Annotated in this window: 75 protein-coding genes, 1 tRNA gene and 3 rRNA genes (2 of these 79 running past the window's edge); 23 read left to right on the top strand and 56 right to left on the bottom strand. The window is 61.1% G+C overall.

Annotated elements, in window-relative coordinates; all coding sequences use genetic code 11:
* The 5 genes from JTY93_RS00980 to JTY93_RS00960 form a co-directional block, all read right to left on the bottom strand.
* Window positions 1-540, bottom strand: partial view of an alpha/beta hydrolase gene (locus tag JTY93_RS00980; protein ID WP_032856553.1) — the 5' portion only. Its footprint begins 42 nt before the window's first position; the window shows 540 of its 582 coding nt (coding positions 1-540); it begins with the start codon at window positions 538-540; the stop codon falls past the left edge of the window.
* Window positions 541-1,023: 483 nt separating this feature from the next.
* Window positions 1,024-1,425 (bottom strand): ExbD/TolR family protein, encoded by a 402-nt coding sequence (locus JTY93_RS00975; RefSeq protein ID WP_029299521.1) that lies wholly within the window; start codon window positions 1,423-1,425, stop codon window positions 1,024-1,026.
* Window position 1,426: 1 nt separating this feature from the next.
* Window positions 1,427-2,152 carry a MotA/TolQ/ExbB proton channel family protein gene (locus tag JTY93_RS00970; protein WP_029299520.1) on the bottom strand — a complete coding sequence of 242 codons (726 nt, stop codon included), beginning with the start codon at window positions 2,150-2,152 and terminating at the stop codon, window positions 1,427-1,429.
* A 42-nt stretch (window positions 2,153-2,194) separates the two neighbouring features.
* On the bottom strand, window positions 2,195-3,004 hold the full coding sequence (locus tag JTY93_RS00965) for an energy transducer TonB (protein WP_205479053.1): 810 nt from the start codon (window positions 3,002-3,004) through the stop codon (window positions 2,195-2,197).
* Between the two features lie 239 nt (window positions 3,005-3,243).
* On the bottom strand, window positions 3,244-4,095 hold the full coding sequence (locus JTY93_RS00960) for a LysR family transcriptional regulator (protein ID WP_169991748.1): 852 nt from the start codon (window positions 4,093-4,095) through the stop codon (window positions 3,244-3,246).
* Between the two features lie 154 nt (window positions 4,096-4,249).
* Here JTY93_RS00960 and JTY93_RS00955 point away from each other — a divergent pair, with 154 nt between their 5' ends.
* From JTY93_RS00955 to JTY93_RS00945, 3 genes are read left to right on the top strand one after another with little or no spacing between them, the layout of a single operon-like run.
* On the top strand, window positions 4,250-4,864 hold the full coding sequence (locus JTY93_RS00955; RefSeq protein WP_240344591.1) for an ankyrin repeat domain-containing protein: 615 nt from the start codon (window positions 4,250-4,252) through the stop codon (window positions 4,862-4,864).
* Window positions 4,861-5,328: a nucleoside deaminase gene (locus JTY93_RS00950; RefSeq protein ID WP_205479048.1), complete on the top strand. Its 468-nt coding sequence runs from the start codon at window positions 4,861-4,863 to the stop codon at window positions 5,326-5,328. The genes JTY93_RS00955 and JTY93_RS00950 overlap by 4 nt, the downstream gene beginning before the upstream one ends.
* Window positions 5,315-6,484 (top strand): CynX/NimT family MFS transporter, encoded by a 1,170-nt coding sequence (locus JTY93_RS00945; RefSeq protein ID WP_205479045.1) that lies wholly within the window; start codon window positions 5,315-5,317, stop codon window positions 6,482-6,484. Before JTY93_RS00950 ends, JTY93_RS00945 begins: the two co-directional genes overlap by 14 nt.
* A 115-nt stretch (window positions 6,485-6,599) precedes the next feature.
* On the opposite strand, the gene JTY93_RS00940 is transcribed toward JTY93_RS00945, so the two are convergent.
* A complete protein-coding gene (locus JTY93_RS00940; protein ID WP_205479043.1) occupies window positions 6,600-8,948 on the bottom strand; it encodes a TonB-dependent receptor in 2,349 nt (782 codons plus the stop codon).
* Between the two features lie 155 nt (window positions 8,949-9,103).
* On the opposite strand from JTY93_RS00940, the gene JTY93_RS00930 reads away from it, so the two are divergent.
* Complete coding sequence (locus JTY93_RS00930) at window positions 9,104-10,048, top strand: LysR family transcriptional regulator (RefSeq protein WP_205479041.1); 945 nt, start codon at window positions 9,104-9,106, stop codon at window positions 10,046-10,048.
* A gap of 187 nt (window positions 10,049-10,235) precedes the next feature.
* A complete protein-coding gene (locus JTY93_RS00925; protein WP_205479039.1) occupies window positions 10,236-11,840 on the top strand; it encodes an alkaline phosphatase family protein in 1,605 nt (534 codons plus the stop codon).
* Window positions 11,841-11,977: 137 nt separating this feature from the next.
* On the opposite strand, the gene JTY93_RS00920 is transcribed toward JTY93_RS00925, so the two are convergent.
* Window positions 11,978-12,883, bottom strand: a complete 906-nt coding sequence (locus JTY93_RS00920) for a TauD/TfdA dioxygenase family protein (protein ID WP_205518966.1) — start codon at window positions 12,881-12,883, stop codon at window positions 11,978-11,980.
* A gap of 181 nt (window positions 12,884-13,064) precedes the next feature.
* On the opposite strand from JTY93_RS00920, the gene JTY93_RS00915 reads away from it, so the two are divergent.
* Window positions 13,065-13,985 carry a LysR family transcriptional regulator gene (locus JTY93_RS00915; RefSeq protein ID WP_169991733.1) on the top strand — a complete coding sequence of 307 codons (921 nt, stop codon included), beginning with the start codon at window positions 13,065-13,067 and terminating at the stop codon, window positions 13,983-13,985.
* A 97-nt stretch (window positions 13,986-14,082) separates the two neighbouring features.
* Here the strand turns inward: JTY93_RS00915 and JTY93_RS00910 are convergent, their stop codons facing one another.
* Window positions 14,083-15,084 (bottom strand): ABC transporter substrate-binding protein, encoded by a 1,002-nt coding sequence (locus tag JTY93_RS00910; RefSeq protein WP_205480079.1) that lies wholly within the window; start codon window positions 15,082-15,084, stop codon window positions 14,083-14,085.
* Window positions 15,085-15,371: 287 nt separating this feature from the next.
* On the opposite strand from JTY93_RS00910, the gene JTY93_RS00905 reads away from it, so the two are divergent.
* The 3 genes from JTY93_RS00905 to JTY93_RS00895 are packed head-to-tail and all read left to right on the top strand — an operon-like array spanning window position 15,372 to window position 19,408.
* A complete protein-coding gene (locus tag JTY93_RS00905; RefSeq protein ID WP_205480082.1) occupies window positions 15,372-16,970 on the top strand; it encodes an ABC transporter permease in 1,599 nt (532 codons plus the stop codon).
* The gene (locus JTY93_RS00900; protein WP_205480085.1) at window positions 16,967-17,782 is read left to right on the top strand and encodes an ABC transporter ATP-binding protein; all 816 of its coding nucleotides are present in this window, start codon (window positions 16,967-16,969) and stop codon (window positions 17,780-17,782) included. The genes JTY93_RS00905 and JTY93_RS00900 overlap by 4 nt, the downstream gene beginning before the upstream one ends.
* Before the next feature lie 15 nt (window positions 17,783-17,797).
* The gene (locus JTY93_RS00895; RefSeq protein ID WP_205480087.1) at window positions 17,798-19,408 is read left to right on the top strand and encodes an arylsulfatase; all 1,611 of its coding nucleotides are present in this window, start codon (window positions 17,798-17,800) and stop codon (window positions 19,406-19,408) included.
* Between the two features lie 128 nt (window positions 19,409-19,536).
* On the opposite strand, the gene JTY93_RS00890 is transcribed toward JTY93_RS00895, so the two are convergent.
* Entirely contained in the window at window positions 19,537-20,223 is a 687-nt protein-coding gene (locus tag JTY93_RS00890; protein ID WP_205480089.1) for a Crp/Fnr family transcriptional regulator, read from the bottom strand.
* Window positions 20,224-20,306: 83 nt separating this feature from the next.
* Between JTY93_RS00890 and JTY93_RS00885 the strand changes: the two genes are divergently transcribed.
* A complete protein-coding gene (locus JTY93_RS00885; protein ID WP_205480091.1) occupies window positions 20,307-20,831 on the top strand; it encodes an Mpo1 family 2-hydroxy fatty acid dioxygenase in 525 nt (174 codons plus the stop codon).
* Window positions 20,832-20,957: 126 nt separating this feature from the next.
* On the opposite strand, the gene JTY93_RS00880 is transcribed toward JTY93_RS00885, so the two are convergent.
* The 6 genes from JTY93_RS00880 to dibA all read right to left on the bottom strand — a co-directional run bounded on the left by JTY93_RS00880 (window position 20,958) and on the right by dibA (window position 27,279).
* Window positions 20,958-21,938, bottom strand: coding sequence for a sulfate/molybdate ABC transporter ATP-binding protein (locus JTY93_RS00880; protein WP_205480099.1), 981 nt, complete (start codon window positions 21,936-21,938; stop codon window positions 20,958-20,960).
* A gap of 3 nt (window positions 21,939-21,941) precedes the next feature.
* Complete coding sequence (gene cysW / locus JTY93_RS00875) at window positions 21,942-22,814, bottom strand: sulfate ABC transporter permease subunit CysW (RefSeq protein WP_029299486.1); 873 nt, start codon at window positions 22,812-22,814, stop codon at window positions 21,942-21,944.
* 13 nt (window positions 22,815-22,827) lie between these two features.
* Entirely contained in the window at window positions 22,828-23,646 is an 819-nt protein-coding gene (gene cysT, locus JTY93_RS00870; protein WP_169991717.1) for a sulfate ABC transporter permease subunit CysT, read from the bottom strand.
* Window positions 23,647-23,813: 167 nt separating this feature from the next.
* Window positions 23,814-24,824, bottom strand: coding sequence for a sulfate ABC transporter substrate-binding protein (locus JTY93_RS00865; RefSeq protein ID WP_029299484.1), 1,011 nt, complete (start codon window positions 24,822-24,824; stop codon window positions 23,814-23,816).
* 75 nt (window positions 24,825-24,899) lie between these two features.
* Window positions 24,900-25,082, bottom strand: a complete 183-nt coding sequence (oscA, locus tag JTY93_RS00860; RefSeq protein ID WP_029299482.1) for a sulfur starvation response protein OscA — start codon at window positions 25,080-25,082, stop codon at window positions 24,900-24,902.
* A gap of 286 nt (window positions 25,083-25,368) precedes the next feature.
* Window positions 25,369-27,279 carry a phosphodiesterase DibA gene (gene dibA / locus JTY93_RS00855; RefSeq protein WP_205477909.1) on the bottom strand — a complete coding sequence of 637 codons (1,911 nt, stop codon included), beginning with the start codon at window positions 27,277-27,279 and terminating at the stop codon, window positions 25,369-25,371.
* Between the two features lie 165 nt (window positions 27,280-27,444).
* On the opposite strand from dibA, the gene desA reads away from it, so the two are divergent.
* Window positions 27,445-28,629 (top strand): delta-9 fatty acid desaturase DesA, encoded by a 1,185-nt coding sequence (gene desA / locus JTY93_RS00850; protein ID WP_169991712.1) that lies wholly within the window; start codon window positions 27,445-27,447, stop codon window positions 28,627-28,629.
* Window positions 28,630-28,837: 208 nt separating this feature from the next.
* Complete coding sequence (locus JTY93_RS00845) at window positions 28,838-29,845, top strand: sensor domain-containing diguanylate cyclase (protein WP_205477910.1); 1,008 nt, start codon at window positions 28,838-28,840, stop codon at window positions 29,843-29,845.
* A gap of 462 nt (window positions 29,846-30,307) precedes the next feature.
* Here JTY93_RS00845 and JTY93_RS00840 read toward each other — a convergent pair whose 3' ends face one another.
* The 3 genes from JTY93_RS00840 to gabD all read right to left on the bottom strand — a co-directional run bounded on the left by JTY93_RS00840 (window position 30,308) and on the right by gabD (window position 34,562).
* Window positions 30,308-31,519: an HDOD domain-containing protein gene (locus tag JTY93_RS00840; RefSeq protein WP_205477911.1), complete on the bottom strand. Its 1,212-nt coding sequence runs from the start codon at window positions 31,517-31,519 to the stop codon at window positions 30,308-30,310.
* Between the two features lie 139 nt (window positions 31,520-31,658).
* Window positions 31,659-32,939 (bottom strand): 4-aminobutyrate--2-oxoglutarate transaminase, encoded by a 1,281-nt coding sequence (gene gabT, locus JTY93_RS00835; protein ID WP_104911329.1) that lies wholly within the window; start codon window positions 32,937-32,939, stop codon window positions 31,659-31,661.
* A gap of 180 nt (window positions 32,940-33,119) precedes the next feature.
* Window positions 33,120-34,562: an NADP-dependent succinate-semialdehyde dehydrogenase gene (gene gabD / locus JTY93_RS00830; RefSeq protein WP_205477912.1), complete on the bottom strand. Its 1,443-nt coding sequence runs from the start codon at window positions 34,560-34,562 to the stop codon at window positions 33,120-33,122.
* 369 nt (window positions 34,563-34,931) lie between these two features.
* Here gabD and JTY93_RS00825 point away from each other — a divergent pair.
* Window positions 34,932-35,008, top strand: a tRNA-Arg gene (locus JTY93_RS00825).
* Between the two features lie 56 nt (window positions 35,009-35,064).
* Here the strand turns inward: JTY93_RS00825 and JTY93_RS00820 are convergent.
* The 3 genes from JTY93_RS00820 to JTY93_RS00810 form a co-directional block, all read right to left on the bottom strand.
* Entirely contained in the window at window positions 35,065-35,664 is a 600-nt protein-coding gene (locus JTY93_RS00820) for a hypothetical protein (protein WP_205477913.1), read from the bottom strand.
* On the bottom strand, window positions 35,661-36,233 hold the full coding sequence (locus tag JTY93_RS00815) for an RNA polymerase sigma factor (RefSeq protein ID WP_205477914.1): 573 nt from the start codon (window positions 36,231-36,233) through the stop codon (window positions 35,661-35,663). Before JTY93_RS00815 ends, JTY93_RS00820 begins: the two co-directional genes overlap by 4 nt.
* A gap of 155 nt (window positions 36,234-36,388) precedes the next feature.
* Window positions 36,389-38,017 carry a vWA domain-containing protein gene (locus tag JTY93_RS00810; RefSeq protein ID WP_205477915.1) on the bottom strand — a complete coding sequence of 543 codons (1,629 nt, stop codon included), beginning with the start codon at window positions 38,015-38,017 and terminating at the stop codon, window positions 36,389-36,391.
* 222 nt (window positions 38,018-38,239) lie between these two features.
* On the opposite strand from JTY93_RS00810, the gene JTY93_RS00805 reads away from it, so the two are divergent.
* Window positions 38,240-39,094, top strand: a complete 855-nt coding sequence (locus tag JTY93_RS00805) for a S1 family peptidase (RefSeq protein ID WP_205477916.1) — start codon at window positions 38,240-38,242, stop codon at window positions 39,092-39,094.
* A gap of 23 nt (window positions 39,095-39,117) precedes the next feature.
* On the opposite strand, the gene JTY93_RS00800 is transcribed toward JTY93_RS00805, so the two are convergent.
* The 22 genes from JTY93_RS00800 to JTY93_RS00695 all read right to left on the bottom strand — a co-directional run bounded on the left by JTY93_RS00800 (window position 39,118) and on the right by JTY93_RS00695 (window position 71,851).
* The gene (locus JTY93_RS00800; protein ID WP_205477917.1) at window positions 39,118-39,768 is read right to left on the bottom strand and encodes a DUF799 domain-containing protein; all 651 of its coding nucleotides are present in this window, start codon (window positions 39,766-39,768) and stop codon (window positions 39,118-39,120) included.
* Entirely contained in the window at window positions 39,765-40,127 is a 363-nt protein-coding gene (locus JTY93_RS00795) for a DUF4810 domain-containing protein (protein ID WP_205477918.1), read from the bottom strand. Before JTY93_RS00795 ends, JTY93_RS00800 begins: the two co-directional genes overlap by 4 nt.
* Window positions 40,128-40,155: 28 nt before the next feature.
* Entirely contained in the window at window positions 40,156-40,836 is a 681-nt protein-coding gene (locus JTY93_RS00790) for a CsgG/HfaB family protein (protein ID WP_092232635.1), read from the bottom strand.
* A gap of 39 nt (window positions 40,837-40,875) precedes the next feature.
* Window positions 40,876-41,457 carry a hypothetical protein gene (locus JTY93_RS00785; protein WP_205477919.1) on the bottom strand — a complete coding sequence of 194 codons (582 nt, stop codon included), beginning with the start codon at window positions 41,455-41,457 and terminating at the stop codon, window positions 40,876-40,878.
* A gap of 184 nt (window positions 41,458-41,641) precedes the next feature.
* Window positions 41,642-44,212 (bottom strand): autotransporter family protein, encoded by a 2,571-nt coding sequence (locus tag JTY93_RS00780; RefSeq protein WP_205477920.1) that lies wholly within the window; start codon window positions 44,210-44,212, stop codon window positions 41,642-41,644.
* Between the two features lie 62 nt (window positions 44,213-44,274).
* On the bottom strand, window positions 44,275-44,841 hold the full coding sequence (locus JTY93_RS00775) for a hypothetical protein (RefSeq protein WP_169991677.1): 567 nt from the start codon (window positions 44,839-44,841) through the stop codon (window positions 44,275-44,277).
* A 47-nt stretch (window positions 44,842-44,888) separates the two neighbouring features.
* Entirely contained in the window at window positions 44,889-45,170 is a 282-nt protein-coding gene (locus JTY93_RS00770) for a hypothetical protein (protein WP_205477921.1), read from the bottom strand.
* Entirely contained in the window at window positions 45,167-46,033 is an 867-nt protein-coding gene (locus tag JTY93_RS00765; RefSeq protein ID WP_205477922.1) for a PoNi-like cognate immunity protein, read from the bottom strand. The genes JTY93_RS00770 and JTY93_RS00765 overlap by 4 nt, the downstream gene beginning before the upstream one ends.
* Window positions 46,034-46,044: 11 nt before the next feature.
* A complete protein-coding gene (locus JTY93_RS00760) occupies window positions 46,045-55,059 on the bottom strand; it encodes a hemagglutinin repeat-containing protein (protein WP_205477923.1) in 9,015 nt (3,004 codons plus the stop codon).
* A 30-nt stretch (window positions 55,060-55,089) separates the two neighbouring features.
* On the bottom strand, window positions 55,090-56,808 hold the full coding sequence (locus JTY93_RS00755; protein WP_205477924.1) for a ShlB/FhaC/HecB family hemolysin secretion/activation protein: 1,719 nt from the start codon (window positions 56,806-56,808) through the stop codon (window positions 55,090-55,092).
* Between the two features lie 432 nt (window positions 56,809-57,240).
* Window positions 57,241-57,690 carry a poly-beta-1,6-N-acetyl-D-glucosamine biosynthesis protein PgaD gene (pgaD, locus tag JTY93_RS00750; RefSeq protein ID WP_205477925.1) on the bottom strand — a complete coding sequence of 150 codons (450 nt, stop codon included), beginning with the start codon at window positions 57,688-57,690 and terminating at the stop codon, window positions 57,241-57,243.
* Complete coding sequence (pgaC, locus tag JTY93_RS00745; RefSeq protein WP_205477926.1) at window positions 57,687-59,033, bottom strand: poly-beta-1,6-N-acetyl-D-glucosamine synthase; 1,347 nt, start codon at window positions 59,031-59,033, stop codon at window positions 57,687-57,689. The genes pgaD and pgaC overlap by 4 nt, the downstream gene beginning before the upstream one ends.
* Before the next feature lie 3 nt (window positions 59,034-59,036).
* Window positions 59,037-61,037, bottom strand: coding sequence for a poly-beta-1,6-N-acetyl-D-glucosamine N-deacetylase PgaB (pgaB, locus tag JTY93_RS00740; protein WP_205477927.1), 2,001 nt, complete (start codon window positions 61,035-61,037; stop codon window positions 59,037-59,039).
* A gap of 12 nt (window positions 61,038-61,049) precedes the next feature.
* Window positions 61,050-63,500 carry a poly-beta-1,6 N-acetyl-D-glucosamine export porin PgaA gene (gene pgaA, locus JTY93_RS00735; protein ID WP_205477928.1) on the bottom strand — a complete coding sequence of 817 codons (2,451 nt, stop codon included), beginning with the start codon at window positions 63,498-63,500 and terminating at the stop codon, window positions 61,050-61,052.
* Window positions 63,501-63,796: 296 nt separating this feature from the next.
* Window positions 63,797-65,293, bottom strand: a complete 1,497-nt coding sequence (locus JTY93_RS00730; protein ID WP_205479408.1) for a YdgA family protein — start codon at window positions 65,291-65,293, stop codon at window positions 63,797-63,799.
* A 358-nt stretch (window positions 65,294-65,651) separates the two neighbouring features.
* On the bottom strand, window positions 65,652-66,284 hold the full coding sequence (locus JTY93_RS00725) for an NADH:ubiquinone oxidoreductase subunit N (RefSeq protein WP_169991653.1): 633 nt from the start codon (window positions 66,282-66,284) through the stop codon (window positions 65,652-65,654).
* Window positions 66,285-66,365: 81 nt separating this feature from the next.
* Window positions 66,366-67,808, bottom strand: a complete 1,443-nt coding sequence (locus JTY93_RS00720; protein ID WP_205479410.1) for an efflux transporter outer membrane subunit — start codon at window positions 67,806-67,808, stop codon at window positions 66,366-66,368.
* Window positions 67,805-68,695 carry an efflux RND transporter periplasmic adaptor subunit gene (locus tag JTY93_RS00715; RefSeq protein ID WP_205479412.1) on the bottom strand — a complete coding sequence of 297 codons (891 nt, stop codon included), beginning with the start codon at window positions 68,693-68,695 and terminating at the stop codon, window positions 67,805-67,807. Before JTY93_RS00715 ends, JTY93_RS00720 begins: the two co-directional genes overlap by 4 nt.
* On the bottom strand, window positions 68,692-68,901 hold the full coding sequence (locus JTY93_RS00710; protein WP_169991648.1) for a DUF1656 domain-containing protein: 210 nt from the start codon (window positions 68,899-68,901) through the stop codon (window positions 68,692-68,694). Before JTY93_RS00710 ends, JTY93_RS00715 begins: the two co-directional genes overlap by 4 nt.
* On the bottom strand, window positions 68,898-70,976 hold the full coding sequence (locus JTY93_RS00705) for an FUSC family protein (RefSeq protein ID WP_205479414.1): 2,079 nt from the start codon (window positions 70,974-70,976) through the stop codon (window positions 68,898-68,900). Before JTY93_RS00705 ends, JTY93_RS00710 begins: the two co-directional genes overlap by 4 nt.
* A complete protein-coding gene (locus tag JTY93_RS00700; RefSeq protein WP_029298811.1) occupies window positions 70,973-71,383 on the bottom strand; it encodes a MarR family winged helix-turn-helix transcriptional regulator in 411 nt (136 codons plus the stop codon). The genes JTY93_RS00705 and JTY93_RS00700 overlap by 4 nt, the downstream gene beginning before the upstream one ends.
* 225 nt (window positions 71,384-71,608) lie before the next feature.
* Entirely contained in the window at window positions 71,609-71,851 is a 243-nt protein-coding gene (locus tag JTY93_RS00695) for a DUF2789 domain-containing protein (RefSeq protein ID WP_169991644.1), read from the bottom strand.
* 149 nt (window positions 71,852-72,000) lie between these two features.
* Between JTY93_RS00695 and JTY93_RS00690 the strand changes: the two genes are divergently transcribed.
* Both JTY93_RS00690 and JTY93_RS00685 read left to right on the top strand, forming a co-directional pair.
* On the top strand, window positions 72,001-74,157 hold the full coding sequence (locus JTY93_RS00690; protein WP_205479416.1) for a PA5441 family protein: 2,157 nt from the start codon (window positions 72,001-72,003) through the stop codon (window positions 74,155-74,157).
* Window positions 74,154-74,858 carry a DUF3142 domain-containing protein gene (locus JTY93_RS00685; protein ID WP_205479418.1) on the top strand — a complete coding sequence of 235 codons (705 nt, stop codon included), beginning with the start codon at window positions 74,154-74,156 and terminating at the stop codon, window positions 74,856-74,858. The genes JTY93_RS00690 and JTY93_RS00685 overlap by 4 nt, the downstream gene beginning before the upstream one ends.
* 258 nt (window positions 74,859-75,116) lie before the next feature.
* On the opposite strand, the gene JTY93_RS00680 is transcribed toward JTY93_RS00685, so the two are convergent.
* The 7 genes from JTY93_RS00680 to JTY93_RS00650 all read right to left on the bottom strand — a co-directional run bounded on the left by JTY93_RS00680 (window position 75,117) and on the right by JTY93_RS00650 (window position 85,680).
* Complete coding sequence (locus JTY93_RS00680; protein ID WP_205479420.1) at window positions 75,117-76,553, bottom strand: efflux transporter outer membrane subunit; 1,437 nt, start codon at window positions 76,551-76,553, stop codon at window positions 75,117-75,119.
* Window positions 76,550-77,608 carry an HlyD family secretion protein gene (locus tag JTY93_RS00675; RefSeq protein ID WP_205479422.1) on the bottom strand — a complete coding sequence of 353 codons (1,059 nt, stop codon included), beginning with the start codon at window positions 77,606-77,608 and terminating at the stop codon, window positions 76,550-76,552. The genes JTY93_RS00680 and JTY93_RS00675 overlap by 4 nt, the downstream gene beginning before the upstream one ends.
* Window positions 77,609-77,633: 25 nt before the next feature.
* Window positions 77,634-79,169 carry an MFS transporter gene (locus JTY93_RS00670; protein WP_205479424.1) on the bottom strand — a complete coding sequence of 512 codons (1,536 nt, stop codon included), beginning with the start codon at window positions 79,167-79,169 and terminating at the stop codon, window positions 77,634-77,636.
* 406 nt (window positions 79,170-79,575) lie between these two features.
* A complete protein-coding gene (locus tag JTY93_RS00665) occupies window positions 79,576-80,496 on the bottom strand; it encodes a LysR family transcriptional regulator (protein WP_205480161.1) in 921 nt (306 codons plus the stop codon).
* A 288-nt stretch (window positions 80,497-80,784) separates the two neighbouring features.
* Window positions 80,785-82,146: an HlyD family type I secretion periplasmic adaptor subunit gene (locus JTY93_RS00660; protein WP_029298775.1), complete on the bottom strand. Its 1,362-nt coding sequence runs from the start codon at window positions 82,144-82,146 to the stop codon at window positions 80,785-80,787.
* A complete protein-coding gene (locus tag JTY93_RS00655; protein ID WP_205480159.1) occupies window positions 82,136-84,292 on the bottom strand; it encodes a type I secretion system permease/ATPase in 2,157 nt (718 codons plus the stop codon). The genes JTY93_RS00660 and JTY93_RS00655 overlap by 11 nt, the downstream gene beginning before the upstream one ends.
* A 41-nt stretch (window positions 84,293-84,333) precedes the next feature.
* The gene (locus JTY93_RS00650) at window positions 84,334-85,680 is read right to left on the bottom strand and encodes a TolC family outer membrane protein (RefSeq protein WP_057438932.1); all 1,347 of its coding nucleotides are present in this window, start codon (window positions 85,678-85,680) and stop codon (window positions 84,334-84,336) included.
* Between the two features lie 340 nt (window positions 85,681-86,020).
* Here JTY93_RS00650 and JTY93_RS00645 point away from each other — a divergent pair, with 340 nt between their 5' ends.
* Together JTY93_RS00645 and JTY93_RS00640 are read left to right on the top strand one after the other, a co-directional pair.
* Window positions 86,021-100,591 carry a retention module-containing protein gene (locus JTY93_RS00645; protein WP_205518965.1) on the top strand — a complete coding sequence of 4,857 codons (14,571 nt, stop codon included), beginning with the start codon at window positions 86,021-86,023 and terminating at the stop codon, window positions 100,589-100,591.
* A gap of 161 nt (window positions 100,592-100,752) precedes the next feature.
* A complete protein-coding gene (locus tag JTY93_RS00640; protein ID WP_057441348.1) occupies window positions 100,753-101,091 on the top strand; it encodes a hypothetical protein in 339 nt (112 codons plus the stop codon).
* 14 nt (window positions 101,092-101,105) lie between these two features.
* Here JTY93_RS00640 and lapD read toward each other — a convergent pair whose 3' ends face one another.
* Together lapD and lapG are read right to left on the bottom strand one after the other, a co-directional pair.
* On the bottom strand, window positions 101,106-103,052 hold the full coding sequence (gene lapD / locus JTY93_RS00635) for a cyclic di-GMP receptor LapD (RefSeq protein ID WP_205479255.1): 1,947 nt from the start codon (window positions 103,050-103,052) through the stop codon (window positions 101,106-101,108).
* A 14-nt stretch (window positions 103,053-103,066) separates the two neighbouring features.
* Window positions 103,067-103,759 carry a cysteine protease LapG gene (gene lapG / locus JTY93_RS00630; protein ID WP_169999511.1) on the bottom strand — a complete coding sequence of 231 codons (693 nt, stop codon included), beginning with the start codon at window positions 103,757-103,759 and terminating at the stop codon, window positions 103,067-103,069.
* Between the two features lie 277 nt (window positions 103,760-104,036).
* Here lapG and JTY93_RS00625 point away from each other — a divergent pair, with 277 nt between their 5' ends.
* From JTY93_RS00625 to JTY93_RS00605, 5 genes are all read left to right on the top strand, one after another.
* Window positions 104,037-104,744 carry a GntR family transcriptional regulator gene (locus tag JTY93_RS00625; RefSeq protein ID WP_205479257.1) on the top strand — a complete coding sequence of 236 codons (708 nt, stop codon included), beginning with the start codon at window positions 104,037-104,039 and terminating at the stop codon, window positions 104,742-104,744.
* Between the two features lie 542 nt (window positions 104,745-105,286).
* Window positions 105,287-106,057: a DUF3050 domain-containing protein gene (locus JTY93_RS00620; RefSeq protein WP_205479260.1), complete on the top strand. Its 771-nt coding sequence runs from the start codon at window positions 105,287-105,289 to the stop codon at window positions 106,055-106,057.
* Window positions 106,054-106,998 carry a diiron oxygenase gene (locus tag JTY93_RS00615; protein WP_205479267.1) on the top strand — a complete coding sequence of 315 codons (945 nt, stop codon included), beginning with the start codon at window positions 106,054-106,056 and terminating at the stop codon, window positions 106,996-106,998. The genes JTY93_RS00620 and JTY93_RS00615 overlap by 4 nt, the downstream gene beginning before the upstream one ends.
* On the top strand, window positions 106,995-110,384 hold the full coding sequence (locus JTY93_RS00610; protein WP_205479269.1) for an amino acid adenylation domain-containing protein: 3,390 nt from the start codon (window positions 106,995-106,997) through the stop codon (window positions 110,382-110,384). Before JTY93_RS00615 ends, JTY93_RS00610 begins: the two co-directional genes overlap by 4 nt.
* Before the next feature lie 22 nt (window positions 110,385-110,406).
* Window positions 110,407-110,868 carry an SRPBCC family protein gene (locus JTY93_RS00605; protein ID WP_205479278.1) on the top strand — a complete coding sequence of 154 codons (462 nt, stop codon included), beginning with the start codon at window positions 110,407-110,409 and terminating at the stop codon, window positions 110,866-110,868.
* Window positions 110,869-110,918: 50 nt separating this feature from the next.
* Here the strand turns inward: JTY93_RS00605 and JTY93_RS00600 are convergent, their stop codons facing one another.
* From JTY93_RS00600 to JTY93_RS00585, 4 genes are all read right to left on the bottom strand, one after another.
* A complete protein-coding gene (locus JTY93_RS00600; RefSeq protein WP_169999505.1) occupies window positions 110,919-112,799 on the bottom strand; it encodes a methyl-accepting chemotaxis protein in 1,881 nt (626 codons plus the stop codon).
* Window positions 112,800-113,061: 262 nt separating this feature from the next.
* A 5S ribosomal RNA gene (gene rrf, locus JTY93_RS00595) occupies window positions 113,062-113,177 on the bottom strand.
* 109 nt (window positions 113,178-113,286) lie between these two features.
* Window positions 113,287-113,402 (bottom strand): 5S ribosomal RNA (gene rrf / locus JTY93_RS00590).
* A 149-nt stretch (window positions 113,403-113,551) separates the two neighbouring features.
* A 23S ribosomal RNA gene (locus JTY93_RS00585) occupies window positions 113,552-115,343 on the bottom strand (it continues 1,110 nt past the right edge of the window).

Here is a 115,343-nt window from a genome sequence, read left to right as displayed (position 1 = left end):
GCGATAGAGATAGGCGAAACCCTGCTCCCAACGCTGGTGGCCGGACTTCACGTTGATATGCCCGGCCCCCGCGAGAATCCCGGCTTCAGCCCCCCAGTTACGCGCCAGTTCCAAGGCCCGAGGGGCACTGACGGCGCTGTCGTTGTCGGAGCTGACGACCTGGCTGGGAAACGGCAACAGGTCGCGGGGAATCGGTGCAAAGTTGCGCAAGGCAGGCGCACACGCCGGGCGCTCGACATCCGCCGGGGCCACCAGCAAGGCCCCGCGTACCTGGCGCAGGAACTGCAACGGCGCGCTGGCCGCCCAGTGCGCCACGGTGATGCAACCCAGGCTATGGGCGATAAGGATCACTGGCGTGCTGTCGGCCGCAATGGCTTCGGCCAAGGCCGCCACCCAATCTTCACGGCGCGGAGTCAGCCAGTCGGCCTGCTCCACGCGGGCGCTGTTGGGCAGGCTGTTCTGCCAATGGGTTTGCCAATGATCTTCTGGCGATCCTTGCCAGCCCGGCACGATCAGGTAACGGATCAACTCGCTGTGCATGGGTGTGCCCTCCTGCAGCGTTTAACGTTGCTGACCAGTATAGGGATGGGGCATATATTCGTTAAGGAATAAGAAGCTATTTATTAATAACTAAAAACACAGTCACCTCGATAAAATGTGGGAGCGGTCTTGCCCGCGATAGCGGTGGTTCAGGCAATGCACGGGTAGCTGTCACACCGTCATCGCAGGCAAGCCAGCTCCCACATTTGTTTTGTGGTGTATCCAACAGATAAACCCAAGCAGCGAGTGCTCTGTGGCGAGCGGGCTTGCCCCGCGCTGGGCTGCGAAGCAGCCCTCATTCAAAAACACCGCGATGCATCAGATGCATCGCGGTGTTCGTTTTGGGGCCGCTTCGCAGCCCAGCGCGGGACAAGCCCGCTCGCCACAGGCAAAAGCGGCATCAACTGACCACCGCTATTCCAGGCAAAAAAAAGGCCGCACCCTGCCAAGGAGACGGCCAAAAAATTGTCGAGGCTTTTGACACTAACGCGCAGTAATCACCGACAGCTTGGTAATCCCCGCTCGCTCAATCGACGCCATGGCCCGAGCCACTTCGCCATAGTTCACACCATCGTCAGCCTGCAGTTGCACCCGTACCTCAGGGTCCTTCGCCTTGGCGGCCTGCAGGTTGAATTCCAGCAGGTCCGGCTGGATTTCATCCTTGTTGATAAACACCTTGCCGGCACCGTCGATGCTCACCACCAGCGGGTCTTTCTGCTCTACCGGGGCAACGGCCTCGGTCTTGGGCAGGTTGATCGGGATCGCATTGGTCAGCAGCGGGGCGGTGACGATAAACACCACCAGCAGGACCAGCATCACGTCCACCAGGGGCGTGACGTTGATCTCACTCAGGACCTCGTCGCTGTCTTGGGTAGAGAAGGCCATATCAGGACGCCTCCTTCACTTTTTGCGCGCTGCCCTGGGCGGCGTTTTTATGCAGCGCCGGGTGGACCAGCACGCGGAACGAATTTTTCTGCGCCAGGCTGTAGAAGTCATGGGCGAAGTCGTCCAGGTCGGCAGCCGTAAGCTTCAGGCGACGCAGGAAGTAGTTGTAGACCAGCACCGCCGGCACGGCGACGGCGATCCCCACACCGGTCGCGACCAGCGCCGCGCCGATCGGACCGGCCACGGTTTCCAGGCTGGCGGAACCGGCAGCGCTGATCCCTTTCAACGCTTCCATGATCCCCCACACGGTGCCGAACAGGCCGATAAAGGGCGAGGTGCTGCCGATACTCGCGACCACGGCCAGGCCGGTTTCCAGGGAGCGCCGTTCCCGCACGATCTGCTGGCGCAGGGCACGTTCGAGGCGGTCCTGATGGTTGATGGCCTGGCTCAGGTCAGCGGCGTGCGGCGCATCGCCCACCTGGATCGCGGCGTAGCCAGCCTGGGCCACACGGGCGGCGGCGCCGGGGTGGGTTTCGCTCAGTTCGGCGGCCGAATCCAGGCTCGACGCCGCCCAGAACTGTTTGTGGAACTTGCGATCCTGAGCCTTGAGGCGGGCGAACTGCACACCCTTGAGCAGGGCCAGGCCCCAGGTGGCGACGGAAAAAACCACCAGCAGCCAGATCACCGCGCTTTCGATGGATTCAAGTGGAGATGCCAGTAACGTCATGATGTGTACCTCGGTGTAAGCGATAGGGTGTCGAGCAAAGGCTCAATGAATCTTGAAATCGATGGGCACGCTGACCCAGCCATCCTGTGCCACGTCGCCCTGCTTGGCCGGCACGAAGCTCCAGCGCTTCACGGCGCTGAGTGCGGCGTCGTCGAGTTGCTGGCGACCGCTGCTCTTCTGCACCTGGATTTCACCGGGCTTGCCGCTGGCCAATACATGCACCCGCAACAACACAGTGCCTTCCCAGCCACGGCGTTGGGCCAGTGATGGGTACTCGGGCGCCGGGTTCTTCAGGTACGCGGCGTTGGCCGAAGCAGGTGTTACCGGTGCCGGCGCAGGCGGGGCTGGCGTGGGCGCCGGTGGTGCCGGCTGGGGTGGCGCGGGCGGTTGTTCGACGGCTTTTGGCGCAGGCTTGGGTTCGGGCTTGGGCACCGGTTTGGGCTTGGGTTTGGGGATCGGCTTGGGTGGCGCCGGCTTGGCCGCCAACTCATCCACCACAGGTGGCGGTGGTTCCACGACCACAGGCGGTGGCGGTACAGGCGGCGGCGGTTCCACCACCGGTGGCGCCGGCTGGGAAAATTCGATGGTCATTGGTGGAATTTCCGGCGGCACAATCGGCAGTACCGGTACCGGTTTCTGGCTGACCCAATAGATCACCGCGCCATGCAGCGCCAGCGCCAACAGGCCCAATAAAATGCCTTCACGGCGGCTCAAGATCCCCTTGGGGGTTTTCTGCAACCGCAACTGCCCCAAGGGCGCGCGGTGCGGCCGGCCAAGGTCGACCAACTCACCACTCGGTGCCTGGCGCCACAGCGCCTCATGTGCACTGGCGGCGGTCTGGACATTGCCCATTGATTCACTCCCTGCTGTCTTCAGCGAAAAAACCGACGGGCCTGCGGGGGCGACCGTCGAGAGCTGAATCATCGGGGGCAGACGCTTATCTCTTAAAGTAATCTTTAAAGTTATACATAGACCGAACAGGAATATGAAAACTCAGCCAATCCAGCAAAGCCACGCCCCACGCGGCCTGGCGGCGAGGGGCAAAATCATGATGCTTTGCCGGCATGCAAAATATTCCTCAAAGGCATGGTTCAGCGCGGGTTGGCCTCGCATAAATCCCACAATTGACGCTGCAGGCTCTGCCCCGCCGCTCCCATCCCAGTGCGCCCATACAGCGCCAGCCGCACGCCCTGCACCGCAGGCAAACCGCTGTCGGCGCCGAGCACCACATGCCCGGCCTGCACCACCCGCTCCGGCAGCAGGCTGATGCCCAACCCCGCCGCCACCGCCGAACACACACTGGCCAGGCTCGCGCTGGAATAGCCGATGCGCCAGCGCCAGCCCCCGACCTCTAGGTGCTGGAGCATTTCATTGCGGTACAGGCCGCCCACCGGGAACGCCACCAACGGCAAGGGATCGCGGCCCAGGGCCGGCATGCGGCGGCTGTCGACCCAGCACAACGGCTCCGGCCAGGAGGCCAGGCAGTCATCGCTGTCGCCCATTTGCTTGACCAGCAACACATCGAATTCGCCGCCGCGATACTGACGCAGCAGCGCCGGCCCCAGGCCACTGGTGACCTCCAGGCGCACCCGTGGATAAGCCACGACAAACGCCGAAAGCAACGGCATCAAGCGCTCGGCGGCGAAGTCCTCGGGCACGCCCAGGCGCAGCACCCCGTCGCTCTGCTGGTTGATCAGCACATCGGCAGCCTCTTCGTTCAGCGCCAGGATGCGCCGCGCATAGGCCAGCAAGCGCTCACCCTCGACCGTCGCCACCACCCGGCGCTGATCGCGGTCAAGCAAGCGGCAGCCGACGCTGTCTTCCAGGCGGCGCAATTGCTGGCTGACCGTGGATTGAGTGAGGTGCAGGCGTTCGGCGGCGCGGGTGAAATTGGCGCAGTCGACGACGGCGATAAAACTGCGCAACAGCACGGGATCGAACATGAACACCACCATCGTGTTTGCCACTGGTTGGCATGGTTATATTTAATTTCAGAATACCCCAGGCGGTGGCCATACTTCCCGTTCATTGCACTGAAACGAGGTTCCCATGGCATGGCCTACTCCTTTCAAAACCGCCGTCCTGGCATTGGGGTTGATGGTGGCAAGTAACAGCATGGCCGCCGATAAAGGTTTGCTCGACGCCGTGCATGCCGGGCAATTGGCGCAGGTCGAGCAACTGCTGGCCAAGGGTGCCGATCTGGATACCCGCGCCATCGATGGCAGCACGCCGCTGTTGCTGGCCACCCAGGCCAATCGCGTGGATATCGCCCGCGCCCTGATCGAGGCCGGGGCCGATGTGAACCGCAAGAACCTGATGCAAGACAGCCCTTACCTGCTGGCCGGCGCCAGCGGCCACAATCAAATCCTGGCCATGACCCTGGCCCATGGCGCCGACCTCAAGAGCACCAATCGCTACGGCGGCACCGCCCTGATCCCGGCGTGCGAGCGCGGGCACGTGCAAACAGTGCGCCTGCTGATCGATGCTGGCGTCGACGTCAACCACGTCAACCGCCTGGGCTGGACCGGCCTCATGGAAGCCATCGTGCTCTCGGACGGCGGCCTCGCCCATCAGCAAATCGTCGCCATGCTGATCGGCGCCGGTGCCAATGTGAACCTGCCCGACCGCGACGGCATCAGCCCCCTGCAACAGGCGCAAAAGCGCGGCCAGGTCGCCATCGCCAAACTGCTGCAAGAAGCAGGTGCCCAATGAGCCCACAGCACGATCAAGCCTGGTTGCAACGCGCCGTCGCCCTGGCGCAGGACAACGTGGCCCAGGGTGGGCGGCCATTTGGCGCCGTGCTGGTCAAGGACGGTGCTGTGCTGGTGGAAGCGGTGAACCAGATCCACCTCGACCAGGACCCCACCGCCCATGCCGAAATGCTCGCCATCCGCCGTGCCAGCCAACAGCTCGGCCCACGCCTTGAAGGCTGTGTGATCTACGCCAGCGGCCAGCCGTGCCCGATGTGCCTGGGTGCCATGTACTTGTGTGGCGTGGCCCGCGTGGTGTTTGCCGCGAGCAATCAAATGGCCGCGCCGTTCGGGCTGTCGACTGCCGCGGTTTACCAGCAGATGAGCCTGCCGCTGACCGCCCAGCAACTGCCCGTCGAGCACCTGCCGATGCCGGCCATGCAAGCCCTTTACCGTCAATGGAAGTCCCTGCATGACCCTGAATAAATCCCTCGCCGACTGGGGCCTGCTGGTGGTGCTGGGCCTTAACCTGAGGCCGATCCTCAGCTCCATCAGCCCGTTGCTCGGGGAGATCCGCCTGGCTACCGGCCTGAGCTTCCAGAGCAGTGCCTTGCTCACCAGCCTGCCGGTAGTGTGCATGGGTTTGGTGGCGTTGGTGGGCATCCGCGTCGAGGCGCAGTTGGGCGAGCGACGCGGGATTGCCCTGGGTTTGATGATGATCCTTCTTGCATGCCTGGCGCGCTGGCTGCTGGGCCAGGCACCGGCACTGCTGGCCACGGCGTTGCTGGGTGGGGCCGGTGTGGCGCTGATCCAGGCGTTGGTGCCGGCGATGATCAAGCGTCAGTTCCACCAACGGGTACCCCTGGCGATGGGGGTGTATTCAGCCTCGTTGATGGGTGGCGGTGGTTTGGCGGCGTTGCTCAGCCCGCTGGTGGCCAGCCATTTCCAGCACTGGCAGGCCGGCCTTGGCATCTGGCTGCTGCCGGCGCTCGGCGCGTTGCTGCTGTGGGTGTGGCTGCCGTTGGGCGCGGCGAAAAACCTGCAGGTGACGGCGCCGCTCCAGGGCTTGCGCAATCGGCGCGCCTGGTTGCTGGCGCTGTATTTCGGCCTGGTGAACTGCGGGTATATGAGCATGGTGGCGTGGCTGCCGGCGTACTACCAGCAACTGGGTTGGGGCGTGCTGCCCAGCGGCTCGCTGCTGGCGTTCATGACGATTTTCCAGGTGATTGCCGCGCTGTTGATGCCGGCGCTGGCGCAACGCGGTATCGACCGCCGGCCCTTGCTGACCATCAGCCTGCTGGCCCAGACCGTGGGTTATCTCGGCCTGCTGTGGGCACCGCTGCAATACCCACACCTGTGGGTGGCGCTGATCGGCTTCGGCCTGGGAGCGTGCTTTGCCCTGAGCCTGCTGCTGACCCTGGACCACCGCCGTGACCCACGGGAAGCCGGGCAACTGGCGGCCTTCGTGCAGGGCGTGGGCTTCTTGATCAATGCCGTGTCGCCCTGGATGACCGGCTGGCTGCGCGAACTCACCGGCAGTTTTGTCAGCGCCTGGGTGGTACTGACCGTGACGGTGGTCGCGATGCTGGTGGTCACCCGGGTATTCAGCCCAGCCACTTACCGCAGCACCGCCGCTTGCTGATTGTGTAGGAGCGAGCTTGCTCGCGAAAAACGTCAACGATAACGCGCAGAACCAGGTTAACCGCGTCGTCTGGGGGTTCTTCGCGAGCAAGCTCGCTCCTACAGGTGATGGGGGGTTAGAAGTCGTAGCGGCCGGTCACGCCCAGGGTGCGCGGGGTGCCGAGCAGACCTTCATAGCCTCCGTTGCCGCCTGTCCACAGGGTGGTGTAGTAGGTTTTGTCGAAGGCGTTTTTCAGCCATAACGACACATCCCATTGACCCTGCTGGAAATCGCCACGCAGGCCGGTGGACAGGTTGACCAGCCCATAACCGGGAATCTGCCCATAGTCCGAATCCTCGACCGTGCCCACCGCCTTCGAGCGATAGGCATAGCTGGCGGTTACGTAGGGTTCGAAGCCGTTATCCAGGTTCCACTTGTATTCGCCGTTGGCGTTGGCAATCCACTTCGAGGCGCCCACCACCTGGTGCCCGCTGAGGTCGCACGAGGCCGGTGCACCAGGGCGCAGGCTGACTTCCGGCGGGCATGGCGCATCTTTGTACGACAGGTAGCGCACATCGTTGAACGAGCCGTTGAGGTTCAGGGTCAGGCCGCGAATCGGCACCAGGGTGCTTTCCAATTCCACGCCACGGGAGCGTACGGAGCCGGCATTGGTCAGGTACTGCACGCGGTTGCCGTAGTCGTAGGCATTGGTCTGGTAGCCATTGACCTGGGTCCAGAACAGGTTGGCGTTGAGTTGCAGGCGACGGTCCCACAGGGTGCTTTTAAAGCCCAGTTCGGCGTTGTTGGCGCGCTCGGTGCCGATCAGCAGCGAGTCCGCGCCAGCGGTGGGGGCCGAGCCTACCGCCAGGTTGACCCCGCCGGATTTCTCGCCATGGGACAAGGTTGCATAGCCGAGCAAGTCATCGCTGAAACGGTAGCTGAGGTTGAGCAGGCCAGAAGGGCTGGTGCTGTACTGGTTCAGATCGCCGGAGTCGTAAGCACCGGCGCGCCCACGGCGGGCCGTCGCCGCCGCGCCCGTCACCGTTGCGCCACCCAGCGGCGCATTGCGGCTAACCCAAGCGCTTTTTTCTTCATAGGTGCCGCGCAGGCCGGCGGTGAAGTCCAGGCGTTCGGTCAGGTGCCAGGTGCCTTGGGCGAACAGGGCAAAACTGTTGGTACGGATATGCCCGTTACCGACGCTGCTGACATTGCTCAAGGCCCCCGCTGGCGTGCCGTTCCAGATATCGGCCTGGGGCCCGTAATAGGCGAAGGATTTGTTGTCCAGGTCGGAGCCGAAGTAGTAGGCGCCCACCACATAGTCGAAGAACCCACCCTTAGGCGACGCCAGGCGAAACTCTTGGGACCACTGTTTATCTTCCACCGACACCCCTGCGTTGTAGGACGCCGGCACGTTGAGACCATCGTCATTGCGCGGGGTGAAATTCCACCAACGATAGGCGCTGACCGACGTCAAGGTGAAGTCGCTGGGCAGGGTCCAATTGGCCTCCAGCGAGGTACCGCCCTGGAACACCGTGACACGCTGGTCGTTGTCCAGGTTGACCTTGCGGTGAGCGCCGTTGACCAGGGTTGCCCCGGCTGCATCCGCCCGCGATTGGTAGAGGTTGGTGCCGTTGATGGTTGGCCCGGTGCTGTACAGCACGCGGGTGCCGGCGCTGGAAGCCTCTTCGTTGTAGTCGCCGATCCAGCGCAGGTTGAAGGCCTCGTTGGGCTTGTACAGCAGTTGCCCACGAAAGCCCTGGCGTGAACCGCCGTTGAGGTCGTGGCCGTTGTATTCGTTTTTGATATCGCCGTCGCTGCGGGTGCGATAGGCCGAAAAGCGCCCGGCCAATTCATCGTTGAGCGGCCCGGAAATCGTGCCCTTGGTCTGGAAATAGCCGTCTTCGCCCACCGACGTCTCGATGCTGCGCTCCGGGGTAAAACTCGGCGCGCGGGTGCTGATGTTGATCACCCCGGCCGTGGTGTTCTTGCCGAACAGCGTGCCTTGCGGGCCGCGCAAGACTTCAAGCTGCTCGATATCCATCAGGTCGAAAACCGCCATGCCCGGGCGCCCGAGGTACACGTTGTCGATGTACAACCCGACACTGCCTTCCAGGCCATCGCTGGCCGGGTTATTGCCCAGCCCGCGAATCGACACGCTGGACTGGCGCGCATGCATGTAGGCGACGTTGACGCTGGGCACCAGTTGCTGCAAGTCCTGGATCCGATAGACCCGCTGGCTCTCCAGGGCCTGGCCGCCGATCACGCTCATCGGCGTGGGCACTTCCTGGGCGCTTTCGGTGCGCCGGCGAGCGGTCACGGTGACCGTCTCCAGTTGCCCGCTGGCGCTCTCGCCCTTGGGCACTGGGGCGGGGTTTTCGGCGGCCTGACTCGGCGTCCAGCCGGCACTGCCCGCCAGCAACAGCGCCAGGGGCAGGCGTTTGAGCCGCCAGAGGGAGGACGGTACAACGGGCTTCGACACACTCATAAGCGGCTCCGGTCGTGCGGAATATGCACTGCCACATATTCCATAAAGTTATTTATTTATGTTTTTACAAACATTTACTGCATAAGAGATAGCCTTTATAAGGAGTCGACCTAATGCATAGCCAATGCATTTCCCCGATATTTTTAATGTGAAAAATGCATATCGACCTGCGCCAGCTCCGTCACTTCATCGCCCTCACCGAACAGCGCAGTTTTGTCGCGGCCGCGACCACGGTGAACCTCTCGCAATCGGCCTTCAGCCGCAGCATCCAGGCCCTGGAACACAGTGCCGGTTGCCAACTGGTGGATCGCGGGCGCAAGGACCTGGCCCCGACCAAACAAGGCCAGGTGCTGCTGGAACATGCACGGCGCCTGGTCAGTGGCGCGCAGCAGTTGGCCAACGAGATCAGCCAGTTCAACGGCCTGGAGGCCGGCGAACTGCGCTTTGGTTGCGGCCCGGCCCCGGCAGCCGGGTTGATCCCGCGTGCCATCGGCAGCTTTATCGGGCGCTACCCCAAGGCACGCGTGCAGTTCCAAGTGGATGATTGGCAAAGCCTGGGCAAGCGCCTGCTCAGTGAAGAGTTCGAGTTTTTTGTCGCCGACACCCGCCACTTCGAAGCCAACCCCGACTACCACACCCACCGCCTGCGCCCGCGCAAATGGCATTTCTGCTGCCGCAATGGGCACCCGTTGGCCCAGCGCGAAAGGGTCAGCGCCGCCGAGCTGATGAGTTATCCCCTGGCCGTGACCATCCGCCCGCCGAATTTGCGCAAGGTCATCGTCGACCTCAGCGGCCGGCCCGACTACACACCCAATGTCGAGTGCGAGAACGGCTACAGCCTGCTGGGGGTGGTGCTGCGTTCCGACGCCATCGGTATCGTCAGCGCCAACAGCGATGCGCTGCACCTGACCCGGGGCGAGCTTGTGCGGTTGACGATCGAGGGGTTGGCCGAGGACCTGGAGGAGCGCTACACCCGCTATGGCATCGTCAGCCCGGCGGGGTATCGGCTGTCACCGTTGGCCGAGGCGATGATCGAGCAGATCAAGCAGGTGGACGAGCAGGATGACGAGGTGTGTTCGCTGGAGAATTTTGCGGTCTGAGCCACCGCTATCGCAGGCAAGCCAGCTCCCACAATGGAATGCGATCAACCTGTAGGAGCGAGCTTGCTCGCGATGGCGCCAGTCGCCCCCCATGCACTCACTGCATAAACCCCATTCCCCAAATGCACTTGCCTCAATCCCCTCCAACCGGCGAAAACCCTCACCTGCCCCTCATCCGGTGACCCCCATGCCCCACGTACGCAACGTGCTCTACATCATGTGCGACCAACTGCGTCGCGATTACCTCTCCTGCTACGGCCACGCCCATCTGCACACCCCCAACATCGACCGCCTGGCCGCCGCTGGCGTGCGTTTCAGCCGCGCCTACACCCAGGGCACGATCTGCGGGCCGTCGCGCATGTCGGCCTATACCGGGCGCTATGTCAGCAGCCATCAGGTGGCCTGGAACGCGGTGCCGCTGCCCCTCGAAGAGCTGACCATCGGCGACTATCTGCGCCCCCATGGCATCCGCACCGCGCTGGTGGGCAAGACCCACGCCACGCCCAATCTCGATGCCCTGCAACGCCTGGATATCGACCCCGACAGCGCGCAGGCGCAGCGCCTCAATGAGGTCGGTTTCGAAGCGTATTTTCGCCATGACGGCATCTTCCCCGACAGCCCGTTGTTCGCAGACAAGCGCGAGTCCGCGCCCTACACCCACTACCTGCGCGCGCAAGGTTATGCCGGCACCAACCCTTGGCATGAGTGGGCCAACGCCGCCGCCGGCGATGCCGGGGAGGTGCTGAGCGGTTGGCACATGCGCAACGCCCACTTGCCGGCGCGGGTGGACGAGGCGCATTCGGAAACGGTCTACACCACCGACCGCGCCATCGACTTTATCCACGAACAAGGCGAGCAACCCTGGTGCCTGCACCTGTCGTACATCAAGCCGCACTGGCCGTATATCGCGCCCGCGCCGTATCACGCGCTGTATGGCGTCGATCAGGTGCAGGCACCGATTCGCGCCACGCCTGGGCAAGCCAGCGATCACCCGGTGTACCAAGCCTTCCGCCAACACCAGGAGAGCCTGAATTTTTCCCGTGATGAGGTGCGGCTGCGGGTGATTCCAACCTATATGGGCCTGATCAAGCAGGTGGACGATCAACTCGGCCGGCTGTTCGATGTGCTGCAAAGCACAGGTCGCTGGGATGACACGCTGATTGTGTTCACCAGCGACCATGGCGACTTCCTCGGCGACCACCAACTGGGCGAAAAGGAGTTTTTGCTGGAGCCGGCAGTGGGTGTGCCGCTGATTGTCCGCGACCCGCGTAGCGCCGCCGATATCAGCCGTGGCACGGTGGACGCACGCCTGGTGGAAACCATCGACGCCCTGCCCACCTTCCTTGAGGCCCTGGGCTTGCCGAGCGCCGAGCATCGTCTGGAAGGCCGCTCATTGATCCCCCTGCTGCATGGGGTAGAAACGGATTGGCGCCGCTACGCCATCGCCGAATACGACTACGCGTTCCAGGCCCCGGCCCGCGAGCGCCTGGCGCAGCCGATCGATCGCTGCCGCATGACCATGGTGCGCAGCGAACGCTGGAAATACCTGGCCTATGACGGCTTTCGCGCGCAACTCTTCGACCTGGAAAACGACCCGCAGGAACTGCACGACTTGGGCGCAGACCCGGCGTACGCCCAGGTGCGCGAAGTGCATCAGGGTTATCTGTTCGAATGGCTGCGGGGTTTGAAACGGCGCACCACCATCAGCCACGGAGAGATTGATCTGCGTGGCCAGCGGTTTCGCTATGGTGAGCCAGAGGCAGAGAAGTTGGTGCAGATCGGGGTTTGGTAAACACCCAAATCCCCTGTGGGACGCGGGCTAGTGTGGGAGCGGGCTTGCTCGCGAAAGCGGTATGTCAGTGAACAACTGTGTTGGCTGATCCGCCGCTTTCGCGAGCAAGCCCGCTCCCACATTTGATCTGCGGTGGGTTACGCGCCTTTGGTCGTCACACTCCTCTGCCCCAGCACGCTCACCGGCACGTCACCCTTGAGGGTCACGCGGCGCACGATGCGCTCCTGAGTGCCGTAGTCATCCACCGCGTAATGCTGGGTGGCGCGGTTGTCCCAGATCGCCACATCGCCAGTGCTCCAGCGCCAGCGCACGGTGTTTTCCAGGCGGGTGACGTGGCTTTGCAGCAGGTTGAACAGGTGTGCGGAATCGGCCTGCGAGTAACCCTTCAAGCGTTTGACGAAATGCCCCAGCAGCAGGGTCTTCTCGCCACTGACCGGGTGCACACGCACCACCGGATGCTCGGTCTCGTACACCGTCGAGGTGAAGATCTTGCGGTACTCCTCAAGCTTTTCCGGCGCCACATCCGGCTTGCGCGCGGCGTAGTCGTATTCGTTGCTGTGCACCGCCCACAGGGTGTCGGCCAGGGCCCGCACTTCGGAGGTCAAGTCGTTGTAGGCGCTGGCGGTGTTGGCCCAGACCGTGTCGCCACCCGATGCCGGCGCCAGCACCGAACGCAGGATCGAAGCCTTGGGGTACGCATCGACGAAAGTCACGTCGGTGTGCCAGGAGTTGGCGCGCTGACCACGCCCGCCGTCCAGCTCCATCAAAAAACGCGTGCCATCGCGCACCGGTACCGTGGGGTGGGCAATCGGCTCGCCGAGCAGATGGGCGAACGCTTCCTGGCTCTGGTCATCGAGGTGCGCCTGCTCGCGAAAGAAGATCACCTTGTACTGCACCAGCGCTTGCTGGATGGCTTCGAGGGTGGCGGCGTCGAGGTCGCCGGACAGTTTGATGCCCCGGATCTCGGCACCGATACGCCCAGCGACCGGGTGAATATCCAGCGCCAGGGCGACGGGTTGAACAGCGTGTGCGGCATTGCTCATTGGATGACCCTCATGTGTCTGCTTACGGTGGGGTGAAGCGGCGCCAACGCTCTATTCATATGCAATTTAGGTCTAGCAAATGAACGAATGCTTCGTTGACGGAATAAGAGCTTGCATTTAAAACCTCAGCTCCCCTGGTCGCAAATGCCTTCGACCTATTTTTAAAATGCCGGGAAAGCATATGGATCTTCGCCAACTGCGCTACTTCATCGCCCTTAACGAACACCGCAGTTTTGTGCGTGCGGCCGACGCCATGGGCATCACCCAGCCGGCGTTCAGCCGTAGCATCCAGGGCCTGGAACAGGAGTTCGGCTGCGTGCTGGTGGACCGTGGCCACAAGGATTTGCGCCCCACGCCGGAAGGTCAGGTGGTGCTGCAACATGCCCTGAGCCTGGTGCATGGCGCCGCGCTGCTGAGCAGTGAAGTGACGCGCATGACCAAGCTCGACGCCGGCGAACTGCGCTTCGGTTGCGGCCCGGCGCCCGCCGTGAAACTGGTGCCGGATGCGGTGGCGCGTTTCGTCAACGCGCACCCGAAAATCCGCACGCGGTTCCAGGTGGATAACTGGGAAACCCTGAGCCGCAGCCTGAGCCGGGAAGAGATCGAATTCTTTATCGCCGACATCCGCCAGTTCGAAGCCGACCCGAACTTCCAGACCCAGGCGCTGACGCCCAAGCGTGGGGTGTTTTTCTGCCGGCCGGGGCACCCGTTGCTGGCCAAGGACAGCCTCTCGACCAACGACATGTTCGACTACCCGCTGGCGTCGCCGCTGATCTCCCAGGGCATTCGCAAACTGCTGGCAAACCTCAGCGGGCGCATGGACTTTTCACCGAGCATCCAGACCGAGCACTTTGCGGCGCTGGTAAAAATCGTGTTGCAGTCCAACGCCATTGGCGTGGGCACCGAGGAAGCCTTTGCCGAGGACCTCGCCCGCGGCGCGCTGGTGCTGCTGCACTGGCGCAACCTGCCGCAGAACATGGAGACCATGAGTGCGCGCTGCGGGATAGTCAGCCGCACCGGCTCGCGCTTGTCGCCGGCGGCCAAGGCGATGATCGAGATGTTGGTGGCGGTGGATCGCCAGGAAGTGGATGTGGCGGTCTGAAGGGCGCCATCGCAGGCAAGCCAGCTCCCACATTTGACCGCATTCCAATGTGGGAGCTGGCTTGCCTGCGATGAGGCCCGTTCATGCACTGCAGATTTCAGATCCCAGCCGCCGCCAACCCCGGCACCACCCAATCACTGACCTGGAACGGCTTGCGAATCAGCCGCTCCTTCGACGCCAGGTCCACCGCATCCTGCAGCTTGCCCAGGAACACCGGATCCAGGGTCGATGGGAAAATCTCGCTGAGTTTCTGGTCCTTCAAATCATTGGTCAGAATCACCGGCGGATAACTCGCCAGCCCCGACACCAGCTCGATATACGCCTGCTTGTTGTTGTCATCGGTCAACCACTGCACCGCCTGCTGCTGGGCCTTGAGCAGCTTGGCCACCACCTCGGGATGGGCGTCGACAAACTTGCCACTGCCCACCAGCACCGCCTGCACGCTGCCTGCGCCACCCAGGTCCTTGGTGGTCAGGGGGATTTCGGCCAGGCCCTTGGCCTGCAGTGAGCTCAGGTTCGACCCGCCCCAGGTGGCATCGATCTGCTTGGCGGCCAGGGCGGCCACGGCGGCGTTGAAGTCCAGGTTGATGATTTTCAGGTCCTTTTCACTCAAGCCCTGGCTGGCCAGGGCGCCGTTGAGGGACAGTTGGGTAGCCGTGCCGCGAAACACCGCCACGCGCTTGCCCTTCAGGTCCTGCAAGGTTTTGATCCCCGAGCCCGGCACCACGCCCAGGTACTGTTTCACCCCGCGCGCGGTGGCGCTCAGCAACCGGGTGTCGAGGCCATTGGAGCGGCCGATGATCGCCGCCAGATCGCCCAGGTACGCCAGGTCTACCTGGCCGTTGGCGAAGGCTTCATTGATCACGGGGCCGGCGCCCTTGAAGTAATTCCACTGGATCTTGATGCCCTGGTCGGCGAAGGCTTTTTCAAAGATCTGCTGGCTCCTCAGGACGTCCGTCACGCCGCCTCCACTGTTCTGGGTGCCAGCACTCAGGTCGGGCACAGCAATACGGATTTCCTTGAGGTCGGCGGCATGTACCAACCCGGCGAGCGCAGTGCCGGCGACCAGGGTGATCAAGCGTTTGAAGGGCAGTTTCATGGAGTGTGCTCCTGTGGGCGACGGTGGCCTGGGGAGCAGAAAGTACGCACAACGCGGTCAAAACTTTAAATACTATAAATTCACAATTTAATAGCTTTTTGGACTATGCAGCTGCAGATGGCGGTTCCAGAGGGTTATGCATCAACAGCATGGAAAATATTCTCCAAATGCATTGGATGCGTGTCGGGCAGAGGCTTTAAATGGTTTTTCTTATCCCTAAATAATCTTGATTGTTTATTTATAAGATCAAAATCACATAAAGCACTTACCGACCACGGAGGTCTTCCATGGCCCGAATCTCACTGCTGAGCCTGCCGCTGGCCGCTACGCCGAAGGGCGAGCGGGCCCATTGGCCGAACCTGAGTGAACGTCTGCTGCCATGGCTGCTGCCACTCACGCTGTTTGCCCTGTGGTGGCTGGCCAGCCGTCAGCATTGGATGAGCGAGCAGATCCTGCCAGCGCCCGCGCTGGTCTGGAGCAGTGCCGTGGAACTGGCCGGCGGCGAGTTGTGGAGCCACTTGGCGATCAGCTTGCAACGGCTGTTCTGGGGGCTGTTAGCCGGCATCGGCGCCGGGGCGCTGTTGGGCGCGCTGCTGGGTTTCAGTGCCCGTGCCGAACGCCTGGTGTTCCCGACCTTCAGTGCCCTGTCGCAAGTCCCGACCCTGGCGTGGATCCCGCTGTTCATGGTGTTTTTCGGGATTGACGAAACCCTCAAGCTGGTGGTGCTGGTCAAGGCGATTGTGGTGCCTGTGACCCTGCACACCCTGGTCGGCGTGCGTGATGCCCAGCCCGGTTTGCGCGAGGCCGCACGGGTGCTGCGCTTGCCCACTCATCTGTTGATCCGCCGGCTGATCCTGCCCGCCGCACTGCCCGCGTTCATGGCCGGGGTACGCCTGGCCTTGGCCGCCGGCTGGACCTCACTGCTGGCCGTGGAGTTGCTGGCCTCCAGCGAAGGCATCGGCTACCTGATGGTCTGGGCGCGGCAGTTGTTCATGCTCGATATCGTGTTTGTGTGCATCGTGGTGATCGGGGTGCTGGGCGTGGCGATGGATCGCGGCATTGGCTGGCTGGACCGCAAATGGGTGCATTGGCCCCATCCGGCGACCGCGCAGATCCGCCGTGGCCCGCGCTACCAAGGCTGGCAACGCCTGCAACCCTGGTTGCTGCCCCTGAGCCTGTTGGCGCTGTGGCAGTCAGCGACGGCCCTGGGCTGGGTCGATCCCAATATCCTGGTCAGCCCTTGGACCGTGCTGTACACCACCGCCAGCGGCGTATTCGATGGCAGCCTGCTCAGTGCCCTGGGCAAAAGCCTGGGACGTACCTTGAGCGGTTTGCTCCTCGGCGGCGGGCTGGGTTTTGCCCTTGGTCTGTTGTTGGGCCTGTCGCGCCGCAGTGAGCGAGTGCTCGGCCCGACCCTGGCGGCCCTGCGCCAGATCGCGATCTTTGCCTGGGTGCCGCTGCTCACCGCCTGGTTCGGCCTGGGGGAGTTGGCCAAGTCAGTGTTTATCGCCCTGGCCGCGTTTTTCCCGCTGTTCATCGCCACTCAACGCAGCGTGCTGAACCTCTCGCCGCAGCTCAATGAAGCCGCCCAGGTGCTGCGCCTGAGCCTGGCCTTGCGCCTGCGTCGCCTGGTGTTGCCAGGGGCGGCGGCGGGGATTTTCGCCGGGCTGCGCCTGAGCCTGATCTACGCCTGGCTGGGCACCATCGGCGCCGAATACTTCATGCCGTCCAATGGCGGCATCGGCAGCCTGATGATCGGCGCCCAGCAGCTGCTGCGCATGGACCTGATCATGAGCGGCATGCTGCTGGTCGGTCTCACCGGCGCGGCACTCAACCTTATCGGCCAACGCATCGAAACCCGCGCCACGCGCTGGAGACACGCATGACTGCACCTATTGTCAGCTTCAACCATGTGGGCAAGACCTTCGACGTCGATGGCTTCGAGCTGGAGGCCATCCGCGAATTCAACCTGGATATTGCCGAAGGCGAGTTCGTCGCGATTGTCGGTTCCAGCGGCTGCGGCAAATCCACGTTGCTGCGCCTGCTGATCGGTCTGGATACGCAGTTTCGCGGCGAGATCCGCGTCGATGGCCAGGCCGTGGAAGGCATCGGCGGCGAACGCGGCATCGTGTTCCAGGAACACCGTCTGTTCCCATGGCTGACGGTCGCGCAAAACATCGGCCTGGGCCTGGTCAACGAGCCCTTGAGCGAGGCCGAGCGCCAACAGCGCATCAGCGATTTTATCGAGCTGGTCGGCCTCAGCGATTTCACCCGCGCCTACCCGCACCAATTGTCTGGCGGCATGGCACAACGGGTGGCGATCGCCCGTGGCCTGGTGGCCAGCCCGCGCATCCTGCTGCTGGACGAGCCCTTCGGCGCCCTCGACGCCCTGACCCGCCAGCAGATGCAGGATGAGCTACTGGCGATCCGTGCCCGCGCGAAGATCACCACCGTGCTGGTGACCCACGATGTGGAGGAGGCGATTTTCCTCGCCGACCGCGTGGTGGTGATGGAGCCCCGGCCTGGGCGGATCAAGCAGGTGGTGGATATCGCCCTGCCCCATCCGCGCCAGCGCAGCAGCTTTGACTTCCACCAATTGCGCGAAGAACTGCTGCACGAACTGATCAGCGATGACCACTACCAGCCGCCGCTGCGTGAACAGATCCGTGACCTGCCCCTGGCCTTTATTGCCTGCTGATTGAGGAGTGTCTTGATGCCGCAACGTCCCAACTTTCTAGTGATCCTGGCCGATGACATGGGCTTCTCCGACCTCGGAGCCTTTGGTGGGGAAATCTCCACGCCGCACCTGGACGCCCTGGCGCTCAACGGCCTGCGCCTGACCGACTTTCACACCGCGCCCACCTGCTCGCCGACCCGTTCGATGCTGCTCACCGGCACCGATCACCATATCGCCGGGATCGGCACCATGGCCGAGGCGCTGACCCCAGAGCTGATCGGCAAGCCGGGCTACGAAGGCTATCTCAACGACAAGGTGGTGGCCCTGCCCGAACTGCTGCGCGAGGCCGGTTACCAGACCTTGATGAGCGGCAAATGGCACCTGGGGCTGACGGCGGAGCTGGCGCCCCACGCCCGTGGTTTCGAGCGTTCGTTCTCGCTGTTGCCGGGGGCGGCCAACCACTATGGTTTCGAGCCGCCCTACGACGCCAGCACACCCGGGCTGCTCAAATCCACCCCGGCGCTGTACATCGAGGACGACACCTTCGTCGAGCAATTGCCCGAAGGTTTCTATTCCTCCGATGCCTTCGGCGACAAGCTGCTGCAGTACCTCAAGGAACGCGACCAGGCCCGGCCATTTTTCGCCTACCTGCCGTTTTCCGCCCCGCACTGGCCGTTGCAAGCGCCGGTAGAAATCGTCGATAAATACCGTGGCCGCTACGACGCCGGCCCCGAGGTGCTGCGTCTGGAGCGCCTGGAAAAACTCAAGGCCCTGGGGCTGATCGATGCCGACGTCGAGCCCCATCCGCTGATCGAGCTGAACACCCAATGGGCGGCTTTGAGCGATGAACAACGCCAGGTTTCGGCGCGGGCCATGGAGGTTTATGCGGCGATGGTCGAGCGCATGGACTGGAACATTGGCCGGGTGGTGGAGTACCTGCGCCAGCAGGGGCAACTGGACAATACCTTTATCCTGTTCATGTCCGACAACGGTGCCGAAGGCGCGCTGCTGGAAGCCTTCCCCAAGTTCGGCCCCGAGCTTCTGACCTACCTCAACCAGCACTACGACAACAGCCTGGGCAATATCGGCCGCGCCAACTCCTATGTCTGGTATGGGCCATCGTGGGCCCAGGTGGCGACGGCACCTTCGCGCCTGTTCAAGGCCTTCACCACCGAAGGCGGGATTCGTGTGCCGGCGCTTGTGCATTACCCGCAATTGGCTCTCAAGGGGCGGATCAGCCATGGCTTCGGCACGGTGATGGACATCACCCCGACCATTCTCGACCTGGCCGGCGTGCGCCACCCCGGCAAACAGTGGCGCGGCAAGCCGATTGCACCGCTGCGGGGCAAGTCGTGGCTGGGCTTTTTGTCTGGGGAAACCGCGCAAGTGCACGACGAACATACCGTCACCGGCTGGGAGCTGTTCGGGCGCCGGGCGATTCGCCAGGGGCAATGGAAGGCGGTGTATATCCCGGGCCCCGTAGGGCCGGCGACCTGGCAGTTGTATGACCTGGGGCGTGATCCTGGGGAAATCCATGACCTGGCGTTGAGCCAGCCGGAGAAACTGGCGACCTTGATTGGGCACTGGCAACAGTATGTGGAGGAGACGGGGGTGGTGCTCAGTGCTTCGCCGTTTCAGCCGGACTGAGGTTTTGTAGTGCCTGGTAGGGCCCCTTCGCGAGCAAGCCCGCTCCCACATTCGACCGAGTACATTCTTTGGAATGCGATCGAATGTGGGAGCGGGCTTGCTCGCGAAAGGGCCCTAACAGGCACCGCCTACCCCTGCGCCATCTCCCGCAACCGCCCTACATCAAGTATCTCAATCTCCCCATACCCCAACCGCACAACCCCCTGCTCTTGCAACGCCTTGAGCAGCGTATTGGTCGTCTGGCGCGACACCCCCAGCATCGCCGCCAAATCCTCCTGGGCCAGTTGCACCACGCGCCGCGAGCCATCGATCTCGCCATAACCCTCGGCGATCATCCACAACCGATGGGCTACCCGCACTGACGGGGGCGCAAGGCTCAACTGCTCGATATTGATAAAGCTCAGCCGCAACTTCTGGCTCATCAGCAAGGCCATGTCCCGCCAATAGGCCGGGGTTTGCGCAAGCAGTTGCAACATCGCCGACTGCGGTACCTGCAACAGCGTACAAGGCCCGACCGCACAGGCGTCGTGGGTGCGTGGCAGGCCGTCGAACACGGCGATTTCACCGAACCAGAAAGGCGCCTGCGCCAGGCTCAGCAACGCCTCCTTGCCCTGCTCGTTCACCGCGCTGATACGCAGGCTGCCATCGAGCACCGCATACAAGCCACACGGCGGATCCCCGCGCTTGAACAGCACCTGCCCCGCCGTCAGCTGCCGCACGCGGGCATGGGCCAGCAGACTATGCTGCAAGGGAGCGGGCAGATGACGGTACCAGTGGCCGCTGGACAGCCGCCCATGCCAAGACTCTGCGTCCATGAGAACTCCAAAGATTGTCGCCCAGTTGACAGTTTGTCGCAGTCCTACAGGGCATGATCAAGCATCCTACAGGAGGAATAACAATGAAAAGCCTCGTCGACCATCTGAGCCAATACGCCGCCTACCACCGCGACCCACGCAACATCGCCAGCCACTTTATCGGCATCCCCATGATCGTCGTCGCCGTCGCCGTGCTGCTGTCACGCCCCGAATGGACGTTGGCCGGCCTGTGGCTGTCGCCGGCAGTGCTGCTGGCGTTGTTTTCTGCGGGGTTCTACCTGCGCCTGGAGCTGGCGCTTGGCGTATTGATGAGCGTGCTGATGGGCCTGTCGGTATGGGCCGGGCATGTGCTGGCGGCGCAAAGCACGCTGGTGTGGCTCAGCAGCGGCATCGGCCTGTTTGTGCTGGGCTGGGTGATCCAATTTGTCGGCCATTACTACGAGGGGCGCAAGCCGGCCTTTGTCGATGACGTGTCCGGGCTGATCGTCGGGCCGTTGTTTGTGGTGGCGGAGTTGGCGTTTCTGGTGGGGTTGCGCCATGAGCTCAAGCGGCAGATCGAGGAGCGGTCGGGGCCGGTGGCCGTGCGTCACAAGAACGCCACGGCCTGAGAGGCACCGGTAATCCAAATGTGGGAGCGGGCTTGCTCGCGAAAGCGGCGGTTCAGTCGGTACATCCAGTGACTGACCCAGCGCTTTCGCGAGCAAGCCCGCTCCCACAGGTTTTTTGCAATCTTTTTAAGCCTTTTGCCAGACCTTGGGCTTGAAGAACAACGTCGCGCCCCGCGCCAGCCCGGTCAGGCTGTCGTGATCCTTCACCACTTCGGCTTCGATCAGTTCGCTCTGGCCTTCGACCTTCAGTGTGATGCGCGTGGTGGCGCCCAGGGGGCGGATGTCGCGCACTTGCGCGGCGTGGTGGTCTTCCAGTTCATGGCGTGACAACGACACCTCGTGCGGGCGGAACAGTACGTGCTGGTCTTCGCCCAGGTGCAGGCGGTTGGAGTCGCCCAGGAAGTGGTAGACGAAATCGCTGGCCGGGTTTTCGTAGACGTCACCCGGTGAGCCGATCTGCTCGATCACGCCCTTGTTCATCACCACGATCCGGTCGGCGACTTCCATGGCTTCTTCCTGGTCGTGGGTCACGAACACCGAGGTCAGGTTGATGTCCTCGTGCAGCCGCGCCAACCAACGACGCAGTTCCTTGCGCACCTTGGCATCCAGGGCGCCGAACGGCTCGTCGAGCAGCAGCACCTTGGGCTCCACCGCCAGGGCGCGGGCCAGGGCAATACGCTGGCGCTGGCCGCCGGAGAGTTGTTCCGGGTAGCGATCCGACAACCAGTCCAGTTGCACCATGTTCAGCAACTCGTGAACCTTGGCCGCGATCTGGGTTTCGTTCGGACGCTGGTTCTTGGGTTTCATGCGCAGGCCGAATGCGACGTTGTCGAATACGGTCATGTGGCGGAACAGCGCGTAGTGCTGGAACACAAAACCGACGTTGCGATCACGCACATCGTGGCCGGACACGTCTTCGCCGTGGAACACGATGCTGCCGGCGTCCGGTGTTTCCAGGCCGGCAATGATGCGCAGCAAGGTGGTCTTGCCGCAGCCGGAGGGGCCCAGCAACGCCACCAGCTCGCCACTCTGGATATCCAGGTTGATGCTGTCCAGGGCCTTGAAGGCATTGAAGTTCTTGCTGACGTTACGGACTTCGATCGACATGACTTATTCCTCAGCCGCACCGGCGCGCAGGCGGTTAATTCGGTTCTCGCTCCACTGCTTGAGCAGCAGGATGAAGAGCGCCAGGATCAGCAACAGACTCGCCACCGCAAACGCAGCGACGTGGTTGTATTCGTTGTAGAGAATCTCGACGTGCAGCGGCAAGGTGTTGGTCACGCCGCGAATGTGGCCGGACACCACCGACACCGCGCCGAACTCACCCATCGCCCGCGCGGTACACAGCACCACGCCGTAGATCAGGCCCCACTTGATGTTCGGCACAGTCACATGCCAGAACATCTGCCAGCCATTGGCGCCCAGCAGGCGCGCGGCTTCTTCTTCCTGGGTGCCCTGTTCCTGCATCAGCGGGATCAACTCGCGGGCCACGAAGGGCACGGTGACGAAGATGGTCGCCAGCACGATGCCCGGCAAGGCGAAGACGATCTGGATATCGTGATCCTGCAGCCACGGCCCGAAGAAGCCCTGGGCACCGAACATCAGCACGTAGACCAGACCAGCGATCACAGGCGAGACCGAGAATGGCAGGTCGATCAGCGTCACCAGCATGCTCTTGCCACGGAACGAGTACTTGCTCACGCACCAGGCCGCACTGACGCCGAACACCAGGTTCAGCGGTACCGAGATCAGCACCGCAATCACCGTCAGCTTCAAGGCCGACAGCGCATCGGGCTCGAAGATCGCGGCGAAGAACGCGCCGAGGCCAAGCTTGAGGCCCTGGGATACCACGATAAACAGCGGTAACAGCAAGAACAGGGCGAAGATAAGCCAGCCAAGGCCGATCAGGATACGTCGCGACACCGCACTGCCACGACGGGCAGCGTTGGCCGAAGACGCGGCGGAAATAGACGATTGGGACATGTTCCGCGCCTCCTTATGGACGTTCGATGCGCCGCTGCAACAAGTTGATCAGCAGCAGCAGGACAAAGGAAACCACCAGCATCAGCACGCCGATGGAGGTAGCGCCGGTGTAATCGTATTGGTCGAGCTTGACCATGATCAGCAACGGCAGGATCTCGGTTTTCATCGGCATGTTGCCGGCGATGAAAATCACCGAACCGTACTCACCCACACCTCGGGCGAACGCCAGGGCAAACCCGGTCAGCCAGGCCGGCAGCAGCGCCGGCACGAGGATGTAGCGGAACACTTGCCAGGGCTTGGCACCCAGGCAGGCCGCGGCTTCTTCGATTTCCCGGGGGATATCAGCCAAGACCGGCTGCACGGTACGTACCACGAAGGGCAAGGTGACGAAGGTCAGGGCCAGGGTGATACCCAGCGGGGTGTAGGCGATCTTGAAGCCCATGTCGGTGGCGAACTGCCCAACCAGGCCAGACGGCGCGTACAGCGCGGTCAGCGCAATACCGGCCACGGCGGTGGGCAGGGCGAACGGCAGGTCGATCATCGCGTCGATAATCTTGCGCCCGGGGAAGGTGTAGCGCACCAGCACCCAGGCCAGCAGCGTACCGATCACGCCGTTGATCAGCGCAGCGTACAGGGCCGTGCTGAAGCTCAACTTCAACGCCGCCCACACGCGCGGCGCCGAGATGATGGCCCAGAACTGATCCCAGGTGAGTTGGGCGGCGTGGACGAACATGGCCGCCAGCGGTATGAGCACAATCAGGCTGAGGTACACCAAGGTGTAACCCAGCGTCAGCCCGAAGCCGGGTATGACGGGGGAGATACGACGCGACATAAAAGTCCTTGGTTAACAGTTAGATACCACTGCAAGAATGAGTTTATGTGGGAGCGGGCTTGCTCGCGAAAGCGGCGTGTCAGTCACTGAATGCGTTGACTGGCACACCGCTTTCGCGAGCAAGCCCGCTCCCACATAAGCCGCATTCCACAGGGAGGCCGTGTTGGTTATTGGGCCGTGTAGATCTGGTCGAACACGCCACCGTCATTGAAGAATTTCGGTTGGGCAGTTTTCCAGCCGCCGAAGTCTTTGTCGATAGTCACCAGGTCCAGTTTCGGGAACTGCTGGGCGTATTTGGCGGCCACATCCTTGTCACGCGGGCGGTAGAAGTTCTTCGCCGCGATCTCCTGGCCAGCCGGGCTATACAGGTGGTTGAGGTACGCCGTGGCGATTTCGGTGTTGCCCTTTTTCTCGGCGTTCTTGTCGACCACGGCCACGGGTGGCTCGGCGAGGATCGACAGGGACGGCACGATGATGTCGAACTTGTCGGCACCGCCATCTTCCTTGAGGGCCAGGAACGCTTCGTTTTCCCAGGCCAGCAACACGTCACCCTGACCGTTGTTGACGAAGGTGATGGTCGAACCGCGTGCACCGGTGTCGAGGATCGGCACGTGCTTGAACAGCTCTTTCACGTATTCCTGGGCCTTGGCTTCGCTGCCACCGGCCTTGAGGCCATAGGCCCAGGCGGCGAGGAAGTTCCAGCGGGCGCCGCCGGAGGTTTTCGGGTTCGGCGTGATCACCGACACGTCGTTCTTGATCAGGTCGCCCCAGTCCTTGATGCCCTTGGGGTTGCCCTTGCGCACCAGGAACACGATGGTCGAGGTGTAAGGCGTGCTGGCCTCAGGCAGGCGGGTCTGCCAGTTCTCCGGCAGGGTCTTGCCCAGCTTGGCGATTTCGTCGATGTCGCCGGCCAGGGCCAGAGTCACCACGTCGGCGCGCAGGCCGTCGATCACCGCCCGGCCCTGTTTGCCCGAACCACCGTGGGACTGTTGGATCTTCACGTTGTCGCCAGGGTGCGCCTTCTTCCAGAAGCTGGTGAATTCGGCGTTGTAGTCCTGGTACAGCTCGCGGGTCGGATCGTAGGAAACGTTGAGCAGTTCGTAATCCTTGGCCACTGCGGAACCGGCAAACACGGCGCTGGCCAGGGCGGCCAGGGCATAACGGCGAATCGACGACATAGACAAGCTCCTGAAATTCTTGGGTGTTGGCTTTTTCTTATGAATACGGTCCCGCAATCGAATCGCCGTGTTGCCTCAGCTCGGTTTGTTGCCCGGGCTCTGCAAGCGGAATTTCTCTTTGCGTTCGATCTGCACCACTTGGGCGTTGTGTACGGTGATTTCCACTGCGCCGAAACGCAGGTCACGCAATGCGCTTTGGATCTCGCGCAAAATGGCTGCTTCGTCCTGGCCGTCAACGCTGCGTAGAGATGCGCTCATGGTCGTGCTCCTGAAATGAGAAGTGCCTGGCAGTGGCGGCACTGCTTGCGGCGTGAGAGCGATAGTAGATAAGCGCGGATATTCTTAAAAAATACTATTTAAGAATGTTTATATAACCAGAAAGAATTTTCAGGCAGGGCATGACGTTACACCGAGTGGAGATCCAAATGTGGGAGCGGGCTTGCTCGCGAATGCGGTGTGCCAGTCACCGAATTTGCTGGCTGACACACCGCATTCGCGAGCAAGCCCGCTCCCACATTTACTGTATTTCAACCCCAGATAGAGGTCAGCGGATGGCGGGGGCTCTGGCCCAATCAATGTCGGCCGCCAGCATCGGCCGACCAAACCAGTAGCCTTGGCCGAGGTCGCACTGGTGATTCAGCAGGAACCGCGCCTGTTCCATCTGCTCGATGCCTTCGGCCTGCACTTGCATGCCCATGCTCTGCGCCAAGGCAATGACCACCCGCACAATCGCCGCATCATCTTCATCCCACGGCAGGCCGGCGACGAAGCCCTGGTCGATTTTCAGCTTCTGTACCGGCAGGCGCTTGAGGCGCAGCAGTGACGAATAGCCGGTACCAAAATCATCGATGGCCAGGCTCAGGCCCAGCTCGCGCAGGCGGTGCAGTTGTTCCAGGGCCACTTCCGGATCATCCATCACCGCGCTTTCGGTGACTTCCAGCTCCAGCTTTGCCGGGTCCAGGCCGGTGTCGTGCAGCACCTTGGCTACCTGCTCGTACAGTTCGCGGCGGGCAAACAGTCGGCTGGAAACATTCACCGCGAGGAACGACAGCGTTTTGCCTTCCTCCAGCCATCGGCACATCTGGCGACAGGCCTGATCCATGACCCAGGCATCGATCTCGGCGATCAACCCGGTGCGTTCGGCAATCGGGATAAATTCCGCAGGCGGCACCAGGCCACGCTGCGGGTGCTGCCAGCGCACCAAGGCTTCAACGCCAATCAGGACGCTGGTTTGCAGGTCGTGCACCGGCTGGTAATAGACGCGAAGCTCATGCTGATCCAGGGCGCGGCGCAGCTCGTTGCCGACCTCGATCCGGTTCTGCGCGTGGGCGGTCAGTTCCTCGGTGTACAAGGCGAAGCCTTCACGCCCGGAGCTCTTGGCCTTGAACAAAGCGGAGTCAGCGTTACGCAGCAGTTGTTCGGCACTCAAGGCGTCGCTGGGGAACAGGCTGATACCAATACTGACGCTAACAAACAATTGGTGACCGTCGAACACAAACGGCAGCTTCATGCTGTCGATAATCCGCTGGGCCAGGGCCGCCGCCTGGACCACCTGTGGACAACTTTCCGCCAGCACCGCGAACTCATCGCCGCCCAGGCGCGCCAGGGTCACGCCGGGGCCGAACAGACCCTGCAGGCGCTCGCCCACCGCCTTGAGCAACTGGTCGCCGACATTGTGACCAAGGCTGTCGTTGATGATTTTGAAATGGTCCAGATCAAGCATCAGCAGCGCGCAGCCACGCTTGTGGATCTGCGCCGAGGCCAGCGCCTGTTCGGCGCGGTCGGTAAACAGCAGGCGGTTGGGCAGGTCGGTCAATGGGTCGTGGTGAGCCAGGTGGGCCAGTTCACGCTCGGAATGCTTGATGGCGCTGATGTCGGAAAACACCGCCACATAGTGGCTGATCTGACCCTGCTCATCATGGATGACGCGGATGGTTTGCCACTGTGGATAGATTTCCCCGCTTTTACGGCGATTCCAGATCTCGCCGCTCCATTCCCCATCCTGGTTAAGCGTGCGAAACATTTGCTCATAAAACGCCGGCGAATGACGGCCGGACTTGAACAGGCTCGGTTGGCGGCCCATCACATCGTCCACCTGGTAACCGGTGATTTCGATAAAGGCGCGATTGACGTGAACAATCCGCCCTCGGGCGTCGGTAACCAGCACCCCTTCGCGGGTGCAATCGAACACCGCTGCCGCCTGACGCAGGCGCTCGCGGTTTTCCTTCAGCGGTTGCTGGATCCGGTGGGTGCGGGCGCTGCGGGCGCATAACAGGAAGATAAACAGGGCGCTGAGAGTCACCCACAGGTAACCGCGCAGCATCTGCCAGTGAACCATTTCCCTGGGTTCATCAATGAAATTGATAAATACCTGCTGACTGAGCTGAATCCACAAGACGGAAATCAGCAAATACACCAGCCCTGCACGTAGGGCACCTCGGTATGAAAGCAGCATATGACCAGTAATCCTTACTAAAAAACAGAATCGCCCTACAGAGGTTGCGGATTATAGAATAAGTAACATCCCGTCACTCCTATTCAAAAGGGCGACTGGTTTTATCTGTTGGCTTAGTGATAATGCGTGAGCTGTTCTTTTCTTTATCTGAGGGCCATACAGCCTATGTGGTACAACGGTTTTCTTGACTTGTCAGCCTGGCAACTGGTGGCAGTCACTCTGTTGATGACCCACGTGACCATTATCGGTGTCACGGTCTATCTGCACCGCTATTCAGCCCACCGCTCCCTGGAGCTCAATGCTGGCCTGAAACACTTCTTCCGCTTCTGGCTATGGTTGACCACGGCGCAGAACACCCGCGAGTGGACCGCCATCCACCGCAAGCACCACGCCAAATGCGAAACCGTCGACGATCCCCATAGTCCGGTGATCAAGGGCCTGTCCACGGTCCTGCGCAAAGGGGCCGAGCTGTACCGCGCCGAGGCCGAAAACCCCGAGACCCTGCGCATCTACGGCAAGAACTGCCCGGACGACTGGATCGAACGCAAACTCTACACCCGTTATCCGCTGCTGGGCGTGGCCCTGATGGGCGTCATCGACGTGCTGCTGTTCGGTACCATCGGCATCACCATCTGGGCGATCCAGATGATGTGGATCCCGTTCTGGGCCGCCGGTGTGATCAACGGCCTGGGCCATGCCATCGGCTATCGCAACTTCGAATGCCGCGACGCGGCGACCAACCTGGTGCCGTGGGGCATCATCGTCGGTGGCGAAGAGCTGCATAACAACCATCACACCTACCCCAACTCCGCCAAACTGTCGGTGAAGAAGTGGGAGTTCGACCTGGGCTGGGCCTGGATCAAGGTGTTCAGCTTCCTGCGCCTGGCCAAGGTTCAGCGGGTCGCGCCGATTGCCCACCGGGTTGAAGGCAAAGGCCACCTGGACATGGACACCGCCATGGCGATCCTCAACAACCGCTTCCAGATCATGGCCCAGTACCGCAAGTTGGTGATCGCGCCGCTGGTCAAGCAGGAACTGGAAAAGGTCGATCATTCGGTACGCCACCAGTTCCACCGCGCCAAGCGCCTGCTGTCGCGCGAGACCAGCCTGCTGGATGAGCGCCATCACCTGCGCATCCAGAGCATGCTGGAGCACAGCCAGGCCTTGAAAGTGATCTACGAAAAGCGCCTGGCGCTGCAACAGATCTGGCTCAAGACCAGCAGCAACGGGCATGACATGCTCGCGGCCATCAAGGAATGGGTACACGAGGCCGAGGCCAGCGGGATCCAGTCCCTGCGTGACTTTGCCCACCAGTTGAAAACCTACTCCCTGCGGCCCGCGACCGCCTAAGCGTTGCAGGAGCCGGAAGGACGTCCAGTCCTTACCGGCTCCACAATTTTTTGGCGCCATTTCACAGTCGCCGAATATTCCGTCTCAATCGCGACTGATAACGGAACTTAGCTGCAATTCCCCTCTCTCAAACAACACTTCGCCATCCCGGCGGGCTTCGTTTTGACTGCTGTTCGATGCTGCGGCATGTCCAGAGAGAATTGTGCCGATGGTCCACGAAACGGACTCCCCAACCCCGACCACCCCTGACTCGACGGATACCTCACGGCCGGCGGCTGTCACCACCTGGCTGGCGTTAATGCATGCCCAGGGCGAGGTGGAGCGCCTGAGCGAGCGCGAACAGTTACTGAGCTCGCTGCTGATCAGCGTAAATGCCGTGCTCTGGGTCATCGAGTGGGAAACCCGGCGCGTGCTGTACGTAAGCCCCGCCTATGAGCGCATCTTCGGGCGCTCGGCCAGCCTGCTGTTGGCCGAACACCGTGGCTGGCGCGACAGCATCCACCCTGAAGACCAGCAATACGCCGAGCAAAGCCTGGCCCAAGTACTGGAGCTGGGTGCGGTCGAGGATCGCCAGTACCGCATCATCACCGCAGACGGGCAGATCCGCTGGCTCAGCGACAAGTGCTTTACCAACCAGCAGGCCACGCCGGGAAAACCGCTGATTGTGGTGGGCATCGCCGAAGACATCACCGAAAAGAAGCACCTGGAACTCGAACTGCAACGCCTGGCCACCACCGACGTGCTGACCCGCAGCAGCAACCGTCGGCACTTCTTTGAATGCGCCCATCACGAATTCGAACGGGCCAGCGCCCAAGGCCTGCCCCTGGCCTTCCTGCTGTTGGACATCGACAACTTCAAGACCATCAACGACACCTACGGCCACCTGGAGGGCGATCAGGTGTTGCTGCGCATCGCCGAGAGCGGTCGCGGGGTATTGCGCCGTGGCGACCTGTTCGGGCGCATTGGTGGCGAAGAGTTTGCTGCGGTACTGCCGGGATGCGCGCCGGAAAGGGCCATGCAAGTCGCCGAACGCCTGGGGCAAGAAGTGCGGCAACTGGACTTCAGCCATGAAGGCCACCCCTACAGCGTGACCGTCAGCCAGGGCCTGGCCAGCCTCACCGCCGAAGATGCAACCCTGGACAGCCTGTACGCCCGGGCCGATGCCGCGATGTATGAAGCCAAGCGCCAGGGCAAGAACCGGGTAATTGCCGGCTGAAGGCCTGCCCACAGTAGCCGGCGATGACCAGCTCAAAGCCCCAGACAAAAAACCTGGATACACCACAAAACAAATGTGTGGCTTGCCTGCGATGGCACACAACTTTCAGATAATGACGAACTCCCCTGTGGCGAGCGGGCTTGCCCCGCGCTGGGTTGCGAAGCAGCCCCAAAAAGCCCGCCGCGTTTCTTCAGATACACCACGATGGCCAGGTATAGGGCTGCTTCGCAGCCCAGCGCGGGGCAAGCCCGCTCGCCACAACAGCTATATCTGCCTGGATTTAGGCGTTGCGGCAGAGTTGTGTAGATACCGATGGATATCGCGGGCAAACCCGTTCCCACAAGGGATCTCGGCCCGGTAGGGAATTTGGATTTGCCACAAAACAAATGTGGGAGTTGTCGAGCTATAGCGAGGCTACGATGGCGGCGGCACATTCAGCACTGTGCCTGCCTGACACCGCGCCTACACAGGCTTGCGGATGCGCATCAGCTCCGAAACCCCGACCTTGAGCAGCCGCGCCGTCTTGCCCTTGGCCAGCGCCTCGACACCTTCATGCTCGCTCAGCCCTGCCAGTTGCGCCGCCATGTTCATCACCAGCGCCTCCCGGGAATACACCCCGCCTTCCAGGGAGTAGATCGCCGCGATCAGTTGGCGCAGTTCCAGGGGCAAGCGCCAGCGCGTGCGCAGGGCCGAGCCGTAGCTGGCGCCATAGGTGGACAACGACTCGCCAATCAACTCATCGTCCAGTTCACCGCCGCCCTGGCGCCACTCCTGCAAGCTGCGCAGCAGCGCCAGGTCGCCCAGGCGGTGGAGAATACCGGCGCTGTAGCAGCGCTCGTGGTCAAGGTCGAGCATGCGCGCCAAGGAGCGACCGTATTGCGCAGTCTGCTGGGACAGCTGCCAATGGCGCTCGGCGTATTCCATCAGGCCGGGATCGCTAAGGATCACGTTGTGCTTGAGGGCCAGGCCAAGGATCAGGTTCATGCTCTGCCCGGCTGCCAGCTTGTGCAGGGCCATCGACAGCGTCTGCACCGGCGTGCCGTGCTGCCCGGCGCTGTTGGCGGCGGCAATTAGTACGGCCGTGATCTGTGGATCGGTTTTTACCTGCTCTTCCAGTTGCTTGAGATCCAGGCCTTCCGGCGCCAGGCTGCCTTGCACGGCGGCCTTGACGTCAACCCGCAGCGGCGCGCCGTCCGACAGCTCGCGGCGCCGCTCCAGGAACACCGGCAAGGTCATGCCCGCCGCCAGGGCCGGCGCCTCGCAATACACCGTCTCGCCTTCATTGAGCAGCAGATCCTGCAGGCGCTGCGTAAGGCCTTCCATGTTCAAGGGTTTGGTCAGGTAAGCAGTCGGCGCCAACGGCAACGCTTCGCGCACGCTGGCGGCGTCATTGCGTGTGCTCAACAGGATAAACGGCAAGGCCGGCACACGCCGACGCTGACGCACACTGCGCAACAGGCTCAGGCCATCAACGCCCGGCAGCTCCCAATCGGCAATGATCAAATCGTAGGGTTTGTCTCGCAGCAACTCGGCGGCTTGCTGCCCGTCGGCGCACACATCCAGCCGCGCGTCGCAGCGCACATTCAACAACACCTGCTTGAGCAGATCCCGCGACCAGGGGTCGGTCTCGGCAATCAGCACACGGGGTACGGCAGGTAAATCAACAGCAGTCATGCAGCACGCTCCATCGGCAATCCTTGCACCTTAGACAAAGGAAGCGCCCGCGTACAATGAACAAGGCCTGAATCGGTGCACAACCCACAAAAAAACCCCGCCGAAGCGGGGTTTTCCTGTCGATCGGGTCAGCCTGCGTTTACAGCTCGCAGAAGCACTCTTCGATGATCGCCAAGCCTTTGTCCAGTTGCTCGTCCGGCGAGGTCAGCGGGACCAGTACGCGCAACACGTTGCCGTAGGTGCCGCACGACAGCAGGATCAGGCCCTTGTCACGCGCCTTGGCCACGACGGAGGCTACCGCCGCAGCGTTCGGCTTGTGGCTGTCGCCATTCTCGAACAGCTCGACCGCGATCATCGCACCCAGGGCACGCACTTCACCGATCACCGGGTACTTGGCCTGGATAGCCTTGAGGCCGGTGACCAGACGCTCGCCAACCGCCTTGCAGCGGTCCAGCAGGTGCTCTTCTTCGAACACTTCCATCACCGCCAGGGCCGCGGCGCAAGCGATCGGGCTACCGGCATAGGTGCCGCCCAGGCCGCCTGGGGCGATGGCGTCCATGTATTCGGCCTTGCCGCACACACCGGCCAGCGGGAAGCCGCCAGCGATGGATTTGGCGAAGGTGGTCAGGTCGGCGGCTACGCCCATCTGCTCCATGGCGAAGAAGGTCCCGGTACGGCCGGCACCAGTTTGCACTTCGTCGGCGATCAGCAGGATGCCGTGCTTGTCGCACAGTTCGCGCAGGCGCTTCATGAAGGCTTTAGGCGCGACGTAGAAACCGCCTTCGCCCTGCACCGGCTCGATGATGATGGCCGCGATATCACGCGGCTCGGCATCGTTTTTGAAGATGCGTTCGATGCTGGCGATGGAGTCGTCAATGCTCACGCCGTGCAACTCGTTCGGGTACAGCGCACGGAAGATGCCGCCCGGCATCAGGCCCATGCCAGCGGAGTACGGCACGACCTTGCCGGTCAGGCCCAGGGTCATCATGGTGCGGCCGTGGTACGCACCAGTGAAGGCGATCACGCCGGCACGGCCAGTCGCGGCACGCGCGATTTTCACCGCGTTTTCAACGGCTTCGGAACCAGTGGTGACCAGCAGGGTTTTCTTGGCGAAATCACCCGGGACCTTGGCGTTGACTTTTTCGCACAGCTCCACGTAAGGCTCATAGGCCAGGACCTGGAAGCAGGTGTGGGTCAGCTTGTTCAGCTGTTCGGTCACGGCCGCGATGATTTTCGGGTGCAGGTGACCGGTGTTCAGTACAGCGATGCCGCCGGCGAAGTCGATGAACTCGCGACCTTCTACGTCGGTTACCGTGGCGTTCTTCGCGGATTCGGCGAAGATCGGGTGAATCTGGCCAACACCGCGCGGTACAGCGGCTTCGCGGCGTTTCATCAAGGAAGCGTTGGTCTTGTTGCTCATAAATTCCTCATTCGCCACTCATCGGGTGGCGCGGTCCAAGGATTACGTGGAGGGGAGGCAACTACGCCAGCATGCGATGATCGACTGCCACAGCTTTCCCGGCCACTTCGAATAACGGTGTGAAACACGCAAAGGGACAGCGCTCTCGTGCCCTTTGCGTTTGCAGCGATACCTTGCTGGTTAGATGCCCAGGCAGAGGTATTTGATTTCCAGGTAATCCTCGATCCCGTACTTGGAACCTTCACGGCCCAGGCCCGAAGCCTTGATCCCGCCGAACGGTGCCACTTCGTTGGAGATCAGCCCGGTGTTGACGCCGACCATACCGTATTCCAGGGCCTCGGCCACACGGAACACACGGCCCAGGTCGCGGGCATAGAAGTAGGACGCCAGGCCGAACTCGGTGTCGTTGGACATGGCGATCACTTCGGCTTCGTCTTTGAAGCGGAACAGTGGCGCCAGCGGGCCGAAGGTTTCTTCCTTGGCCACAGCGGCGTTTTTCGGCACGTTGGTGAGGATGGTCGGCTCGAAGAAATTACCTTCCATGACCTTACCGCCAGCCAGCAACGTCGCGCCTTTGCTCAGGGCATCGGCGATGTGTTCCTGGACCTTGGCCACGGCTTTTTCATCGATCAGGGGCCCGGTGGTGGTGCCGTCTTCCAGACCGTTGCCGATCTTCAACTTGGCCACGGCCGCTTTCAGTTTTTCAGCGAACGCGTCGTACACCGAGTCCTGGATATACAGGCGGTTGGCGCATACACAGGTCTGGCCGTTGTTGCGGTACTTGGAGATGATCGCGCCTTCGACGGCCTTATCCAGGTCGGCGTCGTCGAACACGATGAACGGCGCGTTACCGCCCAATTCCAGGGAAACTTTCTTAATGTCCTTGGCGCATTCGGCCATCAACTGGCGACCGATTTCGGTCGAGCCGGTGAAGGACAATTTACGCACGGTCGGGTTGCTGGTCAGCTCGCTGCCGATATCGCCGGCGCTGCCGGAAACCACGCTGAACACGCCGTTGGGGATGCCAGCACGCTGGGCCAGCTCCGCCAGGGCGAACGCCGAGAACGGGGTTTGCGACGCAGGCTTGAGGACCATGGTGCAACCCGCGGCCAGGGCCGGGCCGGCTTTACGGGTAATCATGGCGGCCGGGAAGTTCCACGGCGTGATGGCGGCGGTGACGCCGATTGGCTGCTTGATCACAATCAGGCGCTTGTCCGGCTGATGGCCAGGGATCACGTCACCGTAGACACGCTTGGCCTCTTCGGCGAACCACTCGATGAACGAAGCGGCGTAGACGATTTCGCCCTTGGCTTCGGCCAGCGGCTTGCCCTGCTCCAGGGTCATCAGGCGCGCCAGGTCATCCTGGTTCTCGATGATCAGCTCGAACCAGCGACGCAGCTTGTTCGCACGGTCCTTGGCGGTCAGTGCGCGCCAGGCCGGCAAGGCCTTGTCGGCGGCTTCGATGGCACGACGGGTTTCGGCGGCGCCCATCTTCGGCACGGTGCCCAGGATCTCGCCAGTCGCGGGGTTGTTGACCTTGATCGTTTGACCGTTGTCCGCATCGACCCAAGCGCCATCAATAAAGGCTTGCTGGCGGAACAACTGGGTGTCTTTAAGCTGCATGTCGGCTTTCCTTAACAGCACCGCGCGCGCGCGGGGCAAATTAGAGTTGTTGAAAGGCGCCTCGAAGGCTGCCGTCAGGGAAATCAGTCACTGGGCGCAAGCTGAAACATCGCGCACGGGAGACAGAGCGTTTGAAATCTCAAACGAATCCTAGGATCAATGGGGGGGCAGGGCAATAGTCTGTTCGAAAAAAAGAACGAAAACGGCGCATTAGCCGGATTATTCTGACAAGCGTACGCCAGCCGGATTCAACCCCAAGGGCACACACCGCCCGGTACAGAGCCTCCCTACTCCAGAATCCCACCGGCAGACGGCCAAAAACCAGCATGGACGCCCAAGGTCGACATGGGTATGATGGCGCCCGCACAAGCATCCGTAGCTCAGCTGGATAGAGTACTGCCCTCCGAAGGCAGGGGTCGTGGGTTCGAATCCCGCCGGGTGCACCAGATACAAACAAAAAGCCCCAGGTCTTGCGACCTGGGGCTTTTTTGTGGGCGTTTGCTCAGCGCTTTTGCAACGCCTCCAACCGAGCCGGCAGGTCTTCGTCAGGAAAGCGCGTGTGCAAGTCCAACAGCTTTTCATCCGCTGCCCTGCTCTCACCCGCCTCGCGCAGATGCACAATCTCCTCAAGCCCTTGCTCCAGGGACTGCGGTTTGGCGGCCATCTGCTTGCTCATTTTGGCCATGGGCTCATCAGCCATTGCACTGGCCATCTCAGCCTGGACCGGCGCGCTGTCTGCCTGTGGCGCTATCGCCAGGCGAACCATCGGCGCGGGGGCGGCTGGAGCACTCAGTGCCTGCGGCGGCGCGGCGGCGTATTCGAAGGTCTCGGGCAGGTTGAGGTCGGACACTGGTGAGCGCAGTACCACGCCAATCAACAGCGCAACCCCGGCCACGGTGGCAAACGCTATTTGCCAGCGTGGTCGTTGGCAGGCTTGCAGCCAGCGTTGCCACAGGCTTGGCGCGGGCGTGGGAGCTTCGCGGCGGGCGGCGGCGAGGATGAAGGCGTCGAGGGACGCGGGTGGCTCACTGGCGCTGTGTTGGCGAAAGTGCTGGATCAGCCCTTCGTCAGTCGGATCCTGGGGGTGTCGGGAGTCAGTCATACGGGTACCTCCTCGGCCAGCAGCCGACGCAGTTTCTGCTGGGCGTAACGCAAGCGGCTTTTTACCGTTTCCAGTGGGCTGCCGGTGAGGGCGGCAATTTGCGGCAGTTCCAGCTCGCCATGCAGACGCAGCATAAACACTTCGCGCTGGTCTTCGGGCAGGTCTTGCAACGCAGCCTCCAGACGGCCCTGGTCGCGGCTCAGGCTCAGTTGCTGCTCGGGGCCGGCGCTGTCGTCGAGCTGGGCGTGCAGTTGTTCTTCGTAACTGTCGTGCAACGGGTTGTGGATGCCGTGCTTGCGCCAATGGTCGATCAGGCGGTTGCGGCCAATCTGGAACAACCAGGTACGAAAACTCGCCCGGCCTTGTGGCTCGGTGGTACTGCGGATCAGGCTGAGCCAGGTGTCCTGGTAGATTTCCTCGGCCAGTTCGGCCTTGTTGCAAAGGCCGACGAGAAACCGGTAGAGGCCCTGGCGATGCCGGGTGTACAGGGTTTCGAATGCACCAGCATCACCCTTGCGGTAGCGGGCCAGCAGCGATTCGTCGCTGGGGGGGTCATCTGATACGGCCATGTTAGGTGGCGAACTCCTTTCGATGGATCAATGCAGATTACCTGTGGGAGCCGGGCTTGCCCGCGATAGCGGTGGGTCAGGCACTGTTTTCGGCGCTGACCCACCGCTATCGCAGGCAAGCCAGCTCCCACAGGGGATCTCTGTTGTGGGCAAGATCAGTGTTTGAGGCTTTGGGCCAGCTCCACCAACTGTACGAATTCATTGCGCAGTCCGTAGGGGTCATCACCACGGGCCGAGCGGGCCAGGGTGGCGGTGTCCTTCAGGCTCATGGTGCCAGTGTAGCGGCCATCGCCCTTGAGCTGTTGGGCGAAAGCGGCCACGGCGGCCGAGAAGCGCAGGTCATCGCTGGCAGGGGTGGGCTGGTTGGCGATGGGGCGTTCGATCAATTGGCTGTTACCGCCCGCAGCGGGCTTGTAGCGCACCCGCAGCATCGCCAGCTCGGCGGATTTGCCTTCAACCGCAGGCGCGGCGGCATAGCGCAAAGGCTCCAACCAGCCCTTCTCGCCCTTGGGGACGATTTCGTACAGCGCGGTCAGCGTATGTCCTGCGCCGATTTCACCGGCATCAACCTTGTCGTTGTTGAAATCCTCACGCTTCAAGGCGCGGTTTTCATAGCCCAGCAGGCGATATTCGCTGACTTGGGCCGGGTTGAATTCCACCTGCAGCTTCACATCCCGCGCCACCACGGCCAGGGTCGAGCTGAGTTGCTCCACCAGCACCTTGCGCGCTTCACGCAGGTTGTCGATGTAGGCGTAGTTACCGTCGCCCGCGTCGGCCAGTTGTTCCATCAGGTGCTCGTTGTAGTTATCCACGCCAAAACCCAGGGTGGTCAGGGACACCCCACTTTGGCGTTGGTCCACGGCCATCTGCTTAAGGCTGTCGAAGTCGCTGATGCCCACGTTGAAGTCACCGTCGGTGGCCAGCAGGATGCGGTTGATACCCTTGTCGATAAAGCCTTCGCGGGCCATCTGGTAGGCCAGTTCGATACCCGACGCGCCCGCCGTCGAGCCGCCGGCGGTCAATTGGTCGATGGCGTTGCGGATTTTTGCCTTGTCACGCCCGGACGTGGGCTTGAGCACGACCCGCGATTCGCCGGCATACACCACCAAGGACACGCGGTCCTGAGCGCGCAGTTGGTCCACCAGTAGTTTGAGGGTGCTTTTGACCAGCGGCAGACCTTCGCGACGGTCCATGGAGCCGGAAACATCCACCAAAAACACCAGGTTGGCCGGCGCCAGGTCGGCCACGGCGCGGTCGGTGGCCTTGATGCCGATGCGCAACAATTTTGTGCGCGGGTTCCAAGGCGTGGCGGCGAGCTCGGTGGTGACGCCAAAGGGTGAACTATCGGTGGGCAGCGGATAGGTGTACGGGAAGTAATTGACCATTTCCTCCAATCGCACAGCGCCTTCAGGCGGCAAGCGACCTTGGTTGAGGAAACGCCTGACGTTGGCATAGCTGCCAGTATCGACGTCGACGCTGAAAGTGGAAACCGGGGTCTCGGCGACGCGATGCACCGGGTTGTCCGGCAGGCTGGCGTATTGCTCGCGAGGTTCACTGCGGTAATCCATCGTTGCCATTTCTCGCACCAGCATCGGTGCCGGCATCTCCATCTGTTTGACCAGGGCGCCCTGGGCCGGCGCGCTTTGCAGCTCGGCGACGGGCGCCGGGTCAACAGGCTTGGCGGCATCGGGGGGTGACGATAGCCCACACCCAGCCAGCATCACCAGCAGGGTAACGGTAAAGCCTTGGGCAGCAGGACGCAGCAAAAGCAGAGAGCGGGACATGGGCTGAACCTCGTGAATGAATGATCCGTTCAACCGATCAGACGTAACCCAACCTCCCTACGGGTTAAACGCGGACTGCTCCGTGCGCTCGCTGCGTCACTTTTCGAGACACAATCCGACTGAACCTGCCATCACCATCCACCACATATCGAGGGTTCGCCTCCTTATCAGGACCGCCTGTTTCTTGAATGCTTTGGAGGCTTTTAAATCAGAGGAACCGCGATGAACTCCGTAAACAACACCCTCACACACCGATATGAGCCGCCCTCACTCGCCGAACGACCCAGCTATGCCGGGGCCGTTTCAGGCAAGCCGTCCTACTCCACGCCCACAGCCGTGCCACAACACGCGCCGTTCTCCTTGCAGAACTACGCCAACGCATCCCTTAAGGGCACACCGATGCATACAGCGGCCAGGGCCGTGGGCAGTATCCACGAAGTGACTGTCGCACGGGACTCATGGGGCTATGAACGCGTGTATTTTCGTTCGTTGGGTACCGGCTCGCTGATCAACGATGGCAACAGCGTGCTGACCAACCAACATGTGCGCGACGCGCTGGCCAGAGGCGGCAAGCTCGAACTTTGGCTGGGGTATGAACAAAACAGCACCGGCCGAATGGAGGTAGAACGCAAAGTGCCGCTGGACCCCAAGCCGCTCAGTGGCGACGCCCGGTTGGACTATGCCGAGCTGCGTGTCGACTTGCCCGCTGGAGAGAAAAAAGCCTTGGTCGAGCAGTTCCCACCCCTGAAGCTGGCCTCCGGCCCCCAGGCATCGTTGGGGCAAAAGGTGTTTATGCCCAACCACGGGCAAGAGGCCCTCGGCATTTCGTTTTTAAATGCCAGGGGCCAGCCCTCCACGCTCAAGGGATACGACCAGGACGACGCTTATCAGGACACGGTCTACCATGATGCCTTCAAGGGACCCGGCACCTCCGGCTCACCGCTGATCAGCGTTGATTCGGGCGAGATCGTTGCCTTGCACTACGGTTCCATCGGCGCCAGCGTAAACGGGCAGCGCAACTCCATGGGCGCGGCCACCCGCATCGACTTGATCCAACAACACCGTCGTCGCAGTTGACGCGGTTTACGGGTTGTCGCTGATCAGTCCGTGCCGTACTTCGGGTTACGCGGACCGTACAGAAGCCCGGTGCGTTGCCCCGCCGACAGCAGGCGTGCACTGGTGATGCCGGCAATCGGGTGTGCCGCGTCGGTGGAGCTGTTGATCACTTGCTTGACCGCCGCCGTGATCAGCATGCCCACCAGGCCGCCACCGTTGTTGTTGCCTTCCTCGCTGGATGCCCGCGCCGAACCGGTCCACAGGGTGGTGCCGGTACGCAGGTCGACCAGTTTGGCCGAGGCCGTCACCGAGGTGTCGCTGGTGATCAGCATGTACTTGGTGCCGTACTCGCTGACGGTGATATACAGCGCCGCGTCCGCGCCGAAGATCTCATGCAGCTTGCCCGGCGGCACGGCCTGGATATCGTTGGCGGTGGTCAGGCCGTTCTGGCGGAAGGTTTCGTCCACCAGGGCAATTGGCATCACGTAGTAGCCGGCTTCGGCCAACGGGTAAGTCACCTGCGATACCAGGCTGTAGGACGCCTGCACTTCAGGGGATTCGTTGATCGGTGGCAACACCAGGATCGACTTCGGCCGCGCCTGCTTGTACGCCGAGTAGTCGACGGTCTTGGGCGCCGCGCAACCGCCCAGCAAGGCCAGGGCGAGCAAGGCGCCGGTGATTTTCAGAAAGCTCATTTCTTCACCTCTGGGGCCTTGGCGTTCTTCAGCAAAAAGTCCATGTAGGCAGCCGACTCAGGGAACAGCGCCTTCTCAGTGCGAAACTGCTGCACCATTTGGTCATCCTTGCCCATGCTCAGGTACAGCATGCCCAAGTGCGCGTGGTAGCCCGGTGGGGCCTGGCGGCCACTGGCGTTGATCTTTTGCAGGTCGCGTTCCAGCGCTTCGACCTGGGCTTCCTTGGGCTCACCCTTGAAGTACTCGTAAACCTGTGGCTGGTAGCTTTCCCATTGATACAGGGGTTTGGGTGCCGTCTGGCACCCTGCAACCAGCGCGGTTGCTGTCAGCATCAGCGCCAACTTCACTGCCTTGCTCATCCGTGTACTGCTCCTTGAAATCAACTAATCAGTTACGCGGGTTCCAGGCGCCGGCGTTGATACCGTCCACCAGGCGATTGATCGCTTCGCGCATAGCCAGGTCCAGGACCTTGCCATTGAGGGTGGAGTCGTAGCTGGCGGTGCCGCCAAAGCCCACGACTTCGCGGTTCGACAGCGCGTATTCACCGGCACCCTGGGTGGAATACACCACTTCGGAGGTGCTGATGTTGACGATATTCAGGTTGATTTTGGCGTAGGCCACCTGGGTCTTGCCACGGCCGAGGATGCCGAACAACTGGCGGTCGCCGGTCTCTTTGCGGCCGAACTCGGTCACATCGCCGGTCACCACATAGTCAGCGCCCTTGAGGTTTTGTGCGGTGCCTTTGATTTTCGCTTCCTGGGAGATTTCGCCCATGTTGTCGCGGTCCAGCACGCTGAAGCGGTTGGTCTGCTGCAAGTGGGTGATCAGGATGGTCTTGGCCTGGCCACCGAGGCGGTCCACGCCGTCGGAGAAGATCCCGCGCATGTAGCTGGAACGGTTATCGAACTTGCCCACGGCAATCGGCACACGTACGCCGGAATAGGCGACGTTGGCGCTGGCGACTTTTTCGATCGGCAGTGCGCGGGAGCTTTCGGTGGCGCAACCGGCCAGGGACAGCACTGCTGTAACGGTAAGGCCGGACAGGAGGATTTTTAAGAGTGATTTCACGTGGTGCTCCTAAGTGGTAAATCGAGACCGCAGGTGACGCTAGCGCGATGGAATACCGCGCAGATCGTCAACGATAAAACGGCTAAGCGCTCCGGTGTAGAAAGTCTCTACATTAGAGTTGCCGCTGTTGGTCAGCACACCGGCCATGGTTTTCATGTTCTGCCAGTCGCCCTTGTAACCCGCAGGCATCAGCCCTTGGCGAGCCTGGGAAAAATGCAGAACCTCGGCATCGGCTTTCTTGACCTTGACCTGATAGCTGAAATCGACACTGGCAAGGATGGTGTTGTCATCGACGATGGCCGTCATAAAACCGCCCTTCGTATCTTGAATACGCCGCGTATAGATGACGCTCACCTCCAACAAGTAGTCGGCCTTTTCCTTGCTGGCGGCGTAGCGCTTGGCCTTGAGCAAACGGTCGACCAGATCGACACCCAATTGTTGGCGAACCTTGTCATCTGGCAGGAAGCGTTCGTTCTTGCCCACCACCTCAACGTCAAAGGTATCGAGCCAATACGTGGCGTTCTTGGGAATAGTCACGGGCGCTGGAGAGATGTAGTACGCAGGCTTGGAAGCACAGCCGGCCAGAAAGGACAGAGCCAGCAGTAAGGCAAAAACGCGCATCTTCGAATTCATCCCTGATAAGTGCTGCGGCATTTTACGGGGTTGAGAGCGGTTCTCAAGTTGTTTCGTCCATTCCTGTAGGAGCGAGCTTACTCGCGAAGCACGTAAACGATAACGCTCACTAACTGAATGAACGCGTCGTCTGGACGTTTTTCGCGAGCAAGCTCGCGCCTACAAGGACTGTTTAGAAGGCGTAACGCGCCTTGAGCATGACGCCGTCGGCATCAAACCCACTGCGGGCCTGGCGGGTGTAGCTGGCACCGACACTGAACGCCGAGACCTGGTAGTTCACGCCCACGCTGGCTTCATAGCTGTCACGCGCGACCGATGCGCCGGTCACGCTGAATGTCGAGCCACCGTTCACAAAGCTGGACGTCTGCGCCACGCGATCACCCATCAGGTCGTGATAGGCCATCAAGGTCGCTTCCGGTTGCAGCGTGCCGGCGCCCAGGGGCAGGTTGCCCGCCACGCGCAGGCCAGCGCCCAGTTCACCGACTTCGTAACGCTGGGAACCGGTGTTCAGTGCCGCCGAAGACCCCTTCTCATGCAAGCTGTCCATGTGCACGCTGGAGTAACGCGCCGCCACACGCGGTTCGATCAGCACGCTGTCCGATGCCTTGAAGCTGTAGCCGCCGATCACGCTGGCCGACAACGCCTGGCTGTCGTAGCTGCCCTTGGCCGTGGTGCCGGCGATGTGGCGCTTGCTGTCGTTGTCGTTGACGCCATAGCTCAGGCTGCCATCGACAAACCAGTTTTGCAGGGACCAGTTGCCGTACAGCGACAAGGCGTTGCCCTGCACGTCGGTCTTGTTGCCCAGGTCCGAATGGATGTTGGAGTTCAGATAGCTGTACGCCACACCCACGCGGGTGTTGTCATTCAAGCGCCCGTCCACGCCCACGGCCACGCCGCTGCTGTTGGCCGAGTAGCCGTTGTCGCCACCGCGACCGTCCTGGTCCATGTTGCTGCTCAGGCCTTGCACCCAAACACCGCCGCGTTCGCTGCCATCGCGTTGGCCGGCCAGGCGATTGAGGATCGCGCCGTTGATCACGGTCTGCCCGGACAAGGCCACGTCCAGCGCGCCACGGTTTACGTCCGGCTTGAGCTGTTCACCAATTCGCGCCAGTTGCTGGGCGGTGCCGGCGTTGGCCACGGCCTGGAACACCGCGTCGTCCTGGCTCAGTTGCCCCAGCACTTCGTTTTTCAGCAGGTTCACGGCGGTGACTGCCGAGGTCGTTGCCCCCACGCCACCGAGGTCGGTTTGTACCTGCTCGTCTGGCTTCAGACCCACCACGGCCTTGACCGTCTGCGCATCGGCCGAGTAGCTGAGTACATCGAGCAACGACGAGCTGCTGGCAACCGTCAGGCCATTGTTCTGCACGCTGCCGGCTTGCAGCAGGGTGTATTCGGTGCCGCTGGGCGCTGCGGTGAAATCACCGGGCTTGGCGCTCAAGGTCACGTTGGAGCCCTGGGCGAAATTCGCGGCGCCGCTGACCGTCAGGTAAGGCGTGGTCGGCACGACGCTGTTGGACAGGCGCATATCAACCCCGGCGCCGCTGGCCACATTCAGGTCGCCAGTGATCGTGGTGCCAGCGCCCGACAGGTTCAACGAACCCGCGTTGACCGATACCGGGCTGCCAATGCGCGCGCCGGTAAAATCGGCCTGACCGTTGATGTTCACACCCGTGACACCGAGTACATCACCCACGATTTTGCCGCCAGTCCAGTTCAGGCTCGCCAGGTTGCCGCCGTCGATGGCGGTGCCGGCGTTGCTGCGGATTTCCCCGGCTTGCTGGTTGATCTCCAGGGGCGTCAACTGGTACTGCGGGTTGATCTTGATCGCGGTCGCGTCGGCGCTGATCAGGCCACGGTTGATCAGGCCGCGCTCACCGCTCGGCGAGATGGTGTCAAAGGTCGCACCTTGCACGTTGAAGGCCATGGCGTTGCTGCCGTGGGCTTCGATGGTGCCGGTGTTGAGCAGGTAATCGTAGGTGCCCGCGTCCAGTTGCACAGCGATCGACTGCGCGCCGTTGACAGAAACCAGACCGCTGTTTTCGATACGCAGGGGGTTGGTATCGGTTTCGATCTCGATCCCCAGGGCCTCTTGACCGGTAACGCGAATGGTCCCGGAGTTGAGCAGCTTGCCACCGATGGTGACCGGCATGTTGTTGTGGGTATCGAGGATCAGGCCGTAGCCGTAGTAGGACGTGACATCCACCACACCGCTGTTGACCACGTCGCCCGCCACGGTGGTGCCGTTGAGGTAGATACCCTCGCCATCGGATTCATCGCCGGAGCCGGGGACTTCAACCAGGGTGATATTGCCCGAATTGATGATGCTGCCGCCCACGTTGCTGGCGCCCACTTCAAAGCCTTCAGCCCAGATCGTGTTGCTCAGGTGGATATTGCCAGCCTGGACGATATCGCCGGTGATGTTGCTGCCGGTGGTGGTGAGCATCTGATCCAGCGCCCCATCGACGATCAGGCCACGCACGGCTTTGCCGCCGGCATCCAGGGTGAGGTTGGCGTCGTTGCGCAGCGTGCCCTGGATATCGGTCAGGGAAATATTCACGCCATCGGCACTGGGCTGGGTCGATACGACATTGCGCGTGCCCACCAGGGTTACAGGTTCGTTGAACGTCTGGGAGGCCCATACGTTCTGCCCTGTGCTGACGTCGAACTCTACCGCGCTGACTTGTGCGGCAACGGCGCTGACCATCATGGCCAACAGGGTTTTCTGGAACTGCTTGCGCTTCATTTGAAACTCCATTTACTACGGACAACACCGCCAATGTGCCCGGCGGTTGTAGGGTGCATGATTCAGGACGCAGGGACGGGGATGCGCTGCGCGGGGTCGGTGATGTCATAGGCATGCTGCTCACAGCCAGCGCCGACAATCACGAACTCCACCAGGTAAACCTTCTGCTTTTGTGGTTTGAACGCCGTGCTCATCGGGCCACAGGCGTAGACAATTTTTTCGGCGTAGCGGTAGTAGTTCGAGTCATACACCCGCGACTCGCCCAACACTTCAATCGTCTGCTGCGGATCGGCCAGCACTTCCACCTGCGGGAAGCGCTTGACTGCCGCGCTGTTGGCCACCTCGCTCATCTTGGCGATCCAGCCGAACACCTTGCCCCGGCCCGAATCCACCACTGTGCCGAGGATCTCCGGGCGCTGGTCGGCATCGCCGCCACGGCGCACGGAGAACTGCACGGGGTAGGTAAACCCGGTGGCGCGCATGATCACCTTGGCGTGCTCGGCATCGGCCACGACGGTGTTCTGCTGCAACTGCACGCCATCTTTCAACAGGCTGGGCGACGAGTCGCGGGCATTGGAGTGGCAGCCCGCAAGGGCCAGGGCCGCGAGGATAAAGGCAACTTTCTTCATATACGGTTTTCCGTGGCAATAGCAGGGCTGGGGTGGCCCTGCCGGGATCAAAAACTCAAAAAGAACACGACCCCATATAAAAACAGGGAAAAGCCAGCCAACGCAGCACGCCACTCCGGGTCGGCGTCCTTGCTCATGCCGCCAGGCGCGATGGCCACCCTGGCGCCTCGCGCATAGTTGTAGACCGCCTGGCCAAACCACAGCTGCACCAACGCCATGGTCAAAAAACGCTTCCAACTACCATCAAATCGCAAGAAGCCGTTCAATAACGCTGCCAGCAATAAAGCCACGCCAATGCCATGCCGGTACTTGTACAAGTGATGGCTCATTCATCTGAGCGCCCAAACAACCGCGCCAGCCAGCCGGCTTTTTCTACGCGGGCAGGGGCTGGTGCCGGGATAACGTCTTCACTGGGGTGGAGCAAGTCGCCGGGGTAATGCTCATGCCCCAGGCAGGCGCTGTCATCGAGCCCGAACGCCTTGACCGCGGCAACCGCCTCAAAGCACCAGCGGCCGAAGTAGCTACCCATCTCAAGGGGGTGTTTTACCGGGTCGCCATAGACATACCACCAGGGTTGCTGTTTACCGCGTCGGTTCAGCTCCAGGTACCAATGTTCCACGAACGCCCGCAACAGCGAGGCCTGCTGTTGCTGGGGCGCGTCGATGGCCTTGAGCAGCCTCGCATAAGGTTTGGCGTGCAATAGCTGTTCACCAATCACGCGCCCTGGCTGACGGGATGCGATGATTCGGTCCAGCAGAACGTCCTGCCCGCCTTCGCCGATCAAGGCGACCAGCCGACGCCACTGGTCGTCGGGAATCTCCAGTGCCAGCGCCAGGCTCACCAACCAGAAACACCAGATGTAGTGGTTCAGGTCCGCCAACTCGAAGGTCCAGTCACGGCAAGTCTGCAGCGCATTTTCAGCACATATCGTGTCGGACTCTCGATTGGAAAGCTCCCATGCATCCATGATGGCGGGAAAGTACATAGCCATCGATTCAACAGGACTGCCTCGCGAGTAGACGCGAATGGCTGCACGCAGATTATCTTTGGCAAAGTCGAACGCAAATTGCGCTCTGTATACCGGATTGGCCGACGGCTGCGACAACGTTTGGCTCACGCGCTCTATCCATTGCAGATCCTTTGCCTCACGACCATCCCAATACTGTTTATCTCCCAAAGGTGCGCGAATCATGGAGAACCTCATTAACGTCTTTCGGACGGTAAAATTTTAGACGTGTCTACCGCTTTGATTTTTCCGCGGGCATCAAGCACTTCAATTTCTGTCGCGCCATCTGGACGCGTTCTCACGACCCAAGTTTCCGTGCGGTTCGCGTCCACGGCGAGCCGTACATCCATACTCTGATTCTCTCCAACTGCACGTTCCAGGCGATCGCCGCCAAGAATCCATGAGGTCGAGCCTTGCTTGCCATCTTGCGTATTGCCTAACCCCGAGGAGCCAGACTTCTTGTTATCCCCAACGAACTTGTACTCGATAACAACAAAGTCGACATCCGGGCGAGTGACCTTATAAAGATCATCGACCCCTGTTTCCCCGTTACCCGGCACGCGGGCCAGTTTCTGTCCTTCTGGAACGATTTGCCGCACAGAGCGCTCGCCAAACAAGTCCCCCATCACACCTTTCTGCTCCCTGGTTAATACCCCAAGGTCCATCAGCGGCTTGCCATCAGGCCCATAGATACCGCCACTCTTGAGCAGTGCCTGCTCGGCCGCTTCGTTGATGATACCGGTGAAGCGTTTGCCCACCGCCCCGGCCAGCTCGCCGGTCAGGCGAGTGGTCGTCGCGCCAGCACTACCGACACCCGCGCCGCCCAGGCCGAGGCCCACGCCGGTAGAGGTGGCGATCATCTCGTTCTGGCGCAGCACGTCGGCGCCATAGCCCTGCATGATATGCAGGGTGTCCAGATAGCCCTTGAGCCTCAGCTCTTCGGGCAAGCTCTGCACCGCCTCTACCGCCGCGATAAATTGCCGACCGCCACAGCTTGGGCAATTGACGGTACTCATCGCCCAAAGCGCCGTCTTGGAACCGAAACTGGCCAGATCCTCTACGGCATTGGCAATACCCTCGGCACTGCCCTGACCTTTGGCATTGAGGATTTCGGCCATGTTTTTCGGGTCATGCAGGTACTTGTAAGGGTCGACCAGCTCAATGTACTTGACCAGATTTTCAACCGACGGCCGGTCTTTCATCAGGCGCGACAGACCCAGCCGTTCATTGTTGTAATCGGCCAGGCTGACCTGGAACAGGTCCGCGCTTTTGGATTGCGAAAGCTCGCTGCGCAAGAAGCTGGCCGCCGTCGTGGTGTTGCCATCCTCGACACCCAACACGGTGTTCCAGCCGCGATCGACCATCGCCGCCGCCGTTCGCAGCAGCTCTATGCGTGCTTGCTCTTCGGTGATGCCCTGCGCTTGTGCATAGCGATCGACGCGCTCCTTGTCGGAGGCGAACTTGATCTCGTCCGGGTGCAACTGACGGTTGTACCGATCCACGCTGGCCGCAGTGCCACCGGCAACAATGGCGCCGCCGGTGCCATGCCCGGAACCGACCGCCGTACCCACGCCGGAGGCAATCAGCGTAGCCACGGCCTTACGGTCGGCCTCTTTCATGCCACTGTCTTCCAGCGCTTGCAGAATCGAGGGCATCAGCGCCGCCGAGGCGCCCGCACCCAACGCGCCGCTCTGCACATTGCCGCTGGAAAGCCCCAACGCAGCGCCCGCCAATGCGTGCAACATAACGCGCGCTGCGCCGCCTTCGGCCCAGGCGGCCTTGGTTGCGCTGTCGATGTCTTTACGGTTTTTCTGCTCGTCGGCAAAACTGCCGATTTTATTGAAGATATCGCTGGCCGACGTATTGGCCACGATCCCTACCGCCGTGCCGCCGGTAGCGCCGCCCAGCCCGGCGGCAATCAGCCCGGACGCAATATCGGCCATCAGTTTTTTGTCGCCACCCACTTGCCAGCGTAGCGCCTCGGCATTCGCCGTCTCGTACGCCTGGGCCGCAGCACCCGCCGTTGGCGAGCCCGCGGTGGCTTGGTCTTTTGCCTCTTGCCCAAGCTTCTTGGCTTCATCGGCCTTGGCTTTGGCCACCGCACCGATCACCCCACTGGCCAATTGCGCCGAGCTTTGGATCAGGTCGATACGCTCCTGCATGGCCTTTTCGTCTGGGCGGTCAAGCTTCTGGTTGGCATTGGCGGTGTCGCGGTTTAGCCCCACCAGGTCATGGGCGCCCTCGGGGTTGCGGACCACAATCGTGCCATCGCTGACCGCGCTGCGGGTGTGACTGCGCTCGTCTTCCTTGAGCGCCACCGGAATGCTGCCACCCGGTGAGGTGCCGCCGCTGCTGCTGAATGATGCAGAGAGCCCCGCCGACTGGCTCTGGATCTCGCTGGTGTTCTTGATATCACTGACGATCAGGCGATCGGTGCTCAAGCGGTTCTTCACCGCCGCCGCTTCGCTGGCAATCACCCCGCCCTGCAAGGTGGTGGTCTTGCCGACATTGATGTCGTAGCCACCCGCTCCCGCAAACAGGCCGGTCTGGTCGGTCACGGCCTTGTAGTCGCTGTTCATCTTGGCCGCAGCAATACTGGCCGAGCCGGTGACGGTGGAGCCGTAGCAGAACGGCGGGATGCAGATACTCGCGCCAAAGCCTGCGCTGCTCTGCTTGCTGCGCGAAGACTCGGTGTCCTGGCGCGAGAGGATATTGAGGTCGCCGCCAATGTCCGCCTGGATGCGATCGGCGCGCACCTGGGCACCGGCGAGGGTGGTGTCGCCGCCGCTTTTGAGCAGCAGCGAGCCGGTGTCCAGGGTGGTGTTGACCTGGGTTACCGAGTTGCCATTGCCGTTGTTTTTCGCGCCCTGCGCACCCAGGTCGAGGGTGAAGCCGTTCTGCTCGCCGATGTTGAAGCTGGCGCCAATGGCAGTCTTATTGGTTGAGCCATCGTTCTTGCGGTCGACGGTGTCCTGGGCGCTTTGCAGCAACACGTTGTTCTTGGCCAGCAACAAGGTGTTCGCGGCTTTCAGGCTGCTGCCGGTGATCTCGATATTGCCCTGGGTGCCGGGCGCTTCGCCGGTGGCGACAATCGACAGATCCTGCCCGGCATTGAGCGTGCTCTGGCGCGCCGTCAGGCTGTTGTACTCGCTGCTGGCCTTGCTGCGGGTGTTGGCCAGTTCGGTGCCGATCTTGATCAACGACCCGTTGCTGGGCGAGCCGCCCTCTTTGTTCTTGAAGCCGGCGCTCTGGCCGTTGGCGTCCGACGCCTGGCCACCCAGGTTGTAGGCCGCCAGCGCAGCCTGGGCGATTTTCACCGCCTTGAGGCGCGGGTCATCGGCGTTCTTCGCCGCTTCGGTGGCATCGTGGATGCTGCGCGCAGTATCAATCACCGCACCGCCAATCACCCGACCCACGGCCAGGCTCTTGGAGCTGTCTTGCGTGGTTTGCCGCGCCGTTTCAGCACCGGCGGTGATGGTCACGTTGGCGCCACTGAGGTCCATGTTCTTGGTGCTGACCAGGTCACTGGCGACCACGTTCAACTCACGCCCGGCAATCAACGACACGTTGCCTTCGCTGGAGCCGATGGTGCTGCCGGTCAGGGTGGTTTCCTGGGCGGTGCCGTTGTGTTTGCTGCTGCTGATCGACAGGTGCTGATTGCCGGTGATGTCGTCCAGGCCCAGCTTATTGCCGGTCAATACGCCGGTCAGGTCGCGGTTCTTTTCCTTGTGCATGTCGGTGCGCGAGAAGGTGTTCTGCGCCGCATCAATGGTCAGGTCACGCCCGGCCTGTACGGCCAGGTCGCCGGTGCTGACCAGCGCCGAGCCGGTCACTTTCGCATCCTGCCCCGCCACCACGCTGACCGTCTCGCCAGAAACCATGCTGCCCACGGCCATGGTGCGTTTCTCGTCAACCTTGTCCTGGACCTTGCTCGACTTCAGCCCGCCCCAACTGCTTTTGCTTTCTTTGCGCTCATGGCGCGCACTTTCGGCATCGGTCACGGCGACGATTTGCACATCCTTGCCCGCCACCAGTTTTGCCGCGCCTTTATCGGCGGCAACGCTGCTGCCCGCCAGCAGCAGGTTCTCACCGGCTACCAGGGTGCTGTTGCCGCCGGAGCTGACGCTGCTGCCCACGTTGTTGACGGTGTCGGTTTCATCGAGGCGGAATTTCTTCCCGGACGAGGTTTTCTTGGTCTTGCTGTAGAAGCTGTAGTCCTGATCTTCGGCGGCCTTGAGGGCCAGATTCTTGCCGGCCACCAGGTACGCCTCATTGCCGGCGCTGACGTTACTGGCGAGCAACAGCAAATCCTCGCCCGCATTCAAGGTCACGTTGCCGCCGGCCTTGAGCACGGTGGACACCTGGCTGACATGGTCCTCGATGCTCTTGACCTTTTTCGAGTTGTACGCCGAATGCTGCTCGTTGGCCGCCGCGGCCAGGTTGACGTTGCGCACGCCGCCGACGCTGATATCGCGCTTGGCTTCGATCTGGCTGCCCACCGCGCTCACATCACGCCCGGCGACCACATGGAAGTCACGCCCGGCTTCAACCACCGAGCCTTGCTGGGTGATGATCTCGTGGCGCGAACGGCTGCCAATGGCGCCGCTGTCCAGGGTTTGTGCCGAGACGATATTCACGTCGCGCACTGCCTGCGCGGTGGTGTCGCCGCCACTCTTGAGGGCACCGCCGACGCTGTTGATATCGCGCCCAGCCTGGATCGCCAGGGTGCTGGCCGACTCGATGCGCGCCGCGTTGTCGATAAAATCGGTGCGCTCGATGCGGTAGTCGCTGGCGCTCTGGTGCGTGGTGACGCTGCGCTCGTTGAGCAGGTCGGCGCCAACCACCAGGTTGACCTGCTGCCCGGCGATGATCCCGCCGGCGCGGTTGTTGAGGTTATTGCCGGTTAGCAGGTCGAGGCGGTTGCCGGCTTCCATCAGCCCGCTATTGTTCAAATCGCCGCCAATATTGGCGCCCAGGCTGCTGGTGGCACGCAGTGTGCCGACGTTGTTGAGGTTGGCGCCGGTCATCAGGTTCAGGTCGCTGCCGGAAATCAGCGCACCGTTGGGGGCCAGGCGATTGCCGGCCTGGGCCAGGTAAAGCACCGGTACCAACACCTCTTGACCGGCAACGGTGGCGTTTTCCAGCCACACGATGTCGTGGGTCAGGGCCGCCACTTGTTCGGCGGTGAGGCTCACGCCCACGGCCAGGTTCAGTTGCTGGCGCGCACCGATGGCATTGTCCATCAAGTACTTGAACACCCCGGCGTCGCTGGTCTGGCCGTCGATAAAACGCTGGCCGGTGCGGGCGACTACGGCTTGCTGGATCAGGCGCTGCTCGTAAAAACCATCGCCCAGGCGCTTCTGGCTGGTATCGGGGTCGTAGCCCAACTTGGCCAGCATGTAATCGGAGCCCAAGAACTCAGCCATGTTGGTCAGCTGCGGGTTGGTCTCGATCAGGTACTTGTGCGGGCTGCCGGCAAACTGGCTGTTGGGCAGGCCCTGCACGCCGCTGCCGTCGCTGAAGTGGAACAGGCCATTCTGGCCGGTAGGCAAGCTGAAGCCCGGCAGGCCCAGAGGGTTGACTTGTTGTTGGGCGACGTCCGGTGGCAACTGCCCGTTCAGGTGCACCTGGGTGGAGAAGCCGGGGGCGTTGGTGTCGGTCTTCGCGCCGCTGCCGACGTAGGTATAGCCACCGCGCACCACGCTGTTATCGATACCGGCCTGGGCCTGGATATTCACCGCGCCGCCCGCCTGGATCACTGCTGCGTAGCGCTGGTCCGCAACCGCCAGCTGGGTGGTTTTGGTATCGCCCCACTGGCGCTCCATGCCGCCGATAAAGCCGGCCATCGCCGCTTCCAGGCCGCCCAGATTATTGGGGTCGTAGGCTGCGCCGCCCATCGAATAACGCTGGGTAAATTGCGCAGCGGCCTGGTTGTAGCCTTCCGGGTGACGGGTACGCTCAGAAGAGAACACACGCTCGGTGAGGGTGTCGTGGGTTTCGAGACCGACGTTGGTCAACTGGTTGACCCGGGCCGTCAGGCTGCCGGCCGCGGCGATGCTACTGCTGCTGTTGAGCACATCGCCGCCCACTAGCAACAGGTTGGCGCCGGAGGTAATGCTGGAGGCTGCGCTGGCATCGGTGACCCTCAGGCGATCACGCTGGGCAATCAGGAACGGACGGTTTTCCTTACCGCCGTCGCAGTCGCCACCGTTGACGTTTTCAATGCACTGCACCGGGCTGATCGAGGCGCTGTAGATCCCCGACTCGCTGGTCAGGACCGTACGGATGTTCTGGATAGTGCCAGCGGCCAGGCTCAGGCTGCCGTCACTCTGGATGCTCGACGAGCTGTTGATGATGCTGGTGGCCAAGGCCCCTTTGCCGTCACGGTCGATGCTCAGGTTGCCCATGGCATAGATATCGGCGCCGAGGTTTTTCAGGCGTTCGACCCGCAGGCTCATATCGCCGCCGCTGAACAGCAGGCCGTTCTGGTTAAGCAGGCTGCCAGTGGTCAGGGTCATGGCGCGACCACTGCCCAGGGTGCCGAGGTTGTTCACCGCAGCGCTGGCCAGGGTGAAGTCGGTGGCGGCGGTCAGGCGGCCGGTGTTGTTGAGGGTGCCGCCCAGGCTCAGGTCGAGGCTGCCGTTGCTGGCGATCACGCCCTGGGTGGACCAGTTCTGGCCCGTGCCTTTGATACGGTTGGCCGCGAGCAATTGGCCGCTGGTGGTTTGCTCAAGGGTGTCGACATTGACCGTGAGGTTGCCGGCCTGGATCAGGCTGCTGTTGGTCCAGTTGGTTTTGTCCAGGCTCAAGTCGCCTTGGGTCACCAGACTGCCGCCGACGTTATCGAGGTTGATCCCGGCGATATCGAACACCCCGGTGCCCACATGCAGCACGCTGCCACCCTGGTTCTGGAAGGTGCCGGCGGCCAGACTCAGGTCGGCATTGGCCGCTTCCAGCTTGCCGCCGCTGTTATCCAAGACACCGCCAATCGCCAGGCGGCTTTTGCCAGTGGTGCCCAGTGCGCGCAATTGCCCGCCCTGGTTGCTCAGGCTGGCGGCGGCGATATCCAAGGTGCTGGCGCTTTCGATCAGGCCACGGTTGTTGAGGGCGCCCAGCAGGCTGAGATCGACCTGCTGACCGGCGATCTGCCCGGCGTTATCGACGCTGCCGCCACTGAGGCGCACGCGCTGGCCGGCGAATACACCGCCGTTACCGTTGTTGAAAACACCGGCGTTGATCAGCGCATCACCCGCCTTGGCCGAGAGCTTGCCCCCGGCGTTGTTGAGGCTGCCGACCGTCAGGTTGAGACCGGCGTTTTCGCTGTGGATCAGGCCATCGTTGTCGTTTTGCACCAGGCCGCTGGTGTTCAGGGTCAGCCCAGCGTTTGCCGCCAGGGTGCCGCTGTTGCGGTTGTCCAGGCTGGCCGCCAATACCGTCAGCAGGGTTTGGCTGGTGAGTTTGCCGCCCTGGTTGTCGAGGGCTGCAACGCGCTCGATCGACAGCGGGCCGGCGCTGGCCAGCTTGCCGTTGCGGTTGATCAGGTCGGCCAGCAGGTCGAGGGTCAGCGCGCCGTTGCCGGTCAGGCTACCGGCGCTGTTGTCCAGGCGGTTGCCGCGCAAGGTGAAGGCGCCAGCGCTGTCGATGGCGCCGCCCTGGCTGTTGTTGAGTGCGCCGCTGAGGGTCAGGGTTTGCGCGCCAGCGCTGGAGATCACGCCTTTGTTGCTGTTATCCAGGCTGTCGCCGGTCACGCTGAGGGTGTCGTGGCTGACCACCACGCCGCCCTGGTTATTGACCTGTGCAACGTTGGCCTGCAACGCGCCATCGCTGATGATTTCGCCCTGGCTGTTGTGCAGCGCAGCGGCGGTCAACTGGGTGCTGCCGCTGGTCAGCAGGCGGCCTTTGTTGCGGTTATCCACAGTGCTGGCGGTGACGTCCAGGGCCTTTCTGGCGCTGATGACGCCGCCCTGGTTATCCAGGGTCTGGCTGGCCTTGACGGTGGCGGTACGGCTGGCAACCACACTGCCGTTATTGCGGATATCGCGGGCGTCGAGGCTGACGTCGCCGGTGGTGGTGCGGGTGTTATCGGCATTCACGCCGGCTTCGATAACGCCGTTGTTGGTCAGCTGGCCGCCGCTGCTCAGGCGCACCGTGTCGCGGGCTGCGAGGCTTTTCTGGGTGTTCAGGTCGCCGCTGGTTTTCACCGTCAGGGCGGTGCCGGCGTAGGCCGGGCCCTTGGCATCAAGGCTCGCCGCCTTGACGTCAATCGCGCCACTGGCCGCAGCTTGCGCCATGCTCAGGTGCCCGTTGGCATCGAGTTGGATATCGCCCGCGCTGGCCGCCAAAGTGCCGTCCAGTTTCACCCCGACACCGGCCTCGGTGCCCACCAGCTTGATCGCGCCGGCATACATGCCGCCCAAGGCCGAGGAGTCAATCGCAAGCTCCGGCTTGGCGCTGCCATCGTCGGCACGCGCGGTGGTTTTTAGCGTCTGGGCCTCAACATCATTGCGCCCGGCAATCACGGTCAGGTTGCGCGCATTGATCTGCGCGTTGATCTTGGCGGTGCGGGTGATGATTTCGAAGCGGTCGACGTTGCTCGCGTTCAAGCCCTGGCCGTCGATGGTCACCGCGCCGCCATCGACCTGGTAACGGTCCAGGCGACCGTTATCGAGGATCGGTTTGCCGGTGGTCAGGGTCACGTTGGGGGTGTTGATAAAGCCGCAGCCATTGCAGGTCACGCCATAGGGGTTGGCGACGATGACCTTGGCCGACTGCCCCGCCACTTCGGTGTAGCCACGCAACTGGCTGGCGCTGCCGCCGTTGACTTCGTTGAGGATGACATTCGCCGAGCCACCCTTGAGGTTGGGGTTGCCGACGATAATCCCGCCCAGTTGGGTGGACTGCAACGGGCCGCCGGCGTTGTTGAGGATCACGCCATTGGGGCCGACGTTGTAGTCCTTGAAGTGGTTGTGGGACAGGCCGCTGCCATTGGGCGTGGCGATGTTGACCACCGGCACGCCATTGCCCGCTGCGCCCACTGTGGTGCCGGGGCCGCTGACCACGATGCCATCGGCCTGGGCCAGCAGCGGTTGCCAGAACAGCGCGTTGGCCAGGATCAGCACCAGGCCGCGCTTGGGCAGGCCGCAGAAAGCGTCACGACGCTTCAAGGCAGCAGAAGGCAGGCGGGCGAGGAAGGCAAACTGGCGGACGTCCATGTCAAATTCTCGATGCGGCTAGGCGTTGAATTACAGGTAGAAATCCATCCGGAAGTAGATCGGCGCTTCGCGCTCACTCATCACTGCCGGACGTTCCAAAGAGTGGGCAAAGGTCACGCTGGTGCTGACGTTTTTGCCACGGGCGAACAGCTCCACGGAGTTGCTGGAAACCCGGCCGTGGACGATGTCGTTGTAGCGGTCGTTGCGGATCACGCCCTGGTCGTAACCCAGGCTCACACCGTATTCGCCGAAGGCCGGGCGCAACCAATCCACCAGCACTGGGCGCGACCAGCGCAGGTCGTTGCGCCAGTAGCCGCCGCTGTCACCATTGAGTTGCTGGTCCTTGAAGCCGCGCACCGAAGACGAGCCACCGAGGCTCATGCGCTGCGGGCTGAAGAGCATGTCTTCACTGCGTTGGCCGGTGGCCAGGCTGGTAAAGCTCAGCGACTCGCCCCACAGCGTGAACGGCTGCAGGTAGCTGACGGTGGCGGTGTATTTGCGGTAGCGCGAATTGGGTTGGCGACTGCCGAATTCGCCACGTTCGTCCTGGGACTGGGCATCGAGCAGGCCAATGCCGTTCTGCATGCCCAAGTCCATGTTGACGAAGGCACTGCCGACCCGCCGACCATGGTTAATTCCGACCTGCATTTCGCTCAGGCGAGTGCTGCTGTCCAGACGGGTGGTGAACACATAGTTATTGGTGCGCAGGTGGGACACGCCAACGTTGACCGAGGTTTTGCTCACGTCATCACGGTGCACCACGCGTTCGGCGCGCAGTTGGTGGTTCTGGCTGTCGCCCGATTGTTTGAAGCTGAACGTGTCGGCCTGGCCCAGCGCGCGGTAATCGCTCTCGCTGTAGGTGTAGCTGAAGTTCCACCAGCCCCAAGGCACGTTGTAATAGAGCATGCCGTTTTTCGAAGTCTTCTGGTGATCGCTGATCGCGTCATGCCCGCCGCGCAACACCAACTGGTCGGCCAGGCCCAAGGGGCTGTCCCACTCAAGGCCCGCGCCCCACTGCTGCTCGCCGGTACTTTTCTGCCCGTCGTTATTGCGCGACAGGCTGGCGCGCCAGGGCTTTTGCGGGTTGTTTTTCACCAGCACCGAACTGCCGCCCACCGCATCGCCGGGGGCCAGTTCCATTTGTGCCTGGTTGGAGGGCAAACGGTTGAGCTGATCGATGGCCTGCTCGATTTCCCGTAGGTTGAGCAAGTCGCCGTTTTTACCGGGAAAGGCCATGGCCAACTCACGTGCCGACAACTGGCTGTCGTCGGCGCTATTCAAACCTTCGAGCTTGCCTTCCACCACCAACACTTGCAGATGCCCTTTGGACAAGTCCTGCTGCGGCAAGTAGGCACGGCTGGTGACCATGCCCTTGTCGATGTAGTGATCGGTGACGGCCTTGAGCAGTTGATTGAGCTGGGCCACGCCCAGGCACTTGTCTATATAGGGCTTGATCAAACGCTCGCGCTCGGTGGCGGACAGGTTGTCGGCGCCCTTGAGCTCGATGGTCCTGATCGGGAAGCAACGGCTATCCACCGGAGCGGTGGGCGTTGCGGGTTTGACTTCCTTGCCGGGCAATTCCTTGAGGTCTTCGAGGCGCCGGCGCTGCTCTTCAAGCAGGCGGTTCTGCCGCTCGCGGATCAGGTCCTGATCGCCAGGCGACGTTGCAGCCACTGCGCTGTTTGACGCGCAGAGGGCGAACAGGGCAATACACAGTGAATACCGAATCCGTGGCAATAACGAAGGCATGTTCGATCCATCGAATAACAAGGGGCGGCAAACTAACATCGAACTTCCACCCAGCCAAAATTCATGGCTAGTTGAAGCTGAAAATTAAATCACCCGTAATCTGCTGATTAGTAAAGATAAAAACTATCAGCAACAATTAATCGCTTGTATTCGGAATTTTTATTCCGACAAGCGGTATCAGTTTTGATACAGCTTTCGGCGTAACTTGAAAGTTGCCATTAGTTAGCCATCAATGTTGTGCCGAGATGGTTTAGTAGCCAAATACGCGGAAAAGTTCGCGGCTATTTTGTGAATTGGATCCCATTTTTGACGATAGGTACCGCAGATCCCTCCCTGTAGGAGCTGGCTTGCCAGCGATGGCGGCTAGGAGATCGCCGCAGGATGTCAGATACCCAACGTCATCGTTGACGACCATCGCCGGCAAGCCGGCTCCTACACGGCGCGTTCCGCCACCAGCTTCAGCTTTCGCTGGTGTGTCGTCACCGCCTGCACCCCACCCTCCTGATCGTTATGAATCACCAACACCCCCGGCCTGCGCAGTTGCTCAAGCTCCCCCGCCGCCAGTCGGAAGCTCTCGCTCAAGCCGTGGTCACTCAACGCCTTGGTTGCCGCTCGCCGCTGGGCAAACTGCTTGCCGCGTCGCTGTTGGTAGCGCGCCCAAGTGATCAGCAGCACCGCATTGAACAGGGCGATCCACAGGTAGATCTGCAAGGTGTTCAGTGCGGCGAAGATCGGCGCGTCGATGCGCGGGCCGCCGTGGCTGTCGAGCATCGGCACCAGGCCGCGCACCAGCAGGAGCACCAGGCCGGCCCAGGCCATCAGGGTCAGGAAGATATCAATGGCCTGCATCACAGGCCGCTGTGGGGTACGGATCAGGTTCATGGATTCACTTCCTTGGCAGGTGCCTTGATGCCGCGATCCGGACTGACCCAGCGCGCGCGTTTTTGATGTTGGCGGAACAGGACTTTGGGAAAGCTGACCAGGGTGGTGAACAGGCTCACCAGCCAGAACACCAGCGGGTACCAGACCGTCCAGAACAGGGTTTTCCACAGGCCGCGCTCGTAGCGCCGGTCAATCATGATGCTCACGGCAAACTGCACCAGGCACACCACTGCCAGCAGCAAGCCGGTGAAAGCCGGTGGCATCAGCGAACCGACCGCAATCGCCTCGGGCAACGGCACGACTTTGCCCACGCCCCAGAAGATCACCGACAGCAGGAAGGTGAAGGCCCAGCCGGTGGACAAGCAGTATTCGAACAGCAGCGGCCATAGGTAGCGGTGGCGCCATTGCCAGATCCCGCGAATGTTCTTGAACAGTACTTCGGCGCCGCCCTGGGCCCAGCGCAAGCGCTGTTTCCACAGGCCGCCGAGGGTTTCCGGCATGAGGATCCAGCACAGCGCGCGCGGCTCGTAGAAGATGCTCCAGTGGTCCAATTGCAGCTTCCAGCTCACGTCGATGTCTTCGGTGATCATGTCGGTGCTCCAGTAGTCGACCCGGTCCAGGGCCGCCCGTCGAAACGCCACTACCACGCCGGACACGGTGAAGATCCGCCCGAACACCCGCTGGGTCCGCTTGATCAAGCCGATGATCGAAGAGAACTCGCCCACCTGCACCCGGCCGATCAAGGTCGAGCGCGTACGGATCCGCGGGTTGCCGGTGACCGCGCCCAGACGCGGGTTGCCGAGCATCGGCGCCACCAGGTAGGCCGCCGCGTTGCGGTCGAGCAAGGCGTCGCCGTCGATGCACACCAGGTATTCGCTGTGTGCTGCCACGGCGCCCATGCGCAGGGCCACGGCCTTGCCCTGGTTTTGCGCCAGGTGCAGCACCCGCAGGCGCGGCTCTTGCAACGCCAGGGCATCGAGCACCTCGGCGGTGTTGTCGCTGGAGCCGTCGTTGATCGCAATCACTTCCAGGTTGCGGTAGCGCTGGGCCAACGCTGCGCCAATGGTCTCGGCGGCGTTATCGCCTTCGTTGTAGCAAGGGATCAGGATCGAGATCAGCGGCTCGCCCTTGAGCGCCGGCGCCGGGGTGTCATCGGCCCATGGCCAGTGGCGCTCCCAGTGCAGCCAGAAGTACAGGCCGCCGGCGATCCACAGCCCGGACATGAACAACGGGTAGAAAAACACGAACTCCATCAGGAACTGCCCGGTGACCAGGAAGATCAGGCCCAGGGGCACACCCAACACCAATGCCAAAACGAGAAGAGCAAGAATTCTGTCGAACATGAGTCAAGGATTCCATTTGTTGGAAAGGGCCGGACGCACGGTGTTCAGATCCGGCGAATTCTCCAGGAAGTTGTCGGGGTAGTAGCCAAAACTGCTGGCGCCCTGGCGCTTGAGCACACCCATCCACTCGGCCATTTGCGCACCGGAAAGATCCGGGGCGGCCGGGGTGCGCCAATCCTTGGCCTGCAATTCGAAGACCGTGCGCTGCATCGCCCCGGGCCGGGCCTTGACCGTGGCCACGAGTTTTTCCAGCCACGCGTTGGAGTTTTTCAGCGACTGGCCTTCCATCAATGGCATCGCCATCGGCGCGGTCCAGTCGTAGTGCTGGAGGAAGTCGTCAAGGTTCTGCGCAAACCAGGCTTCGCTGGCCGGGTTGAGCATCGGTTCGGCGAAGATGTTGCGTGCGGTGAGCACTTCCGGGCCGCGCAGGGTGCGGACCTTGGCGGTCAGTTCATGGGTGAAGTCGATCAGGTAGCGGCTCTTGAAACGCGTCCAGCGCTGCATCACCTCAGGGTCGGCGCGCAGCGCCTGGATGCTGTCCGGCAGGCCGTTGGCTGCGTAGGTTTTCAGGGCTTGGGGGCTGGCGTCTTCAAAGTCTGAAAGCACGGCGTCGTCGTGGAACAACACGCCGTGGATAGCGCTGGTGCGGGCCAGGTCTTCGTAGATCTCACCGATGATTTTGCGCACCTTGGGATCGAACGGCGACAGGCGCTGGTACTGTTTCGGGTCGACGGCCACCTTGCCGGTGGCCGGGTCCCAACGGCTGACGCGGGGCAGCTTGGGGTCCAGGGCAAAGCTGAGCACGGGCATCCAGGCGTAGACCTTTACCAGGCCGCCACGGGTGTGCAATTGCCAGCTGACGCGGTTGAACAGGTCGGCACGCATCGGCAGATGGCGGTTGGGGAAGTACAGCGAACGCGCCAGGCCATCGCCCTTGGGATCCGCAAACGCCTGCAGGAACACGGTGTCGACGCCCATGTCCAGCACGCGCTGGACCAATGCGTCGAGGTTGCGCACTTCTTGCGCCTTGTCCGGGTCGTAGACCTGGTCCAGGTCCACATGCAGCACGCGCATCGGCGCTTTGACCTGCGCCGAGACCATGCTGTTGGCGAAGTCTTCACCGTACGGATCGTTGTCCACCAAAAAGCGCGGGCTGCTCATCAAGTTGCCGAGGTTGTCGAGGCCGTCTTCCAGGGTCAGGGCCATCTGGTAACCCTGCTCGCCCACTACTGCAAGAGAGGTGCCGTCCGCCGCCCCGTATGGCCAGACCCACACACGCGGGGCCTTGCCGGTAACGGCGCGGATCTTATTGGAAATCGCCGCGACGTCGGCGCGCATCCGCGCCTGGAACTGCGCTTCGGGCTCATAACTGCGGGTGACCGGGTCATAGCGCCGAGTGGCCGCCGCCGGCTCCATGTTGCCCTGGGGGTTGGCCAGCACCCCTTTGTGAAGGGCGTCGGTATGCGCGGCGATTTCCACCAGGCCCGATTGCGCCACTTCGCGCACTTGTTGCCAGGTCAAAAACTCCCCGCGCTCACGGGGCACCCCGGCAAAATCCACCGGCTGGTTCAGCGGCGTGTCGACCCAACTGCCCACCGGCGCCAGCACCGCCGGCCACTGGTAGGCACGCAGAATCGGCATCACGCGGGTGTAGAAGCTCGAATAACCGTCGTCGAAGCTGAGCATGACGGCTTTGGGCGGCAGCACTGGCCCGCCGGCGCGGGCGGCGAGGACCTGGTCGACGCTGACCGCCTGGTAGCCGTTCTCGCGCAGCCAGGACAACTGTTCGATCAGGCGTTCGGTACGCACCGCCACCACTCGCTGGTCGGGGTCACGGTCGTTGACATCGTGGTAGGCAATGCCCAGGAAATGGTTTTTCGGCCACGGCGCTTCGTTGACCGGCTTGAGTCGTTCGGCGGGGGGCGTAAACGGCGCGGGTGACTGGGCACAGGCACTGCTCAGCAAAAAACCCAGGGCCAACAGGCAACGGGAAACAAGGGTCATGATCGGACTCTTCTAGAAACGGTAAGTGAGGTCGACGAGCAGGCGCACATCGCTTTCGCGCTGACCGTCATAAGGTCGGTTGATCCAGCTCAGGTTGGCGCCGGTTTCCAGTACGTCGTTCCAGCGATAACGCTGGCCGTAACTGAGTAAACCAATGGCGCCGGTGGCGTAATCGCGCTGGCTGTAGGTGCCCGCACCGGCCTGGAACTGCTGACTCCACTGGGTTTCGTAGCGGTGATAGAGCACATGGTTGATGCTCACGCTGGGCAGCACGCTGAAGTCTGAGCGCGGGTTGAAATACGCCGCCTCTTCTTTGCTGTTGCGGCTGGTGGCGACTTCCAGGCCAAGGTCCACTTGCACGCCCGGCGAGCGGTAGACGCCCTCACGGCCGCTGAGCAGCGCTTCGACACGGTCGTTGCCGTCGCTGAAGTGGGACGGGCTCAAGGCCAGTTTCCACTCTCGACTCTCGTTGGCGCGCCAGCGGATAAACCCGCTGCCGCCATTGGCGGTGACATTGGCATTGAGCGCACGCAACGGCGTGCTGGCGGCCAGGTAGTCAAGACTGCCGCCGTACTGCCAGTGGTCGTTGATGTCCCGCGCAATCGCCAGGCGTGCGCCTTGCTTGGTGCCTTTGCCGTAGGAGTGATTGGAGACTTCGGCCTCCAGGGTCATATCGCGGGTCCGCCGCTCCACACCCAGGCGCTGCCAGCGGTGGTGGCCGGTGCCTTCTTCAAATTCGGCGGTGCCGTAGCCGATACCGCCAAAGATCCGCCAGTCTTCATCGATGGGCGGGCTGTAGAGCAGGGTTTCGATGCCCCAGTCGCGGCTACCCGAAACCGCCCCGCCGCCATGACTTTTACCGGTCTCGGCTTCGATGCGCAGCTCGGCCATCTCATGCACCTTGCGCAGGCGTTGCAGACGTTGCACCTGGCGATTGTCTGGGGCGCGGGCGACCACATCATCGGCGAGCAAATCGAGCTGGCGCCACTCCTGCAACTCCAGCGCGTTGTAGCCTTGGGAGACTTCCAGGTCGATATGGCGGGGGTTCTGGTTTTCGGCGTCCTTGAGGGCAATCTCGGCACGCCGTGGCCAGGCGCGGGCGCGGAACATGTCCGCCTGGGCCACACGCATGCCGACATTACCGGGCGAGGTGCGCACCAGGTTCTCCAGGCTTTTTTCACTGGTTGGCAGATCGGCGCCGTAGGTCGCGGCCTGGGCCGCCAGTTGCTGGGCGGCCAGCCACGCGTCGTTGGGGTTGCCGAGGGGCAGCCCCTTGAGTTCGACCCGAGGCTTTTGCGTGCTCGCCAGGTCGTTTGCGACAGCGCGGGCCTCGCCGGTCTGGTCGTTTTCCAGCAGGGAGTAGTACAGCGCGGTGCTGTCTACCACTTGGTTGCTGGGGTCGGCGTCCGGCGCTGTCACCGCTTGGCGAAACAGCGGCGCAGCCTTTTCCGGCAGGCGTTGATCGAGGTAGGCGGCGGCCACCCAGCGCAGGGCGTAGCCGGGCAGTTGCACGCCTTGAGCGTGCAAGGCTTCGTAGTCGTGGATCACCTCGGCGGTACGTGCCCGGGCCTTGAGCGCGCCCATCCGGTCGATGCGCCAGCGCACTACATCGTCATGGGCACTGGCATCCGGGGTCCAGGTGGCGAGCAGTTGGTCGTAATCCTTGAGGGCGCGGTCGGCGATCACAAAGCGTTCGCTTTCACTGCGCGTCGGGAATTCAGCCAGGCGCACACGTTCGGCAGCCAAGTCACCTTCCAGGCGGCGCTGGGTCACCGGGTCCAGCAGGCCGGGGTGCAGGGCGCTCAGGCGCAAGGCCGGTTCCGGCATACGTGCACGTTGCAGGGCGATCAGGTATTCACGCACCACCTCGGGCTGGTTGCCGGCGCGAATAAACGCCTGGTCGAACTCGAACAGTGAATCAAACGGCTGCCCGGCCCGAGAAAACGCGTAGCCCAGGGCCATGCGCCGCTCGACATCCTCGGGCTTGGCCACCACCAGGGTGCGGGCACGCTGTACGGCTTCGGCGGCTTTGCCGCCATCGGCCAGGGTCAGGGCCAGGCCCAGTTGCAACTCCGGGTTGTTCGGTTCGCGCAGCAACGCCTGGCGATACACGGCCTCGGCAGGCGCCCAGCGCTGTTGATTGCGATAGGTGCGGGCCACGGTGGTCAGCGCTTGGGTGGTCAGCTGGCGCTGGCGCCCCTGGGTCTCATAGACCTTGAGTACTTCGTCATCCTGGCGCGCCCAACTGGCAATCAGCAGGTGGTCGCTGACTTGCCCAGAGCTCTGGCGCTCGGCAGGCAATTGGCGCAACAGGTTGAGCGCCGGCGTGTGGTTGCCGGTGCGGGCCTGGCGAATCAGGGAATCATAGGCAGGATCGGCCACGGCCAGGGTTGGCAGCAGCAGGGCGGCACCGATCAGCATACGCAATCGATCAGGGCCGGAGGCAGAGGGGTTACGCAACATGTCGTCAGCTTCCTTACTTGGAAAGCTGTAGCGATATCGCCTGTACAACACGCATCAGGCCGCCGGTATCTGGGGACCCGGACTAGCTTTCCTGGGGCGCAATATCCCCGAGCGGGGTAAGGATTTGGGCAAATCAGGACAATTGTTCAGAATTGTCCTACAAGCTAGTGGAGATCAAATGTGGGAGCGGGCTTGCTCGCGAATGCGGTGGGTCAGTCATGGATATGTTGACTGATACACCGCATTCGCGAGCAAGCCCGCTCCCACATTTTGGTTCGGTGCTGGCCTACAGAACCTTATTGTGCGCCGCTGACCGCACCCAGTTTGCCGAGCGCGCCGCCGATGAACTGCTCGACGGTCATTTTCTGGCCATTGAAGGTCACTTCATTGTTGGCGTAGTGCAGCTTGGCCAGGATGTCGTTGCCTTCCAGGGTCGCCAGTTGCATGCCCACGGCCATGTCGCTGGCCATGTCGCTGGCCATCTGGGATTGCTGCTCGATGGCTTTGGGGTCGGTCACGCCGCCGATCTGCGCTTGCAGTGCGGCGATGTCAGAGATCATCGGCTTGGACAGGGTCAGGTTGGTATCCAGCAGTGTGATCATTTGCTTGGCCAGTTCAACCGGTGGCAGTTCCATGGTGGACGGCTTGGTCAGGTCCACCACCAGGTTGAAGCGGCTTTCGCCATTGGCGGTCTTGAGGGACAGGTTTTCCAGGGCCACTTGCGGTTTGGCGGCCAGCAGCAGATCAACGTTAGCCTGGGCCAGCGCTTGTTCGGCTTCGCTCAGTTGCAGTTCTGGAATCGGTTGGCCGGCAGCTTGGGCAGCCTGCACCGGTTGCATTTTTTCCTGATACAGCTTGGTCAGCACCATGGCCGACGGCACGTCGATATTCTTCATGCTCACGGCCATGGCCGCCGAACCGACAGGTTTGCCCTGGTAACCGATCTCGGCGACTTTGTAATCAACACGGCCACTGAGGTTGTTGTCCTTGGTCTCGCTGCTGTCTTTCTGCTCGAAGCCTTTGACGGTCAGCACCGCTTGCTGTGGACCAAAGGTGAACTGGGTGTTGCTCAGCTCGACGGTGTTCTGGCCGACATAGAAGCCGAAACTGCTCTTGGACAGGTTGCTGGCCACGGTCAGGCCGTTGAGTTGCGCCTGGAACGGTGCGCCATCCGGGCCGACCAGGTCCACCTTGAGGGCGTCCATGTAGCCATTGACCTTGATCTCTTCACCCTTGGCGGTGTTGAAGTAGTCCATCTTCAGGCCAGAGAAGTTGACGCTGGTGGTGGCGTCCTTGTACTCCAGGGGCAGCAGCTCCAGGTTGCCGTTCACCGAGCGGTTGAAAGCGATATTGGCCACGCCCTTGATGGGCGACACATCCTTGGTGGCGGCGAACCATTTTTCGGTGGTCGGGTTCTTCTCCAGTGCCAGATGGCTGGTAGCCAATACCGGCCACCACTTCAGGGTGACCAGGCGCGAGACGGGCAACGGGCCGTGTTCGATACGGTCGACAAACAGCAGTTCGCTGTCTTTGAACTGTTCACCGAACGCCGCGCCTTCGGCCTTGAGGCGGAAGTGGCCGGTGCTGCTGAACCAGCCGCGATCCAGGGAGACCATCTCCAGGGTCATGCGGCCATCGACACCGGCCAGTGAGCGTTCCATCTCCTTGTTGGCGTCTTCGATCGTGGTTTTCAACACCCCTTCCAACTGGCTGCCGGTGTACCAGGCACCGCCGGCACTGACCACGCCGACGGCGGCAACAAAACCCAAGAGTACAACGGCTGATTTATTCATGAAGTGTCCTGATCCAATCCTGTGCGAAGTGGGCTGTCTTCCCTGAACCCCGAAGTGGGGCGTCGGCTCAAGCCCGCCGAAAATCGGGGCAAGGTTAGCACTGGCGGGGGGGCTCGTTGCAATCTCTTGTGGCGAACGACGGGCCCCAGAGGGTGGATAGGGAATATTGTGGCGAGGGGGCTTGTCCCCCGTTGGGCTGCGAAGCAGCCCCAGTAAGCCCCCTCGGTCTTCCTGATACATCGAGGTGGCGGGTTTTGGGGCTGCTTCGCAGCCCAGCGCGGGGCAAGCCCGCTCGCCACAGCAAGCCCGCTCGCCACAACAGCCCGCTTGCTTGCCACAGGGGAAGTGTTGCGCTTAGTCAGGAGTATTCCATGTCGATTTCGTCGAGCTGGTGGTCGAAGCTCTTCAGCCGTGCGGTCCAGGTGTACACCAGTACTTCAAACTCGCGATGGATCACCGCATTGCCCGGCGTGTCGGCCTTGGGGTCGTAGAAATCCAACTGGTAACGCTCGCGGGCCATGGCGGTGGCGACGTCGGACAGCTCCCGGGCGTTGTTGAGCCAGTGCCGCCCTTCGGCCACTTGTCGGTCGAGCAGCACGCATTGTTTTTTCAAGGCTTCGAGGCTTTTTTCGAGGGGGGTGCCGGTCAGTTCGCCCATGACTTCCTGGAACGTACGCCCAGGCTGCCAGTAGCTGCCCCAGAAGTAGCGATCAAAGACCGTTTCGACCCGGCGCAGGGCGACCTTGGTGTCCCAGATCGCGACCCGCGTCTTGCCTTGTTCGAGGATTTTTTTCTGGGTGCGCTGGCCCTGGTAGGACGCCCAGGCCACCACGCCAACGGATAACGCGGCGATCAGCGCGCAGGCGCTGTCGAGGAACACCATGGCTTTATCAAGCTGATGGGCCAGCATGACGCCGTAGAAATAAGTCGCCGATAACAACACCAGTGCGAAGAGCACGCACCAGAAAGCAGGAGCATAAGGGTTTTTCATTATTGGAATCCCCATGAGCAACGCAGGCAGTGATCAGCGGGCCATCACGCAAGCCCGTCTGATCAAAGCATAGCAATCGCCTCAGGGTTTGCCGGGTTCTGCACCGTGCGTTCGTCCGCTTTCCCAGCCGCCGCCCAAGGCCAGGAACAGGTCGATCTGGCTCATTGCCACCTGCGTGTTGGCCTGCGCCAGTTGCGCACGCATATCGGTGTAGGTGCGGGTGGCTTGCAGGTCGGCGAGAAACGACTCGCGGCCGGCCTGGAAGAAGCGATGTGTCTGGTCGGCAGCCTGTTGCGCCGACTGCTCGGCCTCGGCCAACGCATCGCGGCGCTCGAGTTGCGCGGTGTATTGCGCCAGCCCGGTCTGGGTCTCGCGGATGGCGTTGAGCACCACCCCGTCGAAGTGCGCCAAAGCGCCCTGGGTCGCGGCTTCGGCTTCATGGATGCGCGCACGCGAGCCGTTGGACGGCACCGTCCAGCTCAACAGCGGGCCGAAGCCCCAGCGGTTGGTGGCCGGCTTGCCGAGGTTGTCGATAATGCCCACGGTGCCGATGGAGGCACCGATGCTGATATCCGGGTATAACTCGCCGGTGGCCACGCCAATTCCCGCCGTCGCCGCCGCAAGCCGGCGTTCGGCCTGGCGCACGTCGGGGCGGCGTTTGAGCAGGGTTGCACCGTCGCCCACCGGCAGCAACTGGGCGATCTGCGGCAACTCGGCACAATCGCGGGTGCCGGCCGGCAGTTGGTCCAGGGGCTTGGCCAAGAGCATCGACAGGCGGAACAAACCGGCCTGGCGCGCCGCCTCAAAGCGCGGCAGTTCGGCGCGCAGGGACTTGAATTGGGTTTGCGAGCGGGTGACCTGGGTTTCATCGCCGCGCCCGGCGTCGCGCAGGCGTTGGGTCAGGCGTGTGCTTTGGGCTTGCAAATCCAGGGACTGGCGGGCGATGTGCAGCTCTTCGTTGGCCGCGCACACCTGGGTGTAGGAGCGCACCACGTCTGCCACCAGGGTGATGCGCGCAGTATCCACGGCGGCCTGGGTTGCGTCGGCATTGGCCTGGGCGCCTTCGATACCGCGCTGCAGGGTGCCGAACAGGTCGAACTGATAGGAAGTGGTGATGCCAATATCACCGACATTGGCCACCGGCACCTTGTCCGCCAGCAAAAAGGCTTCGCCGGACTCCTGCAAACGCTGGGCACCGAGCTTGACCCCGCCGCTCCAGCCACCCGCCGATTGCGCTTCCTGTACCTGGAAGCGCGCCCGTTGCAGGTTGGCCGCCGCCACGCGCAAGTCGGTGTTGGAGGCCATGGCCTGGCGCACCAGTTCATCCAGGCGCGGGTCCTGGTACAGCTTCCACCAGTCGGCGGGTACCGGGGCCGAGACCACGTTATTGCCCTGCCCGGCCAGTTGGCCCTGCAGGTCGCCACGGTTGACGGCGGCGGCGTCCGGTAACTGGTAATCCGGGCCCACCACCTGGCAGGCCGACAGCAGCAGCCCCAGCCCGGCAGTCGCCAGCAGTTGCTTCATGGCTGGTCTCCGGATTTGGGCTGGTCATCGATGATCGACACGGTGGCCGTGCGCCCGGCAATCATGCGGAAGTCCGCCGGCACGTCATCAAAGGCAATGCGCACCGGAATCCGCTGGGCCAGGCGCACCCAACTGAAGGCCGGGTTGACGTTGGGCAGCAGGTTGGCGCCGCTGGTGCGGTCGCGGTCTTCGATCCCGGCAACGATGCTCTGCACATGGCCGCGCAAGCGCGCGTTGTCGCCAATCACGCGGATATCCACGCTCTGGCCGACATGAATGCCGTCCAGCTTGGTCTCTTCAAAATAGCCATCGATGTGGAAGGAATTGCTGTCCACCACCGACAACACCGGACGCCCGGCGGTCACGAACTCCTGGGCACGAGGCGCACGGTCGTTGACGTAGCCATCCACCGGGCTGCGGATCACCGAGCGGTCGAGGTTGAGCTGGGCGCTGTCCACCGTCACCTGCGCTTCGGCCAGGGCCGACTGAGCGCGGGCCACGCGGGACTGGCTTTCTTCCAGTTGCTCGCTGGCCACCAGGTTGCCCAGGCCACGGTTACGCTTGGCTTCACGCTGGGCCTGGGCCAGGGTTTCCTGGCGGTCGGCCACGGCCGCCTGGGCTTGGCGCAGGGCAAGCTTGAAGCGGTCCTGGTCCACCGAAAACAGCACCTGGCCACGGGTCACCAACTGGTTGTCGCGCACGTCCACCTGCTGGATCAGCCCGGACACGTCCGGGGCGATCTGCACGATGTCTGCACGGATATGCCCGTCGCGGGTCCAGGGGGCGAACATGTAGTACATGACCATGCGCCAGACCACGACGCAGGCGAAGGTCACTACGAGCAACGTCAGGACCACACGGCCAATCGTCAAAAAAGGTTTTTTCATATCATCAGGTATCGACTGATTGAGTCCACAGCGCCCAGCAACAGCGCGTAGAGAGCCACATTGAATAATGCCCGGTGCCAGACCAGGCGATAGAAGTGGACGCGGTTCAACAGCCCGTGCACCACCAGGAAAATGCCGTACGTAATGCCCATCAGCACCAGCAGCGTGGGCAGGAACACCCCGCTGATATCCAGGTCACCGATCATAGAGGCGCTCCATCGGGCAGCGGCGCTTGCATCTCGGCGCCGCCAATAAATTCAACCCCAGGCAAAAACGCCAGGCGCAGGCCGGCCAAGGCGTGCAACAGGTGCAGGCGGGTATCGTCCTCGCCTTGCAGGCCCTGGCCGTTGAGCGCGCGGCGTGTGCGATCGAGGGTCATCAGCAGACCGCTGGGCGCGGGCAAGCGCTCACCGGCTTTAAGGCAGGCCTTGAAGTAAGCGCCTACGCCTTCGACCACCTGGCTGAGCAACACCCGTGGCACGCCAAGGATGCGCGGCGAGTAGGCCAGCAGGTCGAGCAGGTTCAGTGCCACGCGCAAATCACGCAGGGCAATGCCGGTGTCCTGGCCCGTGAGGGCCAGCCGCGGCAGGTGTTGCATCAGGCGGTCGAGCATTTGCACGGCCATGTGCCGGTGCTCGGCCAGGGTCGCAGGTTCGGTGAGGCCGACAATGTCGCGCCAACTGAAGCGGGTCAGGCGCTTGGCCGCCAGTTCGGCGCCAAAGGGCCGGGCGACCAGCGTCCACACAAAGGCAAACAGCAGGCCCACGGGACCGGCCAGGTTGACGTTGGCAAAGTTGAGGAAGTCCGCATCATAGGCCCCCTGGATACTGATAAATGACGACGTGTTCACCAGCGTCAGCAACATGCCCAGGTAAAAGCGCGGTTGCACGGTGAGGGTGCCGATGCAGATAAACGGCACGGCGAACGCCAGCACCAGCATCGGGAAATCGTGCAGGTTGGGCAGCACCAGAAACAGGTAGAGGCTGGCGAACAGCACCGACATCGCCGTCCAGAAAAAGAACCGATAAATCTGTGGCGCCGGGTCGTCCATCGAGGCGAAGAAGCTGCACGCCACCGCCGCCAGAATCACCGCACTGCCGCCGTCGGTCCAGCCCAGCAGAATCCACAGCACCGAGGCGACGATGATCGCGGTGACTGTGGAGAACGCCGAGTAAAGCATCAGGCCACGGTCGAGAAATGGCGTGAGTCGGCCCAGACGCCAGTGACGGTAGACGGCGCGCCAGGTGTCCTGGCTTTCGCACTCAATGGCGGCTTGCAGGCTGCGGCAGTCTTGCCACAAGTCGATCCACTCGCCAAGGCGGTACAGCGCGTTGGAAAACAGCAGGGTATGGCGATCGTCAAGCGCTTGGCCTTGGGGTTGCAGGGCGTCTAACTGGTCGCGCAAGGCGCGCCAGCTTTGCGGCGGTGCGCTTTGTTGGGTGTCTTGCAGCCATTGCTGGGTGGCTTGGAGTATCGGCGTGAGGCGCTCGAGAAACTCCGGGGCACGGTGTTCAATGGCGTATAGCGCATCATCCAGCGCATCCACCACCGGCAGCAGGTGGATCATGCGCCCGCGCAGTTCCTTGGTGTTACGCACGGTCTGCGACCGTGCGCCTTCGTGGGGCAACTGGCCGATCATCAATTCGAGGGTGTTGAAGGTGGCAACCATACCGCCGCGCAGGTTGCTGACTTCTTCAGGCTGCACATTGCGCGTCAGAAAGCGCTGGCTGTAGACCTGGGCATCGGCAAACCACTTGGCTACCGAGCCATCGAACACCGGCATCAGGCGGCGCGGCCAGAACATCGCGCCCACCACGGCGGCCACAGCGATGCCGAGGAAGATTTCTTCGGTCCGCGCCTCGGCCACATCCCACACCGCCAGGGGGTTATCCACCACTGGCAGGGCGATCAGCGGCAGGGTGTAGCCGGCCAGCATCAAGGCGTAGTTATTGGCCGTGCGCAGGTGCATGGAGAGGAACAGCAAAGTGCCCGTCCACAACGCAATCACCACCACCAGAATGTAGGGCGACTGTACAAACATCGGCACAAAAAACACGGCCGCCGCTGCGCCCATCAAGGTGCCGATGGCGCGGTACAACGCCTTGGAACTGGTGGGGCCGACAAACGGGCTGGAGACGATATACACCGTGGCCATCGCCCAATACGGACGCGGCATTTGCATGAGCATGGCGATGTACAACGCGATCATCGAGGCGGCGAAGGTACGCACACCGTAGAACCAGTCGCGAGCGGGCGGGAAGCCGCTGAAAAATCCGTTCAAAGCGTCGCCGCCTCAAAGGCGCGCAGCACACGCAGCGCGGCCTGCATATCGGTAGGCGCAATGTCGGCCAGCACTTCACGACGCAGGCGCACCAGTTGCGCCTCCACGGCTTGCACCAGCTCACGACCGCGCTCGGTGAGGCTCAAGGCCTTGGCGCGGCGATCGTGGATATCTTCGGTGCGGCACACATAACCACTGCTGCACAGTTGGTCGAGCAGACGCACCAGGGACGGGCTTTCCATCCCCGAGGCCTGGGCCACCTTGACTTGATGCACGCCGTCGCCGAGACGGCCGATCATCAGTAAAGGCACCGCACAGGCTTCGGAAATACCGTAGCTCACCAGCGTGCTCTGGCAGATTTTGCGCCAGTGACGGGCGCCAGCCACCATGCTGCTGCTGAGGCTCATGTGAAGGTGTTCGAGGGATTGGGACACGGGATAGTTCGCATACAGTTAGTTTGCTAACTATCAATATGATCGAGGATTGGAATCTCGTCAACTTTTGATACAAATTCCCTGATAGGCGGCTGCAGTCCCCTGTAGGAGCGAGCTTGCTCGCGAAAAACGCAAAAACACCGCGTTGATCCAGGCTACCCACGTCATCGTTGAAGACCTTCGCGAGCAAGCTCGCTCCTACAGGAGACTGCGGCGCAACCGCACATTCAGTTCATCCACCACTTGCGCCCAATCCGCATCCTCCAGGATTTCCTCGCGTAAAAACGCCCGCTGGCTATCCGTCCAGAAAAACGCATCTTCGAGTTTCAACTCCCGCTTGAGCGGTGAATGCACGGCGACAAAACGCTCAATGCTGATGGCGTCATCGGGCAGCCCAAGCTGTTTGAACAATGACGGCAGGCTGTGAACAGGCGATTCCATGACAACTCCCAGACTAGGTGATTGCCCACAGTCTAGACCGATAAAACTCACCGATTGGCTGCCACCGGTGCAACATCTTGCAATGTTCACGCTATCATCTTCAGCTTTCGCCCAGCGGCATCCACGGACTCCCGGAATAAGGACAATTCATGCGCATCGGTCTTCTGTCATCCCTGACCCTGGCACTGTGTGCCGGCGTATCCCTGCAGGCCCAGGCCAGTGGCGACGACTCCTGCTACCCCGACTGGCGCGTGTCCCAGGATTCGCTGACCGCCTGTAGCAACATGCCTTTTCTGAGCCCCGGCAACGACAGCCGGACCAACTTGCGCCTGTTGCTCGCGGCGAAAAAGAATGCGCCCCTGACCCCCAACGCCCTGGGCGAAGATGACCTGGCCCAGGGCTTTGGCCCGGTGCCGTTCCCGGTGTATCGCCTGGTGCCCCGCCCTCCCGAGGTGCAGGCGCCTGAGGAACAAGGCGCGGAGCTTGCGCAACTGCTGGCCTCGCTGGGCATCCAGCGCGAGGCCACGGCAGCGGCAGGCGATCAGTTTTTGTGGGGCGAAGGCAGCCGTTGCCGCAGCAACAATGTGGACAGCGCCACGGCGTTTATCCGCCAGGTAATCAAAGCCGATGTGCCAGCCAATGAGCGGGTGCTGCTGGCCAATGCACGCCTGAAATTGCTTGGCACCTGCGACTGGCAGGGCGAAGTGCTGCTCGAACCCCAGTTGATTGCATCCACCCAGGGCCGTGAACTGACCACCTACCTGCTCGCCGCTGCCGACTTTTACAGCGGGCGCTTCGTGTATGCCGAACGTGGATTTGCCGCCGTCACCGTGACCACGTTGCCATGGCTGAAGGAAACGGCGGTGTACATGATTGCCCGGGCGTCGCTCAACCATGCCCAGGAAAACGCTTTTGACGAATACGGCCTGCCCCAGCGCCAGGCTGTGGATAAGTCTGCCCTGGATGAAGCCGAGCACAGCTTCCTCAGCTACCTGAAAGCTTATCCACAGGGCGAATATGCCGCCTCCGCCCACGGCCTGCTGCGCCGCGTGCATTGGTTGGCCGGCGATGCAACCAAGCTGGCCGACGACTATGCCTGGCAACTGACCGAGGCCAGCGATGCCCAGCGCAATGGCTCCATCGATGAGTTGGTGGAAGAAACCGACAACAAACTGCTGACCAGCTACGCCGAGACCATCCGCAACCCGCTGTTGCTGGCGATCAACGATCTGATGTGGATGCGCGCCAACAACCCGCCCAAGCTGACCCGCGCCACCCTCGACGCCCAGAAGGCTGCATTTGCCAACGAGCCGGCGCTGTACGACTACCTGCAGGCGGCGTTTGCCCTGTATGTCGAGCACCAGCCGGACACCGCGTTGAAACATCTGCCGCCAGCGCTGCCAGCGAGCCTGGATTACTTGGCATTCAGCCAGCAAACCCTGCGCGGCCTGGCCCTGGAAGCCAAGAACGACTGGAAAGGCGCCGAAACGCTGTGGCTGCAACTGCTACCACTGGCCAAGCAACCGTTGCAGCGCGAGCAACTGGAATTGGCCCTGGCGATGAACTACGAACGCAGCGGCCAATTGGCCAAGGTGTTCGCCGCCGACTCGCCGATCCAGACTCCGCAAGTGCGCTATATCCTGCTACGCAGCGTCGCCGGCCCCGAGTTGCTGCGCCAGCAGATCAGCCAGGCCAGCGACCCGCTGGAGCGCCGTACCGCGCAATTTGTATTGCTTTACAAAGACCTGTTGCGCGGCCAGTTCGCGACTTTTGCCGAGGATTTGCAGCAACTACCGGCCTCGCCCGCCGCCGACAAAATCGGCACCAGCCTGGGCTATGTGTACGACGGTGGCCAGGCGCTGACCTTGTTCCGCTGGAGCGGCGACAAGGCGCCGTCCGGCTACACCTGCCCGACCATCGCGCAAACCGCCAGCACCTTGCAAAACGACGCGAAAAACCCACACGCCCTCAACTGCCTGGGTGAGTTCATCCTGCGCAACGGCCTGGACGGCATGCCCCTGGAAGAGGCGCGCTCGGCCGGCAGCCTGGGTAGCACTGCGTCGGGCTTCACCGGTGAAACCTTCTCGCGGCTCGATGGCTATAAGCAGGTGATCGCCAACCCCAAGGCGCCCCGTGACGACAAGGCTTATGCGCTATTTCGGGCGATCAACTGCTATGCACCTTCGGGCTATAACAGCTGCGGTGGCGAAGACGTCGACAAAGCGGTGCGCAAAGGCTGGTTCCGCCAGTTGAAAACCGGGTTTGCCGACACGCAGTGGGGCAAGTCGCTGCAGTACTACTGGTGAAACACCTGTGGCTAGGCTTGCTGCTGTTGGCGAGCCCGGCCTTCGCCACCGTCGACGCCCAGGACTATGACGCTTTCTGGCTGTGGAGCGGCGTCGCCCCGCAGCCGGTGCTCAAGCAGGCCAAGACCCTGTACATCCTCCAGGGCCAGATCAACTCGACCCGCCGCCAACCCAGCCTGGGCGTGCAGTTCATCGCCCAGGGCATCAGCGTGCCGCGCATCCGCCAGGGCGAGGTGTGGGTGGTCTACCGCGCCCATACCCTGCGTTGGCCAGAGCCGGTCTACACAAAAATGCTCGGGCAGGTGCAACGTTGGCGCGCAGCGGGTAACCCGGTGGTGGGCATCCAGATCGACTTCGATGCCCGCACCCAATACCTGCACGAATACGCCGACTTCCTCAAAGACCTGCGCCAGCGCCTGCCAAAGGATTTGCGCCTGAGCATCACCGGGCTGATGGACTGGAGCAGCAACGCCGACCCGGCCGCCATCGCCCAGCTCAAAGGCGTGGTGGATGAAGTGGTGGTGCAGACCTATCAGGGGCGCCACAGCATCCCGGATTACGCGGCGTACCTGCCACGCATGAACCGCCTGGGGCTGGCGTTCAAGATCGGTTTGATCCAGGGCGGGGAATGGCAGGAGCCGGCGTATTTGCAGGAGAGTGAGTGGTTTCGCGGGTATGTGGTGTTTTTGCAGAATCCGTAAGTGTCCCATTGGCCTGTGGCAGATGGACTTGTGCCTGGTGGGCTTCTGGCTGGTGGGCTTGTCGTGGCGAGCGGGCTTGGTGTGGCGAGCGGGCTTGCCCCGCGCTGGGCTGCGCAGCAGCCCCAAAACCTATCTGCGCGGTGTGTCTGGAAAACAGGGGTGTGTTGTTGGGGCCGCTACGCAGCCCAGCGCGGGGCAAGCCCGCTCGCCACCACAAGCCAGTTCACCTCAACAGGCCCATTACCAAACCAAGAGGATCTAGCTAGACAACGGATACACCGACTCCCAACCCCCGCCCAGCGCCTTGTACAGGCCGACCATGGCCAGGGACACGCCGGTGGAGCTTTCCACCCATTGTTCCTGGGTCGCCAGCAACGCGCTCTGCACCGTGAGCACGTTGACGAAATCCACCACCCCTTCCACGTACTGGTGCTGGGCGGTGTCCAGGGCGATCTGGTTCTGGCGCACCGCTTCGGCGAGGCTGTCGCGGCGCAGTTGGCTGGCGTTGTAGCGGGTCAACTGGTCGTCGATTTCATGCCAGGCGCGCAGCACGGTCTGTTGGTAAGCCAGAGCCGCTTCCTGCTGCTGAGCTTCGCGCAGATCGAGCATGCCTTGCAGGCGGCCACCGTTGAACAGCGGCAGGCTCAGCGACGGGCCGAAGGCAAAGGTGCGTGAGCCCCAGGAGCCCAGATCCGACAATTGCATGGCCTGGGAACCGAGGCTGCCCGACAGGGTGATCCGCGGGTAGAAGTCGCCCTTGGCCACGCCAATGCTGGCGGTCGCCGCATGCAGGCGTGCTTCGGCCTGGCGGATGTCCGGGCGACGCTGTGCCAGTTGCGACGGCAGGCCAATCGCAACCTGGCGCTGGGTCTGGGGCACTGCGGCGTCTGGCGACAGTTGCGCATGCAAGGCTTGCGGCGCCTGGCCCATCAACAGGCTCAGGGCGTTGATCAACTGGTCCTGGCGCTGCTGCAAATCCGGCAGTCGCGCTTCGATGGCGGCCACTTGCGCAGCGGCTTCAGCGACATCCAGGTGGGTCGCCACGCCATCGGCCAGACGCAGCTGCGAGAGTTTGAGGCTGCGGCGCGCCACGTCGAGGTTTTGCTCGGTCACCGCACGGGTGCTTTGCACGCCACGTAGCTGGATGTAGTCCTGGGCGGTCTCGGCCAACACGGACAACAACACGCTGCGGCGGTCGTTTTCGGCCACTTGCAAGGTGGCGTCGGCAGCTTCGGTTTCGCGCCTGACCCGGCCCCAGAAATCCAGCTCCCAGGACGCGGCAAAACCGGCGTCCCACAGGTTGAAGGCCGAACGGCCGTTGTTGCCGGACGGGTCGCTCAGGCCATTGGCGCTGTTGCGTTTGCGGCCGTAGTTGCCATCGGCGCTGACCTCTGGATAGCGCCCGGCGCTCGTCACCTGGCGCACCGCACGGCTCTGTTGCAGGCGGCTGCTGGCCAGTTTCAAGTCGAGGTTGTCGCTCAGTGCCCGGCGCACCAGGGCCGACAGTTGCCGGTCGTGGAACACATCCCACCACTGTTCTTCCAACGGGTCGCTGACCGCGCGACTGGCGGCCTGGCGGCCCTGGGGCTCGGTCCATTGCGTCGCCGACGGGGCGTCGGGCCGCTTAAAATCCGGGCCGACGGTGCAAGCGCCCAGGCTGATCATGCTGAGAGTCAGCAGCGCGAGTTTTTTCATTGCTGCGCCACCTCACGTTGCTGCGCACTGGGCTGGGTGTTGACGCTGGCCTCCACCGACATCCCGACCCGCAGGCGATGGACCTGCGCCTGGCCCGGCTCGAGGATGATTTTCACCGGAATGCGCTGCACCACCTTGGTGAAGTTGCCAGTGGCGTTGTCTGGCTTAACCGAGGCGAACGTCACGCCCGTGGCCGGCGCCAGGCTTTCCAGGTGGCCGTTGAGGACTTCACCGTCGAGGCTGTCGACCCGCACTTCAACCGCTTGGCCGGCATGCATGTGGGACAGTTGGTTTTCCTGGAAATTGGCCACCACATACGCGTCGGCCAGCGGCACCACGGCGAGGATCTTGCTGCCCGGGGTGACAAAGGCGCCGACCCGCACCGCACGCTCGCCGACCATGCCGTCCACCGGCGCGACAATGCGCGTGTACGACAGCTGATAACTGGCCATTTCCAGCGCGGCCTGGGCCCGCTTCAAGCCGCCTTCGGCGGCATCGCGCTGGGCACTGAGGATTTCCACTTGCTTGCGTTCGGCGGCCAGTACCGCCGTGGCGTTGGCCAGGCGCGCGTTGGCCTGGTCGATGCGGGTCTTGGCTTGCTGGGCATTCTGCACAGTGCCGGCACCGACACCGGCAAGGTGGTTGTAGCGGCTCAATTCGTGTTCGGCAAAGGCCACTTCGGCGCGATCGGAGGCCACGGTGGCCTGGGCCTGGGCGATCACCGAGCTTTGCCGCTCAAGGGTCGCGACCGCGTTTTTCAGCTGGGCCTGGGCCATCAGGGTCTCGGCATCGGCGGCCTGGGCGGCGGCGCGCAAGTCGCGGTCATCGATCAGTGCCAGCAACTGCCCGGCCTTGACCTGTTGGTTGTCCTCCACCAACACCTCTTTGATAAACCCGGCGACCCGTGGCGCCACCAGGGTGTAGTCGGCAGCGACGAAGGCGTCGTTGGTGGTCTGGCGCTTGCTGCCAAACACGCCCGGTGCCAGTAGGTACACCAGCACACCCACGGCGCACACGGCGATAACGGTCACGGCAATCTGGTCTTTACGTTTCATGGGAATCCTTTGTTTCAGTCAACAATCAGGCGGGTGCGCGCGGCGGGAAAATCCGCGTCGGCATCCAGAAAATCAGCAGGATCAACGCCACCGCGACACCGGCCATGACGTAATAGAGATCCGCAGACGTCAGCACCACGGCCTGCTGGTGCAGCCGATGGGCCAGACCCGTGGCATCGCCGTCGGCCAGAGGCGAGTTGCCCAGGGCGTCCACCAGCATGGTCGAGTGGAAATGCAGGCGGTGAGTGGTCAGCACCTCGATCACGCCGGTGGCGACCACCGCGGCCAGGCCCTTGACCGTGTTGAACCAGGCCGAGGCAAACGGCCCGTCGGTGGGCACGATGCTGCCGGTGGACAGCATCAACAGCGGCAACACCGCCATCGGCTGCCCGAAGATTTGCAGCAGTTGCAGTACGTAGAACTCATCCCGGATCCACGCCGAGGTCAGTTGCGCGCCGCCAATGCACGAGAGGGTCAGCATGCCCAGGCCAATCCCCAGCACCCAGCGGCAATCCACCCAGCGCAGGTTGCACAGGGCCGCTACCAGCGGCAGGGCGATCAACTGCGGCAGGGCCATGACCAGCATTACCGGCGCGGTCTGCAGCGGCCGATAGCCCTGCACCTGCGCCAGGTAGCTGGACGGCAGGATGATCACCGCCTGCAGCACCACCAGCACCCCGGCCAGCACGATCAGGGCGAACGACAGGTTGCGCAGGCCGAGCATCTGCAACTTGAAGAACGGCATCGGGTGTGACCATTCGTTGATCATGAACAGCACCAGCAACAGCACCCCGCCCACCAGCAGCGTGGTGATCAGCGGCGACTCGAACCAGTCCAGGCGATTGCCCTGCAAGATGCCGATCACCAGCATGCAGATCGCCGGGAACCCCAGCAGCAGGCCGCGCCAGTTGAATTGCTTGAGGCGCTCAAGACGCAACGGGTCCTGGGGCAGGCCGTAGGCCACAGCGGCCATGGCCAGCAGGCACGGCGCGACGATCTGCCAGAACGCCCACTGCCAACCGACGTATTCGGTCCAGAGTGCCGCCAGCGGTGTACCGAGGCTGGGGCCGAAGGTGGCGGTCAGGGCGTAGCCGGCCAGGCCGTAGAGTTTGACGTTGGCCGGCAAGAAACGCAGGGCCACGGTCATCAGCATCGGCGGCAATGCCCCGCCGGCCAGGCCTTGCACGGTGCGCAGCAGCAGCAGGCTTTGGTAGTTCGGTGCCAGGGGGCACAGCACCCCCAGCAGGGTAAACAGGCCGATGGCCCATAGGGTGAAGCGGCGCAGCGAAAACGTCACCGAACACCACGGCGCAAAGGCCATGGCCGAGACGGAGGTGGCGGTGTAGGCGGCAACCAGCCAGGTGCCTTCGTCAAAACCGATGTACAGCGCACCGCGGATATCGGCAAGGGCGACCTTGGTCACCATTTCGTTCAGGCCCGAAACCAGAACCGCCAGCAGCACGCCAACCAGGCCGATGATGATCCGCGGGCCAAACACAGGGGGGCTGGCGGCGGCGGGTTTGGCTGCAGCCAAGGGAGCGGGGGCAGCGAGGGAAGTCATGAAGGTACAACTCGGAAATAGAATACCCGAGCAGTTTAATAAGGCTTAGACATGACGAAAACTGACTTATCGGAAGGTTATAACTGCATCAGACGCAGCTATTGAATGTGAATACGACCCAAATGTGGGAGCTGGCTTGCCTGCGATAGCCAGAGGTATCTACACAATTCTCAGAAACTGACGCCTCCCCGTGGCGAGCGGGCTTGCCCCGCGCTGGGCTGCGAAGCAGCCCCAAAAAGCCCGCCGCGTTTCTTCAGATAAACTGCGATGGCCTGGTTCAGGGCTGCTTCGCAGCCCAGCGCGGGGCAAGCCCGCTCGCCACGGGGAAGTTCGTGAGTTTCTGAATGTTATGTAGATACCTCTGGCTATCGCAGGCAAGCCAACTCCCACATTTGGAGGGCGGTTTTCAGGTGGGCTGGGCTTCGCGCCAGGTCGCCGCGCAGCTTTCGCGCATGGTTTCACGCAGCCATTTATGCGCCGGGTCTTTGTCGAAACGCGGGTGCCAGGCCTGGGTCAGGACCAGGGTCGGCAGGGAGATCGGCAAGGTGAATGCGCGCAGCGGCAGTTTCAGGCGATTGGCGCTGTACAGCGCCTCTTTGGGCACCGGCAGGATCAGGTCGGAGTCGGGCAGCATGAACATCGCGCCGTGAAACCCCGGCGCGATCATCGCCACCCGGCGTTCCAGGCCCTGGGCATTGAGGGCGGTGTCGATCGGTCCACGGGCAATACCACGCCGGGAGATGCTGATATGGGAGTAGCTGGCAAAGCGTGCGGCGGTGATTTCTTCGTCGAACAGCGGGTGGCCTTCGCGGGCCAGGCCGACGAAGGTGGTGGAGAACAGGTTCTGCACCTTCACTTCCGGGGTGATCGGCATGGTATTGCCGACGCGCAAGTCCAGGCGCCCTTCGCGCAGCGCTTCATCGTCGCTGTCGCCTTCGGGGACGAATCGCAGCTCGCAATGGGGTGCCACCCGCTCCATGGTGTCGAACAACCGGCCGCCATACACACCGACAAAAAAGTCATTGGCGCGCACGCTGAAGCGCCGGCGCAAGGTGCTCAGGTCGACCTCGTCCGCCGAACGAAACAACAACGCCGCCTGCTCCACCACATTGCGCACCTGGTCTTGCAACTCCAGGGCTTTGGGCGTGGGCACCAGGCCGCGACCGGCGCGCACCAGGATCGGATCGCCCACCGCTTCGCGGATGCGCGTCAGGGTGCGGCTCATGGCGGCCGGGCTGAGGTTCATCCGCCGCGCGGCGCCCACCACGCTGCCCTCGTCAAGCAAGGCGTCGAGGGCCACCAATAGATTCATATCCGGTAGTTGCATGCCAAGCACTCGTGATGGATTTGGAGTACAGCGCACGCAATCGTAGCAGGCTTTAACGTGAGTGTTTCAGGCTACGTGGCACCCAGGAGATTGAATCTATGGATCCAGGAATCAGAATTTAAATACCGCTAGAGAATAGCGATAGGGCCTGTGAAGAGCAGAAGCCGGGAGGTGTGGGGAGGTTGAGGGCCTCATCGCAGGCAAGCCAGCTCCCACATTGAACGGCGTACGCGGTCCAAAATGTGGGAGCTGGCTTGCCTGCGATGAGGCCAGGTCAGGCAATCGAGATCAACGCTCCTGCAGCGACTCCGCCCGGGCCTTGATGATGGGCTTGAGCAGGTAGCTGAGGATGGTCTTCTTGCCAGTGATGATGTCGACCGAGGCGACCATGCCGGGGATGATGATCAGCGGCTTCTCATCGGTGCCCAGGTGGCTGCGGTCGGTGCGCAAGGTGATCATGTAGTAGGTGGTTTTCTTGTCTTCATCGGTGATGGTGTCGGCACCGATGCGTTCCAGCTTGGCCTTGAGGCCGCCGTAGATGGTGTAGTCGTAGGCGGTGAACTTGACCACGGCTTCTTGCCCCGGGTGCAGGAAGGCGATGTCTTGCGGGCGGATCTTGGCTTCCACCAGCAAGGTGTCATCCAGCGGGACGATTTCTACCATGTCGCTGCCCGGCTGGATCACGCCGCCAATGGTATTGACCAGCAGTTGCTTGACGATCCCGCGCACCGGCGAGGTGACCAGGGTCCGGCTCACACGGTCTTCGAGAGCTTTGCCGGTGGCCTGGGCCTTGTTCAAGTCAGTGCGTGCCTCGTTGAGCTCGGTCAGCGCTTCACTGCGGTATTTACCACGCGTTTCGTCGATCTTGCGCTGTACTTCCTTGATCGCCGAGTCGGCGCGGGGGATGGCCAGGGTGGTGGCGTCCAGTTGCCCACGGGTTTCCATTTCTGCGCGCTTGAGACGCAGCACTTCCACCGGCGACACCGCACCCTGGGCGACCAGGGGTTCGGACATGTTGATTTCCTGGCGCTGCAACGACAGTTGGTTACGGTACTGGCCTTGCTTGGAGGTGTATTCGCGCATCTCCTGCTGGCGCTGGGTCAGTTGTTCCTGCAAACCACCGATTTCATCCTTGAACTGCTGGCGCCGGCTTTCGTACAGCGACTGCTCGTTGATGGCCTGGGTGGGCGCAGCGGCACGCACGTCTTCAGGAATATTCAACGGCCGGTCTTCGACCTGGGCGTTCAAGCGCTCGATGCGCAGCAACAGGGACAGGCGCTGGGCCTCGGTTTCCCCGGCGTTGGAGACAAAGCGCGTGTCGTCCAGGCGGATCAGCGGCGCGCCTGCCTCGACGATCTGCCCTTCCTTGACGTACAGCTCGGCGACGATGCCGCCCTCAAGGTTCTGAATCTTCTGCAATTTGGAGGATGGAATGGCCTTGCCATCACCGCGCGTCACTTCGTCGACCTTGGCAAAACCGGCCCACAGCAGCATGCACAGGAAAAACCCGATGATCCCCCAGATGGTCAACCGCACCACGCGCGGGGCATCTTCGATCAGGGCCTTCTTGACCTCTGGCAGTGGCTGGCCATCCAGCGAATCGGAACCAATGAAATAGCGACGGACCGCGTCCTTGAATTTACGCAACACTGATCTGCCCCTTCTTCAACGCTTCCATCACTACGGCTTTCGGGCCATCGGCAAGGATTTGCCCACGGTCGATGACCAACAAGCGGTCCACCAACGACAACAGCGACGCACGGTGCGTCACCAGCACCACGGTCTTGTTTTCCACAACGGCTTGCAGGCGCTGTTTCAAGCGTTCTTCACCGGTGTTGTCCATGGCGCTGGTCGGTTCGTCCAGCAGCAGGATAGGCGGGTTGAGCAGCAGGGCGCGGGCCAGGGCGACGTTTTGTCGCTGGCCGCCAGAGAGGTTCTGGCCGCGCTCGCCCACTTGCAGCTCGTAGCCTTGTGGATGCAGGCGGGCAAATTCGTGGACGCCCGCAAGTTCAGCGGCTTGCAGTACCACTTCGTCTTCAACGTAACGGGCGCCGGAGACCAGGTTGTCGCGCAGGGTGCCGGCCAGCAGTTGGATGTCCTGGGGCACATAGCCGACGTTGTGGCGCAGTTCGCTGACGTCGATCTGGCGAATGTCCACGCCGTCCACCAGCAAGGCGCCGGAGTCGGGTTGGTAGAGGCCCACGATCAGTTTGGCCAGGGAGCTTTTACCCGAGCCACTACGCCCGATGATGCCAATTTTCTCGCCGGGCTTGATCACCAGGTTGATGTTCTTGAGCGCCATGTTCTGCTGGTTGGGGTACGTGAAATTCAGGCCCCGGCACTCGATGGCGCCTTGCAGGGTGCGGCGGCTCAAGGGGCGCTCTTCGAAATTGCGCTCCTGAGGCAGCTCCATCATCTGGTCGGTGGAGACCATGGTGACCTTGGCTTGCTGGTAGCGAGTCATCAGGCCCGACAGCGACGCCAGCGGGCTGAGGGCGCGGCCACTGAGCATGTAGCAGGCAATCAGGCCACCCATGCTGAGGTGGCCGTCGATGATCTGGTAGACCCCGAAGACAATCATGATCACACCCGCCAATTGCTGGATCAGCAGGGTGATGTTCATCGACAGCCCAGAGAGCATCTTCACTCGCAACTCAAGGCGGCTAAGGGTGCCAATGGTCTGCTCCCACTGGTACTGGCGCTCGCTTTCAGCGTTGTTGACCTTGACCGCATCCAGCCCGGCCAGGGTTTCGATCAGGCTCGACTGGCGCTCGGAGGCCAGGGCCATGGTGCGCTCCATGGTGGCGACCAGCGGCTTTTGCAGCAGGTAGCCGATGCCCAGGGCAATCGGGAAGGCCAGCATGGGGATCCACACCAGATGCCCGCCGAGGATGGCGATCACCATGAATATCAGTAGGGTAAACGGCAGGTCGATCAGGCTGGTGAGGGTCAGGGAGGCGAGGAAGTCACGCAGGCTCTGAAACTCGTGGATGTTCTGGGCGAAGCTACCGACCCGTGCCGGGCGGTACTTCATCGACATACCGACGATCCGCTCGAACAGCGTGGCCGAGATGATCAGGTCGGTTTTCTTGCCGGCCAGGTCCAGGCACAGGCTGCGCAGGCTCTTGAGGACCAGGTCGAAGACGTAGGCGATGAAAATACCGGTGGCCAGCACCCACAGGGTGGCGGTGGCCTGGTTTGGCACGACGCGGTCGTAGACGTTCATCACGAACAGCGGCGCGGCCATGGCAATCAGGTTGATCAGGAAACTGGCGGCGATGGCATCGGCGTAGAGCCAGCGCGAACGCTTGAGGGTGTCACGGAACCACGAACGGGCCCGGGGAATCAGGGTGCCGTGGCTGACATCGAATTTGTGCTGGGGCTGGGCAAAGAACACTTTACCGATGTAGTCATCGGCCAACGCCTGGCGCTTGACGATGGTTTCACCGCCATCGCTTTCGCTGAGCAGCACCTGGGCCTCGTCTTCACCCTGCCAGCCGAGCAGCACGGCACTGCGGCCGTCCTTGAGCAACAGCAAGGCCGGCATGGCAATCGGGGGGATCGAATCGAGCTTGCGTTGCAGCAGTCGCCCTTGCAAACCGGCGCGGGCCGCGGCCCGGGCCAGCAAATCGGCGGTCAGTTGCTGAGCTGGCAATGGCAGACCGGTGGTCAGCATCGCCGCACTGGCGGGCTTCTGGTGCAGGGCACAGAGAGCCAACAACCCGTCGAGTAACGGGTCGTCGTGCAATGTGCGTGGATCATGACTGAGATGGACTCGACTGACTTCTGATTCCACGCGGGCTCTCTCAACTAACAGATGGGTCTATAAGGAATAGCTCAATTCATCCCCGGCAGTTGAACTTTCGGCTTCACATCGTTCTGGACGACGGAGGCCATCGGTGCGACCACTCCCTGGCTCTTGAGCAACTCGCCCATGGTCGCCTTGATTCGGTACTGAGTAAATAACTGAACGTTTTTTATCTCTTCCAAACGACGCGAAGCGGTGAACAGTTCGTTTTCACTGTCGAGCAAGTCGAGCAGGGTCCGCTCGCCCAGGCTGAATTGTTTCTGGTAGGCGCCGCGCACCTTGCTGCTGTGGTCGACGTATTGCTGGGCAATCGGCACCTGAGCATTGGCATTGTTCATGGCGTTCCAGGCAAGGCCCAGTTCTTCATTCAGCTGGCGCAAGGCGTTGTTGCGGATATCCAGGGCCTGGTTGGACTGGTAGGACTTGGACTCCAGCTCAGCTTTGTTACTGCCACCGGCATACAGGTTGAAACGCATGCGCAGCATGGCTTCCCAGCCGTTGTTGTGGCTGGCGTCGCCGTCGATGTTGTTGTCGGCGTTACGGCCCAACTCGGCGTCGAAACGTGGGTAGAAGGAAGACTTGGCGGCTTCGTATTGTTTTTCGGCAGCGGCGATGTCGGATTCAGCCGAACGCAGGATCGGGCTGTTATCGAGCATCTGGCGGCGTGCTTCATTCAGGTCTGCAGGCAGCATCGCCATGAAGCTAGGCGGACGCTCCAACTGATCGGCTTCTTGCCCAACGGCGCTCAGGTAGTTGGTCTGGGCGTCGGCCAGGTTGGTCTGCTCGGTGATCACGTTGTTGCGGGCCTGGGCCAGACGGGCTTCGGCCTGGTCCAGGTCAGCCCCGCTGCCGACGCCGCGCTGGGTGCGCAACTTGATCTGGTCGTAGATACGTTCGTGGTTGCGCAGGTTGTCTTCGGCCAGACGCACGAACTCACGACGGGTCAGGACGTCCAGGTAAACCTGAGCTACCGTCAATGCAGTGCGCTCGGAAGTGCCAAGCAACGAAAATGCGCGGGAGTTAACGGTGGCTTGTTGACGCCCTACTTCACTGGAGGTGGCAAAACCGTCAAAAACCATTTGTTGCAGGCGCAGGCTCGATTCACCGCGATTGAGGGTGTCCCAATGGCCGCCACGGGCACGGGTGGATGAACTGTCGGTGCCTTCACGGCCATAACCGGCGTTCAGGTCGACACGGGGCAGGTAACCGCCCTTGGCCGCACGCAACTGATAGTCGGCCGCGATACGAGCGTTGACACCTGCCTGAATCTCAGGATGCACATCCAGCGCTTGCTGCATGGCCTGGGGCAGGGTTTGGGCTTGTACGAAACTGGCGGCGAGAACGAACGGTATTGCCTTAAGCAGGTGCAAACGCATTTTAAGAATCCCCAGGACTTCTTGTCTCAAGTCACAGCAACTAGGCGTGCTGCGTTAGAAAATGGCTACCGTAATGACCGTACGTCGGAAAGTTCAAAAGCGGAACTGGTTCACACATGTAGGACGGTTCGCCACGTGAATATCAATGTGACATTAGCGAGGCGATTGTTTAGGATGGCGCCAAGAAGGTCAATAGTTTGGCATAAAGTAAATCGCCAAAAAATATAGCCAATTATTTGACGTCATACGATTTATAAACTACGCACCTCCCAGGCTGATGAAATCCATCGGGTCTCAGCCTCAGGAACACCCACAGAATGGATCGCCGGAGAAATCTTCAATGAGCAGTGTTGTTGCAATCGTCAAAAGCATTGTTGGCCAAGTTTTCGTCATTTCTCCGGAAGGTGCCCGTCGGGTGCTGGTCGAGGGTGATCGCCTGTTTACCGGCGATCAGATAGACACCGGCATGTCGGGCGCCGTGAGCCTGGAGCTGGCCGATGGCCGCACCCTGGACCTGGGCCGTGATACCCAGTGGAGCGCCACCGCGCCCGACTCCAGCACTGACCTGGCCCAAGCCACCGCACAGGCCGCGCCTTCGGTTGCCGAACTGCAGCAGGCCATTGCCGCAGGCGCTGACCCGACCACCGACCTGGAAGCCACCGCCGCAGGCGCGACAGCTGCTGGCACTGGTGCTGCGGGTGGCGGTCACAGCTTTGTGATGCTCGATGAGACCGCAGGCTCGGTCGATCCCACCATTGGTTTCCCGACTGCTGGCCTGGGTTTCGGTACCAATGCGTTGACCAACGAACTTGGCGGGCAGCCGACCGACCCACTTACGGCCGCACCTTTGCCGTCGACCCTGTCCCTGAGCGCTACACCGACCATCACCGAAGCCGGCGGCGTGCTGACCTACACCGCCACGGTGACCCAGCCGTCCACCAGCAACCTGACCGTCACCCTGTCCAACGGCGCGGTGATCACCATCCCGGCCGGCCAGGTGACCGGCTCCGTCAATGTGCCCCTGGCACCCAATGACAGCCCGTACATCGATCCAAGCCAGATCAGCGTCACCGTCACCGGCACCACCGGCGGTAACAACCTGATCGTGACCGTCGACCCGACGCCGGCAGTCACGCAGATCACCGACACCATCGACACCACCACCGTGACCCTGACCGCAGGCGAAACGGTGACCGAAGGCGGCCAGATCACCTACACAGCGACCCTGACCAACCCGGCGCAGACTCCGGTCACCATTACCTTGAGCAACGGCTCGGTAATCACCATTGAGGCGGGCAAGTCCACCGGTACGGTGGTGGTCGATACGCCGGCCAACGACGTCTACAACAATGGCAGCACGGTCAGCACCACCATTACCGGGGCAACCGGTGGCAACTTCGAAAACCTGGTGCCTAACACCACACCCGCCGTCACCACGATTACCGACTCGGTCGATGACACCGGCCTGACCCTCACCGCCACCAATACCGTCACCGAAGGCGGCCAGATCACCTACACCGCGACGCTGACCAATCCGGCGCAAACCCCGGTGACCGTGACCTTGTCCAACGGCTCGGTGATCACCATCAAGGCCGGCGAATCCGTTGGCACCGTGGTGGTCGATACCCCGGCCAACGACGTCTACGTCAATGGCAGCACCGTCACTACGACTATCACCGGGACCACCGGTGGCAACTTTGAAAACCTGGTGCCCAACACGACGCCAGCCGTTACGACCATCACCGATTCGGTCGACACCACCACCGTGACACTGACAGCGCCAGGCGATGTCAGCGAAGGCGGCCAGATCACCTACACCGCGACGCTTTCCAACAAAGCGGACACCGACGTTACGCTGAAGCTCGATAACGGTTCGACCATCATCATCAAGGCGGGTGAAACCGTTGGCTCCGTCACCGTCGATGCTCCGGGCGATGATGTGTTTGTCGACAAAAGCACGCAAACCGTGAAGATCGTCGAGACTAATGGCGGTAACTTCGAAAAACTGGAAGTGGCCGGTGACGGCGCTACCACCACCGTGAACGACACCATCGACAAGGTCGATGTGGTCCTGACGGCGACTACCACCGTGGGCGAAGGCGGCCAGATCGTTTACACCGCATCGCTGGTGGACAAGGCGGGTAACCCGGTCACCAACACTACCAACCCGTTGACCGTGACCCTGGACAATGGCCAGACCATCACCATTGGCGTCGGCCAATCCGCGGGCACTGCCAGCACTGTTGCGCCGAACGATGTGTATGAGGGCAACCAGACCGTCACCACCGCGATCACCAATGTGACCGGCGGCGCGCATTTCGAGAACCTGGTACCTGGCACCACGCCGGTCAACACCACCGTGACCGACACACCCGGCACCACCGACACCACCACCGTCACCCTGACCGCACCCGGCGAGGCCGACGAAGGTGGCAACATCACCTACACCGCGACCTTGAGCAACAAGGCCGGCAGCGACCTGACCCTGACCTTGAGCAATGGTGATGTCATCACTATCGCCAAGGGCGAGACCACAGGCCAGGTGACGTCCAAGGCACCGAGCGACGACGTATTCAAAGATGCGGGTCCGATCAACGTCACGATCAATCCGGACTTTGTGGGTGGTGGTTTCGAGAAGCTTGATATCGCTCCGGGTGGGGCGACGACGCAGATCAACGACACCATCGACAAAGTTGATGTGGTGCTGACTGCTACCAAAACCGTGGGTGAAGGTGGTGAGATCGTTTACACCGCTACCTTGGTGGATAAGAACGGCGCACCGGTGACTAATATCACCAGCCCAGTGACTGTGACTCTGGATAACAACCAGGTCATCACCATTGGTGTGAACCAGTCGAGCGGTACCGTTTCGGTTGTGGCTCCGGATGATGTGTACAAAGGTGATCAGACTGTTACTACCGGCATCAAGGAAGTAACGGGTGGTGAGCACTTTGAAAACCTGGTTCCGGGCACTGACAAGGTCACCACGACTGTCACCGACACACCGGGCACCGATAACACCACTACCGTCACCTTGACCGCGCCAGACGCCGTCAACGAAGGCGGCACGATCACTTACACCGCTACCTTGAGCAACAAGGCTGACACTGACGTCACGCTGACACTCGACAACAAACAAACCATCACCATCAAGGCGGGCGACACCGTTGGCACCGTGACGGTTGATGCTCCAGGCGATGACGTGTTCATCGACAAGAGCACCCAGACGGTCAAGATCACCGACACCACTGGCGGCAACTTCGAGAAGCTCGTGGTGGCTGGCGATGGCGCAACGACGCAGATCAACGACACCATCGACAAGGTCGATGTGGTCCTGACCGCGACCAAAACTGTCGGCGAAGGCGGCGAGATCGTTTACACCGCCACCCTTGTGGATAAAAACGGTGCACCGGTGACTAACACTACCGGTCCGCTGACTATCACCCTCGATAACAAACAGGTCATCACCATTGGTGTGAACGAGTCGAGCGGTACTGTCTCGGCTGTAGCGCCAGACGATGTGTACAAAGGCGATCAGACTGTTACGACCGGCATCACTAAGGTCACCGGTGGCGAGCACTTCGAGAACCTGGTTCCAAATACTGACAAGGTCACTACGACTGTCACTGACACCCCAGGTACCGATAACACCACTACCGTGACCCTGACGGCTCCGTCGGAAGTGAACGAAGGCGGCACGATCACCTACACCGCTACGCTTTCTAATAAAGCGGATACCGACGTCACGCTGACACTCGACAACAAACAAACCATCACCATCAAGGCTGGCGACACCGTCGGCACCGTGACGGTTGATGCTCCAGGCGATGACGTGTTCATCGATAAGAGCACCCAGACCGTCAAGATCACCGACACCACTGGCGGCAACTTCGAGAAGCTCGTGGTTGCAGGCGACGGTGCGACGACGCAGATCAACGACACCATCGACAAAGTCGATGTGGTCCTGACCGCGACCAAAACCGTGGGTGAAGGCGGCGAGATCGTTTACACCGCGACTTTGGTTGATAAAGACGGTAAGCCAGTCCTCAACACTACCGGTCCGCTGACTGTCACCCTCGATAACAAACAGGTCATCACCATTGGTGTGAACGAGTCGAGCGGTACTGTCTCGGCTATAGCGCCAGACGATGTGTACAAAGGCGATCAGACTGTTACTACCGGCATCACGAAAGTCACCGGTGGCGAGCACTTCGAGAACCTGGTTCCAGGTACCGATAAAGTCACCACCATCGTGACCGACACACCGGGCACCGATAACACCACTACCGTCACATTGACCGCGCCAGACGCCGTCAACGAAGGCGGTACGATCACCTATACCGCGACGCTTTCTAATAAAGCGGATACCGACGTCACGCTGACACTCGACAACAAACAAACCATCACCATCAAGGCGGGCGACACCGTCGGCACCGTGACGGTTGATGCTCCAGGCGATGACGTGTTCATCGACAAGAGCACCCAGACGGTCAAGATCACCGACACCACTGGCGGCAACTTCGAGAAGCTCGTGGTTGCAGGCGACGGTGCGACGACGCAGATCAACGACACCATCGACAAAGTCGATGTGGTGCTGACTGCCACCAAAACCGTGGGTGAAGGCGGCGAGATCGTTTACACCGCGACTTTGGTTGATAAAGACGGCAAGCCAGTCCTCAACACTACCGGTCCGCTGACTGTCACCCTCGATAACAAACAGGTCATCACCATTGGTGTGAACGAGTCGAGCGGTACTGTTTCGGCTGTAGCGCCGGATGATGTGTACAAAGGCGACCAGACTGTTACGACCGGCATCACTAAGGTCACCGGTGGCGAGCACTTTGAGAACCTGGTTCCAGGTACCGATAAAGTCACCACCATCGTGACCGACACACCGGGCACCGATAACACCACTACCGTCACATTGACCGCGCCAGACGCCGTCAACGAAGGCGGCACGATCACTTACACCGCTACCTTGAGCAACAAGGCTGACACCGACGTCACCCTGACGCTCGATAACAAGCAAACCATCACCATCAAGGCGGGCGACACCGTTGGTACAGTGACTGTTGATGCTCCGAGCGATGACGTGTTCATCGATAAGAGCACCCAAACCGTCAAGATCACCGACACCGCTGGCGGCAACTTCGAGAAGCTGGTGGTTGCTGGCGATGGCGCCACGACGCAGATCAACGACACCATCGACAAGGTCGATGTGGTCCTGACCGCGACTAAAACTGTCGGCGAAGGTGGCGAGATCGTTTACACCGCGACTTTGGTTGATAAAGACGGCAAGCCAGTCCTCAACACTACCGGTCCGCTGACTGTCACCCTCGATAACAAACAGGTCATCACCATTGGTGTGAACGAGTCGAGCGGTACTGTCTCGGCTGTAGCGCCAGACGATGTGTACAAAGGCGATCAGACTGTTACGACCGGCATCACTAAGGTCACCGGTGGCGAGCACTTCGAGAACCTGGTTCCAAATACTGACAAGGTCACTACGACTGTCACGGACACCCCAGGTACCGATAACACTACGACTGTGACCCTGACGGCTCCGTCGGAAGTGAACGAAGGCGGCACGATCACCTACACCGCTACCTTGAGCAACAAGGCTGACACCGACGTCACCCTGACGCTCGACAACAAACAAACCATCACCATCAAGGCTGGCGACACTGTCGGTACCGTGACGGTGGATGCTCCAGGCGATGATGTGTTCATCGATAAGAGCACCCAGACCGTCAAGATCACCGACACCGCTGGCGGCAACTTCGAGAAGCTCGTGGTTGCAGGCGACGGTGCGACAACGCAGATCAACGACACCATCGACAAAGTCGATGTGGTCCTGACCGCGACCAAAACCGTGGGTGAAGGCGGCCAAATCGTCTACACCGCTACCCTTGTGGATAAAAACGGCGCTCCGGTGACTAACACCACCGGCCCGCTGACTGTCACCCTCGATAACAAACAGGTCATCACCATTGGTGTGAACGAGTCGAGCGGTACTGTTTCGGCTGTAGCGCCGGATGATGTGTACAAAGGCGACCAGACTGTTACGACCGGCATCACTAAGGTCACCGGTGGCGAGCACTTTGAGAACCTGGTTCCAAATACTGACAAGGTCACTACGACTGTCACGGACACCCCAGGTACCGATAACACTACGACTGTGACCCTGACGGCTCCGTCGGAAGTGAACGAAGGCGGCACGATCACCTACACCGCTACCTTGAGCAACAAGGCTGACACCGACGTCACCCTGACGCTCGATAACAAGCAAACCATCACCATCAAGGCGGGCGACACCGTCGGCACCGTGACGGTTGATGCTCCAGGCGATGACGTGTTCATCGATAAGAGCACCCAAACCGTCAAGATCACCGACACCGCTGGCGGCAACTTCGAGAAGCTGGTGGTTGCTGGCGATGGCGCCACGACGCAGATCAACGACACCATCGACAAAGTCGATGTGGTCCTGACTGCCTCCAAAACTGTCGGCGAAGGTGGCGAGATCGTTTACACCGCGACTTTGGTTGATAAAGACGGTAAGCCAGTCCTCAACACTACCGGTCCGCTGACTGTCACCCTCGATAACAAACAGGTCATCACCATTGGTGTGAACGAGTCGAGCGGTACTGTCTCGGCTGTAGCGCCAGACGATGTGTACAAAGGTGATCAGACTGTTACGACCGGCATCACTAAGGTCACCGGTGGCGAGCACTTCGAGAACCTGGTTCCAAATACTGACAAGGTCACTACGACTGTCACTGACACCCCAGGTACCGATAACACCACTACCGTGACCCTGACGGCTCCGTCGGAAGTGAACGAAGGCGGCACGATCACCTACACCGCTACGCTTTCTAATAAAGCGGATACCGACGTCACGCTGACACTCGACAACAAACAAACCATCACCATCAAGGCTGGCGACACCGTCGGCACCGTGACGGTTGATGCTCCAGGCGATGACGTGTTCATCGATAAGAGCACCCAGACCGTCAAGATCACCGACACCACTGGCGGCAACTTCGAGAAGCTCGTGGTTGCAGGCGACGGTGCGACGACGCAGATCAACGACACCATCGACAAAGTCGATGTGGTCCTGACCGCGACCAAAACCGTGGGTGAAGGCGGCGAGATCGTTTACACCGCGACTTTGGTTGATAAAGACGGTAAGCCAGTCCTCAACACTACCGGTCCGCTGACTGTCACCCTCGATAACAAACAGGTCATCACCATTGGTGTGAACGAGTCGAGCGGTACTGTCTCGGCTATAGCGCCAGACGATGTGTACAAAGGCGATCAGACTGTTACGACCGGCATCACTAAAGTCACCGGTGGCGAGCACTTCGAGAACCTGGTTCCAGGTACCGATAAAGTCACCACCATCGTGACCGACACACCGGGCACCGATAACACCACTACCGTCACATTGACCGCGCCAGACGCCGTCAACGAAGGCGGTACGATCACTTACACCGCTACCTTGAGCAACAAGGCTGACACCGACGTCACCCTGACGCTCGATAACAAGCAAACCATCACCATCAAGGCGGGCGACACCGTTGGTACAGTGACTGTTGATGCTCCGAGCGATGACGTGTTCATCGATAAGAGCACCCAAACCGTCAAGATCACCGACACCGCTGGCGGCAACTTCGAGAAGCTGGTGGTTGCTGGCGATGGCGCCACGACGCAGATCAACGACACCATCGACAAGGTCGATGTGGTCCTGACCGCGACTAAAACTGTCGGCGAAGGTGGCGAGATCGTTTACACCGCGACTTTGGTTGATAAAGACGGCAAGCCAGTCCTCAACACTACCGGTCCGCTGACTGTCACCCTCGATAACAAACAGGTCATCACCATTGGTGTGAACGAGTCGAGCGGTACTGTCTCGGCTGTAGCGCCAGACGATGTGTACAAAGGCGATCAGACTGTTACGACCGGCATCACTAAGGTCACCGGTGGCGAGCACTTCGAGAACCTGGTTCCAAATACTGACAAGGTCACTACGACTGTCACGGACACCCCAGGTACCGACAACACTACGACTGTGACGTTGACGGCTCCGTCGGAAGTGAACGAAGGCGGCACGATCACTTACACCGCTACCTTGAGCAACAAGGCTGACACCGACGTCACCCTGACGCTCGATAACAAGCAAACCATCACCATCAAGGCTGGCGACACCGTCGGTACCGTGACGGTGGATGCTCCAGGCGATGACGTGTTCATCGACAAGAGCACCCAGACCGTCAAGATTACCGACACCACTGGCGGCAACTTCGAGAAGCTCGTGGTTGCAGGCGACGGTGCGACGACGCAGATCAACGACACCATCGACAAAGTCGATGTGGTGCTGACTGCCACCAAAACCGTGGGTGAAGGCGGCGAGATCGTTTACACCGCGACTTTGGTTGATAAAGACGGCAAGCCAGTCCTCAACACCACCGGCCCGCTGACTGTCACCCTCGATAACAAACAGGTCATCACCATTGGTGTGAACGAGTCGAGCGGTACTGTCTCGGCTGTAGCGCCAGACGATGTGTACAAAGGCGATCAGACTGTTACGACCGGCATCACTAAGGTCACCGGTGGCGAGCACTTTGAGAACCTGGTTCCAAATACTGACAAGGTCACTACGACTGTCACTGACACCCCAGGTACCGATAACACCACTACCGTGACCCTGACGGCTCCGTCGGAAGTGAACGAAGGCGGCACGATCACCTACACCGCTACGCTTTCTAATAAAGCGGATACCGACGTCACGCTGACACTCGACAACAAACAAACCATCACCATCAAGGCCGGCGACACCGTCGGCACCGTGACTGTTGATGCTCCGAGCGATGACGTGTTCATCGATAAGAGCACCCAGACGGTCAAGATCACCGACACCACTGGCGGCAACTTCGAGAAGCTCGTGGTTGCAGGCGACGGCGCCACGACGCAGATCAACGACACCATCGACAAAGTCGATGTGGTGCTGACTGCCACCAAAACCGTGGGCGAAGGCGGCCAGATCGTCTACACCGCTACCCTTGTGGATAAAAACGGCGCACCGGTCACTAACACTACCGGTCCGCTGACTATCACCTTGGATAACAAGCAAGTCATCACCATCGGTGTGGACAAATCGAGCGGTACTGTCTCGGTTGTGGCTCCGGATGACGTGTACAAAGGCGACCAGACTGTTACGACCGGCATCACGAAAGTCACCGGTGGCGCGCACTTCGAGAACCTGGTTCCAAATACTGACAAGGTCACTACGACTGTCACGGACACCCCAGGTACCGACAACACTACGACTGTGACGTTGACGGCTCCGTCGGAAGTGAACGAAGGCGGCACGATCACTTACACCGCTACCTTGAGCAACAAGGCTGACACCGACGTCACCCTGACGCTCGATAACAAGCAAACCATCACCATCAAGGCTGGCGACACCGTCGGTACCGTGACGGTGGATGCTCCAGGCGATGACGTGTTCATCGACAAGAGCACCCAGACCGTCAAGATTACCGACACCACTGGCGGCAACTTCGAGAAGCTCGTGGTTGCAGGCGACGGTGCGACGACGCAGATCAACGACACCATCGACAAAGTCGATGTGGTGCTGACTGCCACCAAAACCGTGGGTGAAGGCGGCGAGATCGTTTACACCGCGACTTTGGTTGATAAAGACGGCAAGCCAGTCCTCAACACCACCGGCCCGCTGACTGTCACCCTCGATAACAAACAGGTCATCACCATTGGTGTGAACGAGTCGAGCGGTACTGTCTCGGCTGTAGCGCCAGACGATGTGTACAAAGGCGATCAGACTGTTACGACCGGCATCACTAAGGTCACCGGTGGCGAGCACTTTGAGAACCTGGTTCCAAATACTGACAAGGTCACTACGACTGTCACTGACACCCCAGGTACCGATAACACCACTACCGTGACCCTGACGGCTCCGTCGGAAGTGAACGAAGGCGGCACGATCACCTACACCGCTACGCTTTCTAATAAAGCGGATACCGACGTCACGCTGACACTCGACAACAAACAAACCATCACCATCAAGGCCGGCGACACCGTCGGCACCGTGACTGTTGATGCTCCGAGCGATGACGTGTTCATCGATAAGAGCACCCAGACGGTCAAGATCACCGACACCACTGGCGGCAACTTCGAGAAGCTCGTGGTTGCAGGCGACGGCGCCACGACGCAGATCAACGACACCATCGACAAAGTCGATGTGGTGCTGACTGCCACCAAAACCGTGGGCGAAGGCGGCCAGATCGTCTACACCGCTACCCTTGTGGATAAAAACGGCGCACCGGTCACTAACACTACCGGTCCGCTGACTATCACCTTGGATAACAAGCAAGTCATCACCATCGGTGTGGACAAATCGAGCGGTACTGTCTCGGTTGTGGCTCCGGATGACGTGTACAAAGGCGACCAGACTGTTACGACCGGCATCACGAAAGTCACCGGTGGCGCGCACTTCGAGAACCTGGTTCCAAATACTGACAAGGTCACTACGACTGTCACGGACACCCCAGGTACCGACAACACTACGACTGTGACGTTGACGGCTCCGTCGGAAGTGAACGAAGGCGGCAAGATCAATTACACCGCTACCTTGAGCAACAAGGCTGACACCGACGTCACCCTGACGCTCGATAACAAACAAACCATCACCATCAAGGCGGGCGACACCGTTGGCACCGTGACGGTTGATGCTCCAGGCGATGACGTGTTCATCGATAAGAGCACCCAGACCGTCAAGATCACCGACACCGCTGGCGGCAACTTCGAGAAACTCGTGGTTGCAGGCGATGGCGCAACAACGCAGATCAACGACACCATCGACGATGTAAAAGTTGTGCTGACCGCCACCACCAACGTCGCCGAAGGCGGCCAGATCGTCTACACCGCCAGCCTCGTGGACAAGAACGGCGTGGCCGTGACCAACGTGGGTTCGGACCTGGTGATCAAGTTGGACAACGACTTGATCATTACCATCGGTAATGGCAAGACCAGCAGTACCGCCAACTTCACCGCGCCGAATGACTTCTACGTGGGCGCCAAGGATATTTCCGCCAAGATCACTAACGTGGTCAGCGGTGGCGACAAGTATGAAAACCTGATCCCGGTCGGTACTCCAGTCGTCACCAAGGTGACGGACGTGACGAGCAACACCGTGATCAGTATCGCGGGCGATACCTCGGTTACCGAAGGCCAGACTGCTCACTACACGTTGAACCTGACCCAGCCGGCGCAAACCGAAGTCACGGTGACCCTCTCGTACAAAGGCGTGGCCCAGGACGGTTCAGACTTCAACGGCGTGTACACCGTGAAGATTCCAGCCGGCCAAAGCAGCGCGACGTTCGATATCAAGACCATCGACGACAAGCTGACCGAGCCTACGGAGAAGTTCGAGATCAGTATCTCCGGGACCTCCGGCGGTAACTTCGAGAACCTGGCTGTCAGTACCACCAACGGTAAGATCGAAACATCGATCATCGACAACGATGCACCGCCGGTTATCGACCTGGATGCCAACAATTCCAGTGGCGCCACCGGGAACGACTTCAAGACTACGTTCACCGAAGGCGGCACTGGCGTGTCGATTGCTGACACCGACATCACAATCACTGACCCGGACAGCACCCAGCTGACGGGCGCCACGGTAGTGCTGACCAATACTCAGCCGAGCGACTCGCTGGACTACAGCAAGGTCACCGGTTTGAACGTGACCTCGGTCACGGACCCTGTCACCGGCAAGGTCACCCTGACCCTGACCGGTACGGCGTCGCTGGCTGACTATATGCAGCAGATCAAGAACATCACGTTCAGCAACAGCAGCGACGACCCGAGCACCACGCCACGGACCATCACCGTGACGGTGACCGACGGCGGCAACTACTCGAACGTGGCGACCACCACCGTCAACGTAGTGGCGGTCAACGACGCACCGGTTGCCACTGGCGGCGCCGTTACCGGCACCGAAGACACATCGCTGAAGCTGACTTGGGCCAATTTCGGGGTCACCGATGTGGATTCGCCGCAGGCCAGCCTCGGGGTGAAAATCACCGAGCTGCCAGTCGCCGGCAAGCTGCAGTACCTGGCAGCGGACGGCACTACCTGGACCAACGTGACAGCCGGGCAGACCTTCACCAAGGCGCAGATCGACGGCGGCCAGTTGCGCTTCACGCCAAACGCCAACGAATCCGGAGCCGACGGCTACGGCGGCACCGGTGTGGGCAACAAACAGGCTGACTACGCACAGTTCAAGTTCCAGCCAACCGATGGCAAGGACCTGGGCACCAGCGCTACCGTGAAAGTCGACATCACTCCGGTTGCAGACGCGCCGACCTTGAGCGTTGCCGATAACAACATCGCCTCGGTCGGCCTGACCAAGCAGAGCTGGAACAGCATTGCCAACCTGGGCACCAACGGTAATGGCGCCTCGCCGACCGTGTTGAAAAATGCGATCGATAACGCCGGAACGCCTAACAGCACCGTGGTAGCGACCGACGTTACGTCTACTGCCGACGTACCTGGCGGCGCCGGGTCGAAAACCTCCGGCCTGATCTACCTGGAAGCTGGCAAGACCTATACCTTCAGCGGCTATGGCGATGACAGCATCCTGATCAACGTCGGCGGCAAAGACGTGGCCAGCGGTACCTGGGGCTCGAACTCGGGCCAGTTCAGCGGTACCTACACCCCGACCAGCAATGGCTACTACAGCATTGATATCTACCATGCCAACCAGTCAGGTCCCGGCAGCTATGACGTCAACCTGTCGGTCAACGGTGGTGCAACCACTAACCTGAGCAATACCAACATCCCGATCTACACCGGCATCAACGACCTGATCAGCGCCGGCGCGCAAGTGTCGGATCTGCACGGCACAAACGGCCAGGGTTACTACGACGCGTACAAGCTCAACGAAGGACTGGAAAACGGCACGGTCAAACTGACCAAAGTCACCACCGGCCTGACCGATACCGACGGTTCGGAAACCCTGAGCGTGAAGATTGGCAGCATCCCGGTGGGCGCAGTGCTCAGCGACGGTGCCGGTCATACTTTCACAGCGACCCAGGGCCATACCGAAGTGGACGTCACCGGTTGGAACCTCAACAACTTGAGCCTCAAGCCACTGCCTTACACCAGCGGTCAGTACAACCTGACCGTGACGTCGACCTCCACCGAAAGCCTCGGCGGCTCGGCCACAACCGTGGCCAACCTGCCGGTCAAGGTGTACCCAGCGGTTTATAGCGGGAGCACGGCGACTTCGGGCGATGACAACGTCACCGGTACCAGTGGCAACGACATTATCGTGGGTGACGTTTCGGGCCTGAACGTGGTTCAGGGCAAGAACTACAACATTGCGTTCATGATCGATACGTCGGGCAGTATGGGTTCGGACTCGGTGGCGGCGGCGAAAGCCTCGCTGACCACCGTGTTCAACTCACTGAAAAACAGTATCGGCGCCAGTACCTCTGGCACCGTGAACATCTTCCTGGCGGACTTCAGTGACCAGGTCAACCGCACGGTTACCGTCAACCTGAAAGACCCAGGTGCGCTGGATGCGCTGCAGAAAGTCCTGGATAAGATGGTGTCGACCGGCGGGACCAACTACGAAGACGTGTTCAAGGCTGCGTCCAACTTCTTCAAAAGTGGCCAGGCGACTGGTAACACGGACGCAATCAACACCACGTACTTCATCACCGATGGTCAGCCGACGTTCTACCAGCGTTCCGAGCAGACCAACCCGACTCTGTATGGCAACGTCAAGCTCGATGACGTCGTTAACATGAACAACTACACCATAGGTACCGCCACCCAGATCAACATCGACTCGAATCACTACCTTAAGATCAACTCTATCGGTGAGGTGACCCTCTGGACCAACGGCTCGTCGTCCTACAAGGGCGTCATCCATGCCCAGGGCGATGGCACCTATGAGATATCGGTTCTTGACGGTTATGGTAACTACACCGATACAGCCACTACTACCAACTCCCAGAATGCGTTCGCACTGCTCAAAAGCCTGTCCTCAGGTGGCGTAGAAGCCATCGGCCTCAACAGCGGGGTCAGCCTGAATCAGTTGGCACCGTACGACAGCGATGGCAAGCCACAAAGCAACATCGATCCGAAGGACTTGGCCAACGCCATCCTCGGTCACAGCGAGGCTACCCTGCCGGGTGCCGACCGTGTCGATGGCGGTGACGGCAATGACATCCTGTTCGGCGACCTGGTGAGCTTCCCGGGCATTACCGGCGAGGGCTACAACGCTATCCAGTCCTACGTGGCAGGGAAAAACGGCGTGGCGGTTGCTTCTGTCACCGGCCAGGATGTGCACAAGTACATCACCGAGCACTACAACGAGTTCAACACCTCGGGTGCCAAAGACGGTAATGACACCCTGCTGGGTGGCTCGGGTGATGACATCTTGTTCGGCCAGGGCGGCAACGACTACCTGGACGGTGGCAAGGGCAACGACATCCTGTTGGGCGGTACCGGTAACGACACGCTGATCGGCGGCCAGGGCAATGACATCCTGATCGGCGGTACCGGTGCCGATACCTTCGTCTGGAGATCCGGTGACGTCGGCAACGACGTGATCAAGGACTTCAAGGCCTCGGAAGGCGACCGTATCGACCTGCGTGACCTGCTCAAGGGTGAAACCGACAGCACCATCGACAACTTCCTGAAGTTGACCACGGTGGATAACGTGACCACGCTGCAGATCAGTTCCGAAGGCAAGCTCAACGCTGACGGCGGCCTGGCCAATGCGGATGTGACGATCAAGCTGGAAGGTAACAACTGGTCCGGCCAGACGATCAATTCGTTGATCAGTGGTGCTGACCCGACCATCAAGGTCGATCACACCTAAGCTGAACCACTGAACCGGCCGCCTCTTGAGGCGGCCGATTCATTTGCGGCCACCGTTCACTGGCATGGGGTCGCGATTGCACGGCATACTCACGCCCAATCGCGCGCCGTTGGCCTATGCTCTGACAGGCTGTCGTCAGTTCTTCTCATGAGGGATGTTCAATGTTCTACGTGCAACGTGATGCACAGGGTGAGCTGATTCGCGCCGAAGCGGTTGCCTTCGCCGAATCGACCGGTACCCTGCCCGCGGATCATCATGAGATCCAGGCCTGGTTCGCCAATGAGGAAGCGGAGCTGAGCCTCAAGCAGCTCAAGCACAGTGACTCGGAGATGATCCGGGTGCTGGAAGACTTGATTCAGGTGCTGATCCAGAAAGGTGTGATCAACCTGACTGACTTGCCGGTTGCCGCGCAAGCCAAGCTCAAGGACCGCAGCCACGCACGGGAATCACTGGGTGGCCTGAGCCACCTGATCAATGATGATGAGACCGGCCTGATCTGAGGCCGGCCACGGCCTCAGCGCCAGGGCGCCGGCTCACCAAACAGCTGGCCCTGCACGCCAAAAATCCCCATCTCGCGAATTACCTGCAACTCACCTTCGGTTTCGACCCGCTCGGCAATCAGCGGCAAGTCGATGCTGTGGGCTGCGCGCTGGATAGCTTCGATAAACAGGCGCTTGTCGCTTTCCTGGTCGATGTCGCGGATGTAGCTGCCATCGATCTTCAGGTAGGCCAGGCCCAGGCGCGCCAGGTTGCCGATCATGCTGAAGCGCCCGCCAAAGCGTTGCAGGCTGAGGGAAAAGTTCAGCTCCCGCAGGCGGTGGGTCAACTGCTCCAGCACCGCCTGTTCAGGCAGTTGCTCTTCACCGATTTCCAGGGTCAGGCGCGGGCCCAGGTTGGAATGTTGGCGCAGCAGGTCGAAGACTCGGTTCAGGGCTTGCGGGTCTGCCAGGGTCGCCGCAGACAGGTTCAGGGCCAGCGAGTGCTCGTGGCTGGCCATTTGTTTGAGTACCAGCTCCAACATCACCCGGTCCAGGCGCGCTGACCAGCCAAACCGCTCAAGCCAAGGCAGGAAACGACCGGCCGGGATCGTGTGGCCGTGGCTGTCGACCAAGCGTGAGAGCACTTTGTAATGCAGGATCAGTTGCGGATCCTGGCTGGCCACCACCGGTTGGAAGTACAGCTCGAAGCGTTGCTGGGTCAGCGCCTGATCCAACAGTGTGTGCCAGGCATGATGATCGTCGCCGACGCTGGCCGCCGCGCTGTGATCCAGGCACACCCAACTGATATCGCCCAAGGTTTCAGCCTGGGCCAGCGCCTGGTCGGCCAGGGTCAGCAGGGCTTGCGGCGAATCACCGTGATTGAACGGCGCCAGGCCGATACAGGCAACCGGCGAAACGTCACTGGCGCCGGTGGCTTGCAGGCTTTGCAGGGTGCTTTCCAGGTTCTGCGCCAACTGCAACGCCTCTTCACGCATCAGCCCCGGCGCCAGCACGGCAAACTCACCACCGCGGATACGGGTGACCAGATTGTGGGTTTCCGGGTACGGCTCGCATTGGCGCAGTAACTGTTCACCGACCGCCTGCAGCAGTTGGTCGGTGCGCTGGCCGCCGAGGCGCTGGTTGAGGCCGGCCAAGTCCTTGACCCGCAACACCAGCAGGTAGCCTGAGCTGGTTTCTTCGGGGTTGCTGACCCGCGCGTTGAGTTGCATCTCGAAGTAGCGACGGTTGGCCAGGCCGGTGAGGTTGTCTTGATAGGACTCCACCCGCAGTTTTTCGCTACGTTCGGCCTGCTCCTGGAACAGGGCCTTGAGCTTTTCCACCATCTGGTTCATCGCCTGCACTACGCGGCGCAGTTCCGGGGTGCGCGGCAGATCCGGCAGGCTCAGGAACTCGCGGCGAGCAATGGCATGGGACTGTTTGACCATGTAGTCCAAAGGCTTGAGTTGCCGGCGCAGCAACAGCGCACCCAGCACCGCACTCACCGCGCCGCACAGCAACAGCCAGCCGAGGCTGCCCAGGGCGCTCTGCCACAGTTTGGCCAGGGCGAACATCGGATGGCTGACCACCTCGACCCGGGCCGCCTGCTCCCAGCCACGGCTGACCAGGGCGTCGCCACCGGCCGGTTCCAGGCCGATCAGCTTGACGAACCAGTTGGGCACGCCGTTGTTATCGGGGATGCCACTGCGCTCGACGATGACCTGATCATTGGTCACATCGATCACACGGATGCTGGCGTAATAACCGCTATCGAAAATCGAGCTGACCAGCAGCTCGACCATCGCCGGATCGTCGATATTGGGGGTCAAGGACAGCGCCAAGGCGGTCGCCGCGTCCTGCGCGTGGGAGCGCAGTTGGTTCACGTACTGGGTACGCGAGCTTTCCAGGCTGACCATGAAGCTGCCGCTGAAGGCGACCACCAGGAACAGACAGATAGCGATCAACAGCTGTTTGAACAGTGACATCTGAACAGTTACTCCTAGTTGGCCGGCTCGGCTGGGAAGCCTTCCGCACGCATTTTTTTCAACACATCCTGCCAGCGTGACAGGCGTTTGGTGTCGCCAACCTTTTTGTTGCCCTTGGCGCCCGGCAGGTACAAGCCTTCGGCGTTGAAGGAGTAGACCGGCAGCAAGTCGGTCCGTTGGCTGGCAGGCTGGATTTCATCGATCAGGCTGTCGAGCACCAGCGGCATGGCCTCTGGCGTCGAATAATAGGTCAAGACCATATGGGCGCGATTCTGCCGCAATGCCTTGACGTAGGTAATGCGCAATTTGTCGCTGGAGACGCCCAGGTGCCGCAGGCTGAAATACTTGGCGATGGCATAGTCTTCACAATCGCCGGCGCCCTTCCACAGGGCTTCGATGGGCGTTTCCCAATAATCGACCTGGTTCCACAAGTCGATATCTTCGACATAGCGCACCCGCTTGTTGAAGAACAGGTTGACCACCTTGAGCTGCTCCGCCTCGCTGCCTTGTTTTTGCGTGGCCAGCAGTTGCTGCCAGTCATCGATACGCTGCTGACCCGCGCCCAACGGCCCGTAGAGCGCGGTGGCTCGCCGGCTGATCTGGGAGAAATCCCAATCGGCATGCAGCCCGCCAGGCAATAAGCCAGCCAGCAGCAGCGCTGAAAACAGCCAGCACAGGATCCGCGAGGGAGTAAAACGTACCGCCAATGGTTTCAGTCCGTAGAAAGAGACGGAGAATCAATCGATGGTGAAGGGTCGGTCGGCAAAAAACAATGGCACGGTGCAATCACTCAATGCCCACTACGCTAAAGCAATCGCGCCTTGTAAGACGCCAGCCAGCCATAATGTGCGATGAAAAACCGCGCTGTTGAGTCGCTTACAAAGGGAAACCTTGCCTGTTTGACAAGCTTGCATGCAATCTCTAGTGTTCTTTGGATCCAATCAGCCAAAACCCATTCCAACAAGAAAGGAGGATAGCGTAGTCGTGACGCACAAGCCGAACCCTTTGAGCAGCATCAAGATCAGTGGGCCCATTCCTGCTCACCTCGCTCGCTCCGTTATTGAAGAAACACTGCGCAACGCCATACTGGATGGCCGCCTGCCCTGCGGCACCGCCATGCGCCAGCAAGAACTGGCCAGCCTGTTCGGGGTCAGCCGGATGCCGGTGCGCGAAGCCCTGCGCCAACTGGAGGCACAGTCGCTGTTGCATGTTGTGACCCATAAAGGTGCCGTGGTCGCCCCGCTGATTGAAGATAACTCGGCGGAGACTTACGCCCTGCGCATTCTCCTGGAATCGGAGGCGCTGCGCTTATCGATCCCGTTGCTCAGCGAGCACGATATCGAGCAGGCAGATGCCTTGATCGACGCTCTTGAGCGCGAAACCGACTACACCGAAATCGGCCGGCTCAACCGTCTGTTTCATATGGCGCTGTATGGCAAGGCACCCAACCAGCGGTTGTTGAACCTGGTGGAGCATGGGCTGAACGAGGAGGAGCGCTTCCTGCGGTTCAACCTTGAAGCCATGGGCCTGGGAGAGACCTCCCAGGAAGACCACCGCGAACTACTGAACCTGGTCGCGCAGAAAAAGGTCGAGCAGAGCGTGCTGACGCTGCGTAATCACCTGATGCGCGGGATGGAAGTGATCACTCATTACCTGAACAGCCTTGAACAGGACGACAAGGAGCCGCGCTGATTTCTCCCGACTTTGGTCGCCCAGTGCGGGACCTGGATTGCCAGGCGCCGCACACGTCCAAAGCCGGCCTCTACTGCTGTCACCTTCTGGATCGCTGCGGTAACGGACTTGACATTGACTGCCAGGAAATTTCCAGCTTTGCAAAGCAACAGTGGATTAAGTACTGGTCATTCTGTTCACAACCTGAAACCTGCAAACAACAAGGAAAGTTCCCACATCGAATATAAAGTTCGACTACGAAACGCCCCTTCCTGTAAAAAAACCTTATATAACTCATAAAGTATTTGAACACTTAACCAAGTGTTTACTCTTTAATTGGACTTGGCGCTGCAGTCAAAAGCGAAGCACCAGGCTTGAGCATGCCTGTGGACGGCACCCAATCCAATAAGACTAAGTGGCATTGTCACTATTTGTTGCTTGCCGGGCATCCAAGCCAGCCGTGACACGCCCATGACTGCGCAACGAAAAACTCATCCGCAACACACTTGGTTCTAAACAACCCTTTTTATCTGAGTCGATATAACGACTTATAGGCATTAACCATGTTTCAACTTCAAGAACTACTCAACCATAAAAAACTGCAACTACAAGAACATCCAATTTTCCTGGAAATCAATTCTTTCGCGCAGTTACAACATTTTATGCAAAACCATGTTTTCGCCGTCTGGGACTTCATGACGCTGACCAAACGCCTGCAACAGGAGCTGACCTGCATGCGCCTGCCGTGGCTGCCCCCGACAGACCCGCAAGCGGCGCGACTGATCAACGAAATTGTGCTGGACGAAGAATCCGACCACCAGTTGGGTGACGGGTACGGCAGTCACTTCGAACTGTACCTGGAGGCCATGCGCGAGGTAGGCGCCAGTACCGCCAACATCGAACGCTTCATCGCGTTACAACGCGAGGGGGCAAGCGTCGATAGCGCCCTGGCACAGATCACGATTGAGCCTGCGGTAGAGCGCTTCGTCCGGCACACCCTGGACGTTGCCTTGAACGCACCGACCCATTGTGTCGCCGCTACCTTCCTGCATGGCCGCGAAAGTGTCATCCCGGCGATGTTCAAACGCCTCCTGGAAGGCAGCAACGTCGCCCATCGGCAGGCGCCCAGCCTGTGCTACTACCTCAAGCGGCATATCGAGCTGGATGCCCAGGACCATGAACCAGCTGCAGAGCAACTGCTGCGGCGCCTGGTCCAGGCAGACCCCCTGTACGAGCAACAGGCCTGGCATGCCGCTCTTAGCGCGGTGGAGAACCGCATTGCCTTGTGGGACAGCCTGCGCCAACACGCAGCACGCCGGGAGGTGAGCCTGTGAGCGCACACTACCGCTCGTTTGCGAGCGACTGGGAGTATCAGGCGACCGTCCGTACTCGCCCGCGACGCCTGCTGGAAGAAGACGACAAGTTGATCTATCCGCTGTGTCGCCAACCGCTGGTGCTCAGTGCTGGGTTTCTTGAGCACTGCCCGCAGTGGCGCGACTTTGTCCTGGTGCAGACGTTCTACAAATTCATCAATGACGTGGTGATCTTTGAAACAGAGATTGTTGATAAGACCGCACGGAACATCGCCAAGGATCGCTTTTCAATCCCCTTCCCTGCGACCTGCCGCTACGACGCCATGACCGTGGTGGTCGATGAGGACTACCACGCTCTCGTCGCCCTGGACTTCATGCAGCAAACGCTGGAGCAAACCGGTATCGCACCACTGAAACTGCCCGCGGCCATCGAATTGAGCCGCGCCATACCCGCCGCGCAGGCACTGGCGCCAACACATCTACAAGATGCCGTAGAGCTGATTTGCGTGGCGATTGCCGAGAACACGGTGACCCATGACGTGGCGGCGTTTGCCAAGGATGACAGCGTCAAACAATCGGTCAGGGGGTTGATGGCCGACCATCTGGCTGACGAGGGTCGCCATGCCATCTTCTGGGCCAGCCTGGTCCGACTCTACTGGCAAACGGCAAGCGATGAAGACCGCCACTGTATCGCCCACGTCCTGCCGGTCTTCCTGCAACACTATTTGACCAATGATCTGCAAAGGGGCTTCAACCTGCTCTTGATCGAGCATCTGGATATCAGCGCCCACGCCCGTGAAGTCCTGCAGGCGGAGGTCAGTGCCCTGGCCTTCCCCATCACTCGCCAGCACCCGCTGATCAGCAACATCATGGGTTTGCTGCGCCGTAGCGGGCTGCTGCAAACACCTTGTGTCGCCCAAGCGCTAAGCGCCTATCTGCCCGTATCCGGGAGCCAATCATGAGACGCCTGGGGATTCGGTTGCTCGGCACCAGTGCCGCCTTGGATGAGCTGAGGCAGGCGCTGGCGCCCTATGGCCATGAACTCTCCGCGCAGGCACCGGCTATTGACCTGCTGATTGAGGACGGCAGCCAGCCCGTCGTGCAGGACTTGGCCGGCATGGCCGTGATGAGCCTGCGCCTGTCCATCGGTGCCTTGAGTGAGTGCGGGCTGCCGATCCTGCAAATACGCTGCTATGACCGCATCCAGCAATTGCTGGCCGTGCTGGACGTGGCCCCGCCCTCCTGCGGCAACGGCCAACAGTTGCGACGCCAGGCAGTCGCACGCCTGATCGAGTGGGTCGCACTGCAGGTCAGCGGCTTTTCGCGCAACCCTGGACACTTCGTACAGCGCGCAAGCGCCTCCAAGGTTCCAGAGCAGAGCCTCCAGGGCCTGGAAGGACTGGCCTACCTGCATCGCTTTAACCGAACCGATAATCCCGGACTGATACAAAAAGCCCGGACGCCACTGATCGAGCAACTGGAGCACGGCTTGCGGACCTTTGCCGATAGGCCGGCCCTGGAGATCGCGGGCCTCACCCTGAACTATCGCCAATTGTTGCGACACTGCCTGGCCATCCAGCAGGTTTTACAGCCGTTGCTCGGGTCTGGGCAGGCGCCCGTAGTCGGCATCTGCCTGGGCAAGTCGGTGGGGTTGTACGCCAGCATTCTGGCGACCCTCGGTTGCGGCGCGGTGTATCTACCGCTGGAGCCGGGCCACCCCGTGCCGCGCCAACAGGCCATGCTGGAGAATGCCGGGGCCGTCGTGCTACTCGATGATGGCCAGCATCCCTTGCGCGGGCATTTCACGGCTGTGGATGTCAGCCGCATAGGCAGCCAGCACATGGACGACAGCAGGCCCTTGGCGCTTACTTCGCCCTCCACTGACAGTGCCTGCATGGTGCTTTACACCTCGGGCACCACCGGCCAACCCAAGGGGGTCTTGCTCAGCCAGCAGAACCTGGCCCATTTCTCTGCGTGGTACAGCCAGTATGTTGAACTCACTGAGCACAGCCGCGTCCTGCAATTTTCGTCCTTGAGCTTTGACTCGTCGCTAATTGACCTGTTTGCGGCCCTGTGCCAGGGCGCGACCCTGATCGTGCCCAGTGAAGAACAGCGTCGCGACCCTCACCAGTTGGTTGAGTTGATCCAGCAACGACGCGTCTCGCACGCCTTCCTGCCGCCAGCACTGTTGAGCCTGCTACCGCTGGATCGGCCGCTGGGCCTGGAGCACCTGTTGACCGGCGGTGACATCTGCGAGCCCCATGTCATCGCGCGGATCGCCGGGCAATGCGCCCTGCATAACCTGTATGGCCCCACAGAGGCGACTGTGCTGGTCAGCAGTCATCGGATACGCGCTGATGACAGCAATCTCAACCTCGGCACGCCAATCGCCAACAGCCAGGTGCTGATCCTCGACGAGCAGCGGCGGCCAGTCGAGAACCAGGTGGTGGGCGAACTGTACATTGTCGGCCCCGGGGTGAGCCTCGGTTACGTGAACCAGCCACAACAGACCGCCGAGTGCTTTGTGCACCTTGCGCTACCTGACAGCCAGACCTTGCGCGCCTACCGCACGGGAGATATGGCGAAATGGACGGCAGAGGGCATCGAGCTGGTCGGGCGCCGGGACCTGCAGGTGAAGATCCGTGGTTTTCGGGTCGAGCCCCAGGAGATCGAGCAGTGCTTGCGTGCCAGCCAGCTTTTTCGCCAGGTCGCGGTGGTGATTGACGGTGATCGACGAGTCCTCGCGTTCGTGGCGCACGCTGATCCCAGCCACTCAGGTACGGCCCTGGCCGCGTTAAAGCAACATGCCAGGCAACGGCTGCCGGACTATATGCAGCCAACGGTGTGTACAGAATTGCCGAGCCTGCCTTATGGCAGCAATGGCAAGGTCGACCGCCAGGCTTTGTTGGCGCTGGCGGTTCAAACTGTCTCGCAGCCTCCTCAACGCCGCCCTCAAACACCGGTGGAAGGGCAATTGCTGGATCTGTGGAGTGAACTGCTGGGGTTACCGGCCGACGAGATATCGACTGACGACAGTTTTTTCCATCTCGGCGGTCACTCTATCCTGCTTTCAACCATGCTCCTGCAGATTCGCGAGTTGTACGGGCGCAGCCTGCCGCTCAATCGGTTTATCGAGGCGCCCACAGTGCAGACGCTCGCGGCGTTGATGGGCGACAGCGCACCAGGTGCCGCTCCCACCGACCAGGCGATCAACGATGCACTACGCACGCTGGATCTAGCGCTATTACCTGCAGAGCGTGCCGGTGATCGCCATAAGGCTATCGTGACGGGGGCCAATAGTTTCTTGGGTATCCATATCGTCGAGGCCTTACTGGTGGCCGGAGCGACCGAAGTCGCCTGCCTGGTTCGGGAAAACCCAGGGCAATCGGCCACTGCACGGTTTGCCGAAGCCTTGCGTGAATACCGCCTGGAACACCTGGACCTGAGCCGGGTGCGTGTGTACACCGCGGATCTGCGCCAACCGCGCATGGGGCTAGAGGCACAGGTTTATGAATACCTCGCCCGCCAGTACGGTGTGCTGGTACACAGCGCGGCCCACGTCAATCACGTCATGGACTACGCATCGCTGGCCAAGGACAACGTGGAACCGGTGCTTGAATGCCTGCGCCTTTGCGAAATCCACTGCAAGAAAGTGCTCAACTTCGTGTCCACCTTATCTGCGTCAAGCAGCGTCGGGGCCGACGGGCAAGTGCTTGAAGCTCCTGCAGCAAGTACGCCGCCGCTTTACATCAAGAACGGCTACAACCTGTCCAAATGGGTTGCTGAGCGTTTGTTGGGGCGTGCCGCCGCACAAGGTGCCTGGATTAATATCTACCGCCCCGGGAACATCAGTTTCAATAGCCGCAATGGCGTCTGCCAGCCACACAAAAACCGTCTGATGCTGATGCTCAAGGGATCGCTGCAGTTGGGCCGGGTGCCACGCCTGGGATTGAACTTCGACCTGATGCCGGTGGATTTCCTGGCACGTTTCATTGCCTTCCACAGTGGCAATTACGTTGCCGAGCGTAGCGTCTTCAACTTGCACAACCCGCAGCCCTTGAAGTGGGAAGCCTATGTCGAGTCGTTTCGCCAGGCAGGTCATGCGTTCGAGTTGGTGAGCGTAGCGGATTGGCAACACCATCTGCGCAAAGTGGATCGCGAGAATGCCCTTTTCGGTGTGCTCGGGTTCTACCTCAATGGGCTGGGAGAAGACACGGGCGACATCTCAATGATCCGCCATGAGAACGCACGCCACGGTGTTGAACAGATGGGCGCGCAGTACCCGGAAAAAGAACCCGCGCTGTTACGCAGAGGGTGCCAGTACCTCAATGCCATCGGCTTTCTGTGAGCCGCTCCAACAGGAAAAATTTATGACACAGCTGCAACCCGATACGTTGATCAAAAACCCCCAGGGCAAGCCTCTGGTGTCATCTGTGGTGATTGCCTGCAGTGCTTCAACGCTATGGAAGGTCGTGGGGCGCTTCGAGGGATTTGACGCGTTCATTCCTGCCCTGGCGCGCATCACGATGACGGGCAGCGGCGTGGGATCGCTACGCAATAAACACTTCCACGATGGCGGTATCGCCGTAGAACAACTCAACAGCCGCGATGAGCTGGCGATGCACATGACCTGGACGACAATCTATAACACCTTGGGCGTGGCCCGACTGTGGGCGGCGATGAGCGTTGAGTCGCTCGGGGAGAATCTGGCGCGGGCGACCTGGACCATCATCGCCGAACCTGTCGATGCCGGCGGTAAAGATGGATTCGAGCAGTTCATCCAGGATTTCGCCGACCGCGCACTGGATAACGTTTGCCGTTTGCTTGGTTAAAAAAATGGCGCAGTGCACTGCTGCACTACGCCATATTTATTGCCTGGCAATCAGATCTTGAAACTGTCGACCAACTGCTTCAAGCGATTGGCTTGTTGTGACAGCGCATCGCAGTCTTTCAAGGTCTCGTTGAGGTTGGCCACGCCTTGCTGGTTAAGCAGGTTGATCTGGTTGATATCGACATTGAGTGTTTCCACCACGGCGGTCTGTTCCTCAGTGGCTGCCGCCACCGACTGGTTCATGCCATCAATCTCGACGATCCGCTGAGTCACACTGATCAAGCGTTCACCCGCCTGGTTGGCGACCTCGACGCTTTCTTCACTGGAGACCTGGCTGGCGTTCATCGTGGTGACCGCTTCGCGAGAGCCGATCTGCAACGAGGTGATCATCTTGTGGATCTCCTCCGCCGACTCCTGGGTACGGTGAGCCAGGTTGCGTACTTCGTCAGCCACGACGGCAAAACCACGGCCGGCTTCACCGGCACGGGCAGCCTCAATGGCAGCGTTGAGCGCAAGCAGGTTGGTTTGCTGCGAGATGCCTTTGATCACATCGAGAATGTGCCCAATGTTATCGGTGCTGGCATTCAAGGTTTCAATCTGAGTACAGGACAGGCTGATCTTCTGCGACAACTCGGACATCGCCAGGATGGTTTTCTCCACCACTTGGCGACCGTCGTCGGCTTGCTCACTGGCGCCACTGGCATGCTGTGAGGCATCAGCGGCGTTACGGGCGATTTCCTGGGTGGCGGCACCCAGTTCGTTAATGGCCGCGGCAACGCTGTTGGTACGGGCGCTCTGCTCGTCGGAGCCGATAATCGAGGCGTTGGACGAGGCCATCACGCGCTGGGACAGATCGTGCACATGCCTCGTCGCTGAAGACACTTCGCTGATCGAGGCATGGATACGCTCGACAAACTGGTTGAAGGCGCCACCCAGTTCGCCGAACTCGTCCTTGCTTTCCACGACCAGGCGGCGAGTCAGGTCGCCCTCGCCTTGGGCAATGTCTTGCATTGCACGGCCCATGGTGGTCAGTGGACGCATCAGCACCTGGATCAACAGGCTCAGCAATACGGCAATTGCGGTGACGGCAATGAACATCGCGATCAAGGCGGAGGTGCGGAATTTACTCAGGGGAGCGTAGGCTTTGTCTTTGTCGATCGACAGGCCTATGTACCAATCTGCACCCGGCAGGCCGCTGATCGGGGTGAAGGACAGGATACGGTCCTGACCATTGAGGATTACATCCTGGTTAACCTTCTCAATACGGACGCTGCTGCCTGGGTAGATGTCCTTGAGGTTTTTCATCACCTGATCCTGGTCGGGGCTGACGATCACCTGTCCGTCGCCACTGACCAGGAACGCATGGCCAATACCGCCGAAGTCTACCGAGTTGATGATCTTCACCAGGGTTTGCAGGCTCAAGTCCCCCCCTACTACACCGAGCAGTTCGCCATTTTTCTTGACCGGCATCGCGATGGTGACGATCAAGCCACCGACAGCGGCCATGTAAGGTGGCGTCAGCATGGGTTTATCAGCAGCGACCGCTTGCTTGTACCAGGGGCGCTGACGTGGGTCGTAGCCATCCGGCATTTTCGCGTCAGGGCGCTGGGTGAAGACGCCGTTGGTTGAACCGACATAAGTGAACTGGAAGTTCGAGGTGAATGCCGGTTGATCGACCAAGCCGGGAAGGTCGGCATTACTGCCTTGGTGAGCAACGTTCTGCGCAAGATTTTCCAGGACCAGTACCCGACCACTGAGCCAGTTCTGCACGCTGCTGGCGGTCAGGTCACCCGACTGCTGGATGGATGACTCCAGATTTTGCCTGATGGTATTGCGCTGCAGGTAGTCGTTGTACAGCGTGAACAGCGCGAAGGCCAAAACCACGACGCCTGACGCGGCCAACAGAATTTTATGACTGAACTTGAGATTCATTTCATCGACTTCTTTTTGCCAAAAGGGGGTGAGCGTGCCGAATGCAACATTCCATGTACGGTATAGGCGAACTCTACGACCGCTCTATTTCGGTGCGCGCATGGCTCATTAGGCTTTCGGCCAAGACCGGATAAATCTTAGGAATTTGTGGGATAGATCTTCTTATTGCGTGGGAAACCGACGGGCGGTCTGAATAGGGCACCCAGGCCCTAAAACGACAAAACCCCCGCCTGCGTTAGCAGACGGGGGTTTTGGAATTTGATCTTGACGATGACCTACTCTCACATGGGGAAACCCCACACTACCATCGGCGATGCATCGTTTCACTGCTGAGTTCGGGATGGGATCAGGTGGTTCCAATGCTCTATGGTCGTCAAGAAATTCTGTGTACCGGAGCGTTGCGCTAGCAACGGTCCGATGAAATTCATGGACTTCTACATAAACAAAACCCCTGTTTGCGTTAGCAAACAGGGGTTTCGGAATTTAATCTTGACGATGACCTACTCTCACATGGGGAAACCCCACACTACCATCGGCGATGCATCGTTTCACTACTGAGTTCGGGATGGGATCAGGTGGTTCCAATGCTCTATGGTCGTCAAGAAATTCGGGTACTGAGTCGTGGCCAGCTGGCCTCGCTTCAGCAAATTGGGTATGTAATAGAAGTCGGTGTTTGCAAGATCGAACTTTCGGTTCATTTCGTCTTCACACACCGCAATCTGGCCTTTCGACGCAAATTGCTTGGGTGTTATATGGTCAAGCCTCACGGGCAATTAGTATTGGTTAGCTCAACGCCTCACAGCGCTTACACACCCAACCTATCAACGTCGTAGTCTTCGACGGCCCTTCAGGGAACTCAAGGTTCCAGTGAGATCTCATCTTGAGGCTAGTTTCCCGCTTAGATGCTTTCAGCGGTTATCTATTCCGAACATAGCTACCCGGCAATGCCACTGGCGTGACAACCGGAACACCAGAGGTTCGTCCACTCCGGTCCTCTCGTACTAGGAGCAGCCCCTCTCAAATCTCAAACGTCCACGGCAGATAGGGACCGAACTGTCTCACGACGTTCTAAACCCAGCTCGCGTACCACTTTAAATGGCGAACAGCCATACCCTTGGGACCGGCTTCAGCCCCAGGATGTGATGAGCCGACATCGAGGTGCCAAACACCGCCGTCGATATGAACTCTTGGGCGGTATCAGCCTGTTATCCCCCGGAGTACCTTTTTATCCGTTGAGCGATGGCCCTTCCATACAGAACCACCGGATCACTAAGACCTACTTTTCGTACCTGCTCGACGTGTCTGTCTCGCAGTCAAGCGCGCTTTTGCCTTTATACTCTACGACCGATTTCCGACCGGTCTGAGCGCACCTTCGTACTCCTCCGTTACTCTTTAGGAGGAGACCGCCCCAGTCAAACTACCCACCATACACTGTCCTCGATCCGGATAACGGACCTGAGTTAGAACCTCAAAGTTGCCAGGGTGGTATTTCAAGGTTGGCTCCACGCGAACTGGCGTCCACGCTTCAAAGCCTCCCACCTATCCTACACAAGCAAATTCAAAGTCCAGTGCAAAGCTATAGTAAAGGTTCACGGGGTCTTTCCGTCTAGCCGCGGATACACTGCATCTTCACAGCGATTTCAATTTCACTGAGTCTCGGGTGGAGACAGCGCCGCCATCGTTACGCCATTCGTGCAGGTCGGAACTTACCCGACAAGGAATTTCGCTACCTTAGGACCGTTATAGTTACGGCCGCCGTTTACCGGGGCTTCGATCAAGAGCTTCGCGTTAGCTAACCCCATCAATTAACCTTCCGGCACCGGGCAGGCGTCACACCCTATACGTCCACTTTCGTGTTTGCAGAGTGCTGTGTTTTTAATAAACAGTCGCAGCGGCCTGGTATCTTCGACCGGCATGAGCTTACGGAGCAAGTCCTTCACCCTCACCGGCGCACCTTCTCCCGAAGTTACGGTGCCATTTTGCCTAGTTCCTTCACCCGAGTTCTCTCAAGCGCCTTGGTATTCTCTACCCAACCACCTGTGTCGGTTTGGGGTACGGTTCCTGGTTACCTGAAGCTTAGAAGCTTTTCTTGGAAGCATGGCATCAACCACTTCGTCACCCAAAGGGTAACTCGTCATCAGCTCTCGGCCTTAGAATCCCGGATTTACCTAAGATTCCAGCCTACCACCTTAAACTTGGACAACCAACGCCAAGCTGGCCTAGCCTTCTCCGTCCCTCCATCGCAATAACCAGAAGTACAGGAATATTAACCTGTTTTCCATCGACTACGCTTTTCAGCCTCGCCTTAGGGACCGACTAACCCTGCGTCGATTAACGTTGCGCAGGAAACCTTGGTCTTTCGGCGTGGGTGTTTTTCACACCCATTGTCGTTACTCATGTCAGCATTCGCACTTCTGATACCTCCAGCAAGCTTCTCAACTCACCTTCACAGGCTTACAGAACGCTCCTCTACCGCATCATCCGAAGATGATACCCGTAGCTTCGGTGTATGGTTTGAGCCCCGTTACATCTTCCGCGCAGGCC

Source organism: Pseudomonas hygromyciniae, from assembly GCF_016925675.1.
Taxonomy (GTDB): Bacteria; Pseudomonadota; Gammaproteobacteria; order Pseudomonadales; family Pseudomonadaceae; genus Aquipseudomonas; species Aquipseudomonas hygromyciniae.
The sequence above is the reverse complement of the archived record's forward strand: the minus strand, read 5'-3'. Positions and strand labels throughout refer to the sequence as shown.

Bases quoted from the DNA above. Each gene is read 5' to 3' on its own strand.
- JTY93_RS00975 (WP_029299521.1), bottom strand. From the start codon at position 1,425: ATGGCCTTCTCTACCCAAGACAGCGACGAGGTCCTGAGTGAGATCAAC.
- JTY93_RS00970 (WP_029299520.1), bottom strand. From the start codon at position 2,152: ATGACGTTACTGGCATCTCCACTTGAATCCATCGAAAGCGCGGTGATC.
- JTY93_RS00965 (WP_205479053.1), bottom strand. From the start codon at position 3,004: ATGGGCAATGTCCAGACCGCCGCCAGTGCACATGAGGCGCTGTGGCGC.
- JTY93_RS00960 (WP_169991748.1), bottom strand. From the start codon at position 4,095: ATGTTCGATCCCGTGCTGTTGCGCAGTTTTATCGCCGTCGTCGACTGC.
- JTY93_RS00955 (WP_240344591.1), top strand. From the start codon at position 4,250: ATGGTGGCAAGTAACAGCATGGCCGCCGATAAAGGTTTGCTCGACGCC.
- JTY93_RS00950 (WP_205479048.1), top strand. From the start codon at position 4,861: ATGAGCCCACAGCACGATCAAGCCTGGTTGCAACGCGCCGTCGCCCTG.
- JTY93_RS00945 (WP_205479045.1), top strand. From the start codon at position 5,315: ATGACCCTGAATAAATCCCTCGCCGACTGGGGCCTGCTGGTGGTGCTG.
- JTY93_RS00940 (WP_205479043.1), bottom strand. From the start codon at position 8,948: ATGAGTGTGTCGAAGCCCGTTGTACCGTCCTCCCTCTGGCGGCTCAAA.
- JTY93_RS00930 (WP_205479041.1), top strand. From the start codon at position 9,104: ATGCATATCGACCTGCGCCAGCTCCGTCACTTCATCGCCCTCACCGAA.
- JTY93_RS00925 (WP_205479039.1), top strand. From the start codon at position 10,236: ATGCCCCACGTACGCAACGTGCTCTACATCATGTGCGACCAACTGCGT.
- JTY93_RS00920 (WP_205518966.1), bottom strand. From the start codon at position 12,883: ATGAGCAATGCCGCACACGCTGTTCAACCCGTCGCCCTGGCGCTGGAT.
- JTY93_RS00915 (WP_169991733.1), top strand. From the start codon at position 13,065: ATGGATCTTCGCCAACTGCGCTACTTCATCGCCCTTAACGAACACCGC.
- JTY93_RS00910 (WP_205480079.1), bottom strand. From the start codon at position 15,084: ATGAAACTGCCCTTCAAACGCTTGATCACCCTGGTCGCCGGCACTGCG.
- JTY93_RS00905 (WP_205480082.1), top strand. From the start codon at position 15,372: ATGGCCCGAATCTCACTGCTGAGCCTGCCGCTGGCCGCTACGCCGAAG.
- JTY93_RS00900 (WP_205480085.1), top strand. From the start codon at position 16,967: ATGACTGCACCTATTGTCAGCTTCAACCATGTGGGCAAGACCTTCGAC.
- JTY93_RS00895 (WP_205480087.1), top strand. From the start codon at position 17,798: ATGCCGCAACGTCCCAACTTTCTAGTGATCCTGGCCGATGACATGGGC.
- JTY93_RS00890 (WP_205480089.1), bottom strand. From the start codon at position 20,223: ATGGACGCAGAGTCTTGGCATGGGCGGCTGTCCAGCGGCCACTGGTAC.
- JTY93_RS00885 (WP_205480091.1), top strand. From the start codon at position 20,307: ATGAAAAGCCTCGTCGACCATCTGAGCCAATACGCCGCCTACCACCGC.
- JTY93_RS00880 (WP_205480099.1), bottom strand. From the start codon at position 21,938: ATGTCGATCGAAGTCCGTAACGTCAGCAAGAACTTCAATGCCTTCAAG.
- cysW (WP_029299486.1), bottom strand. From the start codon at position 22,814: ATGTCCCAATCGTCTATTTCCGCCGCGTCTTCGGCCAACGCTGCCCGT.
- cysT (WP_169991717.1), bottom strand. From the start codon at position 23,646: ATGTCGCGTCGTATCTCCCCCGTCATACCCGGCTTCGGGCTGACGCTG.
- JTY93_RS00865 (WP_029299484.1), bottom strand. From the start codon at position 24,824: ATGTCGTCGATTCGCCGTTATGCCCTGGCCGCCCTGGCCAGCGCCGTG.
- oscA (WP_029299482.1), bottom strand. From the start codon at position 25,082: ATGAGCGCATCTCTACGCAGCGTTGACGGCCAGGACGAAGCAGCCATT.
- dibA (WP_205477909.1), bottom strand. From the start codon at position 27,279: ATGCTGCTTTCATACCGAGGTGCCCTACGTGCAGGGCTGGTGTATTTG.
- desA (WP_169991712.1), top strand. From the start codon at position 27,445: ATGTGGTACAACGGTTTTCTTGACTTGTCAGCCTGGCAACTGGTGGCA.
- JTY93_RS00845 (WP_205477910.1), top strand. From the start codon at position 28,838: ATGGTCCACGAAACGGACTCCCCAACCCCGACCACCCCTGACTCGACG.
- JTY93_RS00840 (WP_205477911.1), bottom strand. From the start codon at position 31,519: ATGACTGCTGTTGATTTACCTGCCGTACCCCGTGTGCTGATTGCCGAG.
- gabT (WP_104911329.1), bottom strand. From the start codon at position 32,939: ATGAGCAACAAGACCAACGCTTCCTTGATGAAACGCCGCGAAGCCGCT.
- gabD (WP_205477912.1), bottom strand. From the start codon at position 34,562: ATGCAGCTTAAAGACACCCAGTTGTTCCGCCAGCAAGCCTTTATTGAT.
- JTY93_RS00820 (WP_205477913.1), bottom strand. From the start codon at position 35,664: ATGACTGACTCCCGACACCCCCAGGATCCGACTGACGAAGGGCTGATC.
- JTY93_RS00815 (WP_205477914.1), bottom strand. From the start codon at position 36,233: ATGGCCGTATCAGATGACCCCCCCAGCGACGAATCGCTGCTGGCCCGC.
- JTY93_RS00810 (WP_205477915.1), bottom strand. From the start codon at position 38,017: ATGTCCCGCTCTCTGCTTTTGCTGCGTCCTGCTGCCCAAGGCTTTACC.
- JTY93_RS00805 (WP_205477916.1), top strand. From the start codon at position 38,240: ATGAACTCCGTAAACAACACCCTCACACACCGATATGAGCCGCCCTCA.
- JTY93_RS00800 (WP_205477917.1), bottom strand. From the start codon at position 39,768: ATGAGCTTTCTGAAAATCACCGGCGCCTTGCTCGCCCTGGCCTTGCTG.
- JTY93_RS00795 (WP_205477918.1), bottom strand. From the start codon at position 40,127: ATGAGCAAGGCAGTGAAGTTGGCGCTGATGCTGACAGCAACCGCGCTG.
- JTY93_RS00785 (WP_205477919.1), bottom strand. From the start codon at position 41,457: ATGCGCGTTTTTGCCTTACTGCTGGCTCTGTCCTTTCTGGCCGGCTGT.
- JTY93_RS00780 (WP_205477920.1), bottom strand. From the start codon at position 44,212: ATGAAGCGCAAGCAGTTCCAGAAAACCCTGTTGGCCATGATGGTCAGC.
- JTY93_RS00775 (WP_169991677.1), bottom strand. From the start codon at position 44,841: ATGAAGAAAGTTGCCTTTATCCTCGCGGCCCTGGCCCTTGCGGGCTGC.
- JTY93_RS00770 (WP_205477921.1), bottom strand. From the start codon at position 45,170: ATGAGCCATCACTTGTACAAGTACCGGCATGGCATTGGCGTGGCTTTA.
- JTY93_RS00765 (WP_205477922.1), bottom strand. From the start codon at position 46,033: ATGATTCGCGCACCTTTGGGAGATAAACAGTATTGGGATGGTCGTGAG.
- JTY93_RS00760 (WP_205477923.1), bottom strand. From the start codon at position 55,059: ATGGACGTCCGCCAGTTTGCCTTCCTCGCCCGCCTGCCTTCTGCTGCC.
- JTY93_RS00755 (WP_205477924.1), bottom strand. From the start codon at position 56,808: ATGCCTTCGTTATTGCCACGGATTCGGTATTCACTGTGTATTGCCCTG.
- pgaD (WP_205477925.1), bottom strand. From the start codon at position 57,690: ATGAACCTGATCCGTACCCCACAGCGGCCTGTGATGCAGGCCATTGAT.
- pgaC (WP_205477926.1), bottom strand. From the start codon at position 59,033: ATGTTCGACAGAATTCTTGCTCTTCTCGTTTTGGCATTGGTGTTGGGT.
- pgaB (WP_205477927.1), bottom strand. From the start codon at position 61,037: ATGACCCTTGTTTCCCGTTGCCTGTTGGCCCTGGGTTTTTTGCTGAGC.
- pgaA (WP_205477928.1), bottom strand. From the start codon at position 63,500: ATGTTGCGTAACCCCTCTGCCTCCGGCCCTGATCGATTGCGTATGCTG.
- JTY93_RS00730 (WP_205479408.1), bottom strand. From the start codon at position 65,293: ATGAATAAATCAGCCGTTGTACTCTTGGGTTTTGTTGCCGCCGTCGGC.
- JTY93_RS00725 (WP_169991653.1), bottom strand. From the start codon at position 66,284: ATGAAAAACCCTTATGCTCCTGCTTTCTGGTGCGTGCTCTTCGCACTG.
- JTY93_RS00720 (WP_205479410.1), bottom strand. From the start codon at position 67,808: ATGAAGCAACTGCTGGCGACTGCCGGGCTGGGGCTGCTGCTGTCGGCC.
- JTY93_RS00715 (WP_205479412.1), bottom strand. From the start codon at position 68,695: ATGAAAAAACCTTTTTTGACGATTGGCCGTGTGGTCCTGACGTTGCTC.
- JTY93_RS00710 (WP_169991648.1), bottom strand. From the start codon at position 68,901: ATGATCGGTGACCTGGATATCAGCGGGGTGTTCCTGCCCACGCTGCTG.
- JTY93_RS00700 (WP_029298811.1), bottom strand. From the start codon at position 71,383: ATGAGCCTCAGCAGCAGCATGGTGGCTGGCGCCCGTCACTGGCGCAAA.
- JTY93_RS00695 (WP_169991644.1), bottom strand. From the start codon at position 71,851: ATGGAATCGCCTGTTCACAGCCTGCCGTCATTGTTCAAACAGCTTGGG.
- JTY93_RS00690 (WP_205479416.1), top strand. From the start codon at position 72,001: ATGCGCATCGGTCTTCTGTCATCCCTGACCCTGGCACTGTGTGCCGGC.
- JTY93_RS00680 (WP_205479420.1), bottom strand. From the start codon at position 76,553: ATGAAAAAACTCGCGCTGCTGACTCTCAGCATGATCAGCCTGGGCGCT.
- JTY93_RS00675 (WP_205479422.1), bottom strand. From the start codon at position 77,608: ATGAAACGTAAAGACCAGATTGCCGTGACCGTTATCGCCGTGTGCGCC.
- JTY93_RS00670 (WP_205479424.1), bottom strand. From the start codon at position 79,169: ATGACTTCCCTCGCTGCCCCCGCTCCCTTGGCTGCAGCCAAACCCGCC.
- JTY93_RS00665 (WP_205480161.1), bottom strand. From the start codon at position 80,496: ATGCAACTACCGGATATGAATCTATTGGTGGCCCTCGACGCCTTGCTT.
- JTY93_RS00650 (WP_057438932.1), bottom strand. From the start codon at position 85,680: ATGCGTTTGCACCTGCTTAAGGCAATACCGTTCGTTCTCGCCGCCAGT.
- JTY93_RS00645 (WP_205518965.1), top strand. From the start codon at position 86,021: ATGAGCAGTGTTGTTGCAATCGTCAAAAGCATTGTTGGCCAAGTTTTC.
- JTY93_RS00640 (WP_057441348.1), top strand. From the start codon at position 100,753: ATGTTCTACGTGCAACGTGATGCACAGGGTGAGCTGATTCGCGCCGAA.
- lapD (WP_205479255.1), bottom strand. From the start codon at position 103,052: ATGTCACTGTTCAAACAGCTGTTGATCGCTATCTGTCTGTTCCTGGTG.
- JTY93_RS00620 (WP_205479260.1), top strand. From the start codon at position 105,287: ATGTTTCAACTTCAAGAACTACTCAACCATAAAAAACTGCAACTACAA.
- JTY93_RS00610 (WP_205479269.1), top strand. From the start codon at position 106,995: ATGAGACGCCTGGGGATTCGGTTGCTCGGCACCAGTGCCGCCTTGGAT.
- JTY93_RS00605 (WP_205479278.1), top strand. From the start codon at position 110,407: ATGACACAGCTGCAACCCGATACGTTGATCAAAAACCCCCAGGGCAAG.
- JTY93_RS00600 (WP_169999505.1), bottom strand. From the start codon at position 112,799: ATGAATCTCAAGTTCAGTCATAAAATTCTGTTGGCCGCGTCAGGCGTC.